General features: G+C 71.8%; 67 protein-coding genes and 3 pseudogenes. 58 read left to right on the top strand and 12 right to left on the bottom strand.

What is annotated here, in order from left to right; genetic code table 11:
• Positions 1 to 134: 134 nt before the first annotated feature.
• Complete coding sequence (locus tag AB0L95_RS23565) at positions 135 to 863, bottom strand: hypothetical protein (RefSeq protein ID WP_365164119.1); 729 nt, start codon at positions 861 to 863, stop codon at positions 135 to 137.
• A gap of 526 nt (positions 864 to 1,389) precedes the next feature.
• Here AB0L95_RS23565 and AB0L95_RS23570 point away from each other — a divergent pair.
• The 6 genes and pseudogenes from AB0L95_RS23570 to AB0L95_RS23595 all read left to right on the top strand — a co-directional run.
• Positions 1,390 to 1,890, top strand: a pseudogene (locus AB0L95_RS23570) (hypothetical protein); the annotation flags it as partial.
• A gap of 3 nt (positions 1,891 to 1,893) precedes the next feature.
• Entirely contained in the window at positions 1,894 to 3,318 is a 1,425-nt protein-coding gene (locus tag AB0L95_RS23575; RefSeq protein ID WP_365164217.1) for a hypothetical protein, read from the top strand.
• The gene (locus AB0L95_RS23580; RefSeq protein ID WP_365164121.1) at positions 3,315 to 4,874 is read left to right on the top strand and encodes a VWA domain-containing protein; all 1,560 of its coding nucleotides are present in this window, start codon (positions 3,315 to 3,317) and stop codon (positions 4,872 to 4,874) included. Before AB0L95_RS23575 ends, AB0L95_RS23580 begins: the two co-directional genes overlap by 4 nt.
• Positions 4,875 to 4,937: 63 nt before the next feature.
• Positions 4,938 to 6,050 (top strand): AAA family ATPase, encoded by a 1,113-nt coding sequence (locus AB0L95_RS23585; protein ID WP_365164122.1) that lies wholly within the window; start codon positions 4,938 to 4,940, stop codon positions 6,048 to 6,050.
• Positions 6,047 to 8,899: a hypothetical protein gene (locus tag AB0L95_RS23590; protein WP_365164123.1), complete on the top strand. Its 2,853-nt coding sequence runs from the start codon at positions 6,047 to 6,049 to the stop codon at positions 8,897 to 8,899. The genes AB0L95_RS23585 and AB0L95_RS23590 overlap by 4 nt, the downstream gene beginning before the upstream one ends.
• Positions 8,900 to 9,046: 147 nt before the next feature.
• Positions 9,047 to 9,499 (top strand): ATP-binding protein, encoded by a 453-nt coding sequence (locus AB0L95_RS23595; protein ID WP_365164124.1) that lies wholly within the window; start codon positions 9,047 to 9,049, stop codon positions 9,497 to 9,499.
• Positions 9,500 to 9,606: 107 nt separating this feature from the next.
• Here AB0L95_RS23595 and AB0L95_RS23600 read toward each other — a convergent pair whose 3' ends face one another.
• Together AB0L95_RS23600 and AB0L95_RS23605 are read right to left on the bottom strand one after the other, a co-directional pair.
• Positions 9,607 to 11,202, bottom strand: a complete 1,596-nt coding sequence (locus AB0L95_RS23600; protein ID WP_365164125.1) for a glycerol-3-phosphate dehydrogenase/oxidase — start codon at positions 11,200 to 11,202, stop codon at positions 9,607 to 9,609.
• Positions 11,199 to 11,798 carry a TetR/AcrR family transcriptional regulator gene (locus tag AB0L95_RS23605; protein ID WP_365164126.1) on the bottom strand — a complete coding sequence of 200 codons (600 nt, stop codon included), beginning with the start codon at positions 11,796 to 11,798 and terminating at the stop codon, positions 11,199 to 11,201. The genes AB0L95_RS23600 and AB0L95_RS23605 overlap by 4 nt, the downstream gene beginning before the upstream one ends.
• A gap of 74 nt (positions 11,799 to 11,872) precedes the next feature.
• Between AB0L95_RS23605 and AB0L95_RS23610 the strand changes: the two genes are divergently transcribed.
• From AB0L95_RS23610 to AB0L95_RS23625, 4 genes are all read left to right on the top strand, one after another.
• Positions 11,873 to 13,468 carry an FAD-binding oxidoreductase gene (locus tag AB0L95_RS23610; RefSeq protein ID WP_365164127.1) on the top strand — a complete coding sequence of 532 codons (1,596 nt, stop codon included), beginning with the start codon at positions 11,873 to 11,875 and terminating at the stop codon, positions 13,466 to 13,468.
• Between the two features lie 101 nt (positions 13,469 to 13,569).
• The gene (locus AB0L95_RS23615; RefSeq protein WP_365164128.1) at positions 13,570 to 14,448 is read left to right on the top strand and encodes a YegS/Rv2252/BmrU family lipid kinase; all 879 of its coding nucleotides are present in this window, start codon (positions 13,570 to 13,572) and stop codon (positions 14,446 to 14,448) included.
• A 113-nt stretch (positions 14,449 to 14,561) separates the two neighbouring features.
• Complete coding sequence (locus tag AB0L95_RS23620; RefSeq protein WP_365164129.1) at positions 14,562 to 15,461, top strand: LysR family transcriptional regulator; 900 nt, start codon at positions 14,562 to 14,564, stop codon at positions 15,459 to 15,461.
• A 155-nt stretch (positions 15,462 to 15,616) separates the two neighbouring features.
• Positions 15,617 to 16,111, top strand: coding sequence for a PaaI family thioesterase (locus AB0L95_RS23625; protein WP_365164130.1), 495 nt, complete (start codon positions 15,617 to 15,619; stop codon positions 16,109 to 16,111).
• A 33-nt stretch (positions 16,112 to 16,144) separates the two neighbouring features.
• Here the strand turns inward: AB0L95_RS23625 and AB0L95_RS23630 are convergent, their stop codons facing one another.
• Positions 16,145 to 16,954, bottom strand: coding sequence for a maleylpyruvate isomerase family mycothiol-dependent enzyme (locus tag AB0L95_RS23630; protein WP_365164131.1), 810 nt, complete (start codon positions 16,952 to 16,954; stop codon positions 16,145 to 16,147).
• A gap of 397 nt (positions 16,955 to 17,351) precedes the next feature.
• Here AB0L95_RS23630 and AB0L95_RS23635 point away from each other — a divergent pair, with 397 nt between their 5' ends.
• The 4 genes from AB0L95_RS23635 (at position 17,352) to AB0L95_RS23650 (ending at position 20,634) form a co-directional block, all read left to right on the top strand.
• Positions 17,352 to 18,110 (top strand): SDR family oxidoreductase, encoded by a 759-nt coding sequence (locus AB0L95_RS23635; protein ID WP_365164132.1) that lies wholly within the window; start codon positions 17,352 to 17,354, stop codon positions 18,108 to 18,110.
• A gap of 164 nt (positions 18,111 to 18,274) precedes the next feature.
• Positions 18,275 to 19,069, top strand: a complete 795-nt coding sequence (locus AB0L95_RS23640; RefSeq protein ID WP_365164133.1) for an SDR family oxidoreductase — start codon at positions 18,275 to 18,277, stop codon at positions 19,067 to 19,069.
• A gap of 138 nt (positions 19,070 to 19,207) precedes the next feature.
• Entirely contained in the window at positions 19,208 to 19,753 is a 546-nt protein-coding gene (locus tag AB0L95_RS23645) for a hypothetical protein (RefSeq protein ID WP_365164135.1), read from the top strand.
• Between the two features lie 77 nt (positions 19,754 to 19,830).
• Positions 19,831 to 20,634, top strand: coding sequence for a DUF3566 domain-containing protein (locus AB0L95_RS23650; protein ID WP_365164136.1), 804 nt, complete (start codon positions 19,831 to 19,833; stop codon positions 20,632 to 20,634).
• A gap of 5 nt (positions 20,635 to 20,639) precedes the next feature.
• On the opposite strand, the gene AB0L95_RS23655 is transcribed toward AB0L95_RS23650, so the two are convergent.
• The gene (locus AB0L95_RS23655) at positions 20,640 to 21,563 is read right to left on the bottom strand and encodes a glyoxalase (protein WP_365164138.1); all 924 of its coding nucleotides are present in this window, start codon (positions 21,561 to 21,563) and stop codon (positions 20,640 to 20,642) included.
• Positions 21,564 to 21,764: 201 nt separating this feature from the next.
• Positions 21,765 to 23,561, bottom strand: coding sequence for an AMP-dependent synthetase/ligase (locus AB0L95_RS23660; protein WP_365164139.1), 1,797 nt, complete (start codon positions 23,559 to 23,561; stop codon positions 21,765 to 21,767).
• 686 nt (positions 23,562 to 24,247) lie between these two features.
• On the opposite strand from AB0L95_RS23660, the gene AB0L95_RS23665 reads away from it, so the two are divergent.
• From AB0L95_RS23665 to AB0L95_RS23805, 29 genes are all read left to right on the top strand, one after another.
• The gene (locus tag AB0L95_RS23665) at positions 24,248 to 25,660 is read left to right on the top strand and encodes a transcriptional regulator (RefSeq protein ID WP_365164141.1); all 1,413 of its coding nucleotides are present in this window, start codon (positions 24,248 to 24,250) and stop codon (positions 25,658 to 25,660) included.
• A gap of 562 nt (positions 25,661 to 26,222) precedes the next feature.
• Positions 26,223 to 26,927 (top strand): 3-oxoacyl-ACP reductase FabG, encoded by a 705-nt coding sequence (gene fabG / locus AB0L95_RS23670; protein WP_365164142.1) that lies wholly within the window; start codon positions 26,223 to 26,225, stop codon positions 26,925 to 26,927.
• Positions 26,928 to 27,173: 246 nt separating this feature from the next.
• Entirely contained in the window at positions 27,174 to 28,268 is a 1,095-nt protein-coding gene (locus AB0L95_RS23675; protein WP_365164143.1) for a beta-ketoacyl synthase N-terminal-like domain-containing protein, read from the top strand.
• Complete coding sequence (locus AB0L95_RS23680) at positions 28,265 to 28,813, top strand: beta-ketoacyl synthase chain length factor (RefSeq protein WP_365164144.1); 549 nt, start codon at positions 28,265 to 28,267, stop codon at positions 28,811 to 28,813. Before AB0L95_RS23675 ends, AB0L95_RS23680 begins: the two co-directional genes overlap by 4 nt.
• Positions 28,810 to 29,313, top strand: coding sequence for a hypothetical protein (locus tag AB0L95_RS23685; RefSeq protein WP_365164146.1), 504 nt, complete (start codon positions 28,810 to 28,812; stop codon positions 29,311 to 29,313). The genes AB0L95_RS23680 and AB0L95_RS23685 overlap by 4 nt, the downstream gene beginning before the upstream one ends.
• A gap of 97 nt (positions 29,314 to 29,410) precedes the next feature.
• Entirely contained in the window at positions 29,411 to 30,046 is a 636-nt protein-coding gene (locus AB0L95_RS23690; RefSeq protein WP_365164220.1) for a UbiX family flavin prenyltransferase, read from the top strand.
• A complete protein-coding gene (locus AB0L95_RS23695) occupies positions 30,043 to 31,515 on the top strand; it encodes a UbiD family decarboxylase (protein ID WP_365164147.1) in 1,473 nt (490 codons plus the stop codon). Before AB0L95_RS23690 ends, AB0L95_RS23695 begins: the two co-directional genes overlap by 4 nt.
• Positions 31,516 to 31,622: 107 nt before the next feature.
• Positions 31,623 to 32,111 (top strand): MaoC family dehydratase N-terminal domain-containing protein, encoded by a 489-nt coding sequence (locus tag AB0L95_RS23700; RefSeq protein ID WP_365164148.1) that lies wholly within the window; start codon positions 31,623 to 31,625, stop codon positions 32,109 to 32,111.
• Complete coding sequence (locus tag AB0L95_RS23705; protein WP_365164150.1) at positions 32,083 to 32,520, top strand: MaoC family dehydratase; 438 nt, start codon at positions 32,083 to 32,085, stop codon at positions 32,518 to 32,520. The genes AB0L95_RS23700 and AB0L95_RS23705 overlap by 29 nt, the downstream gene beginning before the upstream one ends.
• A 165-nt stretch (positions 32,521 to 32,685) precedes the next feature.
• Positions 32,686 to 33,609, top strand: a complete 924-nt coding sequence (locus AB0L95_RS23710; protein WP_365164151.1) for a 3-oxoacyl-ACP synthase — start codon at positions 32,686 to 32,688, stop codon at positions 33,607 to 33,609.
• 111 nt (positions 33,610 to 33,720) lie between these two features.
• Positions 33,721 to 34,809 (top strand): C45 family peptidase, encoded by a 1,089-nt coding sequence (locus AB0L95_RS23715; RefSeq protein ID WP_365164152.1) that lies wholly within the window; start codon positions 33,721 to 33,723, stop codon positions 34,807 to 34,809.
• The gene (locus AB0L95_RS23720) at positions 34,806 to 35,780 is read left to right on the top strand and encodes a 4'-phosphopantetheinyl transferase superfamily protein (protein WP_365164153.1); all 975 of its coding nucleotides are present in this window, start codon (positions 34,806 to 34,808) and stop codon (positions 35,778 to 35,780) included. Before AB0L95_RS23715 ends, AB0L95_RS23720 begins: the two co-directional genes overlap by 4 nt.
• Position 35,781: 1 nt before the next feature.
• The gene (locus AB0L95_RS23725; RefSeq protein ID WP_365164154.1) at positions 35,782 to 37,290 is read left to right on the top strand and encodes a lyase family protein; all 1,509 of its coding nucleotides are present in this window, start codon (positions 35,782 to 35,784) and stop codon (positions 37,288 to 37,290) included.
• An 11-nt stretch (positions 37,291 to 37,301) separates the two neighbouring features.
• Positions 37,302 to 38,972 (top strand): AMP-binding protein, encoded by a 1,671-nt coding sequence (locus AB0L95_RS23730; RefSeq protein WP_365164156.1) that lies wholly within the window; start codon positions 37,302 to 37,304, stop codon positions 38,970 to 38,972.
• Between the two features lie 91 nt (positions 38,973 to 39,063).
• Positions 39,064 to 40,560, top strand: a complete 1,497-nt coding sequence (locus AB0L95_RS23735; RefSeq protein WP_365164158.1) for an NAD(P)/FAD-dependent oxidoreductase — start codon at positions 39,064 to 39,066, stop codon at positions 40,558 to 40,560.
• A gap of 23 nt (positions 40,561 to 40,583) precedes the next feature.
• The gene (locus AB0L95_RS23740) at positions 40,584 to 41,744 is read left to right on the top strand and encodes a 2Fe-2S iron-sulfur cluster-binding protein (protein ID WP_365164159.1); all 1,161 of its coding nucleotides are present in this window, start codon (positions 40,584 to 40,586) and stop codon (positions 41,742 to 41,744) included.
• Positions 41,745 to 42,049: 305 nt separating this feature from the next.
• Complete coding sequence (locus tag AB0L95_RS23745) at positions 42,050 to 42,253, top strand: acyl carrier protein (RefSeq protein ID WP_365164160.1); 204 nt, start codon at positions 42,050 to 42,052, stop codon at positions 42,251 to 42,253.
• Positions 42,254 to 42,317: 64 nt separating this feature from the next.
• Positions 42,318 to 44,174: an FAD/NAD(P)-binding protein gene (locus tag AB0L95_RS23750; RefSeq protein WP_365164161.1), complete on the top strand. Its 1,857-nt coding sequence runs from the start codon at positions 42,318 to 42,320 to the stop codon at positions 44,172 to 44,174.
• Between the two features lie 130 nt (positions 44,175 to 44,304).
• On the top strand, positions 44,305 to 45,504 hold the full coding sequence (locus tag AB0L95_RS23755; protein WP_365164162.1) for an acyl-CoA dehydrogenase family protein: 1,200 nt from the start codon (positions 44,305 to 44,307) through the stop codon (positions 45,502 to 45,504).
• Positions 45,505 to 45,643: 139 nt separating this feature from the next.
• Positions 45,644 to 46,717, top strand: a complete 1,074-nt coding sequence (locus tag AB0L95_RS23760; RefSeq protein ID WP_365164164.1) for a saccharopine dehydrogenase — start codon at positions 45,644 to 45,646, stop codon at positions 46,715 to 46,717.
• A complete protein-coding gene (locus tag AB0L95_RS23765; protein WP_365164165.1) occupies positions 46,707 to 47,894 on the top strand; it encodes a saccharopine dehydrogenase C-terminal domain-containing protein in 1,188 nt (395 codons plus the stop codon). The genes AB0L95_RS23760 and AB0L95_RS23765 overlap by 11 nt, the downstream gene beginning before the upstream one ends.
• Before the next feature lie 159 nt (positions 47,895 to 48,053).
• Positions 48,054 to 49,373: a SidA/IucD/PvdA family monooxygenase gene (locus AB0L95_RS23770; protein ID WP_365164166.1), complete on the top strand. Its 1,320-nt coding sequence runs from the start codon at positions 48,054 to 48,056 to the stop codon at positions 49,371 to 49,373.
• The gene (locus AB0L95_RS23775) at positions 49,370 to 50,428 is read left to right on the top strand and encodes an FAD-dependent oxidoreductase (protein ID WP_365164167.1); all 1,059 of its coding nucleotides are present in this window, start codon (positions 49,370 to 49,372) and stop codon (positions 50,426 to 50,428) included. The genes AB0L95_RS23770 and AB0L95_RS23775 overlap by 4 nt, the downstream gene beginning before the upstream one ends.
• 101 nt (positions 50,429 to 50,529) lie before the next feature.
• A complete protein-coding gene (locus AB0L95_RS23780) occupies positions 50,530 to 52,563 on the top strand; it encodes a class I tRNA ligase family protein (RefSeq protein WP_365164168.1) in 2,034 nt (677 codons plus the stop codon).
• Entirely contained in the window at positions 52,560 to 54,080 is a 1,521-nt protein-coding gene (locus AB0L95_RS23785; protein ID WP_365164169.1) for an AMP-binding protein, read from the top strand. Before AB0L95_RS23780 ends, AB0L95_RS23785 begins: the two co-directional genes overlap by 4 nt.
• Positions 54,070 to 54,348: an acyl carrier protein gene (locus AB0L95_RS23790; RefSeq protein WP_365164170.1), complete on the top strand. Its 279-nt coding sequence runs from the start codon at positions 54,070 to 54,072 to the stop codon at positions 54,346 to 54,348. Before AB0L95_RS23785 ends, AB0L95_RS23790 begins: the two co-directional genes overlap by 11 nt.
• A 3-nt stretch (positions 54,349 to 54,351) precedes the next feature.
• A complete protein-coding gene (locus AB0L95_RS23795; protein ID WP_365164172.1) occupies positions 54,352 to 54,942 on the top strand; it encodes a GNAT family N-acetyltransferase in 591 nt (196 codons plus the stop codon).
• 16 nt (positions 54,943 to 54,958) lie between these two features.
• Positions 54,959 to 55,453, top strand: coding sequence for a beta-carotene isomerase domain-containing protein (locus AB0L95_RS23800; RefSeq protein ID WP_365164175.1), 495 nt, complete (start codon positions 54,959 to 54,961; stop codon positions 55,451 to 55,453).
• Positions 55,454 to 55,581: 128 nt separating this feature from the next.
• Positions 55,582 to 57,336, top strand: coding sequence for a hypothetical protein (locus AB0L95_RS23805; protein WP_365164177.1), 1,755 nt, complete (start codon positions 55,582 to 55,584; stop codon positions 57,334 to 57,336).
• Between the two features lie 61 nt (positions 57,337 to 57,397).
• Here the strand turns inward: AB0L95_RS23805 and AB0L95_RS23810 are convergent, their stop codons facing one another.
• The gene (locus AB0L95_RS23810) at positions 57,398 to 58,096 is read right to left on the bottom strand and encodes a DUF4232 domain-containing protein (RefSeq protein ID WP_365164178.1); all 699 of its coding nucleotides are present in this window, start codon (positions 58,094 to 58,096) and stop codon (positions 57,398 to 57,400) included.
• 280 nt (positions 58,097 to 58,376) lie between these two features.
• Between AB0L95_RS23810 and AB0L95_RS23815 the strand changes: the two genes are divergently transcribed.
• From AB0L95_RS23815 to AB0L95_RS23835, 5 genes are all read left to right on the top strand, one after another.
• Positions 58,377 to 59,093, top strand: a complete 717-nt coding sequence (locus AB0L95_RS23815; RefSeq protein ID WP_365164180.1) for an FCD domain-containing protein — start codon at positions 58,377 to 58,379, stop codon at positions 59,091 to 59,093.
• Complete coding sequence (locus AB0L95_RS23820) at positions 59,090 to 60,484, top strand: hypothetical protein (RefSeq protein WP_365164181.1); 1,395 nt, start codon at positions 59,090 to 59,092, stop codon at positions 60,482 to 60,484. The genes AB0L95_RS23815 and AB0L95_RS23820 overlap by 4 nt, the downstream gene beginning before the upstream one ends.
• Entirely contained in the window at positions 60,481 to 62,349 is a 1,869-nt protein-coding gene (locus tag AB0L95_RS23825) for a GMC family oxidoreductase (protein ID WP_365164182.1), read from the top strand. Before AB0L95_RS23820 ends, AB0L95_RS23825 begins: the two co-directional genes overlap by 4 nt.
• Positions 62,350 to 62,555: 206 nt before the next feature.
• Positions 62,556 to 64,628, top strand: a complete 2,073-nt coding sequence (locus tag AB0L95_RS23830) for a SpoIIE family protein phosphatase (protein ID WP_365164184.1) — start codon at positions 62,556 to 62,558, stop codon at positions 64,626 to 64,628.
• A 93-nt stretch (positions 64,629 to 64,721) separates the two neighbouring features.
• Positions 64,722 to 65,150 carry a hypothetical protein gene (locus AB0L95_RS23835; protein ID WP_365164185.1) on the top strand — a complete coding sequence of 143 codons (429 nt, stop codon included), beginning with the start codon at positions 64,722 to 64,724 and terminating at the stop codon, positions 65,148 to 65,150.
• 117 nt (positions 65,151 to 65,267) lie between these two features.
• Here AB0L95_RS23835 and mgrA read toward each other — a convergent pair whose 3' ends face one another.
• Complete coding sequence (mgrA, locus tag AB0L95_RS23840; protein ID WP_365164186.1) at positions 65,268 to 66,311, bottom strand: L-glyceraldehyde 3-phosphate reductase; 1,044 nt, start codon at positions 66,309 to 66,311, stop codon at positions 65,268 to 65,270.
• Between the two features lie 214 nt (positions 66,312 to 66,525).
• Positions 66,526 to 66,891, bottom strand: a complete 366-nt coding sequence (locus AB0L95_RS23845; RefSeq protein WP_365164188.1) for an STAS domain-containing protein — start codon at positions 66,889 to 66,891, stop codon at positions 66,526 to 66,528.
• Positions 66,892 to 67,062: 171 nt separating this feature from the next.
• On the opposite strand from AB0L95_RS23845, the gene AB0L95_RS23850 reads away from it, so the two are divergent.
• A complete protein-coding gene (locus tag AB0L95_RS23850) occupies positions 67,063 to 67,542 on the top strand; it encodes an ATP-binding protein (protein ID WP_365164191.1) in 480 nt (159 codons plus the stop codon).
• A 46-nt stretch (positions 67,543 to 67,588) separates the two neighbouring features.
• On the opposite strand, the gene AB0L95_RS23855 is transcribed toward AB0L95_RS23850, so the two are convergent.
• Positions 67,589 to 68,470, bottom strand: coding sequence for an MFS transporter (locus tag AB0L95_RS23855; protein WP_365164192.1), 882 nt, complete (start codon positions 68,468 to 68,470; stop codon positions 67,589 to 67,591).
• Between the two features lie 84 nt (positions 68,471 to 68,554).
• On the opposite strand from AB0L95_RS23855, the pseudogene AB0L95_RS23860 reads away from it, so the two are divergent.
• The 9 genes and pseudogenes from AB0L95_RS23860 to AB0L95_RS23900 form a co-directional block, all read left to right on the top strand.
• Positions 68,555 to 68,944 (top strand): annotated as a pseudogene (locus AB0L95_RS23860) (MFS transporter); the annotation flags it as partial.
• Entirely contained in the window at positions 68,941 to 69,441 is a 501-nt protein-coding gene (locus AB0L95_RS23865; RefSeq protein ID WP_365164194.1) for a helix-turn-helix domain-containing protein, read from the top strand. The pseudogene AB0L95_RS23860 and the gene AB0L95_RS23865, both read left to right, overlap by 4 nt.
• Positions 69,442 to 69,529: 88 nt before the next feature.
• Complete coding sequence (locus tag AB0L95_RS23870; protein ID WP_365164222.1) at positions 69,530 to 70,036, top strand: SRPBCC family protein; 507 nt, start codon at positions 69,530 to 69,532, stop codon at positions 70,034 to 70,036.
• Positions 70,036 to 71,094 carry an LLM class flavin-dependent oxidoreductase gene (locus AB0L95_RS23875; protein WP_365164196.1) on the top strand — a complete coding sequence of 353 codons (1,059 nt, stop codon included), beginning with the start codon at positions 70,036 to 70,038 and terminating at the stop codon, positions 71,092 to 71,094. Before AB0L95_RS23870 ends, AB0L95_RS23875 begins: the two co-directional genes overlap by 1 nt.
• 540 nt (positions 71,095 to 71,634) lie before the next feature.
• Positions 71,635 to 71,844: a DUF5988 family protein gene (locus AB0L95_RS23880; protein WP_365164197.1), complete on the top strand. Its 210-nt coding sequence runs from the start codon at positions 71,635 to 71,637 to the stop codon at positions 71,842 to 71,844.
• Positions 71,845 to 72,041: 197 nt separating this feature from the next.
• Entirely contained in the window at positions 72,042 to 73,325 is a 1,284-nt protein-coding gene (locus tag AB0L95_RS23885; protein WP_365164224.1) for a beta-ketoacyl synthase N-terminal-like domain-containing protein, read from the top strand.
• A 161-nt stretch (positions 73,326 to 73,486) separates the two neighbouring features.
• Positions 73,487 to 79,981: a type I polyketide synthase gene (locus AB0L95_RS23890; RefSeq protein ID WP_365164198.1), complete on the top strand. Its 6,495-nt coding sequence runs from the start codon at positions 73,487 to 73,489 to the stop codon at positions 79,979 to 79,981.
• 178 nt (positions 79,982 to 80,159) lie between these two features.
• Complete coding sequence (locus AB0L95_RS23895; RefSeq protein ID WP_365164227.1) at positions 80,160 to 80,372, top strand: hypothetical protein; 213 nt, start codon at positions 80,160 to 80,162, stop codon at positions 80,370 to 80,372.
• A gap of 234 nt (positions 80,373 to 80,606) precedes the next feature.
• On the top strand, positions 80,607 to 81,347 hold the full coding sequence (locus tag AB0L95_RS23900; RefSeq protein WP_365164200.1) for a hypothetical protein: 741 nt from the start codon (positions 80,607 to 80,609) through the stop codon (positions 81,345 to 81,347).
• Positions 81,348 to 81,383: 36 nt separating this feature from the next.
• Here AB0L95_RS23900 and AB0L95_RS23905 read toward each other — a convergent pair whose 3' ends face one another.
• Positions 81,384 to 82,433, bottom strand: a complete 1,050-nt coding sequence (locus tag AB0L95_RS23905; protein ID WP_365164201.1) for a class F sortase — start codon at positions 82,431 to 82,433, stop codon at positions 81,384 to 81,386.
• A gap of 174 nt (positions 82,434 to 82,607) precedes the next feature.
• Positions 82,608 to 82,974, bottom strand: a pseudogene (locus AB0L95_RS23910) (hypothetical protein); the annotation flags it as partial.

Raw genomic sequence — 82,974 nt, forward strand, 5'->3', positions numbered from 1 at the left:
AAATGGGCCCCGTCGGCGGGCCCCACGAGGGCGATGCACGGGAAGCCGACCTGCCTCGCCGCCTGTGCGGCGGCACTGTGGCGCCTCGTTCCCAGCCGGTCGGTCGGCTGTCCTCGTGCGCTGCCCGCCGACCGTTACTGACCCGCTCCCGCCACGGGTACGGCCGCCTCGGCCGCCCGCAGCCCCGTACCCGGTGCGCCGGAGCCGAACCGGCTGTCCGTGGGCTCGTGCTGACCGGACCAGGTCTGATGGCTCTGCACTCCGGTCAGATGGGCCGGCGCCGGGGTGGCAGGGCCATAGGTACGGGTCGACCGGCCGCCGCGCGCCGTTGCCTCGGCCAGGGTCAGAGCGAGCTGTTCGAGGCGGTTCTCCAGGGTCCGCAGCATCGCTTCGTCCCGCTGGCGCAGTGCTCCGAGCAGGTCCATGGCCTCCTCGTCACCAGCGAGCGCCGCGATGCTCTCACCGGCCCGGCAGGTCGCCAGGGACTGTGCGGCGGCGGCGTACTCGCACTCCGTGATCCTCAGCATCTGGCGGTCGGTTGCCGGACGGCCGCCGAGCAGGACACCGTCCGCGATCATCGCACCGGCCTCCAGCGGGATGCGCGCGGCGCGGATGGCGACCGACGCGAGCGTTCGGACGATGGCGGTCGTGTCGCTCAGCAGCCGACGGGGCCGCAGAACGCGGACATGGTCGTCGATACGGTCGATGTGCTCGCGTACGTCGGCGAGAAGGTCTTCCAGTGTGTGGCGGTGCGGATGTGCGGGAGTGACAGCCAAATCCGCCCGCACCATGTGGATGAGGGCGGCGTGGGTCTTCCGGGCGTCCTGTAGCGCCGGTATGAGCGCGTCCGTCGTGACTGCCATTGCGCGTGCTCCCTTGTCTGGGGTCGTGGGACGGCGGGAGGGGCGGATCTGCCTGTCGAGCGGATGTCCGCGTGGGCCGGCCCCAGGGATCAGCGTGTGCGAACCGGCCGAAGATCGCGCGGTGGCCTGGTCCATCCCGGGTGCGGCCGACAGCGGTTCCTCGTGGTGACAGCCGCCCGGCGGGATCCCCGACTCCAGGCGCCCGGCTAGCCCGTCCGGGTGTGCCGGGCGCCCTGTGGTGGTGTACCCCCTCCATGCGGGCACGGGAGCGGTGAGCGCCCGGAGTTGAGCCGAGGCGTTCCCCAGGGGGCGTTTCCCCGGTGGCCGACGCGCCGCCGGACCACCGTGGCACCCGGACGAGGGCCGCCTGCGAGGCCGGAGGTCCTGCCCCCGTGGCGGGGTGTGTCGGCGGGCCAATCAGGGCGGCGAGCCGCTCCACGAGGGCGTTGTCAGTGGTCGCCACTAAGTTCAGCCGTGTCCCGCCGATCTGGCGTGGACGTCCCCTAAAGGCAAAGGAGATGGTGCGTTGTCGGTCTGGGAGAAGTCGAGCACGGCACGGGTGACACCACCCGCGCGGCCGCGGAAGCTGGCCAAGGTGCCGTTCGTCGAGCTGGCCGACGGACGTCTGCAGGGAGTGGTCTCCAGCGGCTCGGACATCGAGCGGGTGTATGTCTCGTCGGTCGCGGCCGGGACCTACGCGTTCGCCTGCAGCACCAACAACAACCGTCCCTGCGGCGGCGCACGGGGTTCGTTCTGCAACCACATCCGGGCCCTGATCAACGAGGCGGTGCTGCAGTACGGCGCCGAGCGCGTCGCCCGCTATCTGCGCGTGGACGTCACGGAGGCGGAACGGAGCGCGGACACCGTCGCCTCGGTCATGACCGGCACCCGCCCCCCGCAGGCGGACGCCAAGGCGGCCGCCGCCGTCTTCAGCCGGTTCCTGCGCCACCTCGCCTATCTGGAACTGGCCCCGTCCACCGTGCCGTTGCCCGAGATGCAGTGGTTCCCGCCGACCAGGGCCGCGGCGGACGTGTCCCCGAGCGAGCAGGCTTCGAGCGCGGGGGAGCGCGCCTACCTGCTCGCCGAGCCGATCGCCGGACTGGACGAGGCCCTCGCGGCCGTCGACGCCTTCGACCAGGCTCTCGTGGGCGGACTGCTCCGTCCGCACCCCGGCCAGGCCGCGGGCCTGGACGAACTCGCCCGGGCCACCGCGGGGACACCACTGGCTTCCAGGACCGCCGAGGCGGCCGGGAAGGCCGCCGCCGGAGCCGCGGGCGAGGACGACCTCGTGGCCCTCGCCGCCGCCCGCACGGCACTGCTCGGAGCCGTGCACGACGCCCTCATGGCGCGCGTCACGGAGACGACCGGCCGGGGTCGCGGCGAGACGGAGACGGTCCCCGGGGCCGATGCCCGGCCGACGGCGAACCTGCCGGCCGCCGCCCGCTCCTGGCTCACCGATCTGGCGCGCGCCGGATGGCAGGGCATCGACCACGACATGGTCTCCGGGGCGGCACAGGTAGTCTCCGCGATGCTTCCGGACCCGGCTCTGCGCCGCCTGGGCACCCTCCTCGACGGCTTCGCCGCCGAACTGGCAGCCTCCTGCCCCGGCGCCTCCCTCGAACGGATTCCCGTACGTCGCTGGGCAGACCTGTGGTCGCGTGCGATGCTCCTGACGCTGCCCCAGGCCACCGCCACACCCATGGCGGGTACGGCCACCGGACGCCTACTGCCCCTCGGCGTCGATGTGCACGAACACGCGACCGCCGCTCAGGCCCAGGTCCACGCGGTCCTCGAACCCGCCGACGGCAGCGCGCCCCGCCTGGTGCGTGCCAGTGTGTCGGTGCCGAAGCCGGACACGGTCCTCGGAGCGGGCGTCTGGCAGCTGATGCGACCGCACATGTCGCTGCTGGCCGCCCTCGGTGAGGGCCGCTCCATGGACCTCGTGGACATGCCGATCACCGCCGAGGGCGACCTGATCTGGAGTGACGAGCACGGCCGCCCGGGTGAGCCCGCGGACGCCTTCGCCGCCGCCCGGGTCGCTCTGTCCACGGCGACCGCCGCCGAGGCCGCGCCGCTGGACCGGCACCCGGCTCGTATCGCTGTTCCCGTGCTGCTGGAGGGCTACAGCGTCCACCAGGACGACGACGCGCTGACGTTCGAGGTCGCCGGTCACCGGCTCGCCGTCGATGCCGACCGCGCTCCGGACGCCGGGCCGCTCGGCCCCGAGGCCGTGGCGAGGTCGAGTGCCTGTATCGGCTTGCTGCGCTGGGACGATGGTGCGTTCAGCGTGCAGCCGCTGGCCGTCGAGACGGCCGTACGGAAGAAGGCGGTGGCGGTGCACGCCGGGGCGTGGGCCGGGGGTACGGCCGACAAGGCCGCTGCCAAGGCCGAGAAGGCCGCCACCGACGCCGTCGCCGCGCTGCGGGAGCGCGCGGGGAGGCTGCTGCGGAAATGACCGAGCAAACGAACGCGCGGACGACCGGACAAACGGACGACGGGCAGACGGCGGCGGAGAACGGGCAGACGACCGCGGAGATCCGCCGGACGGCTGGGCAGGCCGGACAGGCGACAGGGCAGGCGGCCGAGGAGACGACCGAGGAGACGACCGAGGAGACGATCGGAGCGACGAGCCACGAGAGCCGCCGGCAGGTCCTGTACTGGCGACTCCTCGCCCGCCTGTTCGACCACGAGGAGCAGACCACGCTCGAATCGGCGAGTGTCGCCGTCGTCGAGGACATCGGCCTGCCGCCCGCGCTGCTGGACCCGGCGGCCTCCGTCGACTCGATCGTGCAGCGCCATCCGGAGCTGGCTGCCGAGTTCGAGGGACTCATGGTCCCCGAGCGCGACGACGACGGCGCACGCGACCGCGCGGCCGAGGTACGACGTGCGACACTGGTGTCGAAGGTGCTGCTCAACGTCTTCGCCCCGGGCTCCGGCACCGTCACCGCCGCACAGCTGTCGCGCTGGCAGTCCGACGCGGGCTGGCTGGAGCGCGCACTCGGCTGCAAGCCGGGTGACCTGCGCGGCGGCCGTCCTGCGGGAGGCGCCGCAGCGGGCCCGGGCGTCAGTCCGACCGGCTCGGGCGGGCGCGGTACGACGCCCGACCTCAGCCGGCTGATCCCGGCGATCGGCCCGGAACTCGGCGCCGTAGAGGCCGACCTCGTCAAGAGGATGCATCTGCGCGAGGTCCTCGCGGACCCGCAGCTCGCCGCCCGGCTGACCCCGAGCATGTCGCTGATCGAGCAGCTGTTGCGCGACAAGAACAACCTCTCCGGCGTCGCCCTGGCCAACGCCAAGGCACTGATCCGCCGCTTCGTCGACGAGGTCGCGGAGGTTCTGCGCACCCAGGTGGAGAAGACCACGGTCGGTGCCCTGGACCGTTCGGTGCCGCCCAAGCGTGTCTTCCGCAATCTCGACCTCGACCGCACGATCTGGAAGAACCTCACCAACTGGAGCCCGGAGGAGGAGCGTCTCTACGTCGACCGCCTCTACTACCGCCACACCGCCCGCAGGACGACGCCCCAGCGGTTGATCGTGGTCGTTGACCAGTCGGGCTCGATGGTCGACTCGATGGTCAACTGCACCATCCTGGCGTCGATCTTCGCCGGGCTGCCGAAGGTGGACGTACATCTCATCGCGTACGACACTCAGGCGCTCGACCTCACGCCATGGGTGCACGACCCCTTCGAGACCCTGCTGCGGACCAACCTGGGCGGCGGCACCGACGGCACGGTCGCCATGGCACTGGCCCAGCCGAAGGTCGCCGAGCCCCGTAACACCGTGGTCGTCTGGATATCCGACTTCTACGAATGGCGCACCGAGCAGCTGTTCGAGAGCATGTCCGCCCTGCACCGCTCCGGGGCCAAGTTCATCCCGGTCGGATCGGTGACCAGCTCCGGCCGCGGCAGCGTCAACCCGTGGTTCCGTGAGCGCTTCAAGGACCTCGGCACACCGGTGCTCTCCGGCCACATCCGCAAACTCGTCCAGGAACTCAAGACGTTCCTCGCCTAGCGGTTCGCCCCGTCGCCCGCACTGTTGTCCGCTCTCAGTCATCCCCTGTGAAAGGCCTTTGACATGTCCGACCTGTTGCGCGCCCCCGCCGAGATCAAGTACGCCGAGGAACTGGACTGGCTGGAGTCCATCGACGACGGCCCCAAGCCCTTCGCCTGGCGCCTGTCCCCGAAGATGGTCCGTCTGTTCGTCCTGGGCTCCGAGCGCGCCGACGGCCTCGACCGGGAGATACCGCAGAAGTGGTTCGGTGACCGCAGCTTCGTCGAGCGCGCCATCGTCACCCTGGCCTCCGACCGCGGTCTGCTGCTCATCGGCGACCCCGGCACCGGTAAGAGCTGGCTGGCCGAGCTGCTGTCCGCCGCCATCTGCCGCAACTCCACCCTGGTGGTGCAAGGTACGGCCGGCACCACCGAGGACCACATCAAATACTCCTGGAACGTGTCCATGGTGATCGCCAAGGGCCAGTCGCGGGAGTCGATGATCCCGTCGCCGATCATGACCGCGATGGAGGCCGGCGCGATCGGCCGTTTCGAGGAACTCACCCGCTCCACCAGTGATGTTCAGGACGCACTGATCTCGATCCTGTCGGAGAAGTACATCTCGGTCCCCGAGCTGGACAGCGACAACATCGTCTTCGCCAAGCCCGGTTTCTCCGTCATCGCCACCGCCAACAGCCGTGACCGGGGAGTCAACGACCTGTCCTCGGCGCTCAAGCGACGCTTCAACTTCGTACGCATCCCGGTGGTGACCAACAAGAAGAGCGAGGCGGAGATCGTCCGCTTCCGCACCGAGGAGCTGCTGCGCCGCCACAGCATCGAGCTGGACGTGCCACCGACGCTGCTGGACGTGCTGCTCCAGAGCTTCGCCGATCTGCGCGCCTCGGCCGCCGCGGCCGCCGGCGACGACGAGAAGCTGGAGTCCGCGCTGTCCACGGCTGAGCAGATCGGTGTGCTGGAGGACGCCATCCTGCACAGCAACTTCTTCGGCGAGAGGGCACTGACCGCCCGTACGCTCGCCTCCTCGCTCGTGGGATCGCTGACCCGTCGCGAGCCGGAGGACCTGGCCATCCTCAACAAGTACCTGCACGGAGTCGTCGAGCCGCGCAGCAAGGAAGAGGGCGGATCCTGGCCGGAGTTCCTCGAGGGCGGCCGTGACGCGATCGCCACCCTGTCATGAGCGGCGAGGGACAGGGGACGTTCGACGCCCTGCGCACACAACTGCAGCAGGCGGCGGCGACGTTCGCGGACGGCCCGGACGCCCTGGAGGGCATCCTGCTCGGCATCGTCGACGACGTCCACCGAGCGGTGCGGGAACCGCTGGAGATCTTCCCGGTCTGCCACCACTCGCCGGCCTCCGCGACCGCCATGGCGCGGCGACTGCGGGAGAAGCAGCCGAAGGTGGTGTATCTGGAGCTGTGCGAGGACATGGCACCGCTGCTGACCGAACTGCGCAACTGCCGACTCCCGGTCGCGGTGCAGGCGTTCGCGTCCGAGGTGGAGGGCTTCCCGGCCGACTGGGCGCCGCTGTCGGTGGTCGCGCCGATCACCGAGGCATCGGCCGAGTACCAGGCGATCGCCTACGCACTGGACACACCCGGTGTCGAGCTGGTGCTCGTCGACCGTTCCTCGGACCATGTGTTCCAGTGGGAGCCGCGCGACGCGGCATCCGCCGAGCCGGCCGACCCCGACGCGCCGCCCGCCGAGGAGGAGGCCGCGCTGCACGGTGACGCGGTCGGCGTGGAGATCGGCGATCTCCGCCCGCGCTTCGCCGAGCTGGAGGAACACCTGCTGCGCCACGGCCGGGTCAGACACTGGTCGGAATGGTGGCACCAGTACGTCGAGCTGCCGCTCGGCGACAGCGACCACGACACCTATCGGCAGGTCATGCTGCTGATCGGCAGCCTGTTCCGGCGGCTCGCGCCCGGGGATCCACGGCGGGTGCGCGTCGACGAGGACCGCGAGCGCTACATGTGGACGAGGATGCGCGAGCACCTGGCGGCGACCGGGACCGACCCCGGCGACTGCCTCTATGTGTGCGGCGCGTTCCACGCGGCCAGCCGCGTCGCGGAGTTCGGCGTCCATGGCGCCGACACCTTCGAGATCAGCCCGCCCAGCGCCACCAAGTGGCAGCACGGCCTGATCCCGTCCAGCCACGCGGCGATCGAGGCGCAGTTCGGTCTCGCGGGCGGCTCGGTGTCGATCGCTGCCACGGTGTGGACGAAGAACCTCAAGCGCACGGGGGTACGGCCGTTCCGTCTGGCCGGACAGACGGGCGCGAAGAAGACCGCGGCAGCCGGAAGGACCACGGCGGCCAGGAAGACGGCGACGGCCGCGGCGGCCGGGTCGAGCACGGCAGGGGGCGCCCTCGACCCGGCCGACGGCAGTGCGGACAGGCTGTCCGGCTTCCTCCAGCGGCCGCCGGTGCTCGACCGGCTGGACGAGGCCGAACTGCTCGGCTGGTCGGTGGAGATCGTGCGCGCCGCGCGCCGCAACGGCTATCTAGCCTCCACCGCCGACGCCATCGCGGTGTTCGAGACATCGATCCTGCTGGCGGGAATGCGCGACCGGGCCAGGCCCACGCCGTACGACTTCCAGGACGCGGCCGTCACTTGTATCGAGAAGGACGCCGTACCGGGCCGACGCGATGTGCGCCGCCTGGTGGAGATCATGATGGGCGGCGACCGCACCGGCCGGGTGGGCTACGACGCCCTGCCACCCCTGGCCCGGGATGTGCACGACCGGCTCGCGCCGCTCGACATGAAGCTCGGACAGCGCGGTGTGCAGCGGGCGCTGCTGGACATCGCCTCCCGGCCGGAACTGCAGCAGTGCTCCGACGTGTTGTGGATGCTCCGCCACCTGATGCCCCAGGGCGCCGCACGGCCGATCATGGGCGAGCGGCGGCTCGGCGAGCGGCCCATCCAGGAGTCCTGGGACCTGGCGCTCGGCACCCACCAGCGAGCGCTCATCGAACTCGGCTACGAGGGCGTCAGTATCGAGCAGGTCCTGGAACAGCGTCTGCGGCGCACCGCGTACGGGCCCCACGCCACCGCGGCGACCGTGCTGGAGACCGTGCAGGACGCGACGCTGTACCTGCGCAGCCGCCGCCTCGCCGACGAACTGGGCACCCGTGCACTGGAGGTGCTGTCGAGCGAACGCGGCGTCGACGGTGCGCCGGAGGTGCTGCGTCGGGTCCGGCGTCTGCTCGCCCACTACCGGACCAGCGAACCGGTGCTGCCGACGTGGATCGAGTCCTTCGTCAAGGCGGGCTACGCCCACTACTGCACCCTGCTGCCGACGGCGTTCACCGATGACGACGCGACCGTCCGCCAGGTCGCGGCGACGATGGGCTTCCTGTTCGGCATGGAGAGCCTGGCGCTGTCGCTGGGCTGCGACCGGACACAGCTGGAGCTGGCGGTCGCGCAGTCCCATCCGCAGGAACCGGCGAAGACGGCCCTCTTGTGGGCGGCTCAGGCACAGCTCGGACACCTCTCCCGGGCGGAACTGCGGGCCCGGTGCGACGAACTGTTGGACAACCCCCTGGTCGTCCCCGCGTATCCGCGGTATCTCAGCGGACTGCTGCACGCGCTGGAGCCGGTTCCGCAGCTGGCCGACTTCGTCGTGGAGGCCGTGTCGAACGCGTTCGCACGGTTGCCGGACCCGGTGCTGCTGCCCTGGCTGCCGACCTTGATCACCACCCTGCGGTCCGACGGAGCCGAGCTGGCTCCGCTGCTGATCCGGGAGGCCGGACGGATCTTCCCCGGCCGACTGCCGGCTCTGGACGTCTGGGTCCCGCCGTGGCGGGCCGAGCCGAGTCCACGGGTGCTTTTGCAGGCGGAGCGCGCCGGGGCCGCCCGTGGCGCCGCGCTGCTCGTCGCCCACCCGGCGACCTGCGATGCGGTGGCGGACCTGCTGGGCTGCGAGGAGACCTGGGCGACGACGACCCCGGGACCGGCGGGCGCGGAGCTGCTCATACGCCACCCCGATACGGCGGTCGTGCTTCAGGAGTTGCTGGCCGGCTCCTTGTGACCGCCGCGGGGCGGTGGCCTCGCCACAGTGCGCCCGCGTTCCCTGGTCCGCCGTGACCGAGCGACGGACCGGGGAAGGGCGGACCGTAGGCGTCCGCCGGAATAGGAACCCCGCAGACGAACGTTTATTCGGTTGGAGGTGAGGTTCGTGGGAATTCCGCACACGTTCCCGCACCAGCACCGGCCGGGCCGCTGCGCGTGGGGAGCAGGGCGGGCGGTCCACCGCCGCACATGGCTGCTGCCTCGCCGCCCCGAGGCCGCGGGGCGGGCCCGTCGGCGCGCCCGGAACTTCCTGGAGCGCCGGCGGATCGACCAGCCCACCATCGAGCAGGTCCTGCTGCTGGTGTCGGAACTGGTCACCAATGCCGTGGAGCACGCGCGGCCGCCGATCACGCTGCATCTGCAGGTCGGACCGCGACGGATACGGGTCGAGGTCACCGACGGCGGACCGGCCCGACACGAGGCCGCGTGGGTGGCGAGCTGCGGGCCGGACGAGCACGGCCGCGGCCTGTGCATCGTCGACCAGGTCGCCACGGCCCACGGCGACAGCCGTGGCCACCGTCGCACCCTGCACTGGGCGGACCTGACCACTGCCGCCTGACCGGGGCCGCCCGCTCCCCGTCCGCCCGACCGCGCTCGCCCCCGCTCCCCGGCCGGCCGGGCTCGCCCCGCCCGCTCACAGCCCGGTCGGCCGGGCCCCCGTCCCCGTCAGTGGCCCCCCAGGTCCTCCCCGAGTACCTCCTGCGCAGTTTCGAGCGCGGTGGCGCGGTCGCCGGGGACCAGACCGATGCGGGTGCGGCGGTCCAGGAGGTCGGCCGCGTCGAGCGCTCCCTCATGGCGTACGGCCCACAGCAGTTCGGCGCGGGTGACCGGATGGCCCGCGAGGACCGGCTCGGCCAGCCGAGGGTCGGTCATGGCCAGGGCGTGCACGGCCGGTGCCTCGGTGCCGTAGCGGCTGATCAGTCGGCGCGGCGCGCGGAGGGCGGCGAGCGCATGAGGCGACGCGGCGCCGACCAGCGGCACGTCGGCCGTGGGGGAGGGCCCCGCGGGCAGGCGGTGCTCGGCGACCGCGGCGTCGACGGCGTCCTCGGCCATGCGCCGATAGGTGGTGAGCTTGCCGCCGACCACGGTGACCACGCCCTCCGGCGAGGTGAGCACGGCGTGCTTGCGGGAGATGTCGGCGGTGCTCGCCGTAGCGCCGGAGCCACCGGCCGGTGTGGTGTCGAGCAGCGGGCGCAGCCCCGCGAACGCGCCCACGACATCGTCGCGGTCGACCGGGATGTCCAGCGCGGAGCCGAGGACGTCGAGCAGGAAACCGATGTCGGTCTCGGGCACGGACGGCACGTCCGGGACGTCGTCCACGGGCTCGTCGGTGAGCCCGACGTAGACCCGGCCGTCGCCCTGGGGCAGGACGAGGACGAAGCGGTTGGTCTCGCCGGGGATCGGGATGTGCAGACCGGCGGGCAGGAAGCCGAGGTGTTCGGCGCGCAGGACGAGGTGCGTGCCGCGCGAGGGCCTGATCCGGACCCCGTCCACCAGGCTGCCCGCCCATACGCCGGACGCGTTGATCACCGCGCGGGCGCGGATCTCGCCCTCGCGGCCGGTGAGTTCGTCGCGTATCCGGGCCCCGGACGAGGTGAGTTCCAGCGCCCGTACGCGAGTCAGGATCCGCGCGCCCCGCGCCGCGGCCGTGCGGGCGATCGCGGTGACCAGACGGGCGTCGTCGGTGACGCGGCCGTCCCAGGACAGCAGCCCGCCGCGCAGCCCCGCATCGCGCAACGCGGGAGCCAGATTGCGTGTCTCCGCCGCGGAGAGCCTGCGCGGCGCGGGCAGGGTGGCCCGGGCCGTACGTGCGGCCAGACGCAGTGAGTCACCGGCCCGGAAGCCGGCCCAGGCCAGGGCGGCCTGGCCGCGGGAGACCAGCGGGGTGAGCGGCAGCACGAACGGCTGCGCGCGCACCAGATGGGGGGCCGTGCGCTCCATCAGGATGCCGCGTTCACGTGCGCTTTCGTGGGCGACGTCGAACTGGGCGGAGGCGAGGTAGCGCAGTCCGCCGTGAATGAGCTTGGAGCTCCAGCGGGAGGTGCCGAAGGCCAGGTCATGGGCGTCGATGGCGGCGACCGTCAGACCCCGGGCGGCGGCGTCCAGGGCGGCGCCCGCGCCGGTCGCGCCGAGACCGACGACCAGGACGTCCACCGGCGGCCCGTCGATGCTCTCGTCCAGTTCGCGCAGGCGGCGGGCGGCGGTCAGGGACGCCCCCGGAGCGGGCTGCCCCGAGGAGGCCGGGCTGCTGCTGGAGCTCATGGTGTGAGGGTCCTCTCGAGGATGGTCCGCAGTTCTCCGTAGAAGGCCTCGGTGCCCAGCTCGGCGTCGTCCTCGTCGGTCATGGTGCGCAGCGACAGAGTGAAGGACTGGGCGACCAGGAGCAGGGATCTGGCCTGCCGCTGGGGGTGACCGGGGCGTACCGACCCGTCCGTGTGGCCCTCCTCGACGGCGGTGGCGAGCAGTTCGAGGAGGGCGTCCTGGCTCGCTCCGCGCCGGTCGAGCACATAGGGGAGCAGGAGTTCGGGATCCACATCGATGATCTTGCGGAAGAGCGGATGGCGGCGAAAGGCGTCCACGCCTTTCACCAGCCCTTCCGCGATCAGGGTGCGTGCGTCCGCCACCTGGTTCCGCTCGGGCATCGCGCCGGTGGCCGCCTCGATCCACTCCCGGGTCATCAGATCGCCGACCAGCGACCGCACATCGGGCCAGCGGCGGTACAGCGTCATCCGGGAGACACCCGCACGGCGGGCCACGTCGGTCAGGGTGGTGCGGCGGACTCCGACGGCCAGGACACAGTCGCGGACCGCGTCGAGCACCGGATCGTTGTCCGAAGCGTTGTGACGAATAGGCGTCATATGTAACAGTGTAACGCGCCCTGCGGCTGTGCAGGAGACCGCTCTGTTCGTGACGACCGGTAAGGACAAGCACCATGGACATGCTGTGGAGCGGCTGGGGCGACCCGGCCCGGGCTACGCCGCTGCCCGACACGGTGATCGGGCTGCTGCGCGACATGCTCGGGGTGAAGCCGCGCAGCGCCGAGCCGGTCACCCTGGACGAGATCGCCGTGCCCGACTCACCGCTAGATCCTTCCGCGCACCGGGCCCTGCTCGCCGTCGTGGGCGACGAGGAGTATCTGCGTACCGACGCCGAGTCCCGCATCCGGCACACCCGTGGCAAGTCCACCCCGGATCTGCTCCGTATCCGCGAGGGCGACCTGAGCGACGTCCCCGCGGCCGTGGCGCTCCCCGACGGCCACGACGGGGTCCTCGCCGTGCTGCGCGTCTGTGCCGACCACGACCTGGCCCTCGTCCCGTTCGGCGGCGGCACCTCCGTAGTGGGCGGCCTCGCCCCCGAGCGCCGACGCCCCTTCGTGGCTCTGGACCTGCGCCGTATGAACGGTCTGCTCGACCTCGACCCGGTCTCCCGCACCGCCACCCTGCAACCCGGCCTGCGGGCCCCGCACGCCGAGGCGCTGCTGCACGACCACGGCTTCACCCTCGGCCACTTCCCCCAGTCATACGAGTGGGCCACCATCGGGGGGTTCGCCGCGGCACGCTCCAGCGGACAGGCGTCCGCCGGGTACGGCCGCTTCGACGAGATGGTGCTCGGCCTCACCCTCGCCACCCCCGAGGGCACCCTGGAGGTGGGCCGGGCCCCGCGTTCGGCCGCCGGCCCCGACCTGCGTCAGCTCGTCCTCGGCTCCGAGGGGGCGTTCGGCGTCATCACGTCCGTGACCGTGCGAATCCGCCCCGTCCCGCACACCCGCGTCTACGAGGGATGGCGCTTCGACTCCTTCGAGAAAGGCTCCGCCGCCCTGCGGCGCCTGGCCCAGGACGGGCCGCGGCCGACCGTGCTGCGCCTGTCGGACGAGACGGAGACGCTGATCGGTCTGGCCCAGCCCGACGCCATCGGCTCCTCCGGCCTGCCGCAGGCCGCGGGCTGTGTGGCGATCGCCGGCTATGAGGGCACCGAGGAGGACACCGTCTACCGCCGGGAACAGGCCGCGGCCGTGCTGCGTGACTGCGGTGGCACCTACCTGGGCCAGGAGCCCGGAGAGCGCTGGGCCCACGGCCGCTACTCGGCGCCCTATCTGCGGGACGCGCTGCTGGACGCCGGTGCGTTCGCCGAGACGCTGGAGACCGCCGCCTTCTGGTCCCGGCTGCCCGCGCTGTACGCCTCGGTCCGCGACGCGCTCACCACCACGCTCACCGACGCGGGCACACCGCCCCTGGTGATGTGCCACATCTCCCACGTCTACGAGAACGGCGCCTCCCTGTACTTCACCGTGGTCTCCGCGCAGGGCGACGATCCCGTGGCACACTGGGCGCCCGCCAAGCACGCCGCAGGCGAGGCGATCCTGGCGGCGGGCGGCACGATCAGCCACCACCACGGTGTGGGCACCGATCACCGCGAGTGGTATGTCCGGGAGGCCGGCCCCCTCGGCATCGGCGCCCTCCAGGCCGTCAAGCGGCGACTGGACCCCACCGGTCTGCTCAACCCCGGCGTCCTGCTGCCCGTCGACTGATCCCCCAGTACCCTCATCCGATCGTACCGTCGACTGATCCCCCAGCACCCCAACCCGATCGTTCCGTCCACGACCCGTCAGGCGCCCTCGGAGGCACACCGATGCGACAGTTCACCGCCATCGTCAACCCCGCCGCCGGCGGATCCGCCGGGGTGGCGGTGCTTCTCCAGGTGGCCCGGCTGCTGCGGGAGGCCGGGGCCGAGCTGCACACCGAGTACAGCCGCAGCCTGCCCCACGCCCAGGAGCTCGCCCGGGAGGCCGGGGCGCGGCGGCGGGTCGTCCTCGCCGTCGGCGGGGACGGCATCGTCGGCGGCATCGGCGGGGCCCTGAGCGGCACCGGCACGCTCTTCGGTCTGGTCCCGGCCGGGCGCGGCAACGATTTCGCCCGCGCGCTCGGCCTGCCCACCGAGCCGGACGCACTGGCCCGGGTGCTGCTGGACCACGCCCCCCGCTCGGTCGACACCATCGAAGTGGAGTCCGCCCTCGGCCGTAGCGTCGCCCTGGGCAGCGTCTACGCGGGCGTCGACGCGCTCGCCAACCGCCACGCCAACCACTCCACCCTCCTGAAGGGCGCCGCCTCCTACTACGCGGGCGGACTGCGGGCCGTCGCCACCTGGCGCCCGGCCGCCTACCGGGTCACCGTCGACGGCGAGGAACTGACACACCGCGGCTACACCGTCGTGGCCGCCAACTCCGCCTACTACGGCTCTGGCCGCATCATCGCCCCCGACGCCCGCGTCGACGACGGGCTGCTCGACGTGGTGATGATCCGCGAGGCGCCGCGCCGGCTGTTCTTCACCCTGATGAACGAGCTGAAGTCGGGGGCCCACGTCCACCGGCGGGAGGTGCGGATCGTGCGGGGCAGCGAGGTCCGCATCGAGGCCGACCGGAGCATTCCCTACGGCACTGACGGCGAGGTCGATGCCGTCCTCCCCGTCACGGCCAGGGTGCTGCCCGGGGCGCTCGCCGTACTGTGCTGAGGGAACGCGGCGGCTTCCCTGGCTGATCGGCCATGCGTTGCGTGGATGGACCCCATCACGCATGCCTCTGGCCGACCGTGGCCCGGACGTTCCGGCCGTGGTGCGATGGGCCCATGGAACTGCGGGAGCTGCATGCCTTTGTCGCGGTGGTCGAGGAGGGGGGTTTCTCGGCCGCGGCCCGCCGGCTGCATGTCAGCCAGCCGGCGCTGTCCCAGACAGTCAGCGGTCTGGAGCGTCAGCTCAGAGTGAAGCTGCTGGTCCGCAGCAGCACCGGGGTGCGGCCCACCGACGCGGGTGCCGCCCTGCTGGGGGAGGCGCGTGCGGTGCTCGCGCGGCGCGATCAGGCGTTGCGCACGCTGGCCCGGTACAGCGAAGGGGGCGGCGGGGTCCTGCGGATCGGCATTCCGCTGGAGTTCCCGTCCCGTCTGCTGAGTCCCGCGCTCACGGAACTCACCGAGGCCTGTCCCGACACCCGCGTCGAGGCACGGCACCTGTCCACGTCGGAGCAACTGGCGGCGCTGCACGCCGGTGAACTCGACGTGGGACTGCTGCGGGAACGTCCGACCGGGCGGGAGTTCGACGCGATGCTGGTCAACAGGGAGCGGCTCGGCGTGCTGCTGGCCGCGGAGCAGGCGGCGGAACTGGCCACGGAGGAGGGGATCGCGCTCGACGGGTTGGCCGGTCTGCAGTGGGTGGCCTTCCCCCGTTCCGACAGCCCGGCGTGGTACGACGAGCTGACCGCGATCCTGCGCAGCCACGGCCTTGATCTGGGGACGCAGGCCCCCGAGGGACAGCGGCTGATCGCGGAGGTGAAACTGGCGGCCGTCAGCGCCGGCCGGGCCTTCGCGCTGGCGCCGCCGGACTGGTCGCAGCCCATTCCCGACGGTGTGGCGTGGTCGCCGCTGACCGGCCACCCGCTCGTCCGCCGGACGTGGGCGGTGTGGCCGGCCGACTCACGACGACAGGACCTGGGCCGCCTCGTCGCCGCCTTCGAACAGCCGCCCGGCGACTGATCTGCGCCGACGGGCGTGACGGCCGGACAGCGGTCGCCGTTCCTCTCGGGCCGGCCCCTCCCACCAGGGCGGAACCGCTGACTTTCGTCATTGACAGTCAGCCCGTGGGGCAGTTAGCTTCGCCTGGCGAAGTCGAACGAGGAGGGGCCCGGGCCATGGGGAGATCACGTACGTACGAATGGGAGGACCCCGCAGTCACCGCAGAGGCCGCGGGCCGTATGTCCGGGCTCGAGTTCCTGCATGAGCTGCTGGCCGGGAGCCTGCCGCCCCCGCCCGTCATCGCGACGCTGGGCCTGGTGCTCTCCGAGGTGGAGCAGGGGCGTGTGGTCTTCTCGCTGGTTCCGGGCGAGGAGCACTACAACCCGATCGGCAGTGTGCACGGCGGCGTCTTCGCGACCCTCCTCGACTCCGCGGCCGGATGCGCCGTCCACTCCACCCTGCCCCTCGGCATGGCGTACACCTCGCTGGATCTGACGGTGAAGTTCCTGCGTCCGGTCACCGTGGACACGGGCGAGGTACGGGCCGTGGGCACCGTGCTCAGCAGCGGCCGTCGTACGGCCCTCGCCCAGGCCCAGCTGCTCGACAGCGCGGACCGTCTGCTCGCCCATGCCACCAGCAGCTGCGTCCTGTTCCCGACGCCCGGGGCCTGAGGGCGCCGCGGCCACGCGCGGCGCACACCCCGCTCAGTACCCGGGGAAGAGCGAGCGCAGATCAGGCAGCGTGGCCGCGCCCGTCGCGGTGACGCCGTCCTCTTCGGGCCGGTTCCGGCCGTAGACCAGGCGCAGCACAGCCTCCGCGGAACCGGACAGCGTGCCCGTCGGCTCGGCGGCCTCGCACGGGTAGATGTGCAGCTCGGTTCCCAGCAGCAGACACAGCGTGCGCGGCCGGTCGGTGAGCCGCACCGCGATGCTGCCGGGGGCGAGCCGGCTCAGCGTGTGCGCGTCCCGGAAGCGCGTCGCCACCAGGTCCAGCCGGTCCCACAGCAGATCGACCTCCGCGGCGGGGATCACCGCCGCGGGGTTCAGCGCGATGTCCACGTCCCAGGCGTGCACGGACTGCTCGGAGAGCCGGTAGCCGACGTACTCCAGCACGCTGAGCGGGCCGCTGAAGTAGGGGACCCGCAAGGAGGACCGCGCGGAGTCGTCCAGTGCGTCCAGCAGGCTCAGATGCCGGCTGTCCGCCTCCCGCCAGGCAGCGCGCAGCTCCGGCCCGGCCATGGCGTTCCAGCGTTCCCAGACCGGCACGTTGTCCTCCTGCCGGGGAGGCGTGAGGTCGTCGGCGAGTCCGCGCAGCACGAGGGCGGTGCAGATCTCGGCGGCACTTCCGAGATGGGACAGCACCTGGGCGACGCTCCATCCCTGGGCGAAGGACGGCCGGGCAAGTGCCTCCTCGGAAAGGCCCTCGACCACCGCGGCCAGGTGCTCGGAACTGCCATGCAGCGCCGACAGCCAGGAGTCGGGGGCTGTCGTGGCGGGGGTGACGGCTTGTGTCATGGTTCCTCCTTCGCCCCGGAGGGGGCACGGACTTCGCCCCTGGGGTACGGACGGTCGTCACGGAAGGCTGCCGGCCTTGCTACGGCGTGACGGCCGTACGGGAAAAGCCAACATCCCCGCCGGTCGCAGGGCATCCCACCAGCCAGAACCATGGCCGAGGGCGGTCATAAGAGATGCCTGTGGCCGTCGGTGGCCGCCGGAGCGCGCCCTGTGGTGGCATGGGCCCATCGACCTGACGGGCCGGCCGCACGCCGGGACCGAGGCACGCGGCGAGGCACCGCCCACCTGCATGCGCATGAAGCGTGGGCCGGCGACGGCCTCCCGCTCGATCGGACGACTTCTGCCGTCCCACCCCGCAGTTGCTGATTCGAAGCATCGAAACGTGAAAGGCACAGCCATGACTTCTCTGTCTCTGTCCCTGGACGGAAACGTCGCGTTGGTGACCGGCGCGACCAGTGGAATCGGGGCCGCCACCGCGGTCGCGCTGGCCGAGCGGGGCGCTCATGTCCTGGTGGCCGGCCGCGACCGGGCGCGCGGTGAGGCCGTCGTCGCCACCATCCGGGAACACGGCGGCAAGGGAGACTTCGTCGCCGCCGGACTGGGGAGCGCCGAGGAGGCGCGACAACTGGCCCGCCGGGCCACCGAGCTGGGCGGCGGGCGGGTGGACATCCTGGTGAACAACGCGGGCGTGTACCCCTTCAAGCCCACGGACCAGGTCACCGAGGAGGAGTTCGACTCCGTCTTCGCGCTGAACGTCAGGGCGAAGTTCTTCCTGGTCGCCGCGCTGGCACCGGCCATGGCGGAGCGCGGCAAGGGCGCGATCGTCAATGTGAGCACCATGGTCTCCGAGTACGGTGTGGCCGGGATGGCGCTGTACGGCTCCAGCAAGGCCGCGGTCAACCTGCTGACCAAGTCGTGGGCCGCCGAGTACGGCCCCCGCGGGGTCCGTGTCAACGCCGTTGCCGTCGGTCCCACCCGCACCGAGGGGACCGCAGCGCTGGGCGACGGTCTGGACGGCCTTGCCGCTGAGGCCCCGGCCGGACGGCCGGCCTCCCCCGAGGAGATCGCCGCGAGCATCGTCTTCCTGGCGAGCGACGCCGCCGGCTTTGTGCACGGCGCGGTGCTTCCCGTCGACGGTGGCCGCACCGCGGTGTGATGTCGCAGCCCCCGGTGCTCAGCAGATGGCGCGCACCGGGGGCAGGGCCGGGGCCCCCGGTGGGCGAGGCGGCCATCCGGGGGGCGTGGTCTCGGAACTCCCGTGCCGGGGCGGCGTCACGGGTACCCAGTCCAGTGCACGCACACGAAAGGGCTGTGACGAGAATGCAGATCGATCTGAAGGGCCGTACCGCCCTGGTGACCGCCTCCACGCAGGGCATCGGCGCCGCGATCGCCGCGGGCCTGGCCCGGGCCGGAGCCCGGGTGGGGGTCAACGGCCGTTCCGCCGACCGCGTGGCCGACAGCGTCGCGCGCCTGACCCGCGAGGTGCCGGGAGCCGATGTGGTGCCCGTCGCCGCGGACGTCACCACCGAGGAGGGCGCGCGCCAGGCCGTCGAGGCACTGCCGCACATCGACATCCTCATCAACAACCTCGGCATCTTCGGTGCCAAGGACGCCCTGGAGATCACCGATGACGAATGGCGGCACTACTTCGAGGTCAACGTCCTGGCCGCGGTGCGGCTGACCCGTCTGTGTCTGCCCGCCATGTGCGAGCGCGGCTGGGGGCGCGTCCAGTACATCGCCAGTGACTCGTCCGTCGTCATCCCCGCCGAGATGATCCACTACGGCATGACCAAGACGGCGCTCCTCGCGGTGGGCCGGGGATTCGCCAAGCAGGCCGCGGGCACCGGCGTCACGGTGAACTGTGTCCTGGCGGGCGCCACCCACACCGGAGGCGTCGAGGACTTCGTCTACGAACTCGTCGACCGCGACCTGCCCTGGGACGAGGCCCAGCGTGTCTTCATGCGTGAGCACCGGCCGCAGTCGCTGCTGCAGCGGCTGATCGAGCCGGAGGAGATCGCCCATATGGCCGTCTACCTCAGCTCCGACCAGGCCTCCGCCACCACCGGCGGCGCGCTGCGTGTCGACGGCGGATACGTCGACGCCATCCTGCCGTGAACCGAATCCCGCGCGTGGCGCCCTGAGATGCGGAAGCCCGGGTGTGCACATAGCGTCTGAACCGCACCTCAGTGGGGGACGGCACCGGGCGCCGCGCGGTCGTGCGTGGTGCCCGTTCGGCATGGGAGGCCCTCGACCATGCGTACCACCACCATCCGCCGCCGCCGCGGCCCGGCCGGTCTGCCTCTCGTACGGCGGTGGCGACAGGCAGCGGACCGGCATCTCACCCCCGTGCAGCGTTCGCTGCTGATCACCTGGACGTCCTTCGGGGTCACCTTCGCCACCGTGCGGGTCATCACGCATGGCATCCGGGGCGGATGGCTGCCCTGGGGAAACATCTCCGCGGGCGGAGAGCATCTGCACCACTACAACTTCGGGATCGTCACGCTCGCCGGTCTGGGACTGATCGCCGTGCGCGGGGACGAGCGGGCCGTCGGACATCCCGCCGTGGCGGCCGCCTACGGCTGCGGAACGGCGCTGATCTGCGACGAGTTCGCGCTGCTGCTGGACCTGCAGGACGTCTACTGGGCCAAGCAGGGCCGGATCAGTGTCGATGTCTCCCTCGGAGTGCTGTCCGCCCTGGGCGTGTATCTGACGGCCAGGCCCTTCTGGCACGAGATCGGCCGTGTCACGGGCCACCACCTCGCCTCCGTCACCAAGGGCGGTGTCCGGACGGCCGGCTGAGGGTCCGACCCATACCGTCGCCCGGGCGTGCCCGACGGTGCCGCGAGGGGCCGCTGCGTGAAGCACGAGGAGGATGCATGAGCCAGGGCAAGCGTCCGACGAACACCGGACGGCGGAAAGCCGCCGGGAACGGCGCCTCCGACGCGGACCGCGGCCGACAGCGCGAACGCGATCACCGCCACGACGGCGCACAGGCCGCCGGGAGCAGGACCGGGGCCCGGCCGCCTGCCGCGGAGAGCGGCCGGCGCGGGCAACCCGGAGAAGACGCCGCCCCGCCGCACGCCCCGCCCGCGGCACACCGGTCGACACCCGGCACCACGGCGCCGCAGCATCCGCACCGCCCGGCATCCGATCGCCGTGCGACGGACGGCCCGCCGGGGCGACCGGACCGGCAAGCCTCCCGGGCCGTCGGCGGCGCGGACGACGAGGCAGCCAAGGCCGGGGAGGCACCCGGGACAGCCGCCGAACGGCGTCGACGATGGCCGCCGGTCACCGGCCGCGTACCGCGATGGCGCAAGGTACGGCTGCGGATATCCAAGGCCGAGCCCTGGTCGGTGATGAAGACGAGCTTCCTGGTGTCCGCGGGTCTGGGGCTGTGCGTGATCGTCATGGTGGGGGTGGTCGCGATCATGCTGACCGTGCTGGGCCAGGAACCGGTGGTGTCGCTGGGCTGGGAGACCACCGTCGGCCTCACCGTCGTCGTCGTCACGGCGGAGGTGGGCCTCACCACCGCGCTGGCGACGCTGGTCGCCTTCCTCTTCAACTGGTCGTCGGCCGTCGTCGGCGGGGTCGAGATGACACTCGCCGAAGAACCTTCGGGCCGGCCGGAGACGGAGTCCGACGCCGCGCCCGACGAGGACGGTCGCCGGCCCCGGCCCTAGGGGTGTCAGCGGAGTGCGGTGCCGTGGATCTCGGCGATGTAGCCGCCCGGGAACTGCACGAGGGCGCTGGTGCGTCCCCCCGCCGTGACCGGCCCCCACAGCACGGTGGCGCCGGCCGCCCGGGCCTTGTCCAGTGTCGCGGTCAGGTCGCTCACCTCGTAGCCGGTCTGCTCACGGCCGAAGGGGTACGGCAGATGGCCGTTGGTGACGGTCACCACGGTCTTGCCGAATCCCGACTCGATCGCGATCCGGCGGTACGTCGTGCCGGGCAGACCGATCGCGGCGCCGTCGGCCTTGTGGTTGTCCGACGTGATGTGGGCCCGGGTGAAGCGGAGACAGGACCGCAGCAAGGCGGACGCCGCGTAGGCCGAGACGTAGAGCCGGTTCTCCGGCACCGTCGCCAGGGGCGCGTAGTGCGGTGGAGTGGTGTGCCAGTACAGCTGGGTGTGGATCCCGCCGGGGAATTCGATGACGGCGTCCTTGCCGATGGGATCGTCGAACGGGGCCACCTCGACATCGGCACCCGCCGACAGCGCCGACTTCACGGCCGCATCGAGATCCGTGGTCAGCCAGCCGGTGCGCTCCACCCCGAAGGGATAGGGAATCGGAGTCTGGAAGTCGAAGACCGACAGCGTGCCGACCGGGGAGAGGACCAGTTCCGAGAGGGTACGGCTGGGGGTGGGGGTGACATCGGTGAGCACCGCCGCGGTGTTCGTACCGCCGAAGGTGCTCTCCCAACTCGTCACGAACGCCTGGAGCGAGCCCGGTGTGACATACACGTGTGTCGTGTCGTACTGCGGGCCCACCGAGATCGGGCGGTTCGCGGCCGAGGCATGGGCGGCGGGCGGCGGTGTCGCCTCGGCCGGGGCGGACAGAAGCGATGCGGCCAGTGCGGCGGAGAGCAGTAAGACAGCAGAACGCCACCTCATGGATGTTCCTTTCCGGGGTGCGTCCGAAGTGAGGGTCGAGTCCCCACCGTAGATAGGTGACGGGCCGTCATCTGTCTTATGAGCGCACGCCTTCATGTCTCAGAGTGAAGACGGGCTGCCGTGCTCCCGGGCCTCACGAAGAAGCCCCCGGGGCGTTGGCCGGGGGCTTCCTCCTGACGGTTGCCGGCGACGGATGTCGCCTCACCTGGAGGTGTAGAGGGCCTCGATCTCGTCGGCGAAGTCCCGGAGCACCACATTGCGCTTCAGCTTCAGGGACGGGGTCAGATGACCGGAGTCCATGGTGAACTGGTGGTCCAGGATTCGGAACTTGCGCACGGACTCGGCCTTGGACACCGCGGCGTTGCCGTCGTCCACCGCGCCCTGGATCTCGGCGAGGAGCTCGGGGTCGTCGCGGAGTTCCGCCAGGGACGCCCCCTTGGGCTTGCCGTTCTGCTCGGCCCAGCGCGGCAGGAACTCCTCGTCGATGGTCACCAGGGCGGCGACGAAGGGCTTGCCGTCCCCGACCACCATGCACTCGGCGATCAGCGCATGAGCCCGGATACGGTCCTCGATCACGGCCGGAGCGACGTTCTTGCCGCCCGCGGTGACGATGATCTCCTTCTTCCGCCCGGTGATGCGGAGATAGCCCTCATCGTCCAGGGAACCCAGGTCGCCGGTGTGGAACCAGCCGTCGACGAGCGACGCGGCGGTCGCCTCCTCGTTGTTCCAGTACCCGCTGAAGAGATGCTCGCCCTGCAGCAGCACCTCGCCGTCCTCGCCGATGCGCACTGTGCTGCACGGCAGCGGCAGCCCCACCGTGCCGATCTTCTGCCGGTCCCACGGGTTGAGCGTGGTGGCCGCGCAGGACTCCGCCAGACCGTAGCCTTCGAGCACGGTGAAGCCGAGTCCGCGGTAGAAGTGGCCGAGGCGTTCGCCGAGCGGGGCGCCGCCGGAGATGGCGTGCCGGGCGCGTCCGCCGAGGACCGCGCGCAGTTTGCCGTAGACCAGCCGGTCGAAAAGCTTGTGACGCAGCCGCAGCGGGAAGCCCGGCCCGGACGAGGTCTCCAGCGCCCTGCTGTACTCGATGGCCGTGTCCACGGCCTGGTCGAAGATCTTGCCCTTGCCGGTCGAACGGGCCTGAGCCCGGGCCGAGTTGTACACCTTCTCGAAGACGCGCGGCACGCCCAGCAGGAAGGTGGGCCGGAAGGAGGCGAGTTCCGCGGTGATGTCCTTGATGTCGCTGACATGCCCGAGTTTCACCGGCGCCATCATGGCCCCGATCTCGACGACCCGGCCGAGGACGTGCGCGAGCGGCAGGAAGAGCAGTACGGAGGAGTCCTCCGCGAAGATCGGCTTCATCCGGGCGATGGTGTTCCCGCACTCCGCGAGGAAGTTGCGGTGGGTGAGCATGCACCCTTTGGGCCGCCCGGTGGTGCCGGAGGTGTAGACGATGGTGGCGAGCGAGTCCGCACCGGCCGACGCGATCCGCTCATCGACCTGAGCGTCCGTCACATCAGTGCCGAGCGCGACGAGTTCGTCGACCCCGCCCGCGTCGATCTGCCAGACGTTCTTCATCAGGGGGACCCGCTCGCGCACCTGCTCCACGATCCCCTGGTGCACCTCGGTCTCCACCACGCAGGCCACCGCGCCGGAGTCGCCGATGACCCACTCCACCTGCTCGGCGGAGGAGGTTTCGTAGACGGGGACGGAGACCGCGCCGGCGGCCCAGATGGCGTAGTCCAGCAGCGTCCACTCGTAGCGGGTCCGGGACATGAGCGCCACCCGCTCCCCGGGCTGGACACCGGAGGCGATCAGCCCCTTGGCGACGGCGCGCACCTCGGCGAGGAAGGCGGTCGCGGTGACATCCCGCCACTGTCCGGACACCTTGCGGGCGAGCACGGCCCGGTCGGGGAACTCGGCCGCGTTACGGACGACGACCTGCGTCAGATTACCGTCCGGGGGAACGTCGTATAAGGCCGGAACGCTGAACTCACGCAAGGCTGTTGCTCCTTGTCGGCGGCGACATCGGTGTCGGCTGCGGCATCGGCTGGGCCGTGTCAAGGGCTTGTATTCGACGGCCCGCACGGAACCAGCCGTAAGCGGACCCTACCAGCCGGTAAGTGAAGCGGTACAGATGCCGGACGTGCACACTTCGTGAAGGCCTTTCCGGAGTCTTCATGTTCACATGGCCGGGGGGTTGATCAGGAAGGCCCGATTCCTCTGTCATGGAGGGCATGCCCGATCCTAGTCTGTTCGCATGGTTCCTCTACCGATCGGTAATGACGAACTAACCTGGCTCTTTCGGCCAGTTGAGGAGGGAGTGTGCGCGTGCCGAGGGGACGGACGGGGGACTGCGCCATGACCCCCGGCTGCCGGGGACCACCCGGTGCCGCCGCGCCTCAGCGCCTCGCCCGGCCCCGGCTCCGGCTCGGGTCGGCGTCGGACGGGAGCACTCGCTGTGAGCGCGGCTGGATCGTGACGGTTCCGAGAAAGGCTTCGGCTCGATCTCGGCGCGGGAGCGGTTCCTCAGTGATGGCCGCACGCGCGCCGCGTACGACACCGATCTGCCCTGTGCGAAGTTGAGACCCGTGCTCCGTACCACAGCCGACGACCTTCGGCACGACCGCCCGATCTTCGGTGGTGTCGGCAGAACGAAGAACGTTTCAACCGAGAGGTACCACGCAATGTACAGCCAAACGAGAACTGTAGCTTCGACGAACCGCCACCGCCATCCTCTGGCCGTTCTGCGCTCCAAGGCCGGTTTCACCCACGGCGAGTACGCGCGCCTGATCGCCCGAACCCACGCGGAACTCGGATTCGGCCAGATGGCCGCGCGGCGCGAAAAGGTCTCCCGCTGGGAGTCCGGCCGTGCCGTGCCGGAGCGCACCGCTCAGCTCGCCATAGCGCACATCCACGCGGTCCCCCACGAGGAGGTGTTGAGACTGGACTGGCCGGACTGGCTGCACCTGGCCAACGGGGATGCACGACAGCTGGAATTACCCTGGACGACATCGGCCGTCCCCGAAGCGATACTCGATGCGATAGCCGGGCGCGAGGAGCCCCAGCAGGAGTACCTCCTGGCGACCGGCTGGGCCGCGAGGTCACTCATGGAGAACTGGCTGGACGCCATGGCCGAGGAGATGGCCACGACTCCTGCGGATCCCACCCTCCTGGCCGCAGCCCGGAGGCGGGGGCCCGGTCTGGCCGGCGAGACGGAATCCGTGCTGGAGGCCTGCACCCGGCTGCGCACTCTCCACCGGTTCGCGTCCAACTTCTCCGCCGGCTGGCTGGTGGCCGCCAGCGAACTCGAACTGCGGCATCTGGCCGACCACTTCCTCGCCGCGCCGGAGGCCCTGCACAAGGGCCGGGACCTGCTGGTCCTCGCGGCCGAGGGGCTGGCGGTGTGCGGCTTCATCGCTCGGCTACAGGGCCAGCACGTCGGTGCGCAGCGGTACTACGTCGCGGCACTGCGGTGCGCGACCGCCGCCAAGGACCCCGAGACGGCGGCGGCGATCGTCACCCTGCATGTCGGCCAGTACCTGGATCTGCGTCTGCACGAGGAGGCCGCCGAACTGCTGGAGGCGGTCAAGAAGTTGCTGCGCCGCAACCAGATGCATGTGAAGGACCCGACTCTGCTGGCGCTCCTGCACACGCAGTCGGCCCGTGTCCACGCGCAGCGCGGGGACGATCTGAGTCGCAGAAGGGCACTGACCGTGGGGCGCCACGCGCTGACCACGGCGGCCTCTTCGGGCGGGATCCGGATCCTGCCGCTGCGGTCCGAGGACTGGCTCAGCTGCATGGACGCGGTGTCCCTGCTCGACCTCGATCAGCCCGACCGTGCCATCAAGCACTTCGAGCCGGTCCTGTCCGAGCACCATCCGAATCTGGAACTGCCCCCGTGTGTGCACGCCATGTATCTGCTGCGTGCCGCCGAGACGCAGGTCGCGCTGGGCGACGCCACCGGTGGTGCGGAGTCTGCGAGCAGGGCGGCGACCCTGCTCGGGGGTGTGCGGGCGGCGGCGTCCGAGCGGGTGCGGCTCGCCCTGCGGGCCTACGCGCATCTGCCGGAGGTCACCAGGTTCCTCGACTCCGCCTGAACGGTCGCGGCCCGGCCTGCGCGTCACCGTCCCGCGGCGGTGAGCGAGCCGAGTACGACGACCGGCCGCCGATCCCGGCGCGAGCGGCGGTGCCACAGGTCGTCAGACGACGACGGGAACAGACAGGAACAGAACAGGCAGCACCACCGACCACGAGGAGACCGAGGGTGAGTTCCCGGCTCCCGCGGTGACACGGCACTCGGCCGCCCGGCACAGACTGGGCGGCCGAGTGCTTTTCGAGGGGGATGGCGGCCGGCGGGGCGGCGAGCCTCCGACGCCGTAGCGCTCGGTAGCAACTCTCCCCGTGCCGAGTCAATGCCGGAGCAATGTGCCTCCGGTGTGTCCCGTGGAGCCGCCCGGCCGCGAGGCACGTCCGAAGCACACGGGTGCCTGTGGAAAATTCCGGGGCGTTGCGATGAGATTTCGGTGCCCCTCCCGCCAAGCCACACGGACCCCACAGAACTCGTGCGCCAAGGGCGCGAGATTCGCCGTGCGGTGTGGATCGGGCAGCGTTCTGGACGTTTTTCGCGACCATCACGACCATCAGGCTGGAGATTTACCCATGAGCCGTTCTGTCCTGGTTACCGGCGGGAATCGCGGAATCGGTCTGGCCGTGGCACGGCGGCTCAGCGCCGGCGGTGACCGGGTGGCGGTGACCAGTCGCTCGGGCCGGGCCCCCGAGGGACTGCTCGCGGTGCCCTGCGATGTGCTGGACCCCGCCACCGTGGACGAGGCGTTCGAGAAGGTCGAGGCGGCCCACGGTCCGGTCGAGGTCCTGGTGGCGAACGCGGGCATCACACGGGACAGCCTGCTGATGCGGATGACCGAGGAGGACTTCACATCGGTCATCGACACCAATCTCACGGGCACCTACCGGGTGCTCAAGCGCGCCGTGCGGCGTCTGGTGCGGGTCAAGGGGGGACGGGTCGTCATCATCTCCTCCACCGCCGCGCTCAGCGGTGTCGCCGGGCAGGTCAACTACGCGGCGTCGAAGGCGGGTCTGATCGGCATGGCCCGCTCGCTGGCCCGTGAACTCGCCCCGCGTGGCGTCACGGTGAACGTGGTCGCGCCCGGGCTCACCGACACCGACATGAGCGCGGCGCTCAACGACGAACAGCGCAAGAAGATCGTGGGCCAGGTCCCGCTCGGTCGCATGGGGGACCCGGACGAGGTGGCCGCCGCGGTCCAGTTCCTGGCCTCGCCCGAGGCCGCCTATGTCACGGGCGCGGTAATCCCCGTGGACGGCGGCATGGGAATGGGGCACTGATGCGTATCCGGTCATCTGAACGTCCGGCATCCATGACGAACACCGCGGCAAAGCTCCGGTGACCGGAAGCCTTTGTTCCCCCAAAGAGGCAACAAAGAATTCGGCTCGCCCGGCCGAAAACAGACGAGGCCATTTCTTCGGGCCGTTCGACATGACTCACGGGCGAATCGCACCGACGCTGGGAGGCTACAGGTGAACCCGCAAACTGGATCCGGCCAAGCCGGCAGGAGGGTCGCCGTCACCGGGATGGCGGTCACCACGGGTTACGGACATGGTGTCGACGTGCTGCGCGACGGGATCTACTCCGGAGTCCCCGCCTTCGTCCCCGTGACCCGGTTCGACACGAGCAGGTACCGGGTCGGCGTCGCCGCCCAGGGCGCGGCCGAGCTGGACCTCGACACGGAGCTGAAGACGCTGACCGAGGAGGCCTGCAAGCAGGCCGGCCTCGGCGAGCAGGAGCGGACGGGCACACTCCTGGTCGCGGCCCGGCACGCGGATCCCGCCGTGTCCCGCCTGCCCCGGGAGGAACAGGAGTCCAGGCCCATCAGCGAGACCGCGCAGTGGCTGGCACGTGAGTGCGGCTTCGGTTCCGCCGGACGCACCTACATCAACGCCTGTGTCGCCGCCAGCGCCGCCATCGCGGAGGCGGGCGCCCTGATCTCCTCCGGCCGCCAGGACCGGGTGGTCGTGGTCGCCGGTCATCTGGTGGACGCCGAGTCCTTCACCACCTTCAACGCCGGCAAGGCACTGGCCGCCGACGGCCGGCTGAGGCCCTTCAGCTCCGGCCGCAAGGGCCTGCTGCTGGGCGACGGGGCCGGTGCGGTCGTCCTGGAGGCGGCGGACAGCCGCGAGGAGATGAGCCCGCTGGCCTACCTCGACGGCTGGGGCATGGCCGGAGACGCGCACCATGTCTGCCAGCCGCATCCCCAGGGCCTCGGCATGGCCCGCTCGATCGAACTCGCCCTCACCCGAGCCGGGTTGGAGCCGTCGGACCTCGACTACGTCAACGCCCACGGCACTGGTACGCCGTACAACGACTCCGCCGAGACCGCGGGACTGCACCGCGCCTTCGGCGAACACGCGGAGCGGATCCCCGTCAGCTCGACCAAGTCGATGCACGGGCACGCCCTCCAGGCCGCGGGCATGGTCGAGTTCGTCATCAGCGTCCTCGCCCTGCGGTCCGGGCGCCTGCCGGTCAACTCCGGATACCTCGGGCCCGATCCCGACTGCCGGCTCGATCTCGTCCTGGACACCCCGAGGGAGCGCGAGGCACAGCATGTCATCAGCCTCAACTCCGCCTTCGGCGGCGCCAACACCGCGCTGGTGGTGAGCGCGGCATGACGACCACGACAGCCAAGCCCACCACACTGCACCACGTCGCCTGGCCCACCGACGGGGACCGCGAACAGCCGCCGAACCTCCCGGGGTTCACCGCCTCGCCGTTCGGCCCGATCATCGCCCATGTCGCGGACCGCTGTCTGAGCGGTCACTGGGGCGAGCCGCCGGCGCCCCCCGAACGAGCCGGCCGTACCGGGATGGTCATGGTCTCGCGGCTCGGTGACATGGCCACCGAGGCCGCCGTCACCGGATCGGTGGACTCCGGCACGAAGGCATCGCCGCTGCTCTTCTACCAATCGGTGCCCAGTGCCGTCCTCGGCGTCGTCTCGGCGCGCTGGGGGCTCGGGGGGCCGGTCATCTGCATCAGCCCGGCCGGCGACCCGCTCGCCGAGGGCCTGGAACTCGCGGAGCTGCTCATCGAGGACGGCAGCGCCTCGGACGTCCTGGTGGTGCTGGTCGAACTGGCCACGCGCGACGGCGAGTCGGACCGCGCGGAGGCGCTGCTCGTGGGCACTCCCGCAGCGCACCGAGAGGAGGGCACGGAATGACGGACACCGGACTGGAGTTCCCGCTGTCCACGGAGATCGCCCTGCTGCGGCAGTCCTGGTGGCTGCATGACGCCCGCTGGTACCAGGCGGTCAAGAGCCGGTTCGGCCAGGACGTCGCCAACGAACTCAACGCCGAGGTGATGAAGTTCGTCGCCCGGCGGGTCGCCACCCTCTACAGCCGCCGTCACCCCGTGCCCGCGGAGCCCACGCCGAAGGAGGTGGCCGAGACCCTCGAAGCGCTGGCCCGTCTGATGTTCTCCTCGATGGTGCGACTCGACTCCGCCGACTTCGACGAGGACGGCACCTGGGACACCGTCGTCAGCGAGCACTTCGCGCTGAAGATGCTCGCGGCCAGCCGGTCGCTCGAGGGCTACCAGTGCCCGTGCCTGGATCTGCGCGCCGGCTGGTTCGAGGGTCTGAAGGTCAAGGCCGACGACGCGGTCGTCGCGTGCATGCGCGACGGGGAGGCGGCCTGCCGCTTCCGCGCCTGTCTGAAGTAGCCGCCGGCCCTCGCGCGGGACGTACCGCGCCCAGGGGCCGCGGAGCCCGGACGACGGACAGGTCCGACAGCCACAGCGAAGGAGCGAGGTGCAGTCGATGCGACTGGTCGTGGCCATCACCGGTGCCACCGGAGTGCTGCTGGGCGTCCGGCTGCTCGAGGAGCTGCGGCTCCACGAGGGGGTGGAGACGCACCTGGTGATGAGCCGATGGGCGCGCGCGACCCTGAAGGCCGAGAGCGACCTCACGGCACGTCAGGTGGCCGCGCTCGCCGATGTGTCGTACGCCCCCGACGACCAGGGCGCCGCGATCGCGTCGGGCTCGTTCCCCGTGGACGGCATGATCGTCATGCCGTGCAGCATGAAGACCCTGGCGGCCATCAGGACCGGGTACGCCGACGGCCTCGTCGCCCGGGCCGCCGACGTGACGCTCAAGGAGCGCCGCAAGCTCGTCCTCGTACCCCGCGAGACCCCGCTCGGCGACAACCACCTCGACCATCTGCTGACGCTGTCCCGCAGGGGCGCGGTGGTCCTGCCGCCGATGCTGACCTTCTACAACCACCCGTCCACCGTCGACGACATGGTCGACCACATCGTCGCCCGGGTCCTCGACCAGTTCGGCATCGCCTCGCACCGCGCCCGCCGGTGGCAGGGGCTCCCGGACGCCGGCTTCCCCGCGGCCGGTATCGACCGTCAGCCCGTCATCGCGAACTCCCCCGGAGGGCCGACCCCATGAGCCACATCGTCGACCTGCGTGCGTACACCGACGCACTCGCCGCCCTCGGCGATCTGAAGACCATCAGTCGGCCGGTGAGCGCGGACCTCGAAGTGGCGGCCCACACCCGGCGATCCTACGAACTGCGCGCCCCCGCACCCCTGTTCACGAACGTCACGGAGGACCGGATCGGGATGCGGCTCTTCGGCGCGCCCGCCGGGGTGAGCGCCCGGCCGGACATGCCGCTGGCCCGGCTCGCGCTGTCGGTGGGCCTGCCGCCCGAGGCCGACGCGGTCGCGCTGGTGGAGCATCTGGTGCGCACCCGCGACGCCGCGCCCGTGCCGCCGCGCACCGTGCCCCGTGAGGACGCTCCGTGCAAGCAGAACGTGCTGCTCGGGGACGAGGCGACGCTGGACCACTTCGCCGTGCCCCGCATCCACGAGGGGGACGGTGGGGACTATCTGAACACCTGGGGTGTCATCATCGCGAAGACGCCCGACGGGGCGTGGACCAACTGGTCCATCTCGCGGATCATGAAGCTCGACGGCAAGCGCATGACCGGACTGGTGGTGCCGCCTCAGCATCTCGGCCTGGTCTGGCAGGCCTGGGCGGAGCGGGGCGAACCGATGCCGTACGCCCTGGTGCAGGGCGGTGCTCCCGCCATCCCGTTCGTGGGCGGCATCCCCCTGCCCAGGGGCGTGGACGAGGCGGGCTACATCGGCGCGCTGCACGGCGAGCCGATCGACGTCGTCCGCTGCGAGACCATCGACCTGGAAGTCCCCGCGCACGCCGAGGTGGTGATCGAGGGTCACCTCTCGGTGGGACGGGACAGCCTGGAGGGCCCGTTCGGCGAGTACGCCGGATACGCCTCGACCCAGACCTCGCTTCAGCCGGTGTACTCGGTGGAGGCGATCACCTACCGCGACCGTCCGATCTGGCCGGTCGTCGCCGAGGGCCGGCCGGCGGACGAGTACCACACCGTGACCGGCACCGGACGGGCCGCCAACGTGCTGCACGCCCTGCGCCGTGCGGGCCTGCCCGTCACCACCGTGTGGATGCCGTTCCTCGCGGCCATGCACTGGACCGTGGTCACCGTGCCCGAGGACTGGCGCGCCACCCTCCCGGGCGTCGACTCCACGGAGTTCGTACGGCGCATCGGCGAGGTCATCCACAACAGCGGCGGGCCCAGCGCGATGATGCCCGTCACCTTCGTGCTCGACGACGACATCGACCCCGCGAACGAGGCCGACCTGCTGTGGGCGCTCGCGACCCGGCTGCACCCGAAGGAGCGGAGCGCGGCCTGGGACGGCGTGGTCCTGCCGTTCATGGCCTGCTACTCGGAGGAGGAGCGCAAGGCGATGCGCGGCCCGAGCGTCGTCCACGACGGTCTGCTCCCCGCCTGGGGCGAGGGTCGGCTGCACCACAGCTCCTTCGCCCAGGCGTACCCGGCCGACGTCCGCCGCAAGGTCATCGACCACTGGGACGACTGACCGCACCGACGGCCGAGGCACGGCCGTCGGCCCCCGCGCTCCGCGACGACCGGCCGACCGCCGCGGTCCGCACGACACCCTTTCCGACCTTCCACCGATGGAGCGACATGGCGCTCGACCCGAAGTGCGTCGGGACGACGTACCCGCCCGCACAGCCCTACCCCGTGGAGCCGCAGACGATCCGGCGCTTCGCCGAGGCGGTGGGCGACCCCGCTCCCGTGTACACGGAGCCGGCGGCGGCACAGAGCCTCGGGCACCCGGACGTCCTCGCCCCGCCCACCTTCCCGTTCATCGTGGTCGTCAAGGCGATGGAGGAGGTGTTCCGCTACGAGGACATCGGCTTTGACCCCACCTACCTCATCCACGGCAACCAGCGGTTCGACTACACCCGGCCGGTCCGGGCGGGCGACCGCCTGGTCACCACCCTGGAGATCACGGGGGCCCAGACGCTGCGCGGCCGGGACGTTCTCGGTCTGCGCGCCGACCTGGCGGACGTCGACGGCTCACATGTCGTCACCACGCACATGACCTTTGTATCCCTGAGTGCCGTGGAGGGCGGTGAGCGCGATGACGACCAGCGTGACGATCAGCGCTGACGACGTGGAGGTGGGGACCGAACTCCCCGCCAGGACGGTCACGGTCACCCGCACCGACCTCGTGCGGTACGCGGGCGCCTCCGAGGACTTCAACCCCGTCCACTGGAACCCGAGGGTGGCGCGCGAGGCCGGCCTGCCCGATGTCATCGCCCACGGCATGCTCACCATGGCCGTGGCCGCCCGCACGATCACCGAGTGGGTGGGGGACCCGGGCGCGATCCTCGAGTACCGCACCCGCTTCAGCAAGCCGGTCGTGGTGCCGGACGACGAAGACGGCGCGACGGTCGAGGTCCGGGGCCGGATCGCGGCCAAGCTCGACGACGCCCGCGTCCGCATCGACCTCGTGGTGACGAGCGGCGGCGCCAAGGTGCTCAGCGAGGCACGAGCGGTCGTACGACTGCCTTCGTGACGGACCGCCCCCCTGCGAACCGACCGAACCCGCCACGAGATCCACGACGCGACTCACGACGAAGTCGACAACGAACCCGCGACGGACCCATGACCCAAGGGGACGCGTGCCGAGAGCGGCCGACGGTCCCTCATTCGACTGCCAAGCGAACGGAATACAGGACGGATGAGCAGTTCACCGGCTTTCCTCGTCGCGCCCCGCTATGTCCTGGGCGAGATCGAGGAACCCCACACCGCCCTCACGGACCTCGCATCCCGCGCGGCGCACTACGGCATCCCCGTGGCCCCCCGTACCTGGGGCTGGGGGAGCTACTTCCGCACCGAACGCAGCACGGTCGAACTCGCCGTCGCCAGCGGCAACGCAACCCTGGAGGCCTCCGGCGCGGCACCCGGGTCGGTCGACGGAGTGATCGTGTGCACCAGCTCCTTCCCCGGCTCCGTCGACGACCACGCCGGCTTCCTAGGCGCGGTGCTGGGCGGACTGGCGCTGCCCAACGTGTCGTTCGCCTTCGGTATGACGCTCAACCGGTGCAACAACCTGCTCGCGGCCCTTCACGTCGCCGCGTCGCTCGTCCGTGCCGGAAGCCAGCGCCGGATCCTGGTGGTGACCGCGGACCGGATCCGCGACGAGGCCGTACGGCTGGAGAAGTTCGCGCTGTTCAGCGACGGTGCGGCCAGCTGCCTGGTGAGCGCCGAGGAGGGCCCCGACGGCTTCGCGGTCCTCGCGTCCGCCTCGGCCCAGGACGCCGCGGTGCTCGGGCTGCGCGACCAGATCGACTCCCGGCTCGCCGTCGCCGTCAACACGGAGCTGGAACGCGCCACCGGAATACCGCCGGAGAAGATCACCGCGCTGCTTCCCGCCAACCTGGTCCGGCCGCTGGTGACGATGAAGGAACGCCAGGCGGGCTTCTCGGCCGCACAGACGCGTACCGGCAACATCGAGCGGCTCGGCCACTGCTTCGCCGCCGATCCCCTGATCAACCTCGTCGACCTCCTCGCCTCGGGCGAACAGGAGCCCGACGGGCTGTATCTGCTGGCCTCCAGCGTTCCGGGCGCCCGGCACGGCGTCCTGCTCCGCAAGCTCGCCTGACGTCGAAAAGAGGTGTCCGATCATGGTTTGGGTCCGGATGAGGACCGCCGCGGCAGCCGGGCCGTCACGCCGTACGCCGGCCGGACGCCGCGCCGCCCTGGGGGTGGCCCGGTGACCACGACCGCGTCCGGTCCGGCCCCCTTCCTCCGGCTGACCGGTGACCCCTTCGAACTCGGGCGGCAGCACGGCGCCGCCCGCGCCACGGCGCTGCGCGCCTTCCTCGACGACGGTCTCGCCCGGCTGAACCACCTTCTGGACACCCCGGTCTCCCTGTCCTCGCTGGGCCCGACCCTCACGGAGTTCGAGAAGGAGATCGAGGCCGCCACGCCCGAGCTGGCCGAGGAGACACGCGGCCTGGCCGCCGGCGCGGGCATCAGCCGTCCGGAGGCCCTGCTGCTCCAACTGCGCCGGGAGATCGCCGGCTACCGCAGCACCCGTCGGCGGCCGCACGGCGACTGCACCACCTACGCCCGGGTGGACGGCTCCGGTCCGCACACGGTCCTGGCGCAGACGGTCGACCTCAACGGCAACCTCGACGACCAGACCTGTGTCCTGTCCATCAGCAGGGCCGGGGCCCGGCGGGACGTGCTGATGCTGAGCTTCGGCGGCCTGCTCGGCTATCTCGGGATGAACAGCGACGGCCTGGCCGTCGGCATCAACCTCGTGCTGGGCGGCCGGTGGCGGCCGGGCCTGCCGCCCTACCTCGCCGTCCGTCACGTCCTGGACAGCGCCGGGTCGGTGGACGAGGCGCTGGAGGTGCTCTCCCGGCTGCGGCTGGCGAGTTCCCGGTCCCTGACGCTCTGCGACTCCTCCGGCGCCGCCTGCGCGGAATTCCTGGACGGGCGGATGCATGTGGTCCGGGCCGCGCAGACCGTCCACACGAACCACTTCCTCCACCCCGAGTTCATTCCCTTCGACGAGCTGAACGTCTTCGCCAAGAACTCCTCGCTGCGCCGACTGGACGCGTGCACCGTCCGGTTGAGCGCCCTGCCGGAGTCGGCGTCGCCGCGGGACCACCTCGGCCTGCTGTCGACGCCGCCGATCTTCGTGCCGGACAACGGCGACATCCGCCGCGAGCGCACCGTCGCGGTGGTGGCGATGCGCCCGGCGGTCGGCGACCTGCATCTGCTGGGCTCCCGGCCGTCGGCACTGCCCCAGGTCTTCACGGCCGGGGAGATGAGCGGGGCGGCGGGCACATGACGACCGGACGGCCCACCTACGACGGCACGGCGACCGGACGTCGCGCGGACGGCGACACGGCGACCGGACGCCCCCCGCACGACGGCACGGCGACCGGACCCCGGCCGACGGAGCCTTGTGTCGAAGGGTGGCTCGTCGATCTGCGCGCGGCCGGGCACGCCTGGGACGACGAGGTCCGCCGCGGCGAGCTGTCGGCGGAGGAGGCAGGGCGGGCGGAGCGGTTCCGCAGCCCCGCCGCCGCGGTCACCTATGTACGGGCCCGTTCCACCGTGCGCCGGGTGCTCGCCCGCACGCTCGGCGAGCACCCCTCGACGCTGCGGATCGCGGTAGCGCCGGGCGGCAGGCCCGCGCTGCCGGACCACCCGCAGTGGCACGTCAGTTGGTCGAGGTCGGCGGAGGTGCTGCTGGTCGCGGTGCGCCGCGGCGCGCCGGTCGGCGTCGACGTCGAGGTGATGCGCCCCGTCCCGTCGCCCGCCAAGGTACTGCGCACCGTCTACCCGCACACGCCCGCACTGGCGGACCTGGGCGAACCCGAGGCCTTCTTCTCAGCCTGGACGCTGCTGGAGGCGGCGGTCAAGGCGACCGGACGCGGACTCGCGCGCGGAGGGCGGGACGTACGGCTGCATCGGCCGCCCGGGGCGCGCCGCTGTGCGCTCGCCGGGATCCGCGACGGCGGCACCGCGCCGTGGTGCGGCCGCACCGATCAGTTCGAGCTGCCGTCATCCGGTCGTGGCGCCCCGGCGGCGCGGGTGATGACGGCCGTGGTGACCCGGGGCCGCAGCGCCCCGGCCGTCCGCCTGAACACCTGGCGGCTGCCGGAGACGGAGCCGCCACCGGACACGGCACCGGGGGCGGGACCGAGCGTCCCGTACGCCCGGCATGCGCCGACCGCCCCGTACGAACCGAACATCACAGGCCCGAAGAGGCACTTCACCGATCCCGCACGCAACGACAAGAACAGCAGGAGGTGACATGTCCGCCGACGAAGAGACTCCGGCGCCCGGAACCGACTCCGGACTGCTGTCGCCCGTCTGGGCCGGCACGCCGGTCGAAGCGGTCACCTCGGACGAGGCCTGGCTGCTGGCGATGGTCGAGTTCGAGGCCGCGCTCGCCACCGCCCAGGCGAGCCTCGGCGCGGTGCCGCAGGGCACGGCGGAGGCCATTCGCGTGGCGGGGACGAGCGGCCGGCTCGGTCTGGTGGAGCTGGCCCGCCGGGGGCGGGAGGCCGCCAACCCGGTCGTGTACTTCGTCAAGAGGCTCACCGAACTGGTCGCGGAGGTCTCCCCGGAGGCCGCCGGGCATGTCCACGCCGGATCCACCAGCCAGGACGTCCTGGACTCGGCGGCCATACTGGTCGCCACCCGGGCGCTCACGCTGCTGCACGACGACCTCGGCCGGATCCGCACGGCCCTCGCCGCCCTGAGCCGCGACCATCGCACCACACCGGCCGCCGCGCGCACGCTGACCCAGCACGCCGTACCGACCACGTTCGGGCTCAAGGCCGCCACCTGGCTCACCCTGATCGCCGACGCCCATGACCGGGTCGGCGCGCTGCTCGACACACGCCTGCCCGTGTCGCTCGGCGGCGCGGCCGGCACGCTGTCGGCGTACCACGACCATCTGCGCGCCGCCGGTGTGCCGGGGGTCCACCCCGAACTGCGGCTCGTGGAGCTCGTCGCGGACGAACTGGGGCTGGCGGGGACCGCGCTGCCCTGGCATGCGGCCCGCACCCCGATCGCCGATCTGGCGGGCGTACTGGCCTTCGTGGGCGGAGCGCTCGGCAAGTTCGCCGCGGACGTCCTGGTGCTGTCCCGCACGGAGATCGCCGAGGTGGCGGAGCCCGCCGCGGCGGGCCGCGGTCAGTCCTCCGCGATGCCGCAGAAGCGCAATCCGGTGCTGAGCACGCTGGTCGCGGCGGCGGCCCGGCAACTGCCGGTGTACGCGCTGGTCCTGCAGCAGGCGGTGGTCACCGAGGACGAGCGTTCCGCGGGGGCGTGGCACGCGGAGTGGCAGCCGCTGCGTGAGTGTCTGCGGCTGGCCGGCGGCGCGGCCCGCACGGCGGCCGAACTCGCCGAGGGCCTGGTCGTGTCGGCGGAGCGGGTCCGCGCCAACCTGGTGCTGACCGGGACCGGACTGGTCGCCGAGCGGTTGTCCGTCGCGCTCTCCCCGGACCTCGGGCGGCGGCTGGCCAAGGAGACCGTCACCCGTGCGGTGCGCTCCACGGAGGCCGGTGTTCCGCTGGCCGAGGCGCTCCTGCTGGCGCTGAAGGAGGCCGGACACGCGGACGGTCTGTCCACCCCGCTGGAGCAGTTGCTCGCCCCGGAGGACTACCTGGGGGCGGCCGTCCCCCTCACCGACCGTGCCGTACAACGGGCCACCGCCGTGATCGCCGGCGACCCGTCCCCGGCCGCCACCGACAGCCCGCACCCGTACACCCGTCCCACCGATCCCACCCCCTCGTCGCACGACCGGGAAGACTAGGAGACAGCCAGATGATGATCAGTGAGGAACGCCGCCAGAAGATTCTCGCGGACAGGGCTCTGGGTGCGGGCAACGTGCTGCACCGGCTCACCGGGTACGGCCGGTCCCTGGACGAGCAGGTGCTGTGGACGGACGGCTCGTGGCGCTCGCCCTCCGGTGACCACCCGGAGGTGCTGACCCTCGGCGAGTTGCAGGAGGTCGTGGCCACCTATGCCGGCTTCTACCACCAGGCGGGAGTGCGGGCGAAGGACGCGGTCGCCATCGTGTCCACCTCCATCACCGACTTCGCCCTCAACCTGATGGCGCTCACGAGCCTCGGTGCGATCGCGTCCCTGGTGAACGCGAACATGCCGGTGGACGTGCGCCGTGAGTACATCCGCCGCCAGCAGGTGGTCGGCGTGATGACCCGGGAGCCCTGGCACAAGGAGCTGCTCCAGCACCTCGACGACGACCCCGCGCCGGGTTTCGTGGCCCTGCAGTCCGAGATCACCCCCGAGCACCGGGCGCAGCGGCCGGAGAACTATCCGTTCCGCCACACCCCGACGGACCCGATCCTGATCTCCCACTCCTCGGGCACCACCGGCATCCCCAAGTCCGCCTTCCACACCCACGAGACGCTGTTCCATGGTGCGCTCAGCAGGCTGGAGGACGGCCAGGACTGCAGCACCCGCAAGCGGCTGCTCGCGCTGCCCGGCCACCATGTGTCGGCGATGTCCAACACCCTGCTCGGTCTGACGCTCGGCGCCCCGCTGGTGCACCAGACCGACCCCAGCGGCCCCGCCGTCCTGGACGCCGTCGAGAAGCACCGCCCCACCATCGTGTTCGGCTTCACCCACACCTTCGCGGAGATGGCGGCCGAGGACCTGGCGGGCCGTGACCTGACGAGCGTCGAGGCGTACTACGTCTCCGGGGACGCCGCGCACCTGGTGCACATCAAGCGTCTGCTGGAGAAGGGCTCGCACACCGTGACGGGCCGCGACCTGAAGCCGCACACGGCCCCCGGCGCCATCTTCATCGACATGTTCGGCTCCACCGAGATGGGCTATGTGCTGTTCGACTACGCCCACCGCGCCGGCGGCCAGAACATCAGCCGCTGCATCGGACGCCCGATGCGCTTCGCGCAGGCGGCCGCGCTCTCCGAGGACGGCACGGTGCTGCCGCCCGGACAGGTCGGACGCCTCGGCGTGCGGTCCCGGTCGCTGACCCCGGGCTTCTGGAACGACAACGTCCGCTGGCACAAGCAGTGGCTCGGCGGCTACTTCCTCACCGGCGACCTCGTCTACCGCGACGGCGCGAACAACTTCTACCACCTGGACCGCACCACCGACGCGATCCGCACCGAGGCGGGCGTCGTGTTCAGCGCCTACACCGAGGAGATGCTGCTCGGGGAGTACCCCGAGATCCGCGACTGCACGGTGGTCGGCATGGCCCCCGAGGGCGTCAAGTTCGGCTGGGAGGACGACGGGGTGGCCGAGACCCATGTGTTCCTCAACCTCGTCGAGGGGGCGAAGGCGCCCGAGGACCCGACCGCCTGGGTGAACGCGGCGCTGGCCAAGTACGGGCTGCCCGGGATGGCGAGCGCGGTCGTCGTGGACGAGGACACGATCCCGGTCGGCATCACCGGCAAGGTGCTCAAGCGCATCGTGCGCGACAAGGCCAAGTCCATCGTCGGCGGGTGCTGACAGGCACCGCGCCCCGACCGGGGAGGCGGCCGGCCCGCCTTCCCGGTCACCGGAGCGAAGACCATCGCGGTCACCGGAGGGAGACATCGCAATGAGCGTCGACTACGACGTGATCGTCATCGGCGCGGGCAACGCCGGGCTCGCCGCCGCGGCCACGCTGCAACGCGGCGGCCAGCGGACGTTGCTGGTGGAGCGCCACAACGTTCCGGGCGGCGCGGCCACCTCGTTCGTCCGGGGCCGCTTCGAGTTCGAGGTGTCGCTGCACCAGCTGGGCGGCATGGGCGGCCCGGGCCCGCTGCGCGAAATACTGGACGAGATGGACGTGACGCGCAGGCTGCGGCTCATCCAGGACGACGAGTTGTACCGCACGGTCGTGCCCGGCGTGCTCGATGTGACACTGCCCGCCGACTGGCAAGGCGCGGTGGACGTGCTCGACAACCACTACCCCGGCAACCGCGGCGCGCTCACCCGCTTCCTGGAGATCGTCCGGGACGTCGGCCTGTGGCAGCTGACCGCCCGCGCCAATCTGCACCGGCTGAAGGAGCAGACGGAGTGGCTGTCCGGCCTGCCCGACGTACGGCGCTACGGTCTGCGGACCTTCCGTGAGGTGCTGGACGAGTTCTTCACGGACGAGCGCCTGAAGTTCGTGCTGTCGTCGTACTGGAGCTACAACGGCCAGCTGCCCTCCCGCATGTCGTTCATGGACATGGCGCGGCTGCTCGCGCTGTTCATCGAGACCAAGCCGTACCAGATCGTCGGCGGCAGCCAGGCCCTGTCCTCCGCGATGCTGGAGTCCTTCCTGGAGGCGGGCGGCGAGGTCCGGTTCAACACGAGCGTCGACAAGATCGTCACCCGCGGCGGCAGGGCCGTAGGGGTACGCCTGGATGACGGAGAGACCGTTTCCTGCCGGCTGGTGGTCTCCAACGCGCCGTCCAGCACCACCTACACCCGGCTGCTCGACCCGGCGGACGTCCCGGCCGGCGTCCTGCGGGACCTGGGCTCCCGGCGTATGGGGCCGTCGGCCACCGCGCTGTATCTGGGCCTGGACGCGACCGCGGCGGAACTCGGCTTCTCCACGGCCACCAACTTCCTCACGGCCGACCTGGACGAGCGGACCGTGGCCCGTGGCATGCGGTCGCTTGAGCCGGCCCCGTTCCTGCTCGCCAGCTGCTACGACGTCCGGCCGACGGGCTTCGCGCCGCCCGGCGCCGCGCAGGTCAACCTGGTCACCATCCAGTACGCGGACCCGTGGGAGGCGGTCCCGGTGCGGGACTACCAGCAGGCGAAGTCCGCGTACGCGGCCTCCCTGCTCGACCTGCTGAAGGCCATCGCGCCCGGGGTGCGGGACGTGATCGAGGAGGCCGAGATCGCCACCCCGGTGACCTTCAAGCGCTATCTGAGCCAGCCCGGCGGCGCCATCTACGGCTTCGACCAGGACGCCATGGACAGCTGGCTGTTCCACGAGGACGACCTCAAGCCCAACGTCCCGGGACTGGTCCTGGTCAGCAACTGGGTCACGGCCGGCGGCTACAACTCGACCATCGTGACGGCGGCCCGGCTGTCCCGGCGGCTGCTGGCCGTTCTGTGACGCACCATCGAGCGGAGTCAGACATGTCAACGTCCACCAATCCGTTGGCCCACCTGTTCGAGGGGGCGGACGAGGTCGTCGCGGAGATCGAGCGGCGCGGCGCGGCGGGTGCGGACCATCCGGCCGACGCCTGGGAGGAGATCACGCCGTACCACCCGAAGGTCCTGGATCTGACGGTGGCGGAGGTCGTCGAGGAGACCGTGACGACGAAGACCTTCCGGATGCGGCGCACCGACGGCCGGCCGCTGCCCTCCTTTCTCGCCGGCCAGTACATCAGCCTCCACGTACGGGTCGGCGACGTCCTGACGAGCCGTGCGCTGTCCATCTCCTCCAGCCCCGCGACGCTCGACCACTACGATCTGACCGTGCGCCGGCTGCGGGGCGGGCGGGTCAGCAACCACCTGATCGACACCGTGCGGCCCGGTGACCGGTTCACCAGCGGCGGGCCTATCGGCACCTTCTACCACGACCCGCTGTTCCACGGGGACGACGTCGTCTTTCTCGCCGGCGGCTCCGGGGTCGCACCGGCCATGAGCATGATCCGGGACATCGTCGACCACGGCCTGTCCCGCCGTATGACACTGGTCTACGGCTCCCGGCGTGCCGACGACATCATCTTCCGCGACGAACTGGATGCTGCGGTACGGGATCACCCGGACCTCTCGGTGCACCATGTCATCTCCGACCCCGGTCCCCACTGGACGGGGGAGGTCGGGCCGCTGGACGGCGCGCTGATCTCCCGGCTGGTCGGCCCGCTGGCCGGGCGGATGACGTATCTGTGCGGGCCGCCGGGCAAGTACGCCTATCTCGTACGGCAGTTGGAGGCGCTCGGGCATCCGCGGCGCCGGATCCGCCTGGAGGCCAACAGCGTCGCCCTGCCGCCGCCGGCCGACCCCCGCTGGCCGGCGGAACTTAACCCGGAGGAGGAGGTCACCGTCACCGTCCGGGGCCGGGGGAGCATCAGCGTGCCGCGCGGCCGGCCGCTGCTCGACGCGCTGGAGGACAACGGCCTGCGCCCGGAGGCCTCGTGCCGCTCGGGGGAGTGCGCGCTGTGCCGCGTACGGGTGTGCTCCGGCGAGGTGTTCCACGCGGAGGAGGCCCGACTGCGCGCCTCCGACCGCGAGTTCGGCTTCGCGCACTGCTGCGTCGCCTATCCGCTCACCGACCTGGAAATCGATTTCTAGCACTCTGCCGTCCTTTTCCGGACGGTCGTAACCTGTCCGAAAAAATGCTCCACACCCCTTCATGTTCCCGCCGGAATGTGATGTGATGGGACAGCACGCCGACCGGTCGGTCTGGCCGGAGGAGATGAAAATTCTCCATCTCTCACCGTGTGTTTCCCAAGCTCTTGTGGAGCTTCCCGGAGTTCATCTCCCTTTATGCCCGGCGATATGCCGAGGCGTTCCCCGTGGTGTCCCCACACCCTCGACTGGAGGTTTGCAGTATGTCCTCTGACCTGCGGAAAGTAATGATCGACACGCTCCGGGACATGCACTTCGACACGGAGTCGGTGACCGACGAAACCCCGCTGGGCGACGGTGGCCTCGAATTGGAGTCGCTCTCGATAGCGGAGCTCGTGATGCAGCTCGACAACCACGGCGTTGAATTCTCCGACGAGGAGATGGAAAAGCTGCCGACGATGACCTTCGGTGAATTCGCCGAAGAAGCCGCGCGGCGCGCCGCGGCTAAGTAAGAAAAGCCCCCACCGTACCGTGCCCCGGCGCTCGTTTCGCTCGGGCGGACCGAAGGAAGGAGATATGACCTTGCCGCAGCCGACCAGGACGATCTGCGTCGTGGGCGCCGGTCCGCGAGGCCTCGCGGTCCTTGAGCGGTTATGTGCCAACCACACCGGCGAGCGCCGGCTGTCGGTCCACGTGGTCGACCCCTGCCCGCCCGGGCCCGGACGCACGTGGCGCACCCGGCAGTCCCCCCATCTGCTCATGAACACGGTGACCTCGCAGGTCAGCCAGTTCACCGACGACAGTGTCCCGTGCGCCGGGCCCATCCGGCCGGGCCCCAACCTGTACGACTGGCTCCAGCGGCCCGATGCCGGGACCCCGAAGGACTGGGTGAGGGCGGAGCGGCTGGGGCCCGACGACTACCCCTCCCGGGCACAGTACGGGCGCTATCTGGAGTGGGTCTTCGCCCACCTCGTGGCCACCGCCCCCGACACCCTCCGGATCGTCGTCCACTCGGCCACGGCCGTCGCCCTGGACGAGGACGCGACCGGTCAGTGCGTCACCCTCGACGACGGCACCCGGCTGACCGGTCTGGACGTCGTGGTGCTGTCCCTCGGACACGGTCCCAACGTGCCCGCGGCCGAGGAGCGTCGGCTCACGGCGTTCGCCGGCCGCCACGGGCTGCGCTACCTGCCCGCGGCCAACCCCGCGGACCTCGACCTGGACGGCATCGCCTCCGGAGAGGTCGTCGGTCTGCGCGGTCTCGGACTGGCGTTCTTCGACGTCCTCGCCCTGCTCACCGAGGGCCGGGGCGGGAAGTTCGTACCGACCCCCGACGGACTGCAGTACCTCCCCTCCGGCCAGGAGCCCGTGCTGTACGCGGGATCCCGCCGCGGAGTGCCGTACCAGGCGCGTGGGGAGAACCAGAAGGGGCCGACCGGCAGACACGAACCGCTCTTCCTCACCCTCGACGCGGTCAGCCGGATCCGCGCCACGTCCGACGCGACCTTCCGGCAGCACGTCTGGCCGCTGCTGGACGCGGAGGTGCGCACCGTCTACTACCGCGCGCTGGTGGCGCAGCGCACCGACCGGGCCACCGCCGACCTGTTCCTGGCCGAGTACCTGGCCTCCCCTGCGTCCGGGCGTACGGCCGCGCTGCGCCGCTACGGCGTGACCGCCGCCGACGAGTGGGACTGGGAACGCGTCGAACGCCCCTGGGGGCAGCGCGCGTTCGCCGATCGCGCCGACTTCAACTGCTGGCTGCTGGACCATCTGCGCGAGGACGCCCGGCAGGCCCGGGGCGGCAACGTGGACAATCCCCTCAAGGCTGCCCTGGACGTCCTGCGCGACCTGCGCAACGAGGTCCGGCTCGCCATCGACCACACCGGGATCACCGGCAGCTCCTACCGGGACGAAGTGGTGGGCTGGTTCACACCGCTCAACGCGTATCTGTCCATCGGCCCGCCCCTGTCCCGCATCGAGGAGATGACCGCTCTCGTCGAGGCCGGCGTGCTCCAGGTCGTCGGCCCCCGCACCCGGGTCCGCCCTGACCCCCTGGGGGAGGGCTTCCTCATCGGCTCCGACGCCATACCCGGCGCGGAGGTACGCGCCACCACGCTGATCGAGGCGCGCATCCCCGACGTGGACCTGCGCCGCAGCGGCAACCCGCTGCTGCGGCACCTGCTCAGAACCGGGCAGGGCCGGCCGCACAGCATTCCGGATCCCGAGGGTGCCTACGAGACCGGCGGACTCGACGTCACCCGCCGCCCCTACCGGGTGGTGGACGCCGAGGGTGTGCCCCATCCGCGCCGGTTCGCCTACGGGGTGCCCACCGAGTTCGTGCACTGGGCGACGGCCGCGGGCATCCGCCCCGGGGTCGGCTCGGTGATCCTCGAGGACGCCGACGCCATCGCCCGGGCGGCACTGGCTCCCTGACGGACGTCACCGGCCCGCCGGTCCCTGCTGCCCCGGCGCGGACCCGTCGGCCGGCCCGACGCCCGACCCGGTCATCCGAACCGGCCGGGCCGCCCCGCGGCCCTGGTCCTCACCCGCACGGAGTTCCCCAGTGGACATCACCACGAGCTTCGACCCCGAGGCACTCGCACTCCCCTTCTACGACGACGAACACCGCCGCTTCGCCGAGGAGATCGGCGTCTGGTGCGACGGCCACGGCCCGCTCTGGGAGGCCGTGCGCCGGATGGACCCGGACGAGGCCGGGCGCCGCCTGGTCGGCCTGCTCGGCGAGGACGGCTGGCTCGCCCCGCTCGACCCCGAGGCCGCACCGCACCGTCTGCCCGGGGATCTGCGTGCCCTGTGCCTGGGCCGGGAGGCGCTCGCCTACGCCGAGGACCTCGCCGACTTCGCCTACTCCATCCAGTCGCTGTCCGCCACGCCGATCATCCGGTTCGGCGACGCCGAACAGCACAAGCGCTATCTGCCCGGCATGGCCGACGGCTCGCTCATCGGCGCCTTCGCCGTCTCCGAGAAGGAGGCCGGCTCGGACCTCGCGGCGGTGGGACTCAGCGCCCGGCGTGTCGAGGGTGGCGGCTACGTCCTCAACGGCGGCAAGGCGTGGATCGCGCACGCCACCATCGCCGACCTGTTCGTCGTCATCGCCCGCACCGGGGACGGCCCGGGCCCCCTCGGCCTCACGGCCTTCCTGGTGCCCGCCGACACCCCCGGCGTACGGGTGAGCGAACGGCTGGAGGCCATCGCGCCCCGCTCCTTCGGCCATCTGTCCTTCGAGGACTGCCAGGTGCCCGCCGAGGCCGTGCTCGGCCGGCCGGGCCGCGGCTTCGTCATCGCCGCCGACCTGCTCGACCGGTTCCGGATGACCGTCGGTGCCGCCGCCGTCGGCTTCGCCCGCCGGGCCGCTGACGCCGCGCTGGCCCACACCCGCAACCGGGGCGCCTACGGCGGCACGCTCTTCGACCTCCAGCTGGTGAAGGGCTCGCTCGCCGACATGGAGGTCAAGATCAACGCCGCCGAGCTGCTCGTCGCGCGCGCGGCCTGGGACTGCGACCGCGGCAACCGCGGCTACGCCCGCCACTCCCATATCGCCAAGGTCCATGCCACGGAGGCGGCCCAGGACGTCGTCGACGCGGCCGTGCAGCTCTTCGGCGCCGCCGGAGTGGTCAGAAGCGGCCTGCCCGAACGCCTCTACCGGCAGATCCGTTCACTGCGCATCTACGAGGGCGCCACCGACGTGCTGCGCCTGGCCATCGCCGACGCCCTGGACGTACGGCGCGCCGCCCTCGCCGGATGACGGCCCGTCGCCCCGGGCCCGCCACCGGATCCCGTCCACCCGCAAGGAGCACCAGCTCGACCACCCCGACCCGCACAGCGGCCCATCCGGCCCGCGTCCGCCGGGCCGGGGGACGTTCCCCCTTCGAGGAGCAGCACTGATGTCGGACCTGCCCCGCCTGTGGCTGCGGCACGAGAGCCGCCCCACCGAACGCCGAGCGCCGCTGGTGCCCCGCGACGCCGCGCGCCTGGTGAGCCAGGGCGTACCGATCACCGTGGAGGAGTCGCCGCAGCGCGTCTTCCCGCTCGCCGAGTACGTCCGCGCGGGCTGCGCCACCGCACCGGCCGGCAGCTGGACCCGGGCCCCCGAGGACCATCACGTCCTGGGGCTGAAGGAGTTACCCCCGCTGCCGGGCCCGCTGCGGCATCGGCATGTGTACTTCGGCCACGCCTACAAGGGCCAGCGGGGTGCCCGGGAGCTGCTCGGCCGGTTCACGTCGGGCGGCGGCGCGCTGCTCGACCTGGAGTACCTCACGGACGACGACGGGCGGCGCCTCGCGGCCTTCGGCTACTGGGCCGGCTACCTGGGTGCGGCACTGGCGGTCCTGCACCGGCGCGGCGCCCTGCGGACACCGCTGCGCTCCCTGGACCGTACCGAACTGGACACCCTGTTACGGGAGGGCTGCGGCGGCGGAACGGCTCTGGTCATCGGCGCCCTGGGCCGCAGCGGCCGGGGAGCGTGCGACGCGCTGGAGACCGCCGGGATCGAACCGGTCCGCTGGGACCTGGCGGAGACCCGCGCGCTGGACCGGGAGGCCCTGCTCGACCACGACATCCTGGTCAACACCGTGCTGGTGACCCGCCCGGTGCGGCCGTTCCTCACCCCCGAGGACCTCGACGCGCCGGGGCGGCGCCTGTCCGTCGTCGTCGACGTGACCTGTGACGTCGGCTCCGACTGCAACGTCCTGCCGGTCTACGACGCGGTCACGGACTGGACGCATCCGGTACGGCGGCTGCGCGAGGGCGAACGCCCGCTGGACCTCATCGCCCTCGACAACCTGCCCTCCCTGCTGCCCGCCGAGGCCAGCCGGTCCTTCTCCGCCGAACTGTGGCCCCAGCTGCCGGGACTCGGCGCGGACTCCTCGCCCTGGTCCCGCTGTCTGCGGCTGTTCGGCGAGGCGGTGGCCCGGGAAGCGGCCGGTGCCGACGGAGAGGAGGGCGTCCGTGTCCGGTGACCGGATCGTGCCCGCGAGCGGAGTCGTCCACTGGATCGGCACCGGGCTGTCCACCGGCCGCAGCGGCCTGGGACTGCTGTGCGAACGCGCCGAGCGGCTGCTGCTGTGGGACCGTACCGCCGAACGCGCCGACCGTCGGCTCGCGGCCCTCGGGCTCACCGGCCGCGCCGAGGCCCGCGCCCTGCGACCGGGCGCCCTGGAGGCCCATGTGCGCCCCGGCGACGTGGTCGTCTCCATGCTGCCCGCGACCGAGCACCCGGCGCTGCTCCGGCTCGCCGTCGACCGGGGGGCCCACTTCGCCTGCACCAGCTACACCTCCGAGGCGCTCGACGAGCAGGCGGCCGTGGCGGCCGGGGTCGGCCTGGCCGTCCTGACCGAGGCCGGGCTCGACCCCGGCATCGACCACCTGATGAGCCATCTGCTGGTCGAGCGGGCCCGCGAGGAGGTCGGTGACCGGGCGGCGTCCGTCACCTTCACCTCGTACTGCGGCGGCATCCCCGCCGAACCCAACGACTTCCGCTACCGGTTCAGCTGGGCGCCCTACGGCGTCCTGGCCGCGCTCCGCTCGCCCGCGCACCACATCGACGGCGGTCGGCGGCGCACCGTCCGCCACCCCTGGGAGGCCACCCGCACCGTGGTCCTCGGCGGGGAGCCGTTCGAGGTCTACCCGAACCGGGACAGCCTGCCGTTCGTCGCCCAGTACCGCGTTCCCGACGGCTGGCACCTGGACACCTTCGTCCGGGGCACCCTGCGCAACGCCGGCTGGCGCGCGGCCTGGACCGAGGTCTTCGAGACCGTCCTGACCGACGACGAGACCCGGATCCGCTCCCTGGCCAAAGAACTGGCCGGCCGCTACCCGACCACGGAGGCCGACCGGGACCGCGTGGTCCTCTCCGTCGACCTGACCGTCGAGGACACGCACGGCGCCACCCTGTGGCAGGGATCCCAGCTGCTGGACCTCACGGGCGACGAGACCGAGAGCGCGATGGCCCTCTGTGTCGCGCTTCCGCTCGCCCATGGTGTGACCCGCATCCTCGACGGCGTCCTGCCGGCCGGTCTGAACCGTGCGGCCGAGGACCCCGACGAGGCCGCCCGCTGGCTGCGTTTCCTCGCGGCCCACGGCGTGCCCACGACGTACACCCAGACCCCGCCCACCGGCCCGGGAGTCGAACCATGACCTCCGTGGCCCGCCCGCACGCAGCCCTCGGCATCGCGTCGCCGAGCCCCCGCCGAGCGGTGGCGGCCGCTCGGCGGGGGCTCGGCGGTCCGCCGGGCATCGCACGTGAACCCCTTCACACCATCGAGCGCGGCGACCCGCCCCAAGGAGAGATCCCACATGGCTCATGAGCCCACTCGCTCCGGCCCGACGCACTACCGCTGCCTGGGAGTCGGCGTAGGCCCGGCCAACCTGAGTCTCGCGTCCCTGCTCCACGGCCGGACGGACGTGCCCAATCTGTTCCTGGACCGGAAGGAGTCCTTCAGCTGGCACGACGGTCAGCAGCTGCCCGGAAACACCTTGCAGGTCTCCCTGTTCAAGGACCTGGTGACGCTGGCCGACCCCCGCAACCCGTTCTCGTTCCTGTCCTACCTCCACGACAACGGCCGCCTGTACCACTTCCTCAACGCCCAGTTCGACGCCGTGCCGCGGGTCGAGTTCCGCAACTACCTGGCGTGGGCCAGCCGTTGCAACAAGAACATCGTCTTCGGCGAGGCCGTCCGGGAGGTCAGCTTCGACGGGGTGTTCACGGTCCGCACGGACCGCCGTACCGTCACCGCGGACAACGTGGTCGTCGGCGTGGGCAGCGAGCCCTGGGTCCCGCCGCAGGTCCAAGGCGCCCTGGGGCCCACCCAGTTCCACATCAGCGGGTACCTCAACCAGGCCAAGAACCTGGGCGGCAAGCGCGTCGTGGTGATCGGCGGCGGACAGTCCGGCGCCGAGGCCTTCCTCGACATGATCTCCCAGCCCAGCAAGGACCTCCCGCGCCGGGTCTCGTGGATCTCCCGTCGGGGCAACTACTTCCCGATCGACGACTCGCCCTTCACCAACGACTACTACATGCCCTCGCACGCCGAGTACTTCTTCAGTCTCGACCGCGACAGCCGGCAGGCGTTCAACGACCGGCACGTCCTCACCAGCGACGGCATCTCCGAGAGCACCCTGCGCGACATCTACCAGCGCGCCTATATGCACCGGTTCGTCGAGGGCAACGTCGACCTGGTGGGCCTGTACCCCAACCGCGATGTGACCGACGTGTCCACCGGCCTGTACGGCGGATGGCAGGTGACCGCACGCCACAACGACGACCGCGAGGCCGTGGAACTGTTCGAGGCGGACGTCGTGATCTGGGCGACCGGCTTCCGGCCGACCCGGATGGACTTCCTCGACCCCGTCGCCGACCGGCTGGAGCGCGACGGCGACGAACTGCGCATCGACGAGGACTACGCCGTCCACTGGGACGGGCCGGACGACCGCCGGATCTTCGTGCAGAACGCGGCACGTGGTCAGCGCGGCCTCGCCGACCCCAACCTGAGCCTGAACGCCTGGCGCAGCCAGCGCATCGCGGACCGGCTCGGCAAGGTGTCCAGCAACGATCAACTGCCGTCGTTCATCGAGTGGTCGACCAAGATGGGCGCCCGGGCCGGGAGGGACACATGAGCCCGACGCAGAGCACACCGATCGCCGTGATCGGTGCCGGAGTGATCGGCTGCCTGATCGCGCACGAGGTGCTGGCCGCCGACCCCGGCGCGGAGGTGACGGTCCTGGACCGCGACCTGGTGGGCTCCGGCGCGTCCCGCCGCTCCGCGGGCCTGCACTTCCCCCGCGGCGCCGCCCCGTCGGTGCGGGCGATGGCCGCCGAGAGCCAGCGCTACTACGCCCAGCTCCTCGCCCAGCGGCCCGAGCTGCCGATCCATCCGCTCGCGATGACCGTCGTCGCGCCCCAGTCGGCCGCGCCGCGGCTCGACGAGGTGTACCTGCCCGAGGCGAACCTGCGGCGCGTGGACAAGGTGCCGTCGGCGGACGTCAGCCTGCCGGCGGGCGTGGCGGCCTGGGCAGGGGACGGCTGCCAGTACGCGGACGTGGAGGCCCTCACCCAGGCCCTCGCCGCCGAACTGCGCCCGCGCGCGGAGTTCCGTGAGGGAGTGACGGTGACCGGCCTTCAGCCGGACGCGCACGGCGTCCGGCTGACGCTGAGCACCGGCGACGTGCTCACCGCACGACAGGCGGTACTGGCTCCGGGGCCGTGGCTCGCCCACCCCGCCTGGCGCGACCTCGTGGCGCCGCTCGGGGCGCGGGTGAAGAAGATCGTGGCGCTGCACATCGAGGACGCCCCCTCCGACGACGACGGCGCGATCGTCTTCCACGACGAGGACGCGTTCCTGCTGCCGTACCGGCAGCGCGGCCACTGGCTGTTCAGCTACACCTGCGCGGAGTGGGACGTGGACCCCGACACCGTCGACCCCGGTCTCACCTCCGCCAACCGGGCGGAGGCCGTGGAGGTGCTGGCCGGCTACGCACCCCGGCTGGCCGACCGGATCCGGTCCGGACGGGTCTTCTGCGATGCCTACAACCCGGGCGGCGGCCCGCTGGTGCGCACGCTCACCGAGGACGGGCGCCTGGTCTTCGCGGGTGCCGCCGGAGGCTCCGGTTACCGCCTCGCCCCGGCCATCGCCGCGGAGAGCGTCCGCCTGCTGTCCAAGCACGCCGCCTGACCCACGCCTTCGCGAAGCCTTCCCGGTTCTCGAAAGCCCTCCCGGGCGTCTTCCGAATGGCCTTGCCGAGCCCTCGGAACGTCCTCCCGAAAGGAACGGACATGATCTTCAGTCGCTACGACGCTCGTGCCCTCCACGACGCGTTCGGTATCCGCATGAGCAGCATCGAGGGGCTCGGCGTGGGGGCCGGCTGGGGGCGGGTGGCCCCGGGGCAGGCCTCCACCGGCCATCAGCACGACGAGACCGAGTTCTTCGTCATCGTCGCGGGCCGGGGCGAGTTCGTCGTGGACGGCCGCAGGCACCCCGCCGAGCCGGGCACGCTGGCCCTCTTCGAACCCTTCGAGACCCACGTCCTGGAGAACACCGGCGACACCGACCTGATCTTCGTCACCCAGTACTGGCGTGACCCGGGTCGCGCCCTGCAGTCCGCCGACAACGAGGAGCGCCGCGCCTTCGGCGACCGCCCGGTGTTCGTCTTCTCCACGCCGCCCACCCCCAACGGCGACCTCCACCTCGGCCATCTGTCCGGCCCCTACCTCGGGGCCGACGCCTTCGTCCGCTTCCAGCGCATGAACGGCACCGAGGCCTGGCACCTCACCGGCAGCGACGACTACCAGAGCTATGTGGTGGGCGCCGCCCGCCAGGAGGGCCGGGAGCCCGCCGAGACCGCGGCCCACTACAGCGCCGAGATCGCCCGCACCCTCGACCTGATGGACATCCGGCCCGACCAGTACACCGTGACCGACGCGGAGCCCGGCTACCGGGACGGCCTGCGTGACTTCTTCTCCCGTGTGGTCGCATCCGGCTGGGCCACCGTCACCGAGAAGGACGCCCTCTTCGACGCCGAGAGCGGACAGTACCTCTACGAGGTCGACGTCAAGGGCGGCTGCCCCGGCTGCGGTTCGGGCACCAGCGGCAACATCTGCGAGGAGTGCGGCGAGCCCAACACCGTGGTGGACCTGGCCGAGCCCCGCTCCGCCGCCTCCGCCGCCGAGCCGCGGCGCGCCCCGCTGGCGCGCTACTCGCTGCCGCTGCATGTGTTCCGCGAGGAGGTCGCCGCCCACCACAGCCTCGGCCGCGTCCCGGCCCGGCTGCGCGAACTCGGCGACCGGCTCTTCGCCCGCCCCGCCATGGACATCCCCCTCACCCACCCCTCCTCATGGGGTGTCGCGCCCACGGAGACGGACGTCGACGGGCAGGTCATCTGGGTCTGGCCCGAGATGTCCTACGGCTTCCTGCACGGCATCCAGTCCCTGGGCGTGCGTCTGGGCCGCGACTGGAAGGCCGCCGAGCCCGGCCAGGACTGGAAGATCGTCCACTTCTTCGGCTACGACAACAGCTTCTACCACTCCGTGCTCTACCCGGTGCTCTACCGGCTGGCCCACCCCGACTGGGAGCCGGACATCGACTACCACGTCAACGAGTTCTATCTGCTGGAGGGCAGCAAGTTCTCGACGAGCCGGCGCCACGCCGTCTGGGGCAAGGAGGTCCTGACCCCCGACTCCGTCGACGCCGTGCGCTACTTCCTCTCCCGTACCCGGCCCGAGGGCGAGCGCACCAACTTCCGCCGCGCGGACTACGCCCGGACGCTCGACGAGACCCTGATCGGCACCTGGCAGCGCTGGCTGCACGACCTCGGCGCGCGGATCGCCAAGCACTACGACGGCAAGGCCCCCGACGCCGGCAACTGGACGCCGGAGCACTCCGCGTTCCTCGCCCGGCTCGGCGCCCGCCTCGCCGCCGTCGGCGGCAGCCTGCGCGCGGACGGCTTCTCGCTCAACCAGGCCGCGGCCGAACTCGACGGGCTGGTCGCCGACACGGTCCGCTTCTCCGCACTGGAGTCGCTCACCGCCCAGAGCGCCGGCTGGCAGAACGAGGCCCGTACCGCCATCGCGCTGGAACTGGCCGCAGCCCGGCTGCTCGCCCACATCGCCACGCCCGTGATGCCCCGCTTCGCCGGCCGGCTCGCCGCGGCGCTCGGTCTGCCGGAGCCCACCACCTGGCCGGAAACGGTGCAACTGGTCGCTCCGGGCACGGAGATCCGGCTCGCCGAGACCGTGTTCTTCAAGTCGGCCGACGTGACCGGCACGGGCATCCGGCCGGCCGGGGAGACGCCGGGGGAGGGGGACCGGTGACGGACGACACGCTGGGCCGCATCGTCTCCGCCGAACCGGGGGACGGGCACATTCGCGTCGCCAGCCTGCTGGGCACCCAGACCCTCCCCCTGCGGGAGCTGTACCGGCGCTCCGGCCGGGTGGCCCGCTGGCTGCTGGAGCAGGGGATCCGCCCCGGTGACCGGATCGGGATCCTCGCGGCCAACAGTCTGGAATGGGTCCTGCTGGACCTGGCGGCGCTGCGGCTGAAGGCCGAGACCGCCGGATTCGAGCCGGGCAAGTTCGCACCGACCACCGACCTGGTGGACCGCTACGGCATCCGCCTGCTGTTCACCGACCGGCCCGTCCAGGCGCCCGGTACGGTCCCGATCAGCGAGGTGGCCCAGCTGTCGCAGCGGGCGGACCTGGACGGGGCGCCGCTGCCGCCGGTGACCTGGGGCCCGAAGGACGTCACCACCGTCAAGTTCACCTCCGGCAGCACCGGTGAGCCCAAGGGACTCGGCGCCACCGCGGGCAGCATCGACAGCTCGCTGCGCGCGGTGCAGGAGATCTTCGAACACGGCCCGGGCGACGACCTGTTCGTGTTCCTGCCGCTCTCCCTCCTCCAGCAGCGCTACTGGGTCTACTCGGCTCTGCTGCACGGCCACGACATCACGGTCAGCACCTACGAGGCCGCGTTCGCCGCACTGCGCCGGGTGCGCCCGACCGTGGTGATGGGTGTCCCGGCCTTCTACGAAACCGCCAAGCGGCAGATCCAGGCCAGGATGCGCCGCGGCGACGGCCAGACCGCGGGGCAGGCGGCACGGTCGGTCTTCGGCGACCGCATCCGCTATCTGTGGACCGGATCGGCGCCCGCGGCCTCCGGCATGCTGAGTTTCTTCACCGAGGCGGGGCTGCCCATCTACGAGGGCTACGGGCTCAACGAGACCTGCATCGTCACCAAGAACCACCCCAAGGCCCACCGCGACGGCAGCGTCGGCAAGGTGCTGCCGGGCAAGGAGGTGCTGATCGGTGAGGACGGTGTGGTCACGGTCCGCAGCGAGCACCCGGTGAACGACCACTACGCCTACGGCCGGCCGGGCGACTCCGAGCGGGTGTTCGGCCCGGACGGCACCGTCCGCACCGGCGACCTCGGCTACGTCGACGAGGACGGATTCCTCTTCATCCGCGGCCGGGCCGACGACGTGATCGTCCTGGACAACGGCAAGAAGGTGATCGTCCGGCCGATCGAGGAGGACATGAAGGCCGACCCGGCCATCGCCGAGTGCGTCCTGTTCTGCCCCGGCCAGACCGAGCTGGTGGCCGTGGTCTCCCCGGCGACCGAGCCCGCCGACGAGAAGGCGATAGCCGCCCGTCTCGCCCACACCAACGCCTCGCGCGCCGCCGACGAGCGGATCGGCCGCGCGATCGTCGCCGACCCCCCGTTCTCCATCGACAACGGCCTGCTCACCTCGCAGTACAAGCCGAAGCGAGGACGGATCCTCGACGTCTACCACGACGCCGTCCACGACCCCGAGGAGGGAATCCATGCTGTCTGAGTCCACACAGTCCGAGATGGAGGGCGCGGCCCGCGAGCAGCTGGCCGCCGTACTGACCCACGACACCGCGCCGACGGCGCTCGATCTGGACGCCGACATGGCCGGTTCCTACGCCCTGACGTCCTTGAACAAGGTCCTTTTCCTGACGGAGCTGTGCGAGGCTACCGGCGTCGACCTCGGCCATTTCACCGAGGACGACCTCGACGGGATGCGAACCCTGCGCGACGTCGTGGAAGCACTGGCCCGATACTCGACCGAGGGATCCTGACCTATGACCTGGGCCCAGAAGGCGGCTGCCGTCCTGGAGAACGACCATGTACGCCTGCACCCGGTGACGGAGGCCGACCGCGAGGGAATCCGGGCGGTCGCCATGGACCCGGACATCTGGCGGTACTTCGTCTCCCGGGTGGAGAACGAGGCCGACTTCAAGGTGTTCTTCGACACCTGCCTCGCCGACCAGGCGGCCGGCCGCCGGATCGTGTTCGTCGTCACCGACAAGTCCTCCGGCCGGATCGCCGGCAGCATGTCCTACGGCAACCTCGCCGAGGCGGACGCCCGGCTGGAGATCGGCTGGTCCTGGCTGGGCCGCGACTTCCGCGGTCAGGGCGTCAACCGGTGGGTGAAGTACCTGCTCCTGGAGCATGCCTTCGAGCAACTGGGCGCCGAAAGGGTCGAGTTCAAGACGGACGTGCTCAACGAGCAGGCACGACGAGGGCTGCGCAACATCGGGGCGACCGAGGAAGGCGTCCTCAGGAGTTTCAACTACATGCCCGGCGGGCGCCGTCGGGACGCCGTCTTCTACAGCGTCCTGCGCGCCGAATGGCCTCGAGTGAAGGAACACCTCACCACCGCAGGGGTGTGACGATGGGGGAACGCACATGATCGACGGCCTGTTGCTCCGCAAGTTCCTGCGCGTCCACGCACGCCAGATCGGCTACCGTTCGGCCGCGACCGGATACGCCGCGCTGGTCGACCAGACCGGACACGAGTACGCCCGGCTGTCCGGTGCGGAGCTGGTCAGCGCGGTGCACGGCTCGTACACCGGTTGGATGGGCGGACGCCGGGCGGTCGGGGTCCTGGGCCGTCTCGGGCGACGGAAGCCCCACGCGGCGGCCCGGACCCTCACCCTGGTGACACCGCATCTGTTCCGGTGGCTCGTCGGCCCGATCCGGCGCACGGGCCCGACCGAACTGGTGGTGCAGCGGTGCAGGTTCCTCGTCGAGACCTCGCCGGAGATCTGTCTGCGTGTCTGCAAGGGTCCCACGGAGAGCTTCTTCACCGACACCCTCAACATGCCCACGACGCTCACCCCCGACCTGCGACGGTCCACGTGCCGCGTCTCCTTCACCCCGGCTGCGCGCCGGGCCCGGTGACCCGTACCCCGCCGGCCCCACCGGCGGGGTACGGCGGGTGAACAGGCGTAGGCCGCCGCCTAGGAGCGGCGCGGCTGCCGGGCGGGGGCGGTGTCATCCGTGTGCGGGGTGGACGGGATCATGGGGGTATGCCTGACACTTCCCGACGCGGTCTTCTCGCCGTCCTCATGGCCTCGGCCGCGTCCGCGCCGCTCGCCGGGCTGGCCGCGGGCCCGGCGCGCGCCGCCGGCCCGGCCGCCACCGTGCAGCCCTTCCCCGCTCCGGCGGGCCTGAGCTCCGCGCGTTCCTCGGTGACCCTGTCCCCGCTGGACGCCTCCTACTTCACCCCGGTGACGCTCGGCACCTCGCTCACCACCACGGTGCTGCCCGGGACCCCGGCCCGCACCGAGGTCACCTCCGCCGGCCGGCGCGTCGCCCTGCTGACCCACGGCGCCCGTACCGTCGTCGTGCCCGGTCCGCAGCGCACCTTCGCCGAGAACAAGCGGCCCTTCGTGGACGACTTCCGGCGCACCCTGCCCGATGTGTCCCTGCCCGTCGCGGACCGGCAGTACTGGGGGACCTCTCCCGGCGGCGGAGGCTGGTCCACCCTCGGGCCCGCGGACACCGACTACGCGGTCGTCCCGGGGGCCGGCGTGATCAGCCTGACCACCGACTTCGCCAGCCGCCATGCCACCCTCAGGGACGACGACATCACGGATGTCGATGCACGGTGCGTGGGCCGCTTGGACAAGGTGCCCACCGGCCAGGCGTGTTCGTTCGCCCTGTCCTTCGGCTACCAGGACACCCACAACAACTACCGCGCCCGGTTGTCCTTCCTGACCACCGGCGCCGTCGAACTGCGGGTGGAGAAGGAGGTGTCCGACACCGTCACCCAGCTGGCCTCGTCCCTGACCCTCGCCAGCGGCGTGCCCGCGGGCACCGACTGGACGATACGGGTACGCCGTGAAGGCTCCCGCATCCAGGCGAAGGCCTGGCGCGCGGGCTCGGCCGAGCCGTCCGCATGGTCCGTCGACGTCACCGACGCCACCTTCGCCAAGGGCCGGGTGGGCCTGCGCGCCCTGGCCAACAACGGCTGCACCAACCTGCCCGTCAAGCTCTCCGTGAGCAACTTCGAGGTGGCCGCCGCGAACTGGGAGGCGCCGCCGACCGTCACCCACGGCGACTGGGTGCGCGTCCTTCCCCAGCCGTTCGACGGCACCTGGAGCGACGGACTGGAGCAGACGATCCGCGCCTGGGCCGGCTCGACGGCTCCGGACGTCCTCGCGCATGCCGCGATGTTCCTCGGCGGCGCGCCCGCCGTGACGGCCGGTTCGGGACCCGCGCAGGGCAAGCAGGTGCTGGGCGAGGCGGGTTACGGCTACCTCGATCCACAGGGCTACCGCTACGAGGGCGCCGACTTCCATGAGTACATGAACGTGGGCTGGACCTTCGACGACGGCGTCCACACCGGGCCGTCGAGCAAACAGGTGGGGAATCTGGACTGCTCCGGCTACACCCGCATGGTGTACGGCTACCACATGGGCGTGCCCATGGCCGCGGGGCAGGACACCTCCAAGACGAGGCTGCCGCGCAAGTCCCGCGACATGGCCGACTACGCGCCCGGGGTGCGCATCGACCGGACCGACGGCACCAACCCGCCCGCCGCCGCCCTGCTCCAGCCCGGCGACCTGGTGCTGTTCAACGCCGACTCCGGTGACGACAACCCGACCGTCACCGTCGACCACGTGGGCATCTGTCTGGGACAGGACGCGACGGGCAAGCGCCGCTTCCTGTCCAGCCGCAAGACGGTCAACGGGCCCACGATGGCCGACCTCGGCGGCGCCTCGGTGCTGGACGGCACGGGTACGTACGCCGAGAAGCTGCACACCGTGCACCGCATCTGACACCGGCCGGCGCCGGGGGAGTCGACGCGTACGGCGACTCCCCCGGAGCCGGCGGACCTGATCAGGAGGGCTTCACCGCCGACACCGCGGTCACGGTCACCTTGTTGTCGCATTCGGTGAACTCGCCGTCCGCCAGGGCCACCTGGTGCGCTCCGGCCCCCGGCACACCCACCACCAGGGTCGGGTACACCACGGGCTTCGCTCCCGACATGCAGTAGCCGTCGCTCTCGCCCTGGACCTGGACGAAGGTCAGCTTCGCCCATGCCCTGCCGCCCGGCGCCAGTCGCACCGGCGAGGCGGTGCCCGTGCGGGCCACCGACAGCGGGACATTGTGCTGCGGGGAGCCGTTGCCCGCTCCCGCCACGGTCGGATGGCCCTGGAGGACGCAGGGCCGTCCGGATGCATTGGTGAATCCGACGATCACCGCTCCGGTCCCCGTCCCCGCCGGACGACGGGCGGCCGGGTACACGGCCGCGTCGAGGGCGCTCGCCGTACATGCCTCGGCCGGGCTGCCCGACGCCCTGACCACCGGGGAGGCGCCGACCGCGGGCGCCGACGGGGCGGCCGTACCGGAGGCCTTCGAGGGCGCGGTGTCCGTCGGGTCGGAGGACGCTGCCGTATGCGACGGCCCCGAGGGCACGCCCGACGCCGACCCGGCGGCCTCCGGCCCGCCACCCGGCCGGCACGCGGTCACCAACAGCGCGGCGGCGACCGCGGCCGTGGCCAGTGCGACACCGCGGTGGGTTTTCCTGTACGACATGACATCCCCCGACGTTCGGACTACGCGGATACCGGTCGTGCACCGGCACTCGCCGGTTCAGACGGGGTGGCCGGACAGCGGGTTCGCCGGCCGGTCAGCTGTCACACGGCGGTGACAAGGCCCTTGCCGTCTCGCCGCAATCGCCACGATTCTGCCTGGTCGCCGCGCCCTGAGCGGCCGTTCGACCGCACGATCCCGCCGAGGTCCCCTGGTTGACGTAGTGTCATCTTCAGTGGTTCATTGGCTCAGCCACTCAACCACTCTCCGTCTGGGGGCCTAGGTGGAACCACTGCCACGCGAGACGATCGTCGACGCTCTGGAGAAGCGGCTGCGCGAGGACATCCTCGACGGACGCCATCCGGCCGGGACCTATCTGCCGCCCGAACGCGAAATGGCCGACGGATTCGGGGTCACGCGCACCACGCTCAAGCACGCCTTCGGCCGGCTGGCTCACGCCGGACTGCTGGAGACACGGCACGGAGTGGGCACCCGCGTACGCGACTTCCTGCGCCTGGGCGGGGCGGATCTGCTGCCCATGCTCGTACGCCACAGCCCGGACTGGATCGGTGAGATCTTCGAAGTCCGCCGTAGCATCGGCGCGTTGATCGCGGAACGCGCCGCCGCCAGTGCCAAGGACCCGCAGATCGCCGAACTGCGCACCCTGCTCGCGGCCGTCGGGGACGCGGCCGGCGGCGACCCCGTACAGCTGGCGGACGCCGAGGTGCACCGGGCACTCGCCCGAGCGACGGGCAACCGTGTGTACGTCCTGCTGACCAACACGCTGTTCAACGCGTACCTGCCGGTGCGCGCCGCGCTCGTCGGCCCCTTCCAGGATCCCCGGGCCGCACGGGACCGTCTGGCCCCGGTGGTCGAGGCCGTGGCCGCCGGTGACCAGGCCGGGGCGCGCACCGCCGCCGGCGACTATCTGTCGGCCACGGAACGCATCATGCTCGAAGGGCTGGCACACGCCCACGGACGCCGGGAGGGTGCCCGGTGACCGCACGCGGGACGACCTTCGAGGAAACGATGCTGGGCCGTGTGCGCCTCGTCCACGAGGACCGCGACCGCCCCGTGCGGCTCGATCTGAGGGCCCGGACCGACCGAGTGCTGCTGCCCCACCGCACGACGCACGCGCGGCTGACTGGACGCGTACGGATTGCGGGACGGGCCGACGACCCGGAAGCCGTGGGGCAGTTGGAGATCTCGCCCCTGGCCCGCCGCAGGATCCGCTACCGGATCACCTTCACCCTGGAGGGCCGGCGCCTGACACTGGACGGCTGGAAGTCCGTGTCGCCCCGGCGCCCGCTCGCCTCGCTGACCGTGTTGCCGTACACCCTGTACGAGGAGGGCGAGCGCGTCGGCGACGGGACGCTGCGCTTCCCGCTCACCACCGGCCTGCTGCCCTTCCTCACCAGCTTCCGGTTCCCTCGTGCCGGGGCGCCCGCCGCCGACCGCGAGCACGCGTCACGCTGGGACGGCACCCCCGGGCGGACCGAGGTCTGGTACACCACCGTGACCGATCCGGCGACCGGCACCGGGGTCTGGCTGCACCATGAACTGGTCGCGCCCACCGACGGCTCCGGCGCCTACGCCCACGGGTGGGCCGCCGTCTACCCGAAGGACGGCCCCGTCGAACACGCGGCCTTCGGCCCCGTCCCCTGGGAGGCGGGTCCCGACGGCTTCACCGCCGAGGGCGTCAGCGCCGTCCCCGGCCGGCTCGCCGGCTCCGCGGGGCCGTTCGCCTGGGCACTCACCGAGACACCCGAGGGTCCGCCCCTCCACACCTTCCCCCGCTGGTCCTGGCGACGCCCCTGGCTGCCGGCCGCGCAGATGCTGCCCGCCACCCGCGCCCGCTACACCGGAACGATGCGGTACGGCACCGGCGAACTGTCCCTGGACGGCGCCCCAGGCGCGAGCGCCCGCATCTACGGCCACGGCAACGCCCGCCGCTGGGCCTGGCTCCACGCGGACCTGGGCGGCGGCGACATTCTGGAGATCATCGCCGCGGTCTCCATGCGCCGGGGACTCGACCGGCTGCCCCCGCTTGTCTTTCTGCGTCTGCACCACAACGGCCGCACCTGGCCCCGGCGCGTGGAGCGCTCCGCCGTGGGCTGGGCGGGCATCGGCCGGTTCCGCGCGGACATCGGCCTGCCCGAGTGGCGGGTGGAGGGCCGGGCGGGCCGGCGCCGCATACGGGTGACGGTGACCCAGCCGCCCGAACGGACGCTGGCCCTCGACTACACCGACCCGGACGGGTCCCTCGCGGTGTGCCGCAACAGCGAGACGGCGGACGCGGTCGTCCAGGTGGACCGCTGGCGGGGCAGCTGGCGGCCGGAGGCCACATGGAGGCTGTCGGGCACCGCCCATGCGGAGGTCGGTGAACGATGACCCACTCGACGCCCGCCGCATGGGCGGGCCTTGTCGCGGCACTCCTCGCGGACGACGGCACCGCCGACTGGACACGGGCCGTGCCGCGACGGCTGGACACCCTCCTCGGCGCCATGCCCGCTCCGGCACGGACAGCGGTGCGCGGCGCGGCCGCGGCGGTCGACGCCTACGCCATGGCCCGCACCGGAGGGCGGCTCTCGAGCCTGAGCCCCGCCGAACGCGAGAACGTGATGGCCTCGCTCGCCTCCCACCGGGCCCTGCTGCCCCTCCTCGACGCGGTGAAGGTACCGGTGCTGCTGGCGGCCGGCACCGAACGGACGCTGCGGCACGACGGCGTGGCCGCGAGATCCGCGGACTCGGCCCCCGACGATCCACCGCTCCACTGCACGCCCTCCGCCCAGTGGCCCACACGGTCCACGGCGGATGCCGTCGTCATCGGATCCGGTGCCGGCGGGGCCATGGCGGCGAGGACACTCGCCCGGGCCGGCTTGAGTGTCGTCGTGGTCGAGGAGGGCGAGCACCACACCACCGCGTCGTTCGCGCGGCGGACCCCGCTCGACCGCTTCCGCGATCTCTACCGGGACGGCGGCGCGACGATCGCCGTCGGCAACCCGCCGCTGGTCCTGCCCGTGGGCCGCGCGGTCGGCGGCACCACCGTCGTCAACTCCGGGACCTGCTACCGCACACCGGACCATGTACTCACCCGCTGGCTCCGCCGCCATGGCTTCGCGGCCGCCGAAGGCCTCGACCGCCGCCTCGACGAGGTCGAGCGCACCCTGAAGGTGGCGCCCCAGCCACTGGACGTCCTCGGCACCAACGGGCTGCTCGCGCTGGCCGGGGCACGGCGGCTCGGCTGGGCCGCCGCACCGCTCAGCCGCAACGCCCCGGGCTGTGCCGGCTCCTGCCAGTGCGTGGTCGGCTGCCCCACCGGCGCCAAACAGAGCGTCCAGCTGTCCGTGCTTCCCGAGGCCTGCGCGGCCGGTGCCCGTATCGTCACGAGCGCGCGGGTGCGGCGGATCCTCACCGAACCCGACCGGCCCGGCGGCCCACGGGCCGCGGGGGTGCTGGTAGGGCGCCCGGACGGCAGCGAACTGGAGATCCTCAGCCCGCTGGTCGTGGTCGCCGCCGGGGCCCTGGGGACCCCGCCGCTGCTGCGCCGCTCCGGCCTCGGCCGCCACCCGCGGCTCGGCCGCAACCTCAGCGTGCACCCGGCCATCAGTGTCGCGGGCCGCTTCGACCGGCCGGTGACCAGTTGGAAAGGCGTGCTGCAGAGCGTCGGCGTGGAGAATCTGCGCGCCGAGGGCATCCTCATCGAAGCCACCGCGGCACCCCCGGGCATGAGCTCGTTCGTGCTGCCCGGCGTGGGACGCGAACTGCGCCGCGAACTGGACGGCGCGGACCGGCTGGCCACCGTCGGCGCCATGATCGCCGACCGCCCCTCCGGCCGCGTCCACGGCCGGGTCCGCACCCTGGTCCGCTACGACCTGGCCCCGGACGACGCCCGCCGCCTGCTGCGCGCCCAACGCGCCATGGGCGAGCTGCTGTTCGCCGCGGGCGCCGAGGAAGTGCTCACCGGAGTGCCGCACGCCCCGCGCGCTCGGACCCCCGCCCAGCTGGAGGCGCTGCTCGACACGGTGACCGCGCGCCGCCTCCATGTCTCCGCCTTCCACCCCACGGGCACGGCCGCCGCCGGCTCCGACCCCGAGCGCTCACCGGTCGACCCGGACGGGCAGCTGCGCGGCATCCACGGCGTGCTGATCGCCGACGGTTCCGTGCTGCCCAGCTGTCCGGAGGTGAATCCCCAGCTGAGCATCATGGCGGCGGCCCTGGCGATCACTGAGCGCTGCGCGACGAAGGCTCTGTGACACCGGCCCCGCGATCCTCCCGTACCGGGAAGGCGCCGAACCCGCACCACCCCGGGCGCGGCCTCCGGGCGGAGGGGGCTCCTCCCGGCAAAGGCTCCGCACCCGCTCCAGATGTGCCACGTTGGTTTGCGACGACTATGGAAGGAGGCACAGCGGCCACCGAGGCGCGGCACGAGCCATGACCCACTGGGAGAGGGGATCGGTGCATGGGGACGACGGACTCCTCCCGGCCCGGCCGGCGCCCGTCGCCGGTCCGCCCGGCCGCGCCGCCCAGTGGCCTCCTCGATCTGCTGAGCGTTGCCGCCGTGGTGCTGGACTCGAAGGGCCGGGTGGTCTTCTGGAGCTCTCACGCCGAGGAACTGTTCGGTTACACGGCGGCGGAGGCGCTCGGCCGGTTCGCGGCGCGGCTGATGGTGCACGAGGAACACCTGGACGAGGTGGTCCGGCTGTTCGCCGAGGTCATGGAGTCCGGCGTCGACTGGGCCGGGGCCTTCCCGATCCGGCACAAGGACGGCAGTACGCGCCTGGTGGAGTTCCGCAACATGCGGCTGCTGGACGACCTGGGCGACACCTACGCACTGGGACTTGCCGCCGATCAGGCCACCGTCGAGCAGGTCGAACGGGACGTGGCCCTGTCCACCCGCCTGGTGTCCCAGTCCCCGATCGGGCTGGCCGTGCTGGACACCGGTCTGCGGTTCCTGACCATGAACCCGGCTCTGGAGCGCATCGTCGGCCTGTCCGCCGCAGAGCAGCTTGGCCGGCCGATTCCCGAGGTCCTGGCGTTCCTCGACACCACGGGCTTCGAGGAACACCTCCTTGGCGTTCTCGACACCGGGAAGCCGGTCGTCGACCGCCATGTGCTGTGTCATCCCCCGGCCGACCCGGACCACGAGCACGCCTGGTCCGTCTCCTACTACCGGCTGGAGGACTCGGGCGGCCGGGTGCTGGGCATAGCCTTCTCCGTCATCGACGTCACCGAACGTCACCGGGCGGCCACGGAGGCGGCCCGCGCCCGGCAGCGACTCGCCCTGATCGCGAATGCGTCGGCGTCCGTGGGCACCACCCTCGATCTGGAGATCACGGCGCGCGAGCTCACCGATGTCGTCGTGCCGGTGCTCGCCGACGTGACCTCGGTGAACGTACTCGACAGCGCGCTCACCGGCCGGCCCACGGCGCCCTCGGGGCCCGCCCGCTTCCGCGTCCTCGCCGTCGCCGCGGCCCGCCCCGAGGACGCCTGCCACCCGGACGAACAGCCCGGGCGAGGCATCACCTATGAGAGCGACCACCTGATCACACGATGCGTGCAGACCCGCCGGCCGGTCCTGCTGCCGCACACCACCCCCTCGGATCTGCCGCGCATCACCCGTCACCCCGGTGCCGCCGCTCGTCTCGCGGCGGCCGGGCTGCACTCCTATCTGGCCGTCCCGCTCATCGCCCGCGGCGAAGTCCTCGGCGCGCTCGCCCTCAAACGCACCCGTCACCCGGCCCCCTTCGACGAGGAAGACGTGTTCCTCGCCGCAGAGTTGGCCGCCCGCGCCGCCGTGTGCATCGACAACGCCCGCGGATACCAGACCCAGCGCCATGCGGCCCTCACTCTGCAGCGCAGTCTGCTTCCCGAGCTCCCGTCGAGCCGGCCCGGTCTGGAGGTCGCCTGGCGCTATCAGCCCGCCGGCGCCGCCAGCGAGATCGGCGGTGACTGGTTCGACGCCATATCTCTGCACGGGGACAAGACCGCCCTGGTCGTCGGCGACGTCATGGGAAGCGGCATCAACGCCGCCGCCACCATGGGCCAACTCCGCAGCGCCACACGCGCCTTCGCCGAACTCGACCTGGCACCCGCCGAGGCCCTCCACCATCTCGACCATCTGAGCGAGGGCATCGGGCGCGCCATCACGACCTGCCTCTACTGTGTCTACGATCCTCACCGGGGCCAGTGCGAGATCTCCCTCGCCGGCCATCTGCCACCGGCCCTGATGCGCCCGGGCCGCCCGGCGCAACTGCTCAACCTGCCCCCCGGCGTGCCCCTGGGCGTGGGCGGGATCCCCTTCGACACCACCACCATCGCCTTCCGCCCCGGCGATCAGCTCGTCCTGTACACCGATGGTCTGGTCGAGACCCGGAGCGACCCCATCGACGCCCGCCTGAACACCCTCCTCGACGCCCTGACCGCGGCCCGGCAGCTGGATCTGGAGGAGACCTGCGACCGCCTCCTGGCGATCCTCCGTCCGCCGGGCGGCGAGGACGATGTCGCCCTGCTCATCGCCCGGGCCCGTAGCTGATCCCGCGCGTGCGCCGGGGACGCGGACGGTCGTCGCTCACGCGCCGTGCGGCCGGACGTGTTTGCCGTAGGCGGGAGCGGTAACGCGGTGTCCATGAGTGAACCGAACAGCGGAACGAACCAGAACACCGATGCCAAGCGGACGCCCGCGGCCAAGGCCAGGCGCACCGCGGACAAGGCCACCGCTCCGGCCTCACGGGCCGCGAAGAACGGCGCGGCCACCACGGCTGACGCGGCCTCAGCGGCGAGGTCCGGCGCCGAGCGTACGGCGGAGTCGGCGGCCGGGGCCCTGCACGTCGCGGCCAAGGGGGTGGAGGCGGGCCGCCAGGCCGTCATCGCGACCTCGGGTCATGTCGCGGCGACGGCGAAGACGGCGTGGACGGTCATCGCCCACCGGAAGCTCGTCGCCGCGGGCGTCGGGGCCGGACTGACCGCGCTGAGCGCCGCGTCGTACGCGGTGGGCCGCCGCACGGGGAACCGCGCCCAGGGCCCCCTCACCCGGCTCACCGGCGGCCGCATCTGACGTGCGAGGGCGCAGCCCCCTGTGTGGCCCGGCGACCGGGTGGCCGATGGCCCGAGGGCCGGGTCGGGCCGCGGACAGCGCGGCCACGACCACGGCCGGTCGGCACCCGGGCCGGCCTCAGCTCAGATTGCCCAGACGGGCGTCCTGCCACAGATCCACGCCGCCCTCGGTGGCGTACTTGTCGATCTCGGCCAGTTCCTCGCTGCTGAAGTCGAGGTTCTCCAGTGCGGCGACGTTCTGCTCCAGCTGTTCGACGCGCGAGGCGCCGATGACGAGCGAGGTGACGCGTTCGTCCCGCAGGGCCCAGGCAAGAGCCATCTGGGCCAGGGTCTGCCCCCGGCGCGCGGCGATGTCGTTGAGGGCGCGCAGCCGGTGCAGCATGTCCTCCGACAGCCAGGCGGTGTCGAACGACGTGCCCTGCGCGGCACGCGAGCCCTCGGGGATGCCTTCGAGATAGCGGCCGGTCAGCAGGCCCTGGGCCAGCGCCGTGAAGCCGATGACGCCGAAACCCTCCTCCTGGGCGGTGTCGAGCAGGCCCTCGGTCTCGATCCAGCGGTTGACCATGCTGTAGGACGGCTGGTGGATGAGGAGCGGGGTGCCCAGCTCCCGCAGGATGGCGACCGCCTCACGGGTGCGCTGTGTGTCGTAGGAGGAGATGCCGACGTACAGCGCCTTGCCCTGGCGGACGGCGGTGTCGAGCGCGCCCATCGTCTCCTCGAGCGGCGTGGTGGCGTCGAGGCGGTGGGAGTAGAAGATGTCGACGTACTCCAGGCCCATGCGGCTCAGCGACTGGTCGAGCGAGGCGAGGAGGTACTTCCGGGAGCCGCCGCCCTGGCCGTAGGGCCCCGGCCACATGTCCCAGCCGGCCTTGGTGGAGATCACCAGTTCGTCCCGGTACGGCGCGAGGTCCTGCTTCATCAGGCGCCCGAAGTTGATCTCGGCGGAGCCGTAGGGCGGGCCGTAGTTGTTGGCGAGGTCGTGATGGGTGATCCCGAGGTCGAAGGCGCGCAGGGCGATCTCGCGCTGCGTCTCGAACGGCCTGTCGTCCCCGAAGTTGTGCCAGTAGCCCAGGGACAGGACGGGAAGGTCGAGCCCTGAGCGCCCGGTGCGGCGGTAGCGCATGGTGCCGTTGTAACGCTCAGGATCCGCGACGTGGTTCATCGGGTGATCTCCGGATGGTTCGGTGAAGGGTGCCCCCGCCGGGAGACAGGGGACGAGCCCACAGTGCCTCCGTGTGATCCTGAAGTCCAATAGCTCCTTTTCATCGGATTCAGCGGTGTCGCTTCTGAATCGCTCCCGGAGCCGCACCGTCCCCGGGGACGGCGCACCGAACCTCGTACCCGAAGGCCGTGGCGTCCCCGGGTCGGTCGGCGGATCAGCGCATGAGCGCCTTGCGGAGGGTGGGGTAGCAGCCGATGACCGTGTCGAGGCCGACGATCTGCATCACACGCATCACGGGCTCGGCCAGATTGGCCAGGCGCAGCCAGCCACGGGCGCGGTGGGCCGCGTGATGGGCGGCGACGAAGGCGTTGACACCGCTGGAGTCCATGAAGGTGACGGCGTCGAGGTCCACGACGGTGTATCGCGGGCCGGAGCCGTCCACGGGAATCAGTGTCCGCCGCAGGCCGTCGACGGTGTCGTGGTCGATCTCGCCGCGCAGGGTGATGACGTGTATGCCGTCGACGGTGGTACGGATGATCGACAGCCGGCCGGGACCGGTTGATCCTGCGGTCTCTGTCACGCTTCCCCCCACCAGCAGTCGGTGACGCTGTCGGCCGGTCCCTCTGTGCGAAGGCTGCCCTGGATGTGACGGGGAATGCTCCTCGCGCCGAGTCCGTCCGGGCCTGTGGGGCGTGGGCGGCCCGGCTGCGGGTAGACGCGGGGCGTGAACGGGGTGGCAGAGGCGGTCCGAATGGATCCATTTCCGCAGGGCGAGAGCCGTACGAGGCCGAACGAGGGCCTGCTACGGACCACGATCGTGCTGGACGGCGGCGGGGCGTGCATCGCCGAGGCCCGGCAGCTCACCGCGGCGTTCCTGGCGCGGGTGCAGGCAGAACACGGGATTCCGGTGTCCCTACGGGCGATGGACGTCACCCAGCTCGTGGTGAGCGAGCTGGTCACCAACGCCCGCAAGTACGCTCCCGGTCCCGTGCGGCTGGAGCTGCGGGTCGTCGGCGCGGCGGTGGACGTGACGGTGTGGGACAGCGATCCGGTGCTGCCGGTGGCCCAGGCGCCGGACCCGGGAAGGGTGGGCCGGCACGGCCTGGAGATCGTCAGGGCCGTCTCGCAGGGGTTCGAGGTGCGGCGCGAACCCGTCGGCAAACGCGTCAGAGCGCGTATCGCCCTGTGGGACGACCCGGCCGTCCGTCCGTCCGGACACCCTCCCCTGTAGCAGGTGTCCCGCATCGGCCCCCGGGTACGGCAGCGGCGTTCGGAGGTCACGGTGGGGTGACCCGGGGCGCGAGAGTGCCGGCCTGGGCGCCGGAGAGCTGGTCGAGGGAATGGCCGCGGGTCTCGACGCGGAAGACGAGCGTGATGAGGAACCCACAGGCGCAGGCCACGGCCACCGCGTAGAGGAGTGCGGCCTCGCCGATGCCTGCCAGCATCACCGGGAAGAGGAACGTGCCGAGGGCCGCGCCGAGTTTGCCGCAGCCCGCCGCGAACCCATGTCCCGCCGCGCACATCTCGGACGGGAACACCTCGGCGGGCAGGGCGAACGTGGTGGCGTTGGGCCCCAGGTTCATCAAGGTGTTGAACAGGGCGAAGCCCAGCACCACCAGTGCGAGATGGGCCTTGGCCCCGCCGGACATCTGGGTGCTCGCGGCGAGGACGCACAGCGCGATCGCCATGACCGCGAAGCCGGTCAGTTGCAGTGGGATCCGGCCGACCCGGTCGATCAGCAGAACCGCCACGACGAACCCGACGACGAGGAAGACGTCCAGCACGGCGGTGCCCTTGGTGGACGCGATGCCGTCGGCGATGAACGTGGAGTCGGCGCGGCTCAGCGCGAACGAGGCCAGCAGGGTGGGGGTGAAGATGCCGACCCCGTAGGTGGCGATGTCCATCAGGAACCACGGGGCGGAGGTGAAGACGGTGCGTCTGCGCCATTGACGGGAGAAGAGCTGGGGCTGGAGGAACGCCCGTGCACCCTCCGCGGGCGGCGCGTGCCGTTCCCTGTCCGCGGCGGTCACCTGCACGGGTGCGCCGTCGGGCGCCCGGCCGACCGCGCGGGCCTGGCTCTCGTGCCCGTTCTGGGCGAGCCAGCGGGGACTCTCCGGCACCCGGCGGCGCAGCCAGATGATGAACAGGGCCGGGAGCATCCCCGGCGGCGACGGGAGTCGTGGTCCTCCAGGCCCGGCCGCAGGTGAGCTCGTGGCGGATCATGCTGGGATTGGGGACCCCTCGGAGACCGCATCGGACGCAGCCGTATCTTCCGGGTCGATCTGTGGCTGTTCGTCGTCTTCTCGATCCTGTGCGCGGCCGCGTGGGACGTCTGGTCCCTCATGATCTTCCGGGGCGCGCTGGGCATCGCGGTCGGCCTGGACTATCCGATCGCCGCGAGCTACCTGGCGGAGATCCTGCCGTCCAAGGCGCGTGGACGGTGGCTGGTCAGCGGCGCGATCGCGCCGGATGCGGACAACGGGCGACGCGACGGCACCAAGGCACTCGAACGGACGTACTTGCTCCGGCCGGGCCGCCGGCCCGCGCAGGAGTCACGAGCGCCGGGAAAGTCCCCGGTTCACCGTGCTCATCTGCTGGGTTTCTTCGCGACACTGGCTATCGTGAAAGCATGAAACGGACCTCATTCTCCGGCTGGCCCTGCTCCATCGCGCGGACCGTCGACCTGCTCGGTGACAGCTGGACGCCCCTCGTCCTGCGCGAGGCCTTCTACGGGATCCGCCGCTTCGACGAGTTCCAGAGGGAATTGGGCATCGCCCGCAACACCCTGACCGACCGGCTGAACGTGCTGGTGGACGAGGGAATCATGGAGAAGCGGCTCTACCAGAGCGAGCCGCGGCGCTACGAGTATCTGCCGACGGAGAAGGGACGGGATCTCTTCGCCGTGCTCGCCGCGATGTCCCGGTGGGGCGACCGGTGGCTGGCGGGGGAGGAGGGCGTCCCCGTCGTGCTCCACCACGATGTGTGCGGTCATGACACCCATGCCGAGGTGGTGTGCGCCGCCTGCCACAAGCCGCTGGAGGCCGAAGACACATCGATACGGATGGGGCCCGGCTACCCGGAACGCCTGAGGCGGCGGCCGGATGTCCAGCGACGGTTCGGCACTGTCTGAACGATCTCGGCCGCGCGGTGCCTTGACAGGTGAGTCTCGTAAAGCAACTCTGGTGGTCAAACCCTGGATGTTGAGGAGGTTGACCGACTTGGAGTGGACGGGCGCACGCTACGCGGACAAACCCACCCTTGAGGTGAGCACCTGGATCGATGCTCCACCGGAACGGGTGTGGGGTCTGGTCTGCGACATCAGCCTGATGCCGGGCATGAGCGAGGAACTCCAGTCGGTCGAATGGCTCGACGGTGCCGCAGGACCCGCGGTGGGGGCCAGATTCCTCGGCCGCAGCAAGCACGAGGCCTTCGGGGAGTGGGCGACGACCTCCCACGTCATCGAGTACGAGCCGGGGCGAGCGTTCGCCTGGGCGGTGGAGGACCCGGCCCACCCGTCCGCGGTCTGGCGCTTCCGGGTTCGGCCCAAGGACGGGGGAACCGAGCTTTCCGAGTGGATGCAACTGGGCCCGGGCCGCTCCGGTCTGTCGTACGCGATCGACCGGATGCCGGAGAAGGAACAGAAGATCGTGTTCGTGCGGCTGCGCGAGTTCGAGGGTGCCATCGCCTCCACTCTGGAGAAGATCAAGGAAAGGGCGGAGGCCTGATGCGCACTGCCACAACGATCGAGGCATCCGGCGGTGAACCGTGGTCGCAGCAGGCCGACTTCGTCGTCGAGGCCGAGAAGCTGGGCCTGGACATCTGCTGGGTGGCGGAGGCATGGGGCTCGGACGCGCCCTCCGCGCTCGGGTACTACGCCGCGCTCACCGACCGCATGCTGCTGGGGTCCGGTGTCATGCAGCTGGGCACGCGTACCCCGGCGGCTGTGGCGCAGACCGCGATCACGCTGTCCAATCTGTCCGGCGGGCGGTTCCTGCTCGGCCTGGGCGCCTCGGGTCCACAGGTGATCGAGGGCCTGCACGGGGTCCCGTTCGCCCGGCCGCTGAAGCGCATGCGCGAGACCGTGGAGATCGTGCGGCGGGTGGTCGAGGGCGGCAAACTCTCGTACACAGGATCGGAGTTCCAGGTTCCGCTGCCCGGCGGCGACAGCGTCCCGATGCGGCTGTCGATGCGGGCGGAACACCAGGTCCCCATCTACCTGGCCGCACTGTCGCCGGCCATGCTGCGACTGACCGGTGAGATCGCCGACGGCTGGCTGGGAACCAGCTTCGTACCCGAAGCCGCGGCCGACGCCTACTTCGCTCATCTGGACGACGGCCTGGCCCGCAGCGGGCGTACCCGGGCGGATCTCGACATCTGCCAGGGCGCCGAGGTCGCCTTCGCCCCGGACGAGGACGCACTCGGCGAGATGACCGCCCGACGGAAGAAGGAACTGGCCTTCAGTCTGGGCGGCATGGGATCGGCGTCCACGAACTTCTACAACAACGCCTACAGCCGCCAGGGCTGGGCCGAGGTCGCCACCGAGATCCGCGCACACTGGCAGGCCGGTGACCGGGACGGTGCGGCGGGCCTCGTGACCGACGAGATGGTGCTGGGTACGACGCTGATCGGTACCGAGTCCATGGTGCGCCGGCGGCTGAAGGTGTGGCGCGACGCCGGCGTGGACACCGTCCGCCTCTACCCCGCCGGGGAGACTCTGGAAGCCCGGCTCACCACACTGGCGAGGGCGATCGAACTGGTGCGGGAGGTCGACGACGCGTCATGAGCGCGGTCGCCGCGCCCGGCTGCCGCGGGGTGGTTGCCGGGCATGGCGACCGCAGAGTGGTTGCCGGGCGCGTCCGCGGCGGGCCTGAATGAACGTCACATTCCTTTTCATCGCCCCTCCGCTGTCCGGGAATCCGCCCTTTCTGCCGCGGAATTCGCCCGCTGTGCCTCGGTGATGGGGCGCCCTGCGTGAGGCACCCTCGCGCAGGGGTGGGCACTTGTGGAAGTGTGGTCTTCCGCCGAAGGAAACGATTCGCCGGAATCCGGAGGCCGCTGTTCACGCCTGACCGGATTTCGACGGCTGGCGTTGCATTTCAGACCGGCCGAGGCGTGCGCCGGAGCGTCGTCCGATTCATGGGGCGCTCATACACGCGACCATTTGCGCGCGGAAAGCTTATGCCTCCGCGCGCTCTTTTCATGCTTCTGCGCCCCGTTTCTGTCGGCCGCGCCCCGGATCTACTTTTGGCGAGAGGCTTGAAATCCCCTTACCGACAGGCCGTCCGGCCTGTTCCGGCCATCGCGTCCGTGGGGTGATGATCCCATGTCTGCCACCGGTCTTGTGCTGCTCAAAGGTGGTCCGAGCGATGCTCCGCAGGTCGTACACGCGCCGCCCGGCGGAACGGACGACCCGGTGAAGCTCACGTATCGCGACGGCTACGACCATTACGAATTCACCGGCGAGTTCGTCGACATCGGTGCGGGCCCGATGCCCGTCTACCGCTGGGCGCGCCACACCCGGTACGCGGAATAGCCGGGCCCCCAATACACAGCCGCCGGGGACGAGCGGACTCCACGCGAAAACCGGTGCGGCCATCTTTTTTCGGCAGTGGCACACATGCACCTGCCCATCGCCTCCTGGAGGTCAAGATGAGCAATCCCCTTAACCGGCCGCGGATCGACGAGAGGTCGGCCGGACCGGCCCGCGGTGGAGTGAGCGCGAGGGATGTCATGGTGACCGGTATGGGTTTCTGCCTGCCGGGCAGCAGCCGGCCCGTGTTCACCGCGGACGACATCTGGGACGTCGCCTCACGCGGCAGATCCTGCCTTGCGCACGGCGACGTCTACTACGGCGCGGTCGATCTGTCCCCGGCCATGTTCGACGCCCGGCTGCCGGACATCCCGTCGACGTTCTCCCGGCACTACACCAACGCTCACCGGTTCGGACTGGTGTCCCTGGTGGAGGCTTGCTCGGACGCCGGACTCGACTTCCGCGCCGGTGACTTGACCGAGGCCGCCGTGCTGACCGGGCGCGGCGGAGTGGACTCCAATGTCGACCCCTATCTGGCCGTGCTGACCGCCGATCCGCTGACAACCAGCCCGCAGGAGGCCATGGAGCTGTTCGTACGGGGCCAGCAGGGACTGACACCCTCGGACGTCTCCCTGGTGCAGGGAGCCCTGGTACGGTCGACCGGCCCCTGCTTCACCGTGTCCTGCGGATGTGCCTCGTCCGCGGTACAGGTCGGCACCGCCCGGCAGTTGATCGCCGACGGCGTCGTCGACCTCGCCGTCGTATCGGGCGTGGATCTCTTCGGCCTCGACGTCATCCTCAACGTCCAGCGACTGCTGCGCTCCGCCCAGGGGGCCTACGACGCCGTACGCGTCGAGGGCATGCCCGAACTCCTGCCGTCCTTCGACCGTCTGATGCGCCCCTACGACCGCCGGGCGGACTGCGTGAACCACGGCGAGGGCGCGGCCACCCTCGTCCTGGAGTCCCGACGGCACGCCGACCGGCGGGGCGCGCGCCCCTACGGGCGGGTGCTGGCCCACGCCATGACCCGCGACGGGCTGATGAACCCCCTGGCCAGCGACGACAGCGGCGCCGCGCTGGTGCGAGCCGTTCGCCGGTGTCTGGGCGACCGCTGGGACATCGCGCAGGTGCCGTACGTCCACGGCGGCAGCGACGGCGATGTCGTGGTCACCGCGTTCGAGGCGAACGCGGTCAGGCAGCTCTACGGCCCGGACAGCGAGGTGATGATGACCTCGCAGGAGGCCTGCTTCGGGCACAACGGCGCGCCGTCGGGCTGTGTCGGTGTGGCGCTGAGCCTGCTGATGATGGAACGGGGTGAGGTCTGTCCCACAGCGAACTGCGAAGAGCCCGCGGACGACCTGCCGTTCGACCCCGTCGCCGGGACCAGCACCAGGCCCCTGGACTTCGACTACGCGCTGACCTGCAACTATCAGATCGGCGGCGTGAAGAATGTGATTCTCGTGGGCAGCCCGAACGCCAGGTGACATCGGGCGCCCGCCCCGCACACCCCCGCCTCTCCGGCCCGCGCCCCGGACCCGCGGCCCGCGGAACGCGCCCGATGCCGTCCCCCCACCCGGCCGGCACCGACCGCCTCCGCCCTCGGCGTGCCACCCGCACCAACACATCCACCCCAACGGAGGGGCTCGTGGGACACAAGGAGCAGGAACCGGCAGGCGGCGACGGCGGCCGCATCGCCGTCATCGGCATGGGCTGCCGGCTTCCCGGGGACGTCGACTCGCCCGGGGCGCTGTGGCAGTTGCTCGCTGCCGGACGCGACGCGGTCACCGACCCGCCGCCCACTCGTACGGAGATCGGGCGGACACCGGACGCCGCGTCACCCCGGCAGGGCGGCTGGCTGAGGAACATCTCCGGCTTCGACGCCGCGTTCTTCGGGGTCTCGGGACGGGAGGCGGACATACTCGACCCCCAGCACCGGCTGCTGCTCGAGGTGTCCTGGGAGGCCCTGGAACATGCGGGCCTGCTGCCCGACCGTCTCGTGGGCACGCCGACCGGGGTGTTCACCGGCCTGAGCTACACCGACTACATGGACCGCCTGGCCGGGCACCCCAAGGAACTGGAGGGGGCCGTCCTCACGAACGGGCACTGCGTCGCGCCCGGCCGTATCTCCTATCTCCTCGGGCTCCAGGGACCGTCCGTCGCCCTGGACACCGCGTGCTCGTCCTCCCTGGTCGCCCTGCATCTGGCCGGGCAGGCCCTGGAGCGGGGGGAGTGCGATGTCGCCCTCGCCGGGGGCGTCACCTTGATGCTGGCCTCCCGCACCACGCGGTCGTTCCTCCGTATGGGCATGCTCTCGCCGACGGCGCGTTGCCGCGCGTTCGACGCGGCGGCCGACGGATTCGTGCGCGGCGAGGGCTGCGCCGTCGTCGTCCTCAAACGGCTGGGGGACGCCGTGCGGGACGGGGACCGGGTGCTGGCCGTGGTCCGGGGCTCCGCCATGAACCAGGACGGTCGCTCGGACGGCCTCGCCGCCCCCTCGGCGACGGCCCAGCAGGCGTTGTTCCGTCAGGCCCTCGCCCGTGCCGGTGTCGACCCCGGTGACGTCGGCATGATCGAGGCGCACGGCACGGGCACCCCGGTCGGTGACCCCGTGGAGTTCACCAGCCTGGCCCGCGTCTACGGCACGGGCCGGGACCGCTGTGCACTGGGTTCGGTGAAGACCAACCTGGGGCATCTGGAGCCCGCCGCGGGCGTCACCGGCCTGCTGAAGGCGGTGATGTGCCTACGACAGGGTGTGGTTCCGGCGAGCCTGCACTTCACCCGGTGGAACACCGCCATCGCGGCTGAGGGCACGCGCTTCTTCGTGCCCGACCGGCTGACGGACTGGCCCACACGCACCGCGACCCGGCTCGCGGCCGTCTCCTCGTTCGGCTTCTCCGGCACCAACGTCCATGTGGTGCTGGAGCAGGCGCCCGCCCCGGCCCGGCGCGGCGGCTCACCGGGCACCCGTCGTCCCGCGCGTCCGGCGGCCCCCGCGTCCCATGTGCTGCTCGTACCGGCGGGCTCCGCCGACGTGCTCCCCACCGCGGCACGGCGCCTTGCCGACTGGCTGGAGGACGAGGGAGCGAGCACGCCTCTCGGCGACATCGCCCACACCCTCGCGCGGCGCCGCCCGGCCGGACGCGGCCGACTGGGCGTGGTGGCCTCCTCCCGCCCCTCTCTCGTGGCCGCCCTGCGGGCGTTCGCCGACGGACAGGCCGTGCCGGGCGTGGTCTCGGGCACGGTGGCGGCCGGTGTGCGCAGGCGACCGGTCTGGGTCTTCTCCGGACAGGGCTCGCAGTGGCCGGGCATGGCGCGCGCGTTCCTCGCTCACGAGCCCGCCTTCGCCGCCGCACTGACCGAGGTCGACTCCCTGATCGCCGAGGAGGCCGGCTTCTCCGTCCTGGACCTCGTGCGGGAGGGACGGGAGGTGACCGGCTGCGGCCGGGTGCAGCCGGCGCTGTTCGCCGTGCAGATCGCGCTGGCCGCCACCTGGCGGGCCTACGGTGTGGAGCCCGCCGGGGTCATCGGCCACTCGATGGGTGAGGTCGCCGCCGCCGTCGTCGCGGGAGCCCTGTCGCCGCGGGAGGGCACCCGGGTGATCTGCCGGCGATCCGCGCTGCTGACCCGCGTCGCGGGCGCCGGCGCCATGGCCACCGTCGCGCTGGGCCGCACCGAGGTGGAGGCGGACCTGACGGCGGCGGGCGTCGAGGCGTCGGTCTCCGTCGCGGTGCTCGCGGCCCCCGGCTCCACCGTCGTCGCCGGTGCCCCGGAGCCGGTGGAGCGTCTGGTCGAGTGCTGGGACGCCCGCGGCATCCCCGCCCGCTTGATCGCGGTCGATGTCGCGTCGCACTCCCCTCAGGTGGAACCGCTGCTGGGGGAACTCGCCGCCGCCCTCACCGATCTGACACCCCGTCCACCCACCGTGCCGTTCTACTCCACCGTGCTGGAGGACCCGCGGACCGTGCCCGCCTTCGACGCCCGGTACTGGTGCCACAACCTCCGCCGTCCCGTGCGGTTCGCGGACGCGGTCCGTGCCGCCGCCCAGGACCGGCACTCGGTCTATGTGGAGGTGTCTCCCCATCCGGTGGTCACCCACGCCGTCACGGGCAGCCTCAGGGGACTGGTCGAAAATCCCGTCGTCCTGCCGACGTTACGACGCGAGGACAACGAGCAGGCCACCTTCCGCACCCAGCTCGCCGCCCTGCACTGCGCCGGAGTACCCGTCGACTGGGGCGTGCTCCACGGCGACGGCGCCCTCGCCGACGTACCCACGCTCACCTTCGACCGCAGGCGGCACTGGGTCGATCCGGGCGACCGGCCCGACGCCGGGGCCCTCGTCACGGATTCCCCCCGCCCGGCGGCAGCGGGCGCGGGCGGCCGGCACAGCTCCCTGCCCGGGATCCACGGGACGATACCGGGCCGCCCTGTCCGGCACACCTGGCGCGGCGATGCCGGGACCCAGGCCCACCCCTGGCTGGCGGACCACCGGGTGAACAACGCGGTGGTGCTTCCCGGGGCCGCCTACTGCGCTCTCGCCCTCACCGCCGCCTGCCAGATGTTCCACGCACCGCCACGCGACGTCGAGGTCACCGATATCGCCTTCCATGAACTGCTCGCTCCGGCCGACCGCACGGACCTCACCATGACGGCGGACCTGACCGCCCAGGACCGCGCCACCTGCCAGGTCTTCGCACGCGCCGACAGCGAGGGGCACGGCCAGGACGACGGGAGCGAGGAGCGGTGGGTGCCCCACGCCGGCGCCGTACTGCGGGCTGGCGGACCGCCACGCGAACCCGAGCCCGTCTCCGTACCCGAGCTGGCCCTGCAACACCCCACGGTCGTGCCCGCCGCCGCCCTGTACCAGCGACTGCGCTCCCGTGGTCTGCACCACGGAGCCGCCTTCGCGGGGCTCGGCGACGTGCACCTCTCGCCCGCCCGTGACAGCGTCTGGGCACGGGTCGCCTTGCCGCCCTCGGCCGGCCCCGTACCGGGTTCGCTGGCTGTCCATCCGGTCCTGGTGGACCTGTGCGCCCAACTGGCGGTGGCGACGCTGGCAGGGGACGAACCCAGCGGCGGTCTCGTACTCCCGGTGGGCGCACGCTCGTTGAGGGTCCACGGGGATCCCTCCGCGATCGTCCTCGGCCATGCGGAGATCACTCGGAAACAGTCCGGTGGCATCACCGCGGACGTCCGGCTGCTCACCGGGGACGGGCACACGGTGATCGCCCTGTCCGGTCTGCGCCTGGTGCACCGCGAGGTCACCGACGACAGCGACGTCGACCGGTGGTTCTACGCCATCGACTGGCAGCCCGTACCCATCGATGCGGTGCCGTCTGCCGGGACCGCCGACGAAGCGCCGGTGGGCGGCTGGCTGGTGGTCGGCGAGCGGGGCGCGGCAACCGAGGCACTCGCCGAGGCGCTCCGCACCGCCGGGGCCGACACCCAGGCCGTCACCCTGGGAGAGCGCGCACACGACGCCGCCGTGCTGCGGTCCTGTCTCGCCGAGCGGGAACCGGACTTGACGCCTGGCGCGGTGGTGTTCCTGTGCGGGCCGACCGTCGCCCCGACCGACGTACCGCCGCAAACGCCCGGGCCGGCGTCCGCCCGGCCGCCCACCTCCGGGATCCCTCCCTCCGACCCCACCGCGGACGCCCTGGCGCGCACCCGGCGGCTCCTGGACGTCACCCAGGCCGTCGTGAACTGCCCCCGGCCACCGAGGCTCTACGTCCTGACCAGGGGCGCCCGCGCGATCGCGCCGGGTGAGACCGACGACCCCGGGCAGAGCCCGCTGCGGGGGCTGATGCGCGTACTGGCCCATGAACACCCCGAGGTGCGTCCCGTGCTGCTCGACATGGGACGGTCCGACGACGACCTGCGGCGGGCAGCCCGCCTGTTGCTCGGCCCCGTGCCCGGGGACGAGTTGGCCCTGCGCGACGGAGCGTGCCGCGTGGCCCGGCTCGTCCCCGCCCCGGTCACGGACACCGAACGCCTGACCGAGACCGCCCCCACCGTGCGCCACGGCGTGGACCGTTTTCGGCTGCGCGCCGGCCGTTCCGGAGACCTCGGCTCCCTGCGCCTCGTGGCAGCCCCGCACCGGGCACCGGGCCCGGGAGAAGTGGAACTCCGCGTCGGCGCGGCCGGATTGAACTTCCGCGACGTCCTCATCGTCATGGGACTCCTTCCGGTGGCGGAGGGCGGCCCGCGTGGTCAAGACCCCATCGGCTTCGAGTGCTCCGGCACGGTGACCGCCGTGGGCCCCGGTGTCACGCACATCCGTGTCGGGGACACCGTGCTCGCCGTGGACCTCGCCGGTGGCGCCTTCGCCTCCTTCACCACGGTCCGCGCCGACGCCGTGGTGCCGCTCCCGGCGGGCGTGGACGCCGTCGCCGCGGCGGGCGTTCCGACCGCGTATCTCACCGCCTGGTACGCCCTGCGGCATGTGGCACGCCTGAGTGAGGGCGAGCGCGTGCTGATCCACTCGGCCACCGGCGGCACGGGCCTGGCTGCCGTCGCCGTCGCCCGCCATCTGGGCGCCGAGGTGCTGGCCACGGCCGGGAACGACGAGAAACGCGGGTATCTGCGCGGCATGGGCGTCCGCGATGTCATGGACTCCCGTTCGCTCGACTTCACCGAACGGACTCGCGAGGCCACCGGAGGCGAGGGTGTCGACGTCGTCCTCAACTCGCTGTCGGGACCGGCGATCCGTGCCGGAGTGGAAGCACTGCGCCCCTTCGGGCGGTTCGTCGAACTCGGTCTCCGCGACATCCTCGACGACAGTGCGCTGGGGCTGGCGCCGTTCCGGCACAACGTCACCTTCAGCACCGTCGATCTCATCGAACTCCAGGGCAGGCGCCCGGAGTTCTTCCAGAGCCTCCTGCACGAGGTCGTCGACCTGTTCACCGCGGGCCGGCTGACGGTGCTGCCGCACCGGGAGTTCCCCCTGCCCCGGGCCACGGAGGCGTTCCGGTTCATGGCGGGCGCGGGCCATATCGGCAAGCTCGTACTGACCGTCCCCGAACAGGGCGCGACGACCGCCGTGTACGACGAGCGGCCGTCGCCGGTCCGCTCCGACGGCGCCTACATCGTCACCGGAGGTCTACGGGGCGTCGGACTGGCCACGGCGGCCCATCTCGCCCGACTGGGCGCGGCCCACCTCGTCCTCAACGGTCGTACGGCGCCCGGCGACGGCTGCGCCGCCGAACTGGCCCGGCTGCGTGCCACCGGAACCCGTATCACCGTAGAACTGGGTGACGCCTCACGACCCGGGGTCGCCGAACGACTCGTGTCCGCCGCGACCGCCGACGGGCTGCCGCTGCGCGGCGTGGTGCACTCGGCCATGGTCCTCGACGACGCGGTCGTCGCCCGCATCACCGACGAGCAACTCGAACGCGTGTGGCGGCCCAAGGTCACTGCGGCATGGCGACTCCACGAGGCCTTGGCGGATCACGCGCCCGACTGGTTCGTGCTCCATTCCTCCATGGCCTCGCTCCTGGGCAATCCGGGCCAGGGCGCCTATGCGGCCGCCAACGCCTGGCTGGACGGCTTCGCCGCCTGGCGGACCGCCCAGGGGCTGCCCACCCTGGCCGTCAACTGGGGCCCCTGGGGAGAGACCGGTCGCGCGACCGGCTTCGCCGACCGGGGCTACCACACCCTTCCCACCCAGGACGGCCTGCGCGCCCTGGGCATACTGCTCACCCACCGGCGCACGGCCACCGGTGTCCTGCCCGGCTCACCGGCAACGTGGATCCTGCCCGCTGTCCGTACCGCCACGTTCTTCGCGGGTCTGCTGGGCGACGGCCACGAGGACCAGGGCACCGCATCCCAGCACAGCGAGCCCGCGACCGGACCCGACATCCGCTCCCGGCTCGCCGGTCTCGACTCCCCGCACGCACGCCGCAGCGCTCTCGAGGCCTATCTCGCGGAAGAGATGCGCACCGTCCTGCAATCCGGCACCTCTCGACCGGACCCGCAGACACCGCTGCGCAGCCTCGGCTTCGACTCACTGCTGTCCATGGAACTGCGCACCCGCCTTCAGGCGGGACTGGGCATCAGACTCGCCAACGACTTCGTGTGGAAGCACCCCACCATCGCCTCGCTCGCCACCGGCCTGGCCCACCGGATGGGCCTGGAGCTGTCATGACCGCGGGACAGGGAAGGGGAACACCGAGGCCCCGCCGGGTCGTCGGGTCGCCGAGACCGAGGCATGGTGACGGCCCGGCAGGACGGCACCCGACGTGTCCTGTCAGGTCGGTGACTGGCCGTACACTCAGCAGTCGCCCATACGGCTGTAAACCGCCTACAGGAAGGTTTCGTTGCACGTGTTCCAGGATGCCCCGATCTACCACCGGCTTGTAGCAGAGCGCGGCGACGTGCCCGCACGCGTTCGCGACGCGGCCGAGAGCATACGTCGCGAGTTGGAAGGAGTCATGCGCACGGGGCAGCCACCCGGCCCTTCCCGACCGGACCTGTTCACTCCCGCTTCGCATGGGCGGCAGAACTCCGCGCTGCCCCCCGGCTCGCTGCCGCAGTGACGTCGCACCGCCGATCGCCGCTCCCGCGAGGCAGGTGACGAGGGCGGCGCTTGCCGGGCCCGCGGCTCCGCAAGTGCCGCCCCGACCGGCCCTCAAGTGCCGCCCGACCGGCTCCGCAAGTGCCGCCCGACCGGCTCCGCAAGTGCCGCCCGACCGGCTCCGCAAGTGCCGCTCCCACGCCCGCTCGACGGGGTCTACGGATGGTTCTCGCCGTCTCACGGCACACTGGGTCGCGTGGACGAAGAGGTCAGAGCTCTGCACGAGCGACTTGCGCGGCTGGAACAACTGCTCACCGCGACCCTGGAGAAGCCGGCCGAGCCGGCCTGGCGTCGGCCCACGGCCCGCGAGTCGCGCTGGGCCGTCACCGCGGCGGTGCTCGGCGCGGTCGCTCTCCAACTGCTGCTCCCCGAGCGGTTGGCGTTCCGGCCGGAATGGCTGCTGCCCGCGCTGGAACTGCTGCTGCTGGTCCTGCTCCTCCCGGGCCGCCGCGCGCGCACGAAACGGACGACCTCGCTGCTGCGCGGCGGCGGGCTGACGCTGGCCGGCATCGTCAGCCTGGCCAACGGCTGGTCCGCCGTGCTCCTGATCAGGGGTCTGGTGCGCGGTACCGAGGGAGGCGACGCCAGAACACTACTGGCGACGGCGGCCGCCATCTGGCTGACCAACGTCATCGTGTTCGCCCTCTGGTACTGGGAGTGGGACCGGGGCGGACCGGTGGCCCGGGCCGAGGGCAGCAATGACTATCCGGACTTCCTCTTCCCGCAGATGCAGAGCAAGGACCTGACGCAGGCGGACTGGGAGCCGGCGTTCGCCGACTACCTGTACGTGTCCTTCACCAACGCCACCGCTTTCAGCCCCACCGACACCATGCCGCTGTCCCGCTGGGCGAAGCTGCTGATGGCGGGCCAGGCGTCGATCTCCTTGCTCACCCTGGCCCTGGTGGTCGCGCGTTCGGTGAACATCATCGGCGGGTGAGCGGCCGTTCTCCGGCGGCGGGAGCAAGGGTCTGCGTCACGGCCGGGTGTGCCTCCAGCTGCTCATGGCCAACCCCGTGCGGCCGGGAGGCATGGTCAGGACCGGCCCCACGGTGGGGGCGCTCGTCCGACCTGGGGCGGCCGGGGGCAGCGACGGGAGGGGGCGGGACGGGGCCGGTACGGCGGGGACGGCGGGCGCGGCCGGCAGGGCGGGCACAGCGGGTACGGCAGGCACAGCGGGGGCCTTGGGGGCGAGGGGCACAGGGGGCACCGCGGGTGCGGTCGGGACGACGGGCGCCGGGTGCGTGGCGGGCGCGGTGGGTGCCGGGTGCGCGGTGGGCGCCGTGGGTGTGGCGGTGCTCTGAAGGCGGACGAGTGTGCTCAGGTGGGCGAAGACGACGGTGTTGGCCAGGTACTCATGGGCGGTGCGGTTGTAGGAACCGCCGCAGGTGATGAGGCGTAGTTGGGGGCTGGGAGCGTTGGCGTAGACCCGCTTGTCGGGGAAGTGGGCCTTGCTGAAGGTTTCGACGGAGTCGACCTGGAAGCGGGCCGTGGTGCCGTCGGCGCGGGTGATGTCGATGGTGTTGCCGGGTCTGAGGAAGCGCAGGAAGACGAAGACGGCGGGACCGGTGGTGGTGTCGACATGACCGGCCACGATCGCCGTGCCTCGTTCACCCGGTGAGACGCCGTCCTTGTACCAGCCCGCGAGGTTCCTGTCGGCGGCGGGCGGCGGTTTGAGATGCCCCGAGGCATCCAGGGACAGATCGGTGAAGGGAGCGTCCACGCCGATCTGGGGGATGACGAGCCGTTCGGGTGCCGACCGGGGCGGCGCTTGCAGGAGGGAGGGCCCGGTCGTCCTCGGAGCCGCCTGGACCGGAGGCAGAGCGGCGGGCGGAGGGCCTGCCGCCGGCTGGAGGGCCGCCGCGGGCGGGGTCGGGGGTTTGGGATCGGAGGGGGGCGTCATGGAGTGGTGGATGAGCAGGCCGCCCAGCGCGACGGCTGCGGCCGGCCACAGAAGGGCCCGGTTGGCGGTACGGACGGGTGGGGCGGAGGGCTGGTCCGTCGGGGCCGGCAGTGAGGAGGTCATGGGAGCGCGCCTGTTCATCAGCGGGGGCGGCGGTCATGCGTCGGCGGGTCGGCCGTCGTTCGGCACGAGCACCGGCACCCGCGGCGGTACGACGGCCGGGGCTGCTGTCGCCGTTTCCTGGCGCGACAGCAGCCCGTGACCGTGACCGCATGGGTGCCGGCGCGGGTGTGCCGGTCAGATTCCCGTGGTGCTGCGGCGGCGGAGCATGAAGGCGCCCGCCCCGAGGCCGCCGAGGAGCAGGATCGATCCTGCGGCGAGTCCGCTGGTGCTGGTGGACTGGGCCAGGAAGCCGCCGCCGGCGTGGACGCCGCCGCGGGGGTCCTGGCGGGCGTTGTCGTGGTGGCGGGCGCCGTGGCCCTGGTTGTCGGAGTTGCTGTCCTCGCCGGCACCGGCGGTGACGTCGTCGGCCTGGGGTCCGCTCTGGGCGTCCTGGTCGGGTGCGCCGTCCTGGGCGCCGTCCTGGGGGCCGCCCTGGGCGTCTTCCTGGGCTCCGTCGCCCTCGTTGTCGTGCCGGCCCTCCTGTCGGCCTTCTTCCTGGCCT

Source organism: Streptomyces sp. NPDC052036 (genome assembly GCF_040680495.1).
In the GTDB taxonomy this organism is placed as follows: domain Bacteria; phylum Actinomycetota; class Actinomycetes; order Streptomycetales; family Streptomycetaceae; genus Streptomyces.

What these genes read in the sequence shown, in the direction of transcription:
- AB0L95_RS23565 (WP_365164119.1), bottom strand. Translation starts at nt 863, where the DNA reads ATGGCAGTCACGACGGACGCGCTCATACCGGCGCTACAGGACGCCCGG.
- AB0L95_RS23580 (WP_365164121.1), top strand. Translation starts at nt 3,315, where the DNA reads ATGACCGAGCAAACGAACGCGCGGACGACCGGACAAACGGACGACGGG.
- AB0L95_RS23585 (WP_365164122.1), top strand. Translation starts at nt 4,938, where the DNA reads ATGTCCGACCTGTTGCGCGCCCCCGCCGAGATCAAGTACGCCGAGGAA.
- AB0L95_RS23590 (WP_365164123.1), top strand. Translation starts at nt 6,047, where the DNA reads ATGAGCGGCGAGGGACAGGGGACGTTCGACGCCCTGCGCACACAACTG.
- AB0L95_RS23600 (WP_365164125.1), bottom strand. Translation starts at nt 11,202, where the DNA reads ATGAGCTCCAGCAGCAGCCCGGCCTCCTCGGGGCAGCCCGCTCCGGGG.
- AB0L95_RS23605 (WP_365164126.1), bottom strand. Translation starts at nt 11,798, where the DNA reads ATGACGCCTATTCGTCACAACGCTTCGGACAACGATCCGGTGCTCGAC.
- AB0L95_RS23610 (WP_365164127.1), top strand. Translation starts at nt 11,873, where the DNA reads ATGGACATGCTGTGGAGCGGCTGGGGCGACCCGGCCCGGGCTACGCCG.
- AB0L95_RS23615 (WP_365164128.1), top strand. Translation starts at nt 13,570, where the DNA reads ATGCGACAGTTCACCGCCATCGTCAACCCCGCCGCCGGCGGATCCGCC.
- AB0L95_RS23620 (WP_365164129.1), top strand. Translation starts at nt 14,562, where the DNA reads ATGGAACTGCGGGAGCTGCATGCCTTTGTCGCGGTGGTCGAGGAGGGG.
- AB0L95_RS23625 (WP_365164130.1), top strand. Translation starts at nt 15,617, where the DNA reads ATGGGGAGATCACGTACGTACGAATGGGAGGACCCCGCAGTCACCGCA.
- AB0L95_RS23630 (WP_365164131.1), bottom strand. Translation starts at nt 16,954, where the DNA reads ATGACACAAGCCGTCACCCCCGCCACGACAGCCCCCGACTCCTGGCTG.
- AB0L95_RS23635 (WP_365164132.1), top strand. Translation starts at nt 17,352, where the DNA reads ATGACTTCTCTGTCTCTGTCCCTGGACGGAAACGTCGCGTTGGTGACC.
- AB0L95_RS23640 (WP_365164133.1), top strand. Translation starts at nt 18,275, where the DNA reads ATGCAGATCGATCTGAAGGGCCGTACCGCCCTGGTGACCGCCTCCACG.
- AB0L95_RS23645 (WP_365164135.1), top strand. Translation starts at nt 19,208, where the DNA reads ATGCGTACCACCACCATCCGCCGCCGCCGCGGCCCGGCCGGTCTGCCT.
- AB0L95_RS23650 (WP_365164136.1), top strand. Translation starts at nt 19,831, where the DNA reads ATGAGCCAGGGCAAGCGTCCGACGAACACCGGACGGCGGAAAGCCGCC.
- AB0L95_RS23655 (WP_365164138.1), bottom strand. Translation starts at nt 21,563, where the DNA reads ATGAGGTGGCGTTCTGCTGTCTTACTGCTCTCCGCCGCACTGGCCGCA.
- AB0L95_RS23665 (WP_365164141.1), top strand. Translation starts at nt 24,248, where the DNA reads ATGTACAGCCAAACGAGAACTGTAGCTTCGACGAACCGCCACCGCCAT.
- fabG (WP_365164142.1), top strand. Translation starts at nt 26,223, where the DNA reads ATGAGCCGTTCTGTCCTGGTTACCGGCGGGAATCGCGGAATCGGTCTG.
- AB0L95_RS23675 (WP_365164143.1), top strand. Translation starts at nt 27,174, where the DNA reads ATGGCGGTCACCACGGGTTACGGACATGGTGTCGACGTGCTGCGCGAC.
- AB0L95_RS23680 (WP_365164144.1), top strand. Translation starts at nt 28,265, where the DNA reads ATGACGACCACGACAGCCAAGCCCACCACACTGCACCACGTCGCCTGG.
- AB0L95_RS23685 (WP_365164146.1), top strand. Translation starts at nt 28,810, where the DNA reads ATGACGGACACCGGACTGGAGTTCCCGCTGTCCACGGAGATCGCCCTG.
- AB0L95_RS23690 (WP_365164220.1), top strand. Translation starts at nt 29,411, where the DNA reads ATGCGACTGGTCGTGGCCATCACCGGTGCCACCGGAGTGCTGCTGGGC.
- AB0L95_RS23695 (WP_365164147.1), top strand. Translation starts at nt 30,043, where the DNA reads ATGAGCCACATCGTCGACCTGCGTGCGTACACCGACGCACTCGCCGCC.
- AB0L95_RS23700 (WP_365164148.1), top strand. Translation starts at nt 31,623, where the DNA reads ATGGCGCTCGACCCGAAGTGCGTCGGGACGACGTACCCGCCCGCACAG.
- AB0L95_RS23705 (WP_365164150.1), top strand. Translation starts at nt 32,083, where the DNA reads ATGACGACCAGCGTGACGATCAGCGCTGACGACGTGGAGGTGGGGACC.
- AB0L95_RS23710 (WP_365164151.1), top strand. Translation starts at nt 32,686, where the DNA reads ATGAGCAGTTCACCGGCTTTCCTCGTCGCGCCCCGCTATGTCCTGGGC.
- AB0L95_RS23720 (WP_365164153.1), top strand. Translation starts at nt 34,806, where the DNA reads ATGACGACCGGACGGCCCACCTACGACGGCACGGCGACCGGACGTCGC.
- AB0L95_RS23725 (WP_365164154.1), top strand. Translation starts at nt 35,782, where the DNA reads ATGTCCGCCGACGAAGAGACTCCGGCGCCCGGAACCGACTCCGGACTG.
- AB0L95_RS23730 (WP_365164156.1), top strand. Translation starts at nt 37,302, where the DNA reads ATGATGATCAGTGAGGAACGCCGCCAGAAGATTCTCGCGGACAGGGCT.
- AB0L95_RS23735 (WP_365164158.1), top strand. Translation starts at nt 39,064, where the DNA reads ATGAGCGTCGACTACGACGTGATCGTCATCGGCGCGGGCAACGCCGGG.
- AB0L95_RS23740 (WP_365164159.1), top strand. Translation starts at nt 40,584, where the DNA reads ATGTCAACGTCCACCAATCCGTTGGCCCACCTGTTCGAGGGGGCGGAC.
- AB0L95_RS23745 (WP_365164160.1), top strand. Translation starts at nt 42,050, where the DNA reads ATGCACTTCGACACGGAGTCGGTGACCGACGAAACCCCGCTGGGCGAC.
- AB0L95_RS23750 (WP_365164161.1), top strand. Translation starts at nt 42,318, where the DNA reads ATGACCTTGCCGCAGCCGACCAGGACGATCTGCGTCGTGGGCGCCGGT.
- AB0L95_RS23760 (WP_365164164.1), top strand. Translation starts at nt 45,644, where the DNA reads ATGTCGGACCTGCCCCGCCTGTGGCTGCGGCACGAGAGCCGCCCCACC.
- AB0L95_RS23770 (WP_365164166.1), top strand. Translation starts at nt 48,054, where the DNA reads ATGGCTCATGAGCCCACTCGCTCCGGCCCGACGCACTACCGCTGCCTG.
- AB0L95_RS23775 (WP_365164167.1), top strand. Translation starts at nt 49,370, where the DNA reads ATGAGCCCGACGCAGAGCACACCGATCGCCGTGATCGGTGCCGGAGTG.
- AB0L95_RS23780 (WP_365164168.1), top strand. Translation starts at nt 50,530, where the DNA reads ATGATCTTCAGTCGCTACGACGCTCGTGCCCTCCACGACGCGTTCGGT.
- AB0L95_RS23790 (WP_365164170.1), top strand. Translation starts at nt 54,070, where the DNA reads ATGCTGTCTGAGTCCACACAGTCCGAGATGGAGGGCGCGGCCCGCGAG.
- AB0L95_RS23795 (WP_365164172.1), top strand. Translation starts at nt 54,352, where the DNA reads ATGACCTGGGCCCAGAAGGCGGCTGCCGTCCTGGAGAACGACCATGTA.
- AB0L95_RS23800 (WP_365164175.1), top strand. Translation starts at nt 54,959, where the DNA reads ATGATCGACGGCCTGTTGCTCCGCAAGTTCCTGCGCGTCCACGCACGC.
- AB0L95_RS23805 (WP_365164177.1), top strand. Translation starts at nt 55,582, where the DNA reads ATGCCTGACACTTCCCGACGCGGTCTTCTCGCCGTCCTCATGGCCTCG.
- AB0L95_RS23810 (WP_365164178.1), bottom strand. Translation starts at nt 58,096, where the DNA reads ATGTCGTACAGGAAAACCCACCGCGGTGTCGCACTGGCCACGGCCGCG.
- AB0L95_RS23825 (WP_365164182.1), top strand. Translation starts at nt 60,481, where the DNA reads ATGACCCACTCGACGCCCGCCGCATGGGCGGGCCTTGTCGCGGCACTC.
- AB0L95_RS23830 (WP_365164184.1), top strand. Translation starts at nt 62,556, where the DNA reads ATGGGGACGACGGACTCCTCCCGGCCCGGCCGGCGCCCGTCGCCGGTC.
- AB0L95_RS23835 (WP_365164185.1), top strand. Translation starts at nt 64,722, where the DNA reads ATGAGTGAACCGAACAGCGGAACGAACCAGAACACCGATGCCAAGCGG.
- mgrA (WP_365164186.1), bottom strand. Translation starts at nt 66,311, where the DNA reads ATGAACCACGTCGCGGATCCTGAGCGTTACAACGGCACCATGCGCTAC.
- AB0L95_RS23850 (WP_365164191.1), top strand. Translation starts at nt 67,063, where the DNA reads ATGGATCCATTTCCGCAGGGCGAGAGCCGTACGAGGCCGAACGAGGGC.
- AB0L95_RS23855 (WP_365164192.1), bottom strand. Translation starts at nt 68,470, where the DNA reads ATGCTCCCGGCCCTGTTCATCATCTGGCTGCGCCGCCGGGTGCCGGAG.
- AB0L95_RS23865 (WP_365164194.1), top strand. Translation starts at nt 68,941, where the DNA reads ATGAAACGGACCTCATTCTCCGGCTGGCCCTGCTCCATCGCGCGGACC.
- AB0L95_RS23875 (WP_365164196.1), top strand. Translation starts at nt 70,036, where the DNA reads ATGCGCACTGCCACAACGATCGAGGCATCCGGCGGTGAACCGTGGTCG.
- AB0L95_RS23880 (WP_365164197.1), top strand. Translation starts at nt 71,635, where the DNA reads ATGTCTGCCACCGGTCTTGTGCTGCTCAAAGGTGGTCCGAGCGATGCT.
- AB0L95_RS23885 (WP_365164224.1), top strand. Translation starts at nt 72,042, where the DNA reads ATGGTGACCGGTATGGGTTTCTGCCTGCCGGGCAGCAGCCGGCCCGTG.
- AB0L95_RS23905 (WP_365164201.1), bottom strand. Translation starts at nt 82,433, where the DNA reads ATGACCTCCTCACTGCCGGCCCCGACGGACCAGCCCTCCGCCCCACCC.